At 61.2% G+C, this 115,343-nt stretch carries 106 protein-coding genes, 1 tRNA gene and 1 pseudogene (1 of these 108 running past the window's edge); 47 read left to right on the plus strand and 61 right to left on the minus strand.

Annotated features, from left to right (window positions below):
- Positions 1–66: 66 nt before the first annotated feature.
- Genes AC1D06_RS12630 through AC1D06_RS12640 form a run of 3 tightly spaced genes read right to left on the minus strand, consistent with a single transcriptional unit; the run spans position 67 to position 5,455 of the window.
- A complete protein-coding gene (locus tag AC1D06_RS12630) occupies positions 67–2,082 on the minus strand; it encodes a CocE/NonD family hydrolase (RefSeq protein ID WP_477986499.1) in 2,016 nt (671 codons plus the stop codon).
- Positions 2,079–3,341, minus strand: a complete 1,263-nt coding sequence (locus tag AC1D06_RS12635; protein ID WP_477881785.1) for an MFS transporter — start codon at positions 3,339–3,341, stop codon at positions 2,079–2,081. Before AC1D06_RS12635 ends, AC1D06_RS12630 begins: the two co-directional genes overlap by 4 nt.
- Entirely contained in the window at positions 3,341–5,455 is a 2,115-nt protein-coding gene (locus AC1D06_RS12640) for an oxidoreductase (RefSeq protein ID WP_477986500.1), read from the minus strand. Before AC1D06_RS12640 ends, AC1D06_RS12635 begins: the two co-directional genes overlap by 1 nt.
- 183 nt (positions 5,456–5,638) lie before the next feature.
- Here AC1D06_RS12640 and AC1D06_RS12645 point away from each other — a divergent pair, with 183 nt between their 5' ends.
- Positions 5,639–6,280 (plus strand): TetR/AcrR family transcriptional regulator, encoded by a 642-nt coding sequence (locus AC1D06_RS12645; protein WP_477881781.1) that lies wholly within the window; start codon positions 5,639–5,641, stop codon positions 6,278–6,280.
- Here the strand turns inward: AC1D06_RS12645 and AC1D06_RS12650 are convergent.
- From AC1D06_RS12650 to AC1D06_RS12660, 3 genes are all read right to left on the minus strand, one after another.
- Positions 6,271–6,504 carry a hypothetical protein gene (locus AC1D06_RS12650; RefSeq protein WP_477881779.1) on the minus strand — a complete coding sequence of 78 codons (234 nt, stop codon included), beginning with the start codon at positions 6,502–6,504 and terminating at the stop codon, positions 6,271–6,273. The two genes, AC1D06_RS12645 and AC1D06_RS12650, sit on opposite strands and share 10 nt — an antisense overlap.
- 147 nt (positions 6,505–6,651) lie before the next feature.
- A complete protein-coding gene (locus AC1D06_RS12655) occupies positions 6,652–6,954 on the minus strand; it encodes a hypothetical protein (RefSeq protein WP_477986501.1) in 303 nt (100 codons plus the stop codon).
- Between the two features lie 90 nt (positions 6,955–7,044).
- Positions 7,045–7,464, minus strand: coding sequence for a DUF2000 domain-containing protein (locus tag AC1D06_RS12660; protein WP_477881776.1), 420 nt, complete (start codon positions 7,462–7,464; stop codon positions 7,045–7,047).
- Between the two features lie 133 nt (positions 7,465–7,597).
- On the opposite strand from AC1D06_RS12660, the gene AC1D06_RS12665 reads away from it, so the two are divergent.
- Positions 7,598–8,086: an Lrp/AsnC family transcriptional regulator gene (locus tag AC1D06_RS12665; RefSeq protein ID WP_477881774.1), complete on the plus strand. Its 489-nt coding sequence runs from the start codon at positions 7,598–7,600 to the stop codon at positions 8,084–8,086.
- On the opposite strand, the gene AC1D06_RS12670 is transcribed toward AC1D06_RS12665, so the two are convergent.
- The 8 genes from AC1D06_RS12670 to AC1D06_RS12705 form a co-directional block, all read right to left on the minus strand.
- Positions 8,074–9,042 carry a PDR/VanB family oxidoreductase gene (locus AC1D06_RS12670; RefSeq protein WP_477881772.1) on the minus strand — a complete coding sequence of 323 codons (969 nt, stop codon included), beginning with the start codon at positions 9,040–9,042 and terminating at the stop codon, positions 8,074–8,076. The two genes, AC1D06_RS12665 and AC1D06_RS12670, sit on opposite strands and share 13 nt — an antisense overlap.
- Before the next feature lie 11 nt (positions 9,043–9,053).
- Complete coding sequence (locus AC1D06_RS12675; protein ID WP_477881770.1) at positions 9,054–9,785, minus strand: GntR family transcriptional regulator; 732 nt, start codon at positions 9,783–9,785, stop codon at positions 9,054–9,056.
- Positions 9,786–9,788: 3 nt separating this feature from the next.
- The gene (locus AC1D06_RS12680) at positions 9,789–10,835 is read right to left on the minus strand and encodes an aromatic ring-hydroxylating dioxygenase subunit alpha (RefSeq protein ID WP_477986502.1); all 1,047 of its coding nucleotides are present in this window, start codon (positions 10,833–10,835) and stop codon (positions 9,789–9,791) included.
- Between the two features lie 108 nt (positions 10,836–10,943).
- Positions 10,944–11,834 carry a DMT family transporter gene (locus AC1D06_RS12685; protein WP_477881766.1) on the minus strand — a complete coding sequence of 297 codons (891 nt, stop codon included), beginning with the start codon at positions 11,832–11,834 and terminating at the stop codon, positions 10,944–10,946.
- A 151-nt stretch (positions 11,835–11,985) separates the two neighbouring features.
- Positions 11,986–13,029: an SIS domain-containing protein gene (locus AC1D06_RS12690; protein WP_477881765.1), complete on the minus strand. Its 1,044-nt coding sequence runs from the start codon at positions 13,027–13,029 to the stop codon at positions 11,986–11,988.
- Between the two features lie 165 nt (positions 13,030–13,194).
- Entirely contained in the window at positions 13,195–14,454 is a 1,260-nt protein-coding gene (locus tag AC1D06_RS12695; RefSeq protein WP_477986503.1) for a glycerate kinase type-2 family protein, read from the minus strand.
- Positions 14,455–14,457: 3 nt separating this feature from the next.
- Entirely contained in the window at positions 14,458–14,769 is a 312-nt protein-coding gene (locus AC1D06_RS12700; RefSeq protein ID WP_477881761.1) for a Dabb family protein, read from the minus strand.
- A 131-nt stretch (positions 14,770–14,900) separates the two neighbouring features.
- On the minus strand, positions 14,901–16,331 hold the full coding sequence (locus AC1D06_RS12705; RefSeq protein ID WP_477881759.1) for an aldehyde dehydrogenase family protein: 1,431 nt from the start codon (positions 16,329–16,331) through the stop codon (positions 14,901–14,903).
- A gap of 304 nt (positions 16,332–16,635) precedes the next feature.
- Between AC1D06_RS12705 and AC1D06_RS12710 the strand changes: the two genes are divergently transcribed.
- Positions 16,636–19,167: a sensor domain-containing protein gene (locus tag AC1D06_RS12710; protein ID WP_477986504.1), complete on the plus strand. Its 2,532-nt coding sequence runs from the start codon at positions 16,636–16,638 to the stop codon at positions 19,165–19,167.
- 50 nt (positions 19,168–19,217) lie between these two features.
- Here AC1D06_RS12710 and AC1D06_RS12715 read toward each other — a convergent pair whose 3' ends face one another.
- The 13 genes and pseudogenes from AC1D06_RS12715 to AC1D06_RS12775 all read right to left on the minus strand — a co-directional run bounded on the left by AC1D06_RS12715 (position 19,218) and on the right by AC1D06_RS12775 (position 31,803).
- Entirely contained in the window at positions 19,218–19,865 is a 648-nt protein-coding gene (locus AC1D06_RS12715) for a LysE family translocator (RefSeq protein WP_477986505.1), read from the minus strand.
- 110 nt (positions 19,866–19,975) lie between these two features.
- Positions 19,976–21,403: an aldehyde dehydrogenase family protein gene (locus AC1D06_RS12720; RefSeq protein ID WP_477986506.1), complete on the minus strand. Its 1,428-nt coding sequence runs from the start codon at positions 21,401–21,403 to the stop codon at positions 19,976–19,978.
- A gap of 148 nt (positions 21,404–21,551) precedes the next feature.
- Complete coding sequence (locus tag AC1D06_RS12725; protein ID WP_477986507.1) at positions 21,552–22,631, minus strand: ABC transporter ATP-binding protein; 1,080 nt, start codon at positions 22,629–22,631, stop codon at positions 21,552–21,554.
- A complete protein-coding gene (locus tag AC1D06_RS12730) occupies positions 22,624–23,244 on the minus strand; it encodes a helix-turn-helix domain-containing protein (protein ID WP_477881750.1) in 621 nt (206 codons plus the stop codon). The genes AC1D06_RS12725 and AC1D06_RS12730 overlap by 8 nt, the downstream gene beginning before the upstream one ends.
- 74 nt (positions 23,245–23,318) lie before the next feature.
- The gene (locus AC1D06_RS12735; protein WP_477986508.1) at positions 23,319–24,377 is read right to left on the minus strand and encodes an ABC transporter substrate-binding protein; all 1,059 of its coding nucleotides are present in this window, start codon (positions 24,375–24,377) and stop codon (positions 23,319–23,321) included.
- 21 nt (positions 24,378–24,398) lie between these two features.
- Positions 24,399–25,205: an ABC transporter permease gene (locus tag AC1D06_RS12740; RefSeq protein WP_477986509.1), complete on the minus strand. Its 807-nt coding sequence runs from the start codon at positions 25,203–25,205 to the stop codon at positions 24,399–24,401.
- Positions 25,202–26,089, minus strand: coding sequence for an ABC transporter permease (locus tag AC1D06_RS12745; protein WP_477986510.1), 888 nt, complete (start codon positions 26,087–26,089; stop codon positions 25,202–25,204). The genes AC1D06_RS12740 and AC1D06_RS12745 overlap by 4 nt, the downstream gene beginning before the upstream one ends.
- A gap of 81 nt (positions 26,090–26,170) precedes the next feature.
- On the minus strand, positions 26,171–27,451 hold the full coding sequence (locus AC1D06_RS12750; RefSeq protein WP_477986511.1) for an NAD(P)/FAD-dependent oxidoreductase: 1,281 nt from the start codon (positions 27,449–27,451) through the stop codon (positions 26,171–26,173).
- A 310-nt stretch (positions 27,452–27,761) separates the two neighbouring features.
- Positions 27,762–27,933, minus strand: a pseudogene (locus tag AC1D06_RS12755) (DUF3175 domain-containing protein); the annotation flags it as partial.
- A 16-nt stretch (positions 27,934–27,949) separates the two neighbouring features.
- A complete protein-coding gene (nagA, locus tag AC1D06_RS12760; protein ID WP_477986512.1) occupies positions 27,950–29,110 on the minus strand; it encodes an N-acetylglucosamine-6-phosphate deacetylase in 1,161 nt (386 codons plus the stop codon).
- Positions 29,107–30,129: an SIS domain-containing protein gene (locus tag AC1D06_RS12765; protein WP_477986513.1), complete on the minus strand. Its 1,023-nt coding sequence runs from the start codon at positions 30,127–30,129 to the stop codon at positions 29,107–29,109. Before AC1D06_RS12765 ends, nagA begins: the two co-directional genes overlap by 4 nt.
- 25 nt (positions 30,130–30,154) lie before the next feature.
- Positions 30,155–30,919 carry a GntR family transcriptional regulator gene (locus AC1D06_RS12770; protein ID WP_477986514.1) on the minus strand — a complete coding sequence of 255 codons (765 nt, stop codon included), beginning with the start codon at positions 30,917–30,919 and terminating at the stop codon, positions 30,155–30,157.
- Positions 30,916–31,803, minus strand: a complete 888-nt coding sequence (locus tag AC1D06_RS12775; RefSeq protein WP_477986515.1) for a glucosamine kinase nucleotide-binding domain-containing protein — start codon at positions 31,801–31,803, stop codon at positions 30,916–30,918. Before AC1D06_RS12775 ends, AC1D06_RS12770 begins: the two co-directional genes overlap by 4 nt.
- Positions 31,804–32,013: 210 nt before the next feature.
- Here AC1D06_RS12775 and AC1D06_RS12780 point away from each other — a divergent pair, with 210 nt between their 5' ends.
- From AC1D06_RS12780 to AC1D06_RS12815, 8 genes are all read left to right on the plus strand, one after another.
- A complete protein-coding gene (locus tag AC1D06_RS12780) occupies positions 32,014–32,907 on the plus strand; it encodes an N-acetylmuramic acid 6-phosphate etherase (protein WP_477881734.1) in 894 nt (297 codons plus the stop codon).
- Between the two features lie 177 nt (positions 32,908–33,084).
- On the plus strand, positions 33,085–34,350 hold the full coding sequence (locus AC1D06_RS12785; RefSeq protein ID WP_477986516.1) for an ABC transporter substrate-binding protein: 1,266 nt from the start codon (positions 33,085–33,087) through the stop codon (positions 34,348–34,350).
- 443 nt (positions 34,351–34,793) lie between these two features.
- A complete protein-coding gene (locus tag AC1D06_RS12790; protein ID WP_477881730.1) occupies positions 34,794–35,741 on the plus strand; it encodes a carbohydrate ABC transporter permease in 948 nt (315 codons plus the stop codon).
- Positions 35,742–35,751: 10 nt separating this feature from the next.
- Complete coding sequence (locus tag AC1D06_RS12795) at positions 35,752–36,591, plus strand: carbohydrate ABC transporter permease (RefSeq protein WP_477881728.1); 840 nt, start codon at positions 35,752–35,754, stop codon at positions 36,589–36,591.
- Positions 36,588–37,646, plus strand: coding sequence for a Gfo/Idh/MocA family protein (locus AC1D06_RS12800; protein ID WP_477986517.1), 1,059 nt, complete (start codon positions 36,588–36,590; stop codon positions 37,644–37,646). Before AC1D06_RS12795 ends, AC1D06_RS12800 begins: the two co-directional genes overlap by 4 nt.
- Positions 37,647–37,678: 32 nt before the next feature.
- On the plus strand, positions 37,679–38,677 hold the full coding sequence (locus tag AC1D06_RS12805) for an ABC transporter ATP-binding protein (RefSeq protein ID WP_477986518.1): 999 nt from the start codon (positions 37,679–37,681) through the stop codon (positions 38,675–38,677).
- 220 nt (positions 38,678–38,897) lie between these two features.
- Positions 38,898–39,812 carry an ROK family protein gene (locus AC1D06_RS12810; protein WP_477986519.1) on the plus strand — a complete coding sequence of 305 codons (915 nt, stop codon included), beginning with the start codon at positions 38,898–38,900 and terminating at the stop codon, positions 39,810–39,812.
- Positions 39,805–40,530 (plus strand): copper homeostasis protein CutC, encoded by a 726-nt coding sequence (locus AC1D06_RS12815; RefSeq protein WP_477986520.1) that lies wholly within the window; start codon positions 39,805–39,807, stop codon positions 40,528–40,530. Before AC1D06_RS12810 ends, AC1D06_RS12815 begins: the two co-directional genes overlap by 8 nt.
- A 46-nt stretch (positions 40,531–40,576) precedes the next feature.
- Here AC1D06_RS12815 and AC1D06_RS12820 read toward each other — a convergent pair whose 3' ends face one another.
- From AC1D06_RS12820 to AC1D06_RS12830, 3 genes are read right to left on the minus strand one after another with little or no spacing between them, the layout of a single operon-like run.
- Complete coding sequence (locus tag AC1D06_RS12820; RefSeq protein WP_477881718.1) at positions 40,577–40,807, minus strand: hypothetical protein; 231 nt, start codon at positions 40,805–40,807, stop codon at positions 40,577–40,579.
- A 38-nt stretch (positions 40,808–40,845) separates the two neighbouring features.
- A complete protein-coding gene (locus AC1D06_RS12825; RefSeq protein WP_477986521.1) occupies positions 40,846–41,070 on the minus strand; it encodes a hypervirulence associated TUDOR domain-containing protein in 225 nt (74 codons plus the stop codon).
- Between the two features lie 55 nt (positions 41,071–41,125).
- The gene (locus AC1D06_RS12830) at positions 41,126–41,386 is read right to left on the minus strand and encodes a DUF2171 domain-containing protein (RefSeq protein ID WP_477881714.1); all 261 of its coding nucleotides are present in this window, start codon (positions 41,384–41,386) and stop codon (positions 41,126–41,128) included.
- 593 nt (positions 41,387–41,979) lie between these two features.
- Between AC1D06_RS12830 and AC1D06_RS12835 the strand changes: the two genes are divergently transcribed.
- The 4 genes from AC1D06_RS12835 to AC1D06_RS12850 all read left to right on the plus strand — a co-directional run bounded on the left by AC1D06_RS12835 (position 41,980) and on the right by AC1D06_RS12850 (position 45,102).
- A complete protein-coding gene (locus AC1D06_RS12835) occupies positions 41,980–42,207 on the plus strand; it encodes a hypothetical protein (protein WP_477881712.1) in 228 nt (75 codons plus the stop codon).
- Positions 42,208–42,301: 94 nt separating this feature from the next.
- Positions 42,302–44,371, plus strand: a complete 2,070-nt coding sequence (locus AC1D06_RS12840) for an ATP-dependent helicase (RefSeq protein WP_477986522.1) — start codon at positions 42,302–42,304, stop codon at positions 44,369–44,371.
- Positions 44,372–44,490: 119 nt separating this feature from the next.
- Positions 44,491–44,565 (plus strand) — tRNA-Thr (locus AC1D06_RS12845).
- Positions 44,566–44,763: 198 nt separating this feature from the next.
- Complete coding sequence (locus AC1D06_RS12850; protein ID WP_477882348.1) at positions 44,764–45,102, plus strand: hypothetical protein; 339 nt, start codon at positions 44,764–44,766, stop codon at positions 45,100–45,102.
- Positions 45,103–45,506: 404 nt separating this feature from the next.
- Here the strand turns inward: AC1D06_RS12850 and serA are convergent, their stop codons facing one another.
- The 3 genes from serA to AC1D06_RS12865 form a co-directional block, all read right to left on the minus strand.
- Positions 45,507–46,745, minus strand: coding sequence for a phosphoglycerate dehydrogenase (gene serA, locus AC1D06_RS12855; RefSeq protein WP_477882347.1), 1,239 nt, complete (start codon positions 46,743–46,745; stop codon positions 45,507–45,509).
- 215 nt (positions 46,746–46,960) lie between these two features.
- Positions 46,961–48,511, minus strand: a complete 1,551-nt coding sequence (locus tag AC1D06_RS12860) for a VOC family protein (protein WP_477882346.1) — start codon at positions 48,509–48,511, stop codon at positions 46,961–46,963.
- Positions 48,512–48,684: 173 nt separating this feature from the next.
- Positions 48,685–49,767 (minus strand): LacI family DNA-binding transcriptional regulator, encoded by a 1,083-nt coding sequence (locus AC1D06_RS12865; RefSeq protein WP_477986523.1) that lies wholly within the window; start codon positions 49,765–49,767, stop codon positions 48,685–48,687.
- Positions 49,768–49,984: 217 nt separating this feature from the next.
- Between AC1D06_RS12865 and AC1D06_RS12870 the strand changes: the two genes are divergently transcribed.
- The 6 genes from AC1D06_RS12870 to AC1D06_RS12895 all read left to right on the plus strand — a co-directional run bounded on the left by AC1D06_RS12870 (position 49,985) and on the right by AC1D06_RS12895 (position 57,098).
- Complete coding sequence (locus AC1D06_RS12870) at positions 49,985–50,938, plus strand: sugar phosphate isomerase/epimerase family protein (protein ID WP_477986524.1); 954 nt, start codon at positions 49,985–49,987, stop codon at positions 50,936–50,938.
- 57 nt (positions 50,939–50,995) lie between these two features.
- On the plus strand, positions 50,996–52,228 hold the full coding sequence (locus tag AC1D06_RS12875) for an ABC transporter substrate-binding protein (protein WP_477986525.1): 1,233 nt from the start codon (positions 50,996–50,998) through the stop codon (positions 52,226–52,228).
- A gap of 325 nt (positions 52,229–52,553) precedes the next feature.
- Positions 52,554–53,444, plus strand: a complete 891-nt coding sequence (locus AC1D06_RS12880; RefSeq protein WP_477986526.1) for a carbohydrate ABC transporter permease — start codon at positions 52,554–52,556, stop codon at positions 53,442–53,444.
- Positions 53,441–54,328, plus strand: a complete 888-nt coding sequence (locus tag AC1D06_RS12885) for a carbohydrate ABC transporter permease (protein ID WP_477986527.1) — start codon at positions 53,441–53,443, stop codon at positions 54,326–54,328. Before AC1D06_RS12880 ends, AC1D06_RS12885 begins: the two co-directional genes overlap by 4 nt.
- Positions 54,329–54,333: 5 nt before the next feature.
- Positions 54,334–55,416 (plus strand): ABC transporter ATP-binding protein, encoded by a 1,083-nt coding sequence (locus tag AC1D06_RS12890; RefSeq protein WP_477986529.1) that lies wholly within the window; start codon positions 54,334–54,336, stop codon positions 55,414–55,416.
- Positions 55,417–55,445: 29 nt separating this feature from the next.
- The gene (locus AC1D06_RS12895) at positions 55,446–57,098 is read left to right on the plus strand and encodes a GMC oxidoreductase (RefSeq protein WP_477986530.1); all 1,653 of its coding nucleotides are present in this window, start codon (positions 55,446–55,448) and stop codon (positions 57,096–57,098) included.
- Positions 57,099–57,604: 506 nt separating this feature from the next.
- Here the strand turns inward: AC1D06_RS12895 and AC1D06_RS12900 are convergent.
- The 4 genes from AC1D06_RS12900 to AC1D06_RS12915 all read right to left on the minus strand — a co-directional run bounded on the left by AC1D06_RS12900 (position 57,605) and on the right by AC1D06_RS12915 (position 62,250).
- Positions 57,605–57,841 carry a hypothetical protein gene (locus AC1D06_RS12900; protein WP_477882337.1) on the minus strand — a complete coding sequence of 79 codons (237 nt, stop codon included), beginning with the start codon at positions 57,839–57,841 and terminating at the stop codon, positions 57,605–57,607.
- A gap of 381 nt (positions 57,842–58,222) precedes the next feature.
- Positions 58,223–59,197 (minus strand): glycine betaine/L-proline ABC transporter substrate-binding protein ProX, encoded by a 975-nt coding sequence (proX, locus tag AC1D06_RS12905; protein WP_477882335.1) that lies wholly within the window; start codon positions 59,195–59,197, stop codon positions 58,223–58,225.
- A gap of 309 nt (positions 59,198–59,506) precedes the next feature.
- Positions 59,507–60,604 (minus strand): GlxA family transcriptional regulator, encoded by a 1,098-nt coding sequence (locus AC1D06_RS12910; RefSeq protein WP_477882333.1) that lies wholly within the window; start codon positions 60,602–60,604, stop codon positions 59,507–59,509.
- A gap of 95 nt (positions 60,605–60,699) precedes the next feature.
- Entirely contained in the window at positions 60,700–62,250 is a 1,551-nt protein-coding gene (locus tag AC1D06_RS12915) for a trimethylamine methyltransferase family protein (protein WP_477882331.1), read from the minus strand.
- Positions 62,251–62,418: 168 nt separating this feature from the next.
- On the opposite strand from AC1D06_RS12915, the gene AC1D06_RS12920 reads away from it, so the two are divergent.
- From AC1D06_RS12920 to AC1D06_RS12950, 7 genes are all read left to right on the plus strand, one after another.
- The gene (locus AC1D06_RS12920; protein WP_477882329.1) at positions 62,419–63,369 is read left to right on the plus strand and encodes a LysR substrate-binding domain-containing protein; all 951 of its coding nucleotides are present in this window, start codon (positions 62,419–62,421) and stop codon (positions 63,367–63,369) included.
- 304 nt (positions 63,370–63,673) lie between these two features.
- On the plus strand, positions 63,674–64,639 hold the full coding sequence (locus tag AC1D06_RS12925; RefSeq protein ID WP_477986531.1) for an ABC transporter permease: 966 nt from the start codon (positions 63,674–63,676) through the stop codon (positions 64,637–64,639).
- Positions 64,640–64,650: 11 nt separating this feature from the next.
- Positions 64,651–65,673 (plus strand): quaternary amine ABC transporter ATP-binding protein, encoded by a 1,023-nt coding sequence (locus AC1D06_RS12930; RefSeq protein ID WP_477986532.1) that lies wholly within the window; start codon positions 64,651–64,653, stop codon positions 65,671–65,673.
- Positions 65,674–65,903: 230 nt separating this feature from the next.
- Positions 65,904–67,475, plus strand: coding sequence for a calcium-binding protein (locus AC1D06_RS12935; RefSeq protein WP_477986533.1), 1,572 nt, complete (start codon positions 65,904–65,906; stop codon positions 67,473–67,475).
- Positions 67,476–68,148: 673 nt separating this feature from the next.
- Positions 68,149–69,060, plus strand: a complete 912-nt coding sequence (locus AC1D06_RS12940; protein ID WP_477986534.1) for a DnaJ C-terminal domain-containing protein — start codon at positions 68,149–68,151, stop codon at positions 69,058–69,060.
- Between the two features lie 144 nt (positions 69,061–69,204).
- Positions 69,205–69,981 carry an SDR family NAD(P)-dependent oxidoreductase gene (locus tag AC1D06_RS12945; protein ID WP_477986535.1) on the plus strand — a complete coding sequence of 259 codons (777 nt, stop codon included), beginning with the start codon at positions 69,205–69,207 and terminating at the stop codon, positions 69,979–69,981.
- A 169-nt stretch (positions 69,982–70,150) separates the two neighbouring features.
- Complete coding sequence (locus AC1D06_RS12950) at positions 70,151–72,529, plus strand: phosphoketolase family protein (RefSeq protein WP_477986536.1); 2,379 nt, start codon at positions 70,151–70,153, stop codon at positions 72,527–72,529.
- A gap of 288 nt (positions 72,530–72,817) precedes the next feature.
- Here the strand turns inward: AC1D06_RS12950 and AC1D06_RS12955 are convergent, their stop codons facing one another.
- The gene (locus tag AC1D06_RS12955) at positions 72,818–73,924 is read right to left on the minus strand and encodes an acetate/propionate family kinase (protein ID WP_477986537.1); all 1,107 of its coding nucleotides are present in this window, start codon (positions 73,922–73,924) and stop codon (positions 72,818–72,820) included.
- Between the two features lie 143 nt (positions 73,925–74,067).
- Here AC1D06_RS12955 and AC1D06_RS12960 point away from each other — a divergent pair, with 143 nt between their 5' ends.
- Positions 74,068–75,417: an LLM class flavin-dependent oxidoreductase gene (locus AC1D06_RS12960; RefSeq protein ID WP_477986539.1), complete on the plus strand. Its 1,350-nt coding sequence runs from the start codon at positions 74,068–74,070 to the stop codon at positions 75,415–75,417.
- Here the strand turns inward: AC1D06_RS12960 and AC1D06_RS12965 are convergent, their stop codons facing one another.
- From AC1D06_RS12965 to AC1D06_RS12985, 5 genes are all read right to left on the minus strand, one after another.
- Complete coding sequence (locus AC1D06_RS12965) at positions 75,418–76,521, minus strand: ABC transporter ATP-binding protein (protein ID WP_477986540.1); 1,104 nt, start codon at positions 76,519–76,521, stop codon at positions 75,418–75,420.
- Positions 76,521–79,076 carry a GH116 family glycosyl-hydrolase gene (locus AC1D06_RS12970; RefSeq protein ID WP_477986541.1) on the minus strand — a complete coding sequence of 852 codons (2,556 nt, stop codon included), beginning with the start codon at positions 79,074–79,076 and terminating at the stop codon, positions 76,521–76,523. The genes AC1D06_RS12965 and AC1D06_RS12970 overlap by 1 nt, the downstream gene beginning before the upstream one ends.
- A gap of 22 nt (positions 79,077–79,098) precedes the next feature.
- Complete coding sequence (locus tag AC1D06_RS12975; protein ID WP_477882310.1) at positions 79,099–79,950, minus strand: carbohydrate ABC transporter permease; 852 nt, start codon at positions 79,948–79,950, stop codon at positions 79,099–79,101.
- Complete coding sequence (locus AC1D06_RS12980) at positions 79,947–80,855, minus strand: carbohydrate ABC transporter permease (protein WP_477986542.1); 909 nt, start codon at positions 80,853–80,855, stop codon at positions 79,947–79,949. The genes AC1D06_RS12975 and AC1D06_RS12980 overlap by 4 nt, the downstream gene beginning before the upstream one ends.
- Before the next feature lie 300 nt (positions 80,856–81,155).
- Positions 81,156–82,439 (minus strand): ABC transporter substrate-binding protein, encoded by a 1,284-nt coding sequence (locus tag AC1D06_RS12985; RefSeq protein WP_477986543.1) that lies wholly within the window; start codon positions 82,437–82,439, stop codon positions 81,156–81,158.
- 199 nt (positions 82,440–82,638) lie between these two features.
- On the opposite strand from AC1D06_RS12985, the gene AC1D06_RS12990 reads away from it, so the two are divergent.
- On the plus strand, positions 82,639–83,646 hold the full coding sequence (locus tag AC1D06_RS12990; RefSeq protein ID WP_477882305.1) for a LacI family DNA-binding transcriptional regulator: 1,008 nt from the start codon (positions 82,639–82,641) through the stop codon (positions 83,644–83,646).
- 3 nt (positions 83,647–83,649) lie between these two features.
- Here AC1D06_RS12990 and AC1D06_RS12995 read toward each other — a convergent pair whose 3' ends face one another.
- The 5 genes from AC1D06_RS12995 to AC1D06_RS13015 form a co-directional block, all read right to left on the minus strand.
- Positions 83,650–84,726 (minus strand): ABC transporter ATP-binding protein, encoded by a 1,077-nt coding sequence (locus AC1D06_RS12995; RefSeq protein ID WP_477986544.1) that lies wholly within the window; start codon positions 84,724–84,726, stop codon positions 83,650–83,652.
- Positions 84,723–85,661 carry a PfkB family carbohydrate kinase gene (locus tag AC1D06_RS13000; protein WP_477986545.1) on the minus strand — a complete coding sequence of 313 codons (939 nt, stop codon included), beginning with the start codon at positions 85,659–85,661 and terminating at the stop codon, positions 84,723–84,725. The genes AC1D06_RS12995 and AC1D06_RS13000 overlap by 4 nt, the downstream gene beginning before the upstream one ends.
- 2 nt (positions 85,662–85,663) lie before the next feature.
- Positions 85,664–86,509 carry a carbohydrate ABC transporter permease gene (locus tag AC1D06_RS13005; protein ID WP_477986546.1) on the minus strand — a complete coding sequence of 282 codons (846 nt, stop codon included), beginning with the start codon at positions 86,507–86,509 and terminating at the stop codon, positions 85,664–85,666.
- The gene (locus tag AC1D06_RS13010; protein ID WP_477882298.1) at positions 86,509–87,393 is read right to left on the minus strand and encodes a carbohydrate ABC transporter permease; all 885 of its coding nucleotides are present in this window, start codon (positions 87,391–87,393) and stop codon (positions 86,509–86,511) included. The genes AC1D06_RS13005 and AC1D06_RS13010 overlap by 1 nt, the downstream gene beginning before the upstream one ends.
- A 223-nt stretch (positions 87,394–87,616) precedes the next feature.
- A complete protein-coding gene (locus tag AC1D06_RS13015; protein WP_477882296.1) occupies positions 87,617–88,855 on the minus strand; it encodes an extracellular solute-binding protein in 1,239 nt (412 codons plus the stop codon).
- 207 nt (positions 88,856–89,062) lie between these two features.
- Here AC1D06_RS13015 and AC1D06_RS13020 point away from each other — a divergent pair, with 207 nt between their 5' ends.
- Positions 89,063–90,280 carry an ROK family transcriptional regulator gene (locus AC1D06_RS13020; protein ID WP_477986547.1) on the plus strand — a complete coding sequence of 406 codons (1,218 nt, stop codon included), beginning with the start codon at positions 89,063–89,065 and terminating at the stop codon, positions 90,278–90,280.
- Positions 90,281–90,353: 73 nt separating this feature from the next.
- Here the strand turns inward: AC1D06_RS13020 and AC1D06_RS13025 are convergent, their stop codons facing one another.
- Positions 90,354–91,445 (minus strand): ROK family protein, encoded by a 1,092-nt coding sequence (locus tag AC1D06_RS13025; RefSeq protein ID WP_477986548.1) that lies wholly within the window; start codon positions 91,443–91,445, stop codon positions 90,354–90,356.
- 137 nt (positions 91,446–91,582) lie between these two features.
- Between AC1D06_RS13025 and otsB the strand changes: the two genes are divergently transcribed.
- The gene (gene otsB / locus AC1D06_RS13030) at positions 91,583–92,380 is read left to right on the plus strand and encodes a trehalose-phosphatase (protein ID WP_477986549.1); all 798 of its coding nucleotides are present in this window, start codon (positions 91,583–91,585) and stop codon (positions 92,378–92,380) included.
- Here otsB and AC1D06_RS13035 read toward each other — a convergent pair.
- From AC1D06_RS13035 to AC1D06_RS13050, 4 genes are read right to left on the minus strand one after another with little or no spacing between them, the layout of a single operon-like run.
- Positions 92,372–93,814: an MFS transporter gene (locus AC1D06_RS13035; RefSeq protein ID WP_477986550.1), complete on the minus strand. Its 1,443-nt coding sequence runs from the start codon at positions 93,812–93,814 to the stop codon at positions 92,372–92,374. The two genes, otsB and AC1D06_RS13035, sit on opposite strands and share 9 nt — an antisense overlap.
- 55 nt (positions 93,815–93,869) lie before the next feature.
- On the minus strand, positions 93,870–94,391 hold the full coding sequence (locus tag AC1D06_RS13040; RefSeq protein ID WP_477986551.1) for a hypothetical protein: 522 nt from the start codon (positions 94,389–94,391) through the stop codon (positions 93,870–93,872).
- A gap of 1 nt (position 94,392) precedes the next feature.
- On the minus strand, positions 94,393–95,430 hold the full coding sequence (locus tag AC1D06_RS13045) for an SAM-dependent methyltransferase (protein ID WP_477880857.1): 1,038 nt from the start codon (positions 95,428–95,430) through the stop codon (positions 94,393–94,395).
- The gene (locus tag AC1D06_RS13050) at positions 95,427–96,191 is read right to left on the minus strand and encodes a DUF1295 domain-containing protein (RefSeq protein ID WP_477986578.1); all 765 of its coding nucleotides are present in this window, start codon (positions 96,189–96,191) and stop codon (positions 95,427–95,429) included. Before AC1D06_RS13050 ends, AC1D06_RS13045 begins: the two co-directional genes overlap by 4 nt.
- A 228-nt stretch (positions 96,192–96,419) precedes the next feature.
- Here AC1D06_RS13050 and AC1D06_RS13055 point away from each other — a divergent pair, with 228 nt between their 5' ends.
- Genes AC1D06_RS13055 through AC1D06_RS13075 form a run of 5 tightly spaced genes read left to right on the plus strand, consistent with a single transcriptional unit; the run spans position 96,420 to position 100,608 of the window.
- On the plus strand, positions 96,420–97,781 hold the full coding sequence (locus AC1D06_RS13055) for an NAD(P)/FAD-dependent oxidoreductase (RefSeq protein ID WP_477986552.1): 1,362 nt from the start codon (positions 96,420–96,422) through the stop codon (positions 97,779–97,781).
- The gene (locus tag AC1D06_RS13060; protein WP_477986553.1) at positions 97,778–98,584 is read left to right on the plus strand and encodes a DUF1365 domain-containing protein; all 807 of its coding nucleotides are present in this window, start codon (positions 97,778–97,780) and stop codon (positions 98,582–98,584) included. Before AC1D06_RS13055 ends, AC1D06_RS13060 begins: the two co-directional genes overlap by 4 nt.
- A complete protein-coding gene (locus tag AC1D06_RS13065) occupies positions 98,581–99,810 on the plus strand; it encodes a class I SAM-dependent methyltransferase (protein WP_477986554.1) in 1,230 nt (409 codons plus the stop codon). The genes AC1D06_RS13060 and AC1D06_RS13065 overlap by 4 nt, the downstream gene beginning before the upstream one ends.
- Before the next feature lie 11 nt (positions 99,811–99,821).
- Entirely contained in the window at positions 99,822–100,190 is a 369-nt protein-coding gene (locus AC1D06_RS13070; protein ID WP_477880849.1) for a DUF2147 domain-containing protein, read from the plus strand.
- A gap of 13 nt (positions 100,191–100,203) precedes the next feature.
- Positions 100,204–100,608: a DUF2177 family protein gene (locus AC1D06_RS13075; RefSeq protein WP_477986555.1), complete on the plus strand. Its 405-nt coding sequence runs from the start codon at positions 100,204–100,206 to the stop codon at positions 100,606–100,608.
- A gap of 59 nt (positions 100,609–100,667) precedes the next feature.
- On the opposite strand, the gene AC1D06_RS13080 is transcribed toward AC1D06_RS13075, so the two are convergent.
- Positions 100,668–102,272 (minus strand): CRTAC1 family protein, encoded by a 1,605-nt coding sequence (locus tag AC1D06_RS13080; protein WP_477986556.1) that lies wholly within the window; start codon positions 102,270–102,272, stop codon positions 100,668–100,670.
- 2 nt (positions 102,273–102,274) lie between these two features.
- Positions 102,275–103,597: a vanadium-dependent haloperoxidase gene (locus AC1D06_RS13085; RefSeq protein ID WP_477986557.1), complete on the minus strand. Its 1,323-nt coding sequence runs from the start codon at positions 103,595–103,597 to the stop codon at positions 102,275–102,277.
- 210 nt (positions 103,598–103,807) lie between these two features.
- Here AC1D06_RS13085 and rhaM point away from each other — a divergent pair, with 210 nt between their 5' ends.
- Positions 103,808–104,182, plus strand: coding sequence for an L-rhamnose mutarotase (gene rhaM, locus AC1D06_RS13090; protein ID WP_477986558.1), 375 nt, complete (start codon positions 103,808–103,810; stop codon positions 104,180–104,182).
- Between the two features lie 35 nt (positions 104,183–104,217).
- Positions 104,218–104,964 (plus strand): SDR family NAD(P)-dependent oxidoreductase, encoded by a 747-nt coding sequence (locus tag AC1D06_RS13095; protein ID WP_477880843.1) that lies wholly within the window; start codon positions 104,218–104,220, stop codon positions 104,962–104,964.
- A 39-nt stretch (positions 104,965–105,003) separates the two neighbouring features.
- Here the strand turns inward: AC1D06_RS13095 and AC1D06_RS13100 are convergent, their stop codons facing one another.
- The 5 genes from AC1D06_RS13100 to AC1D06_RS13120 form a co-directional block, all read right to left on the minus strand.
- Complete coding sequence (locus AC1D06_RS13100; RefSeq protein ID WP_477880841.1) at positions 105,004–105,237, minus strand: hypothetical protein; 234 nt, start codon at positions 105,235–105,237, stop codon at positions 105,004–105,006.
- A gap of 294 nt (positions 105,238–105,531) precedes the next feature.
- A complete protein-coding gene (locus AC1D06_RS13105) occupies positions 105,532–107,457 on the minus strand; it encodes a BTAD domain-containing putative transcriptional regulator (RefSeq protein ID WP_477986559.1) in 1,926 nt (641 codons plus the stop codon).
- Positions 107,458–107,503: 46 nt separating this feature from the next.
- Complete coding sequence (locus AC1D06_RS13110; RefSeq protein WP_477986560.1) at positions 107,504–107,956, minus strand: helix-turn-helix domain-containing protein; 453 nt, start codon at positions 107,954–107,956, stop codon at positions 107,504–107,506.
- A gap of 334 nt (positions 107,957–108,290) precedes the next feature.
- Complete coding sequence (locus tag AC1D06_RS13115) at positions 108,291–108,470, minus strand: hypothetical protein (RefSeq protein ID WP_477880836.1); 180 nt, start codon at positions 108,468–108,470, stop codon at positions 108,291–108,293.
- 11 nt (positions 108,471–108,481) lie between these two features.
- Entirely contained in the window at positions 108,482–108,748 is a 267-nt protein-coding gene (locus tag AC1D06_RS13120) for a hypothetical protein (RefSeq protein ID WP_477986561.1), read from the minus strand.
- A gap of 464 nt (positions 108,749–109,212) precedes the next feature.
- On the opposite strand from AC1D06_RS13120, the gene AC1D06_RS13125 reads away from it, so the two are divergent.
- Complete coding sequence (locus tag AC1D06_RS13125) at positions 109,213–109,851, plus strand: outer membrane protein (protein ID WP_477986562.1); 639 nt, start codon at positions 109,213–109,215, stop codon at positions 109,849–109,851.
- Between the two features lie 57 nt (positions 109,852–109,908).
- Here the strand turns inward: AC1D06_RS13125 and AC1D06_RS13130 are convergent, their stop codons facing one another.
- Entirely contained in the window at positions 109,909–110,622 is a 714-nt protein-coding gene (locus AC1D06_RS13130; protein ID WP_477986563.1) for a DUF72 domain-containing protein, read from the minus strand.
- Positions 110,623–110,698: 76 nt separating this feature from the next.
- On the opposite strand from AC1D06_RS13130, the gene AC1D06_RS13135 reads away from it, so the two are divergent.
- From AC1D06_RS13135 to infA, 7 genes are all read left to right on the plus strand, one after another.
- On the plus strand, positions 110,699–110,875 hold the full coding sequence (locus AC1D06_RS13135; RefSeq protein ID WP_477986564.1) for a hypothetical protein: 177 nt from the start codon (positions 110,699–110,701) through the stop codon (positions 110,873–110,875).
- Positions 110,876–111,010: 135 nt separating this feature from the next.
- A complete protein-coding gene (gene murA, locus AC1D06_RS13140) occupies positions 111,011–112,303 on the plus strand; it encodes a UDP-N-acetylglucosamine 1-carboxyvinyltransferase (protein ID WP_477880830.1) in 1,293 nt (430 codons plus the stop codon).
- 121 nt (positions 112,304–112,424) lie between these two features.
- On the plus strand, positions 112,425–112,862 hold the full coding sequence (locus AC1D06_RS13145; RefSeq protein WP_477986565.1) for a DUF2948 family protein: 438 nt from the start codon (positions 112,425–112,427) through the stop codon (positions 112,860–112,862).
- A 47-nt stretch (positions 112,863–112,909) separates the two neighbouring features.
- Positions 112,910–114,208 carry a histidinol dehydrogenase gene (gene hisD, locus AC1D06_RS13150; RefSeq protein ID WP_477986566.1) on the plus strand — a complete coding sequence of 433 codons (1,299 nt, stop codon included), beginning with the start codon at positions 112,910–112,912 and terminating at the stop codon, positions 114,206–114,208.
- Between the two features lies 1 nt (position 114,209).
- Entirely contained in the window at positions 114,210–114,686 is a 477-nt protein-coding gene (locus AC1D06_RS13155; RefSeq protein ID WP_477880826.1) for a UPF0262 family protein, read from the plus strand.
- 5 nt (positions 114,687–114,691) lie between these two features.
- Positions 114,692–115,159: an arsenate-mycothiol transferase ArsC gene (locus tag AC1D06_RS13160; RefSeq protein ID WP_477880825.1), complete on the plus strand. Its 468-nt coding sequence runs from the start codon at positions 114,692–114,694 to the stop codon at positions 115,157–115,159.
- A gap of 150 nt (positions 115,160–115,309) precedes the next feature.
- A protein-coding gene (infA, locus tag AC1D06_RS13165; RefSeq protein ID WP_004117876.1) for a translation initiation factor IF-1 crosses the window boundary here: on the plus strand, positions 115,310–115,343 show its start. It continues 185 nt past the right edge of the window; only the first 34 of its 219 coding nucleotides appear in the window; the start codon lies at positions 115,310–115,312; the stop codon falls past the right edge of the window.

Here is a 115,343-nt window from a genome sequence, read left to right on the forward strand (position 1 = left end):
CCACTCTCCCCCCTTGTGGGGGAGATGCCCGGCAGGGCAGAGGGGGGTAGCCAAAGCCGCTGACGATCAAATATGATCCCGATCGATCCATACATCGCCCTCCCGCTCGAAAACCTTGTCGCCCTTCTCCCGTGCTTCCAGCCGCCACTCCAGCCGGAATTTTGTCTCCGTCGATGTCACCACCACTCGTGAAGTCGTCTCGACATCACAATCCGCGCTTTTGTATCCAAGCACCCAACTTGTATCGAGTTTTGGCGACAGCGGATCGTCTTCGACGATCTCCATCCTGTCCGTCACGCGTGCCCAGGTCTCGTTTGCGCGATCTGTCAGATGCTGCCGGCCATGATTGCTGGACAGCGTCAGCGTCTCGCGGCGTTGGCCTGCATTGATAACCAACTCGTGCGTATGCTCTTCGGCTTCGATCTCCTCCATCGGTACCGGCGGCGAGATCTCGGCTTCCTCGAATCCGAATATGCCGTCATCCAGCTGCGGCGCGCGCATCGGCAGCATCAACTCGCAGGCGCCCGGTTCGATCTCGAAGGTCGGCATCACCGGTGCCGGCCAGAGCACCGGCCAATGCTGGTTCGACAACACCAGCCGCAGCCGATTGCCCTTGCCAAAGCGGCGGCCGCAATGATTGAGCTCCAGCCGTGCTGTCATCCGTTCGCCCGGAACGAGCGATACGGGACGCTCGCGGCTCGCGCGCTGCGAAAGGTTCAGCGCACCCCATGTCACCAGCGTGGATGTACCATCCGGCAGCACTTCACAAAGCCGGGCGACAATGGTGGCCTGGGGCACGCTCGACCGAAGCACCAGATCAACCGCAGGCGCGCCAAGCAGGTCGAAATCCTCCGTGACCGGCATGTCGAAGCAAAGGCCGAGCCCATCCTCGCGCCGCTGATCGCCGGCCATATCCGGCACCGTGCCGCCATAGCCGCCATAGCGGCCGCAATCGCGCCCGGCGGTGACGGGTGAGCGCAGCGACATCGTCGCACCTGCCTCCCGGTGATCGCCAAGCCGGCCGGCATTCAAGTAGAGTAACTTTTCGCTGACATTTGGCGACGGCCAGCTCGGCTCACGCACCCAGCGGCCGGGATGTTCGGGATAGCAATGAGCAGGCCGGTGCGGGTCCTTGATCAGCACCGTATAGGCCGGCTCATCCATGATGCCGGTGTCGATACCTTCAAGCCAATGCCGCCACCAGCGGATCGCTTCCTTGAGGTAGTGGATCGCTGGGCCGGGATTGCCAAGGAAGGGATAGGCATGCGTCCAAGGTCCGATCAGGCCTTTTCGTGGTCCCGAAAGTCCTGCCAGCAGCCGCGGCACGGCGTTGAAATAGGTGTCGTCCCAGCCACTGATCGCGTAGACGGGGATTTTGATCTGCGAGAAATCCTCTGAGACCGAGCCGAATTTCCAATAGGTATCGCGACGCTGATGCTGCATCCACGTCTCGGACCAACAAGCGGTGGCTTCCAGGCGCTGCCGCCAGATATCACGCCACTTGTCGCCGACGATTTGCGGGTCGGGCGGCAGCCCACCCATGCCGAGGATGAAGGCGGCCCACATGCCGTCCTCTGTCAGCAGATTGCCGCCGTAATAATGCACGTCATCAGCGTAGCGGTCGTCGGAACAGCAGAGCGCGATGACCGCCTTCAACGCCGGCGGCTGTTTCGCCGCCACCTGCAACGCATTGAAGCCGCCCCAGGAAATGCCGGTCATGCCGACAGAACCCGTGCACCATGGTTGCTCTGCCAGCCAGGCGATGATCTCGCAGGCATCGTCCTGTTCCTGGGCAGTATATTCGTCCGTCAGGATGCCTTCGGAATCCCCCGAGCCGCGGATATCGACACGACAGCAGGCAAAGCCGTGGCCGGCGACGTAAGGATGCATCTTCATGTCACGGAACACGGTGCCGTCGCGGCGTCGATAGGGGATGAGTTCGAGGATAGCTGGTACCGGCTTTTGCGCCGCATCCTCCGGCAGCCAGATCGTGGCAGCTAGACGTGTGCCGTCGGTCATGGTGATGAACACCGGATCGAGCGTGCGGACCTTTCGCGGGAAAGTGTCGACGATCCGGGTCATGGCTTGGTCTTCCCGCCATCGCCGGCCTCGTCATGCGGAGTCCATTCATAGACCATGGGCGAAGTCTGCGGGTAGGCGACGAACTGTTCGCGGCTCTTGGCGGCCGGCTGGCGATACAGCCGCCAGAGCGCATAACCGGCAAACAGCACGGCAAGCGCGATTGCATACCAGAAGAAGATTTTCGCACCGAACGGCGCGACACCGGCAGTGACGATTGCCGGACCCACAGTGCCACCAAAGGCCCAGAGCAAAAGCATGTTGGAGGACAGCGTCACGAATTCGCTCGGCTCGGCCTTGTCATTGGCATGCGCCACGCCGAGCGGATAGAAAATCTCGGAAATGCCGCCGAAGATCGAGAAGGCGACGAGGAACAGCCAGAAGGGCGTAGTCGGTCCGAAGAACAGAAAGATCGCGCAGAGCACAGCGAGCGCCACCGACAGCCACAGCATCATCATACGCCGGTCGAGCCGATCGGAAAGATAGCCAAGCGGGAATTGCAGAAAGAGCGCGCCGAGCTGCGTTGCCGCCATGAGGATGACGATGGTCTGCTGGTTGAATTTCAGCTCCAGCCCGTAGAGCGGACCGATCGATGCGAAGGTAGAGGAGATCAGCCCCGTCAGCAGGCAGGCCATGGTTCCCGACGGCGAGATCTGGAACGTTCGAAAGATCTTGATGCCCATCGGCACGTGCAATTGCGGCTCGCCGACCCAGATGGCGGTCACCGGCACCAGCGCCAGCACATAGGCCGCTGCTGCCATCATCAGCATCGCGTCGCCGGCCGGATCGATGTTGGTCGCCAGCAACTGGCCGGAGCCGTAGAACAGGCCAAGCAGCAGCACATAAAGCGTCAGGATGCGGCCGCGATTGGCGTTGGATGTCATCGCGTTCATCCAGCTCTCGATCACCACCGATTGCCCGGCATTGGCAAAGCCGACCACTGCCTGGATGATCATGAACACGGCCAGATTCGGCCGCATGCCGAGCGACAGGATCAACACGGCGGAGACTGCCGAGAGCGCCGCATAGGCGCGCACCTCGCCGACCGAGCGGATCAACCGTACCGAACCGACGCAGCCGACAAGAAATCCCGCACCCTCGGCGCCGACCACAAGACCGATTGCATCCGGACCATAGCCTTCCGCCACCAGCCTGAGCGGCAGGAGAGTGTGAAACAGACCCGAACCCACAGCGTGCAACGCCCCGCCGGCGAGCGGCGAAGCGACGGACCACGGCGACATGGACGGGGCCTCGTTCGCCATCAGGCCACCTCGAGACCAGCGATGGAGGTGTAGGACGGCTCGAACTCGACGATGGGTGCATCGCGGCGAAAGCCTTTCGACTTTTCGCCAAGCTCCATCGCATAGCGATGACCGCTATGCACGGCATGGGTGATGGCACCCGGCGCCAGTGCATCGCCAATCCGTTCGACGCTCTTTATGCCAGCGGCTTCGATCTCGGCGGAACGGGCGCTGAGTACGTTGAAAAGATGATCATTCGGCATGCGTAAGCCGACGATGACCAGGTTGAGGCATTGGATTCGGTGACGTTCGCCGGTGAAGAGTTGCGACAGGGTTGCGCTGTCGCCATCGAAAGCGGCGACCGTGGTCAGCGTTGTCACCGGCACGTTGCGCTTCGTCAGCGCCCGATGCACCAGCGGCAATTCGTTGGTCATGATCGTCCAGGCCGAAGCCTGGCCGGCGGGCGTTGCATAGGAGACCGGCACGCCCTGCGCCGCCAGGTGCTCGGTGATCACGCCGCCCATGTAATAATTGTCGAAATCGAAGACCAGCGTTTCGCCTGACGGCATCCGCCCACCAGCAATATCGTCGGGCGTGAAGACATTTGGATGCTCGATCCGGCCCATGGGGATTTCCATTGGCGAATAGAGCAGATTGGTCCAGTGCGAACCCGTCGCCAGCACCACATGATCGGGCGCCATGTCGATGATGTCGTCGATTCCGAGCTGGCTTTCCAGATACATCGACACATTGGTCATCTGGTTGAGCCGCCCGAGGCGATAATCAACGACTCGGTTCCATGCGGAGAGACCCGGCAAGCTCTTCTCGAAGGTCAGCCGGCCGCCGAAACTGGACTTCGCATCGGCGAGCGTCACCTCATGCCCGCGCCGGCCGAGCGTCAGCGCCGTCTCCAACCCGGCCGGGCCGCCGCCGATCACCAGCACGCGCTCGGGTTTTTCGGCCTTGCCCGGCTTTTCCGGATGCCAGCCGCGCCGCCATTCCTCGCCCGCCGTCGGGTTTTGGGTGCAGCGCACCGGCACGCCGTCATGCCAGCTCGAAATGCAGATGTTGCAGCCGATGCATTCGCGGATTTCCTCGATCCGATCTTCCCTGATCTTGTTGGGCAGGAAGGGATCGGCGATCGAGGGTCGCGCGCCGCCGATAAGGTCGAGCACGCCACGGCTAATCTGGCTGACCATCGTGTCCGGCGAAGTGAAGCGGCCGACGCCGACCACCGGCTTGTTGGTTATCTGCTTGACGAAATCGATCACCGGCTCATGGCTGCCCTCGCCAGTAAAACGCGAGGCGGAACAGTCCGTCGGGCTCGAATCCATCTTCACGTCGAAGAGGTCCGGTACGTCGGCCAACAGTGCGATCACCTCATGCGCCTCGGAGGGGTGATGCGTGCCCGGCCGTCCCCGCAGTTCTTCAAGCGAAATACGGAGCGCGACACCGCAATCCTTGCCCACGGCATCCTTGGTCGCTTCGATCATCTCGCGCACGAAGCGGACCCGGTTGGCAACCGAACCGCCATATTCGTCGATACGGTGATTGTATTCCGGCAGTAGGAATTCGTATCCGAGATAGCCCATGCCAGCATAGACATAAACGATGTCGAAGCCTGCCTGCCGCGCCTTGCGGGCGCCTTCCGCCTGCCAGCGCAGCACGTCCCTGATGTCCTGCTTGTCCATCGAGCGCGGCTTGAGATTGCCCATGAAGCCGACATGCGTTGCCATCCAGGGAATGCCGGAGGGCGAAATCGGCGCCACGCGTGTCGTGCGGTTCATCACCGAAGCACCGCCATGCCAGAGCTCGACGCCGGCCAATGCTCCATGCTTGTGCACCGCCTCGGTCATCAATGCATGTGCCTTGATGTCGTTGTCGTCCCACAGCGTCGCCATCGGCAGCGGCGAGTCATCGGAAGACAGGTCGATGGAACAGGCGCCGGTACAGATCACGCCCCAGCCACCCTCGGCCTTCATCTCACGAAAGCCGGCGCGGATATGCGGCAGGGCATTGGTCATGCCCGAGGCATGCGGAACCTGATAGAAACGATTGGGCGCGGTGACCGGTCCGATCCTGACCGGTTCAAACAGGATATCGTACCGCGATTGCGGCTTCGCCATCATATTCATGCTCGTTCCCCTGGCCGGCTTTTGCCGATCGTTGGGAGCAGGATAAATTTCCGACGCCTTTTGTCAAGCATTATTATACGAGTTTATAATTTCCCTTGAAATGCCTGTGAAATTAGATGGTTGCGCTGAATTTCAGAAAACGCTATTCAAAACGGTAGTGAGTTTATGAACGGGACGACACCGTTGACTGGAGCCAAGACCAAGCCGAAGCCGCGTGCCCGGTTCCGCCGCGAAGCACCCGAGGATCGCCGCCGGCAATTGGGCGAGGCTGCCCTTCGCTGCATCGTCAAGCATGGCAATGCCGGTGTCTCGGTGCGGCAGATCGCGGCCGAGGCCGGTGTCACGCAGGGGTTGATCACACACCATTTCGGCGAGATCAACGAACTCGTCGCCTATGCCTTCGACATCATGTCGACCGGTCTCTTGCAGCAGATCCTGAAGGCGGTGGACGAGGCTGATCCGACGCCGCAGGCGCGGCTCGACGCCTTTATCAAGGCATCGTTTTCGCCACTGCTCTTCGATCGCGATGTCCTGGGCGTCTGGGTGGTGTTCTGGGGGCTGATCCTGCATTCACCGCGCATGAGCGCTTCGCAGCAGAAGGAATATGCCGACTATGTCGAAACGGTCGACGGTCTGATCTCCAGCCTGTCAGAGGCGGAAGGCTTCAAGGTTGGTGATGTACGCTTGACCGCCATGGCATTCACGGCTCTGATGGATGGCTTGTGGCTGGCGTGGTGCTTGAACCCCGGTGCATTCCGGCCGGAAGACGGCGTACAGCTCTGCCGCAACTGGATCGAGGGTCTGAGACGCGGCGCTTACGCCTGAGCCGCTTCCTCATGCCTGGCAACGAGCTGCGCCTCCAGTTCGTCGCGACGTTCGCGATAGGCGCGCGCCATCGTGTGCGACTGCGACATCTGCATCTCTGCCGCTTCGACCGACTGCCCGTGCCGCTTGAGGTGCTCGATCACGATCTTCATCCGATCAGCTTGCCGCTCGCTTTCCTCCGCAAACCGGCGGATGGCTTCGATCTGTTCCTGTACATTCGACATGGCAATATCTCCGATAGGAAATGGATAGATGATTCGATCTGAGAGCGCTGTCGAAATTATACGATTTGTTAACGTTTGGTAACTTCGGCTCTATAGGCATTAATGCCTAGCCACGAACTTGCTGAAGCGGCTAAAACGCAAAGGCGATCAATGCCTGCGACTGCCAAACCAATAGCCGACCAAGGCGGCGAGCGCGAGGCTGCCGACCGGATAACGATCGACGGCCGTCTGCGCCGCAGTCTGGATGCGGTCTTGAGCAAACTTGGAGCCGTTCTCGGCAAGCTGTGTGATCGTCCGGCTGAGTTGGCGAAGCTCTTCCTTGATTTCGGCAAGCTGGGCGGCCTGATCTGTACTGCGTGGATTGCTGCCATAGCTGTCGTCGGCGATTGCCGCAGAATCGCCGATAATGCCTCTTGGAATGGGTTCGCCCATTGTTTCGTTCATCGCCATGCATCGGTCCTCCGTTTTGGCTAGAACCGAAATGCCGCACTTTGGTTCCTCCCCGGAACTGCCAATGATCGTGCGGAAGCTCCGAAACTGTCAGCGCAGCAATTTCAACGATCCAGTCAGCGACCGCACCCATTTTGCCGGGCCGCCGAGACCGATGCCGTCGATCACCTCCGCCGCAAGGTCGCGGCCGGGTATCGCCGCCTCGTAGTCGCGGTAATCATGCAATTGCCGGGCGAAGCGCGGAAAGGGAACGACGACCGCATGGTCCGCTGTCGGCAGTGCTTTGGCGAGCAGTGCCTGCAAGCCATCGCCATTGGCCTGCAGAACCGGGACCGGTCTGTTGGAACTGATATGAAATTGCCGGCTGGTGGCGTCCGTCAGTCGCTCACCGGCGAAGCGGGGCACGGCGGCGCCAAGACCGATGCCTAGCACGGCGACCGTATTGGTGAGTTCCCCGAGGCTCAGTCCCGGGTCCACGACGATCGCAACCTTCCAGTCATCCAACACCATTCACGCACCCCCTCGGCCTTGCGGGGATCATAGGCGTATGGCAGAGGAAAATCCTGCCCATTGCTGGCTTTATCTGCATTAGATCGGTAAAACTTACCTCTGAAATGTGAAAATTGGAAAGGAGTTACCGAAAATGGATGTAGAATCCGGCGATGTCCGCATTTTGCGCGCTCTGCAGAGTGACGGTCGGCTGACCAACCAGGAACTGGCGGAACGGGTCGGCATGTCGACGTCGCCGTGCTGGCGGCGAGTGAAGCGGCTGGAGGAGAGCGGCGTGATCCGTGGCTATCAGGCGATGATCGACCGCCGGGCGATTGGGCTTGGCGTGCTCGCCTTCATCCGTGTGCAGATCGATACGCATTCACACGATGAGGCGGAGCGGTTTTCCGATGATGTGCGCAAGCTCGACAATGTCATCGCCTGCTATTCCGTGGCGGGCGAGGCGGATTTCCTGCTGCAGGTGGTGGCGGAGGATCTCGATAGCTATGCCGATTTCGCCATGACCGTCGTCCGCCGCCTGCCCGGGATCAAGGAAATGAACACGATGTTCGTGCTCAAAGACATCAAGCCTTCAGCCGTGTTGCCGATTCCCGGCGAGCGAAGCCGGGATCAGGGTCGGTAGCCGATATCGATAACCGCGCGACCGCCCGTCAGGCGCGAGACACAGGCGCACATCTGGTGGTTCTCGGCTTTTTCCTCTTCGCTGAAAAACACGTCGCGATGATCGATCTCTCCATGTCTCTCGACGATGCGAACGGCACACAGGCCGCATTCGCCGCGCTGGCAATCGTAGATCATTTCCACGCCGGCGCCGATCAGCGCATCGAGCAGGGATTGGTCCGGCGGCACGACGATATCGATGCCGCGGTTGAGCACCGAGATCTCGAACGGCACCTCGGCGAATTTTCCGTTGTCGCCGAACACTTCGTAGCGCAGACGGCTCACGGGGCGACCGCTTTCGAGCCAGAGCCGCTTGACGGCCTCCAGCAGTCCGAGCGGCCCGCAGACATAGGCTTCGCCGTCTTCGGGTAGCGCGGCGATTTCGTCGACGAGATCGAATGTCCGTCCCTCGTCGGCCGGAAAAAATTCGATCGATTGGCCGAGCAGGTCCGACAGTTCATCGACAAAAGGCATGGCGGCGCGAGACGCTGCGCCGTAGACCATCCTGAGCGGTTGCCGGGCCACTGCCAGCGCGCGCGCCATGCCGTAGATCGGCGTCACGCCGATTCCGCCGGCAATCAACAGGTACCGGCTCGCCCGCCAGGAGAGCTCGAAGCGGTTTTCCGGCAGCGTCATTTCCACCGTGCCGTCCAGCTCGAGCGACCAGACGAAGCGCGAGCCGCCGCGGCTGTTGGGATGCAGCTTGACCGCGATCGCCAGGCAATTCGGCGCCGCCGGCACGCAGGTATAGGTGCGGATGGCGCGGGCACCGTCGATCGTGACGACGATATTGGTATGCGAGCCCGGATCGAAGGGCGGCAGCGCGCCATCGAGCTCGAATTCGACGCGGCGGACGCCTTCGGCGATCTCTTCGGCGGAGCGGACACGGGCATGCCGCCATTCTGTGTTCATACGCATCGCTCTCTCCTTCAGGCGGTCACAAGCGCCAGTCCCGGCACTCTCTTGATCAGGCTGCGATCTTCGCCGATGACGAATTCCAGGTTTTTGCGGGCGAGCCGCGCATGTTCGCGGCCGAGAAATTCGGCCCGGGCGCCCTCGCGCTGTTCGAGCGCGTTGACCATGTCGTGATGCTGTCGCTGGGCAAAGACCAGCGATTGCCGGAAGGCCGGAACGTCCTCCTGTTTCTCGAGGAAGGCGCTCGGCGAGGCGAAGGGCAGTTGCGCGACCCTTTCGAGTTCGCGGCGCATCGTCTCGCTACCGGGCAAAAGCGCCAGCAGCGCATGAAATTCGGCGTTGAGCGCGACATAGCGCTCGAACTGCATATCTTCCAGCCGTTCGGCAAAGGTCCTGTCGAGCGCATGGACCAACGCCCGAAGCTGGGCGAGCCGGGCGGCCGGCACGCCGCGTTCGGCGGCCAGGCGCAGAGCCGTGCCTTCCATCACGCCGCGCAGTTCGATGGCGTCGAAGACGTCGGCGATGGTGAAGCTGCGGACGGCATAGCCGCCGGAGGGAATGGCTTCCAGCAGTCCCTCCTGTTCCAGCCGCGAGAGCGCCGCCCGGAGCGGTGTTCGGGAAACACCGAGCATCTCGGCCAAGGTGACCTCCGACAAGCGTTCGCCCGCCACGACGTCGCCGCCCAGCACAAGGTCGCGGACGCCGAGCAATGCCTTCAACGTCTGGGAATCGCGTTTCGGCTCCATGATTTACTCCGCCGCCAGGCGCACGGCCTGTTCGCTGTCGATCATCCTGTCGATCAGCCGCCGCGCCCACATCGAGCCGGCATCGATGTTGAGATTATAGAAGACGTGGTCGGGATTGGCCTCGATCGCTTTCTGCTGCGCTTCGAGAATAACCTCATCCTCCCGGAAGACGCCGGCCACGGCTTCGCGCAGCTTGTGCGTCCAGGCCTGGTTGCCGAGGTCCCAGTTACGGACGAAGGCCCAGAAATAATGACAGGTGCTGCCGGTCTCGGGCGTCATCGTGTTGAGCACGAAGCCATTGACGCCCTGGCTGCGGTCGCCGTTGCGGGCACCGGTGCCGGCAACGGCAACACCGACATCGATGGCAATGGTCGACGGTGCCTCGAAATGGATGATCTGCCAGCGATCGACCTTGCCCGGACGCTGCAGCTGCGCCGACCAGAAGGGCGGCGGGTCGATGCCTTCCATCCATCGGGTGACGGTCGCTGTCTTTTCGGAATGCGTGACCTCGAACGGTGCTTCTGCAACGGCGCGATTGCCGATCGACGAACCGTGGACGAAAGTCTCGTGGGTCAGGTCCATCAGGTTGTCAACGACCAGGCGGTAATCGCATTTGACGTGGATGACCTTGCCGTCGCCGGTCCATTCTGGATCGTCATTCCAGTGCAGGTCGGGAATCTTTGCCGGGTCGGCGAGCGCCGGATCGCCCATCCAGATCCAAAGGAAACGGTGCTTTTCCTCCAGCGGATAGCTTTTCACGCAGGCAGATGGGTTGATCGTGTCCTGCGATGGCATGTAGACGCAGCGGCCGGTCTCATCGAATTCCAGCCCATGGTAGCCGCAGATGACATTGTCGCCATGCAGTTCCCCCTTGGAGAGCGGCAGCAGCCGGTGCCAGCAGGTGTCGGCGAGCGCTGCCGCCCTTCCGTTCTGTTTGCGAAACATCACCACGGGCTTGCCGCAGATCATCCGCGGCAGCAGCGCTCGCTTGACCTCGACATCATAGGCGGCGGCATACCATGCATTCAGGGGATATGTCTGTGCGTTCATGACCGGCTCTCCTCCAAGACCAGGTCATGCGTACCATCTGTATACAAGATAAGTCAATAGTGGAGAATCTTGCCCACTTCCATCGGAATTCCCCTTAAAATGTATACATCAAGGGGTCGCGTTCGGCGGATTAAGATTTTTGAGCAGCCGCTCGCCGAACAGGATGATGCAGCCGGCGAAGAAGATCAGCCCGGCGCCGTAGAAGACATTGTGCGCCGGCACATCACCCCAGATGACGAAGCCGAGGATGAAGGCCCAGACCAGTGACGTATATTCGAACGGCGCGAGGATCGAGACCGGTGCACGGCGCATGCCTTCGAACATGGCGAACTGGCCCAGCCCGGCAAACAGGCCGGTGGAGGACATGAGCAACAGTTCCTTGAACGAGATGTGCACCCAGAAGAACAGCGAGGCGACGCCGGTCATGATGACGAAGAAGCCGCTCGATATCATCATCTGCACCATGGTCTTTTCGTGCATCGCCGTCTTGCGCAACAGCACGCTGGCGCAGGCCCAAAGAACCGCGGCGAACAAAGCCATGCCGACCGGCAGCGAAAGCGTGAAGCCGTGGCTGATCGGATCGACGGCGACCATGACGCCGATGAAGCCAAAGATCACCGCCAGCCAGCGGATCGATGGGACCTCCTCTTTGAGGATCGGCACCGCGAGCAAAGTGATCAGGATCGGCGAGGCATAATAGACAGTGGTCAGCTGTGCCAGGCCGAGATAGCGAGCGGCATTGTAATAAGTCAGCCAGGCGGAGAGCAGCAGCAGATTGCGGATGAAGAGCGGCCCGATGACCGGCGAGGCGACCGCGCGCATGAACAGCGGCTTGCGGCCGATGGCGAAACAGCAGCAGAAGATCACCACGCTGCGGACGAACAGGATCTGGAAGACCGGCAGATCGGTGACCAGCCATTTCACCGAGGCATCCTGCAGCGAGAACAGGAAATAGGAAGCGATCGTCAGCATTACGCCTGACAGCACGGTCTTGGTCATGCAGGACTCCGGAAGGCCGCAAATCAGCAGATTGGCTGAACGGCCGTTCAATGCATAATCCCGGAGCCGGCCGGACGGAAGTCCCAGCCGAAAAAATGTAAGGCTTTATTACGTTTGACGTGCCTTCGTGCGGTGGATCTTGGCCGCCTGTCTATTCGGCTGGGGTCAGGCCCGCCAGTCCCGTCTCGGTGCGGGTCACCTTCGAACCATAGCGGAATTCGCCCGGCGTAATGCCGCGGGCGCGCGCCGTGCGGATCGCGGCACGCTGGGCCGGGATGATCTCGACCAAAGGCGACAAGAGCGGCGACAGTGGCTTGTAGGACCAGTCGCGGCCAGGGCCGATCAGCCTGACCTGGCCGCCGGCGCGACGGATATCGGCGGCCAGCGCCAGATTGAGCTCCTCATCCCGATCCTTCGGGGCGAAGCCGATGGCGCGGAAATCCTGATCCATCACTTCGAGAGGACCGTGGCGGAAATTGCCGCCGCTCATCGGGATCGATGGCATGCGGGCCATTTCGTGGAACAGCAGGCCGGCAAAGCGAGCGGAGGCAATGGAAGGGCCGCGGCCATAGAAATAGACCGGGCCGGTCGTGCCGGGAAAATCGTCCTCATCCTGCATATGATCATTGACCAGTGCTTCCATGGTTGGAATGACCGGCTCGAAATCACTGCGTTCGCTGATCCCCGGCCGCTTGGAAAGCGCCATCAACACGGCGAGCGTGCCGAGATAGGTCTGCATCGCCACCATCGTGTCGCGCGGGCTGCCGACGATCAGCGGGTGGTGGGCGCGCTGCGCCAGCGAACCGGGCTCTTCATTGGTGACGCCGATGGTGACGGCGTTCAGGCCGATGACGGCGTCGAGCAATTGCACGGTCTCGATCGTCTCGCCGGATTGYGAGACCACGACGATCACGGCATTGCGGCACATCATCAGCCGGTGGCGAACGAGTTCGCCGGTTTCGATCAGGTTGGCGGAAATGCCGTGGGCGGACAGATGATAGGTTAGCGGCAGCGCCACATGATAGGACCCGCCCATGCCGGTAACAATCACCGGCCGGCCGCTCAACACCGTCGCGCGCGCTTCTTCGAGCTGCGATCGACCGGGACCGAACAGGCGATCGACGACAATACCCATCGACTTCGGCTGGTCGGCGAAGTCGTCTTCGACAGTTCTCGGGGTCTTCTGATTGGCCATTTTCGTTATCCCGTGCGCATGCTGACGGTAAAACGCACAACTCCGTCCGTTAACGGAGACTAACAGGAAAATTTCGGAAAAAAGAACTGACGCTCAAGCATAGCGCGTCYGCAAAAATGCGTGACTGGCCTCGCGTTTTGGGCAGCGTAGCTGTTTTGAGTGATGCTACCGGATCAAGATCGCCCTGAAATCATTGACATTCGTCCCCGTCGGCCCAGGAGCAAACAGATCGCCCACGGCATTGAACGCCGTCCAGGCATCGTTGTTGTTAAGCAGCTCCGACGGCTGCATCCCCGCCGCCACCAGCCTGGCGACGGTGGTACCGTCGGCGAATGCGCCGGCATTGTCCTCGCTGCCGTCGATACCGTCGGTGTCCGCCGCCATGGCCTGGATACCCGCATGACCAGCAATATCCAGCGCAAAAGCGAGCAGGAATTCGGAATTGCGTCCGCCCTTGCCCTTACCGCGCAGGGTCACGGTCGTCTCGCCGCCGGAAAGCAGCACTATGGGTTTTTGGAACGGTCGATTGCGATAGAGCACTTCGCGGGCGATCGCAGCATGGATTCGGCCTGCCTCGCGCGCCTCGCCCTCGATGGCATCGGACAGGATCGCCGCCTGGATGCCGGCCTTCTCCGCTTCAGCCGCCGCAGCTTCCAACGACACCGATGCGGAGGCGACGACATAATGGCTGTTGCGGGCAAAGGCTGGATCGGACGGCAATGGCGCGCCGGCCCGGCCGGAGGAAATGTGCCGGAGGATGGGTTCGGGAAGCTCGATGCGGTAGCGCTTGATCCCAGCCAACGCATCTTCCGGCGTCGACAGGTCCGGCACGGTCGGGCCGGAGGCGACATAGGCCGGATTGTCGCCGGGAATGTCGGAGACGATCAGGCTGACGACGCGGGCCGGATAAGCCTCCTTGGCAAGACGCCCGCCCTTGATACCAGAGACATGCTTGCGGATGGTATTCATCGCCGAGATCGGGGCTCCCGAGGCGAGCAAAGTCCTGTTGAGCGCGATTTCGTCGGCGAGCGAGAGGCCTTCCGGCGGCGACGGCAGCAGCGCCGAACCGCCGCCGGAGATAAGAGCAATCACCAGGTCGTCGGCCGTCAGCCCTTTGACCGTCTCGAACAGGCGGCGGGCGCCGATAATGCCGTTCTCGTCCGGCACCGGATGGGCGGATTCGAACACCTCGATCCGCTCGGTCCTGGCGCCATAGCCATAGCGGGTGACGACAAGACCTTCGAGCGGTCCGTCCCAGTGCTTTTCCAAGGCCGCCGCAAGCTGCGCCGCGCCTTTGCCGGCGCCGATGACAATGGTACGGCCTTTCGGCTTCTCGGGCAGGAAGGGCAGGATGGCGCGTTCGGGATCGGCGGCCTCGACCGCCTTGTTGAACAGCGTGGTGAGGAATGGTTTGGCGTCCAGCATCGTTTAGACCTTCATATCGAAGACGATGAGGCCGTCGACGCCACCTTCGGCATTGGCGACGAGCTTTCCGCCGGCCGCCTGGTGGGCCGGATCGACGAGATAGGCGTCACGCGCCGCCTCGTCGGCGAAATCAAACCAGAAACCGTCCTTGAAGCCATGGATGACAGGCTCTTCCGGCGAGACGTTCGGCCCGAAATGCGAACCGAGAATGCCGCCGAGATGACCCTTCAATGCCTCCAGTTCGGCATAATGCGCCGCCTTCGTTTCGGCGGTCACGCTGGATTTGAAGCGCAAAAGGACGATATGGCGAATCATGATCTGCCTCCCGGAAATCTGTCTCTGCCGATTCGCCCCATTCCGCGACGGCGGTCAAGCCGTCACTGTGCGCAAAAAGAAAGGCGGGCCGAACTTCTTCGGCCCGCCTCGCAAATATCGGAGGTGTCAGATCAGGGCTGCGTATAAGCCGTCTTCACCGTGGTGAAGAACTCGTTGGCATATTTGCCCTGTTCGCGCGGACCGAAGGACGAACCCTTGCGGCCGCCGAACGGCACGTGAAAGTCGACGCCGGCAGTCGGCAAGTTGACCATGACCATGCCGGCTTCTGCATTGCGCTTGAAGTGGGTCGCATGCTTCAGGCTGGTCGTGGCAATGCCGGACGACAGGCCGAACGGCGTGTCATTCGCAGTCGCCAGCGCTTCCTCGTAATCCTTGACGCGGATGACGGAGATGACCGGCCCGAAAATCTCTTCGCGGCTGATGCGCATCTGGTTGGTGGCTTCGGTGAACATGGCCGGGGCCAGGTAATAACCGGGGGTTTCACGCTCGACACGTCCGCCGCCGACGAGCTTGGCGCCTTCCTGCTGGCCGATGGCGATATAGTCCTCGTCCTGCTTCAACTGGCTCGGATCGACCACCGGGCCGATATTCGTACCCTGCTTCAGCGCGTTGTCGATCTTGAGGCCGCTCATGCGCTCCTCGACCGCCTTGACGAAACGGTCATGGATGCCTTCGGTGACGATCACGCGCGACGAGGCGGTGCAGCGCTGGCCGGTGGCAAAGAAGCCCGAATTGACGGCGGCTTCGACGGCGACGGTGAGATCGGCATCGTCGAGCACGACGAACGGGTTCTTGCCGCCCATTTCGAGCTGGAACTTGCGGTTATGCTCGATCGAAGCGAGCGCCACGCGCTTGCCTGTGGTCGTCGAGCCGGTGAAGGTCATGCCGGAAAGGTCGGGGCTGTCGAGCATGACCTGGCCGACGACCGAGCCCTTGCCCATGACCAGGTTGAGCACGCCCTTCGGCAGGCCGGCGCGATTGAGGATGTCGACGATCGCCCAGGCCGAGCCCGGCACGAGTTCGGCCGGCTTGAACACCACGGTGTTGCCGAAGGCCAGCGCCGGCGCGATTTTCCAGGCGGGAATGGCGATCGGGAAATTCCAAGGCGTGATGATGCCGATGACGCCAAGCGGGTCGCGGGTGATCTCGACGCCGATACCCGGACGCGCCGACGGAATGATTTCACCGGCCAGACGAAGGGTTTCGCCCGCAAAGAAATCGAAGATCTGGGCAGCGCGGATGACCTCGCCAGTGCCTTCCGGCAGGGTCTTGCCTTCCTCGCGCGACAGAAGTGCGCCGAGCTCGTCCTTGCGCGCCAGAATCTCGTCGGAGGTTTTCTTCAGGATCGCATGGCGTTCGAGAATGCCTGAGCGCGACCAGGCCGGGAAAGCTGCCTTCGCCGCTGCAATGGCATTCTTCATGTCCTCGGCGGTGCCGCGCGCATATTCGCCCACGACCTCATTGGTGTCCGATGGGTTGATGTTGGGAACGGCGTCGCCGCCCGTCCATTCGCCCGCGATGAGATTCTGGTGAAGTGCCATGTTTCCTGTCCCGTGATGATGTTTTGGAAGGCCGGCCGGACGGCCGGATGTGAGATATCCGAATTTTGCCGCTGGGGAAACCGATTAAGACGTGAGACGTCCTCGATCAAGAATTAATATGACTTTTTATTTATGGCATATACCAGTGATTTTCAACTGCGGCCAATCGCGAAATTTGAACGGGAGGCCATGGCCGCCTGGATGTCGAGGAAACGTCCGGACGAATGGCTGCCGTATGCGCAGGTTAATCGGAATTTAAGCCGATCGTTTTATACACTTTGCGAACATGTATGAGAGTAGAGATTTGGCGTCGCCGGGCAAGAAAAACAATGACATCGCAGTTGTCGCGCCCGGTGCCGATCATCCTCTCGTCGGCTCGATCCAGCACGCGCCTATGGGGGCGGTCCTGTTGTCGGAAGATTTCCGCATCGTCGCCGCCAATGATGCCTTCTCCAACCTGATGTCGGCCAAGCCCGGCGACGATCTGTTCTCGCACATCCATGCCGAGGACAGGGAGAGCCTGAGGTTCCACATCACCCGGCATCGGCTCTCGCAGCGCAATATTTCGAATATCGAAATCAGGATCATCGACCGGCAAGGCGCCGAACGCTGGACGCTCGCCAGCATTTCGCCCGGCGCAACCGAGCCCGCTTCGGCAATTATCCTCTGGCTTGTGGACGTCGATCAGCGCAAGCGCGAGGCGATGGAGCGGCGGAGATGGGAGGAGCGCTGGAACAGCGCGCTGGTTTCCTCGACGCTCGGCGTCTGGGATCACGATTTCAGGAATGGCACCATGTATTATTCGGATACGTGGAAGCTGATCCGCGGCATGCAACCGGACGAGGAAGTCCAGGCCGACACCGACGACTGGATTCTCTCCGTCCATCCCGACGACCGTGCCCACGTGCTCGAATGGATCCGCCGCCAGAACGAGGGCGAAGTCGCCTCGGCCGTGTTCGAATATCGCGAGAAGCGCAAGGACGGCACGTGGGTCTGGATCGAATGCCGTGGCTCCTGCGTCGAATGGGATGCCGATGGCAAGCCGTGCCGCATCGCCGGCACCGATCTCGATATCACCGACCGTAAGGCAACAGAGGCAATGCTTGCGCATATGCAGCGGCGGCTCGAACTGGCCCTGGAAGTAACCCAGATCGGCGTGTTCGAGGCCGATGTCGCCGCAGACACCGTGCTGCTCGACGACCGATTGCTGGCGATGATGGACATGGTTGGCGAACCGCATCTGCAAGGCGGTGGGGACTGGGTACACATCATCCATCCCGATGACCGCCGGCCGGCTCAGCAACAGATCGACGGCCATTTCGAAGCCAATGCCGCGTTCAGCAACCAGTTCCGCATCATCCGCAAGGATGGCAGCATCCGCCATATAAAGGCAAGGGCCGCTCCCTTCGAGGATGAAAGCGGCCATCAGAAATATATCGGCGCCAACTGGGACGTGACCGCCGACGTCACCATCCGCGAAGAGCTGGAGCGGGCGAAATTGCTCGCCGAGGCGCGCAACCGCGAGCTCGAAGCGACGCGCGCCAAAATCGAGCACAATGCGCTGCACGATTTCCTCACCGACCTGCCCAATCGCCGTTATCTCGACGAGAGGCTCGCCAAGCTTGGTTCTGGCGCGCATTCCGGGCTCGCCGTGCTGCATATCGATCTCGACCGCTTCAAGCAGATCAATGATACGTTGGGACATCAGGCCGGCGACTTCATGCTGCTGCATGCCGCCCGGGTGCTGCGTGAGAATACTGGCGACGGCGAGTTCGTCGCCCGTATCGGCGGCGACGAATTCGTCATCCTCACGGATTTCGGGGGCGACGGTGCCAGGCTGGCCGTTCTTGCCGATCGCATCATCGAGCAGATGCGCCAGCCGGTGCATTACGGCGGCATGGCCTGCCGCATCGGCGCCAGCATAGGCATTGCCTGCGATCCGCATGCCGAGATCGACGCCAAGCAATTGCTGCTCAATGCCGATATTGCCCTCTATCGCGCCAAGAGCCGCGGCCGCAACCGCCACGAATTCTTCTCGATCGACATCCAGCATCAGGTGATCAACAACAAGCGGGTATCGGACGAAATCCTCGCGGCGCTGGAACGCAGTGAATTCGTACCGTATTACCAACTGCAATTCTGCGCGCGCGATCTTTCCGTCGCCGGCGTCGAGACATTGGCGCGCTGGCAGCATCCGACAAAGGGCCTGCTGGCCCCCGACACCTTCCTCACCATTGCCGAGGATTTGGACGTGGTGGCGGCGATCGACGCGATGATCTTCGAGAAGGCGCATGTAGACTTCCTCGCCTGGCAGGGACTCGGCATCGAAATTCCGAAAGTCTCCGTTAATGTCTCGACGCGCCGGCTTTACGATCCCGATCTCGGCGACAAGCTTGCCAAGCTGCCGATCATGCCGGGCACGGTGTCCTTCGAACTCCTGGAATCGATTTTCCTTGATGATTGCGACGACACCGTCGCCGACAATCTCAAAACCATGCGCCGCATGGGCATCGGTATCGAGATCGACGATTTCGGCAGCGGCCACGCCTCGATCATCAGCCTGCTGAAGATCGGGCCAGGCACGCTGAAGATCGATCGCGAACTGGTCATGCCGATCATCGAGGCCAAGGAAAAGACCAGGCTCGTCGGCTCGATCATCGAGATCGGCAAGTCGCTGAACATCCGGGTCGTGGCCGAGGGTGTCGAGACCCCAGAGCATATCCGCATCCTGCAGAGACTCGGATGCGACGCATTGCAAGGCTATGCCCTGGCGCGGCCGATGCCGTTCGAGCGGATCGAGCCGTTCGTGCGCGAGGAGAAGTGGCGGCTGAAGTGATCTTCGCCGAGAGAAGCCCTTACTTGTCTGATCGGGACCCGGGCGTCATCTCAATGACGTGACGCATTGCCGGTCATGACAATTCTCAGCCCCAATGCCACCATGACACATCCGGTAAAGCGCTCTTGCCATACCAGCAGGCGAGGCCAGCGGCGGAGCCATTGCCCCACAGTCCCCGATGCCAGCGCGACCGACCCGAGCGAGAGGATGCCCGCAAGCTTCTGGATGGTCCCAAGGATGATCAACTGGYTCCAGACGGGACCGGCATGCGGAGAAATGAACTGCGGCAGGAAGGCGAACATGAAGAGAAGCGATTTGGGATTGGTGAGACTGTTGAGGCAGCCTTCCCGAACGGCAGCCCAATCCGACGACACGCCGGGAAAGACTGTTCGCTCCTCCGGCGGCTTGCGGCTCGCCCACAGCATGCGAGCCCCGAGATAAAGCAGATAGAGCGCGCCTGCCCATTTTAGAACCAGCAGGCTGGCGGGATAGGCTTGCATCAGCGATGCAAGTCCGAGGACGAGAAGGCCGACCTGGATGACACCGGCCATGAACACCATGCCGACAACAGTCAGCAAGGCGATTTTGCGGCCTTGCCCAACACCGCGTGCCAGGACCAACATCATATCGGGGCCTGGGCTTATCTCCAGGAGGAACAATGCGGCGATAAACGTGAGAAGCGTGGTAAAGTCCAGCACTTAAAGTTCGAGCTCACATGCGATTTGATTTGCCGCTCCTGGTCGTCGGACGAGGAGAAATCGGGAGCAAGGGCGGCGACCGTCGGGCCGCCGCCCCGCCTTGCTCTCATTTATTCGCCGTAGCCGACGATGCTCTTGATCTCCAGGAAGTCGTGGATACCGAAGTCGGCATATTCGCGGCCGTTGCCCGACTGCTTGTAGCCGCCGAAGGAAGAGAACACGTCCCAATCGGGATAGTTGATGTTGACCGTGCCGGCGCGCATTTCGGCGGCGACGGCGCGGGCGTGCTGGATGTTTTCCGACTGGATATAGGCGGCGAGGCCATAGACTGTGTCGTTGGCGATCTTGATCGCGTCGGCATCGTCTTCGTAGGACAGGACCGAAAGCACCGGCCCGAAAATCTCTTCGCGGGCGACGGTCATCTGCGGCGTCACATGGCCGAACACGGTCGGTCGGATGTAGTAGCCGCGGTTGAGGCCGTCCGGACGGCCGACGCCGCCGGCCACCACGGTCGCACCTTCGTCGATGCCGGCCTGGATCAGGCGCTGGATCTTGTCATACTGCATCTGGCTGACGACCGGGCCGAGATCGGTGCCTTCGGCCTTCGGGTCGCCGGTCCTGAACTTTTCCGCTGCCACCTTGGCGATCTTCAGCGCCTCGTCATGGCGGGTGCGCGGCACCAGCATGCGGGTGGGCGCGTCGCAGGACTGTCCGGTATTGCCGAAGCAGCCTTCGACACCCTTGGTGACGGCGCTCTCCAGATCGGCATCTTCGAGGATGATGTTGGCCGACTTGCCGCCGAGCTCCTGCGCCACGCGCTTGACCGTGTCGGCCGCGGTCTTGGCGACGATGATACCGGCGCGGGTCGAGCCGGTGAAGGAAACCATGTCGACATCCGGATGACCAGCCATGACTTGGCCGACATCGGGGCCGTTGCCATTGACCAGGTTGAAGACACCCTTCGGCGCGCCTGCCGTTTCCATGACCTCGGCGAAGACGATGCCGCTGATCGGGGCGATTTCCGAAGGCTTGAGCACCACGGTGCAGCCGGCGGCGATCGCAGGCGCCACCTTGCAGACGATCTGGTTGAGCGGCCAGTTCCACGGCGTGATCAGCGCGCAGACGCCGATCGGCTCCTTGACCACCATGGTCGAGCCGCGCTGCTCGCTGAATTTATAGTTTTCGAAGGCGGCGATCGTCGCTTCCATATGCGCACGGCCAGCCCAGGCCTGGGCATCGCGGGCAAAGCCGATCGGTGCGCCCATCTCGTCGGAAACCGCCTGGGCAATATCCTCAAAGCGGTCGTTATAGACTTCGAGGATGCGCTTGAGCAGCGCCAGGCGCTCGGCATGCGAGGTCTTGGAGAAGGTGGCGAAAGCGCGCTTGGCGGCGGCGACGGCCTTGTCGACATCGGCCTTCGTGCCGACGGCGATCTTCGTATAGGCTTCCTCGGTTGCCGGATTGATGACGTCGAGCGTCGCGGGCACGGCCGGGTCGACCCAGGCGCCGTCGATATAGAATTTCAGATGATTGCTCATGCAATTGCTCCCGTTTGTTATAGCCCTGTTGGTCTTTGTTCTAACCAGACTTTCGTCGGCAAGCCAACGAAAGTCTGGTTAGAACCCTTATGTTTTGCCGCAGGTTCTTGTCGGAAAACCGTGGAACACTTTTCCGGAACCTGCTTAGTCAGGCCGGCAGCAGCGGGCAAGAGGCGCCCGGTCTGAGGCCGATGTTGAGGATGGTGCCCGGACGGCAGGCGGCATTCTCGCCCTGGCGCGGCATATCGATGACGATTCCCGTCCCTGCGCCGATATCGGAGTGAACGCGCAACGTCTTGCCGTGAAAGACGACGCTTGTGACGCGGGCCGGTATCGTCGTCGGTCCAGCCCCGGAAGCGATCAGGTCTTCCGGCCGCACGCCGACCATGGCAGTCTGGCCCGTCAGAGGCGCCACGCCATCCTCCGCCGGAATGTCGATCCGCAGCCCATCGGCATCGAAACGCAGTTGTCCATCCGATAGGCCGATGAAGCGCGCCGAGAGGATATTCATCGTGCCGATAAAGCCGGCGACAAAACGCGTCTTCGGCCGATCGTAGAGTTCGGCCGGCGAGGCGGTCTGCTCGATCCGGCCCTTGTTCATCACCACGATGCGGTCGGAGATCGACATCGCTTCGGTCTGATCATGCGTGACCATGACGAAGGTGGTGCCAAGGCTCGATTGCAGTCGCTTCAATTCCACCTGCATCTGTTCACGCAAGTGCGCATCGAGCGCCGAAAGCGGTTCGTCCAGCAGTAGCACGCGCGGTTCGCAGACGATGGCGCGCGCCAGCGCCACGCGCTGCCGCTGGCCGCCGGAGAGTTCGAGCACACGCGCCTTCACCTTGTCGGCTAGTCCCACCATGTCGAGCGCGGAGGCGACACGTTTGCGACGCTCGGCCGTCGGCATTTTCCGCAGCGCCAGGCCGAATTCGATATTCTCCGACACATTCATGTGCGGGAACAGCGCATAGTCCTGGAAGACGGTGTTGACCGGCCGGTCATAGGGTCGAAGCGGCGTGATATCGTGGCCATCGAGCTTCAGCGCCCCTGTCGTCGGGCTCTCGAAGCCGGCAATGACGCGGAGCGTCGTGGTCTTGCCGCATCCCGACGGGCCGAGCAGGCTCAGGAACTCGCCCGGCTGGATGTCGAGGTCGATGGAATCGAGGCCGATGACGCCGCCGGGAAATTCCTTGCGGACGGCCGACAGCGTCAGCAATGGATCAGGCATTGTCGCGCACCTCGGAGGGCTTGGTCGTGTTGATCCAGAGGATTTCGGCGCGCACCCGGCCATTGTTGTTGAAACTGTGCAGAAGCGTGCTCTTGAAGGCGAAACTATCGCCCTGGCGCAAAGTATAGGCCGTACCGTCAATGGTGAGTTCGACCTCGCCGGTTAACACGTAGCCAAATTCGTGGCCGGCATGCGCATAGGCTCCCTCGGTATTACCGCCCGGTTCGACGGTAACGAGCATGCCGGTCAGCGCAGCACCCGGCGGCGACAACAACGCTTTGGCAATGCCCTCGATATGCATCGGCAGCGGCCGACGCAGATGGGCACGGACGCAATAGAGATCGGATGATGCCTCGTTGCCATCGCCGATCAGCGTTCCCGGCTCGACGCCGAGGGCGGCAGCCAGCGGCCAGATAACCTTCACACGTAGCGACGACAGCCCGCGTTCGATCTGGCTGAGCGCCCCGATCGAAATGCCTGCTTTGCCGGCAAGTTCGTTGAGCGACAGATTGCGCTCCAGCCGCAATGCCCGCACCCGCCGGCCGACCAGCACGTCAGCCTCGTTGCCGTCGCGTCCCGACTTCTCGACCAATTCGTCCAATTGCTCACCCATCCGTCTATTTCCCGATCATCTTCGAAGCCGCGCAATAGCTATACCTCCGCGGCTTCGAAGCCGAAAGCCTGCGATCAACCGCCGGCCTTCACCTTTTCGAACATCTTGGCGATGTCGTCGTTCTGCTTCATCGGGCCGGTAAAGATCGTCGACTTCAGCATCACGTCCGGATCGGCGGGAAGCTGCAGATTGTCGAGATCGGCTTTCGGCACTTGGTCGAAGGCGGTCTTGGTCGAAGCGCCATAGCCATAGTTCTCGATCAGGTATTTGCCCGAATCGGCTTCCAGCCGGCTGTTGATGAAATCATAGGCCAGATCGACATTCTTGGAATCCTTGAGCAGCACATAGCCGCAGGTCCAGGTCAGCATGCCTTCCTTCGGCTTCATGAATTCGACCGGCACGCCCTTTTTCTTAAGTGCAACCGCGGACGCGTTCCAGGTCATCGCCGCCACCAGTTCGCCCGAGGCCAGCGATTGTTCGACCGAGGTCATGTCGGTCGTGTAAGCGCTGAGCAGCGGCCGCTGTTCCCTGAGTTTGTCGGCGACCTTGTCGAGATCGGCCGGGCTCATGTCGAACGGATTGACATGCGCCAGCAGCGCCGCAACGATCGGCGTGTCATGCACGGCGTCGATCGTCGCCATGCGGCCGGCATATTGCTTGTCCCAGAGCAGGTTCCAGCTTTGCTCGGGATTCTTCACCAGGTCGGTGCGATAGAGGATCGAGGTATTGCCCCAGTCCCATGGCACCATCCAGACCTTGCCGTCGCCGGCCTGGATGTCCGGCAGATTGCGGAAGGTCGGGAAAATGTTGTTCCAGTTCTTGATGCGCTTGGTGTCGATCGGTTGCAGCAGGCCTTCCTTGTTCCAGCGCGCCACCTTGTCATAGCAGGGATGGGCGAGATCCGGCCGGAAACCGGCCTTCACTTTCGTGAAAGCATCGTCGTCATCGCCGAACATCGAATATTCGACGGCGTCGGGGTGTGCCGTGAGGAAGCTCTTGGAGAAATCAGGCAGTTCGTAGCCCGACCAGGTGAAATATTTGAGCTTGCCGTCGGCGAGCGCCTGCCCGCCGAATGAAACCAGTGCGGCGGCGATAAGTGCCAGCCCCGTCTTGGCCAGGAATTTACGTTTCATGTTCATTCTCCTCTCGGTGGTTTATCGTTTTTGATTGGTAAGCCCACGGTGACGCAACAGTTCTGCGGTACCCGCGATAATGATGCTGACGGCGAGGATGGAACTGCCGAGCGCCATGACGATCGGCAGTGACTTCGGGAAGCGTAGCTGGCTCCAGATATAGAGCGGCAGCGTCTGCTCGGTGCCAGCCAGGAAAAAGGCGATGATGAATTCGTCGAAGCTGGTGAGGAAGGCCAGCATGAAGGCCGAGCCGACGGCCGGCAGGCTGAGCGGCAGCATGATCTTCCAGAAGACATGGAGCTCATGCGCGCCAAGATCCTCCGCTGCTTCCGGAATACTGCGCGGAATGCCGGCAAAGCGGCCGCGCATGATCACCACCGTCGTCGGTAACCCCGCCAGCACATGGCCAGCGATGATCGCTGTCCGCGATGGGCCGAGACCGGCGAGATTGACGAGAATGAGCAGCGCGATACCGATGATCACGCCAGGGATGAGGATCGGCAGCCGCGCGATCCCGGAGATGGCCAGCGCCACCCGCGACTGACCGAAAACATCCATATAGGCGATGGTGATCCCGCAAAGCGTGGCGATCGAGGCCGCCGAAAGGCCCACTTCGAGACTGGTGATCAGCGCGTCGCGCAGCGCCTCATTGTCGGCCAGCGATCGGTACCATTCGAGCGTAAAACCCTGCAGCGGGAACGCTGCCTGAATGGAATTGTTGAAGGAGAAAAGCGGGATCAGGGAGACCGGCAGATAAAGAAAGACGAGATAGGCGAGCACATAGAGGCTCAGCCAGTTTCGTCCTGCCAGGGGTGCCATGGTTCTCATGTGCGACTCCCGAATTTTCTGTCGAAGAAGCGGACGACCAGGATCAGCACCAGGATCAGCAGCATGACCGACACGGCAAGCGCTGCGCCGAACGGCCAGTCATTGGCCTTGCCGAATTGTGCCTGGATCAGAGAGCCGATCATCGTGCTCGCCGGGCCGCCGACCAAAGCCGGCGTCACATAGTCGCCCACCGTCGGCACGAAGACCACCAGCGCTCCGGCCAGCACGCCTGGCGTCGAATAGGGCAGGATCACCTTGCGGAATGTCGCGAAAGGGCGCGCGCCGAGGTCCGCCGCCGCCTCGGCCAGCGATCGCGGCATGGTCTCGAGCGCCACATAGATCGGCAGGATGGCAAAAGGCGCATAGGCATGCGCCAGCGTCACCACCACTGCGGCGGGTGTGTTGAGGAAGGCGAGCGAAGGCTCGCGCAAAATACCCGTCCCCAGAAGGAAAGAATTCAGCACGCCGTTATAGGCAAGCACGATCTTCCAGGCAAAGACGCGCAGGAGATAGCTTGTCCAGAAGGGCAGGGTAACGAGGAAAAGGATAAGGCTGCGATGCCGGCCGGCATGGAAGGCCAGATAATAAGCCACCGGATAGGCGGTCACCACTGTGGCGAGCGTGACCAGGCCGGCGATCGTCACGGAGCGCACCGCCACCATCGCATAAAGCGGATCGGTGACGATCGAGACGAAATTCTCCAGTGAAAAGCCAGCGCCGGTCAGCGAACCGTCATTGCTGCGAAAGCCGAGGAAGACGACCAAGGCCAGTGCGAAGAGAACGAGGACGAACGTCACCAGTCCGCCAGGCAGCATCATGCCGATCCGGAAGGCGGCTGCTGAACCGCTTCTCACATTCGGCTGGGTCTGGGCGATCTCCGTCATGGGACCGGTTTCTAAAAAATGAAATTCAGCCTATAATTTTCATTTTCCGAGGACTGTCAAGAAAATTTCATGGGGTCTCAGTCACTGCTCGATCGCATCCAGCGTTCGATACCATGCGATCAGCGCGCCGACGCCGATACGGCGGAACATGTGGAATGGGATCGGTTTGATCGCCGTGATCGGAAAGGGCAGCGCGTCTGGATCGCTGCTTTCGAGATAGTCGACGACATGCCTTGCCGCCGAGGTCATCAGGCCGATGCCGCGGCCCTGGCAGCCGACAAGCGTGACGAGGCCCTTTTCCGGCTGGTGGAAATGCGGCAAATGATCCGGCGTCATGGCGACGCGGCCATACCAGCGCTTGTCGATCCGGATGTCGGACAGAAGCGGGAAGAGCCGGATCATGGCGCGTTCGAGATGCCCCCAGTCGTCCGTATGGCTTGGCGTGCCCATCGGACCGCGGCCGCCCAGGATCAGCCGGTCGTCGGCAGTGCGGCGATAATAAACCAGAATGCGCCGGGAATCGGAGACGGCCTGCCGCTCCGGCAGGATGTCGCGGCTGGTGCGCTCCGGCAGCGGTTCGGTGGCGATTTGAAACGAATGCAGTGCCACGAGACTCTGCGCCAGGCCGGGAATGAGGCCGCTCGAATAGGCATTGGTCGCCAGGATCACCTTGCGGGCACGAATCGATTTGCCGTTGGCCAGCGAGACGATCCAGCCGCCTGTCGCCTTTTCCACCCGGATACACTGGGTGTTCTCCGAAATTTTTGCCCCGGCCTCGGTGGCGATCCGCGCCAATTCGAAGACGAATGCGAGAGGATTGATGCCGCCCGCGCGCCGGTCGAGAAAGCCGCCGTGATAATTTGCCGTGCCGATGAGTTTCTCTATGCGGTTGGCGTCGAGCATTTCGACATCGGCGCCGCGCGCAGCCCATTGCCGGTGGCGAATCGCGGCAGCTTCCATTGCAGCCTCGGTATGGCACGCCTGAATCCAGCCATTGCGATTGTGCGGCACATCCAGATTCTCGTCACGGATGAGATCGAACACCGCATCCGCCGTGCCTGCGGCAAATTGAATCAGGGCCTCGCCGCGAGCACTGCCGAAATGTTCGAGCAGCCATTCCGGATCGTATTTCAGGCCAGGGATCACTTGTCCGCCATTCAGCCCGCTTGCCCCTTCGCCGATTCGCGCGGCCTCGACGACATGCACGTCCAAGCCACGCCGCGCCGCATGCAGGGCGGAGGTCAGGCCCATGAAACCCGCGCCGATCACAACAATATCGACATTCTCATTGTCTTGGATCGGCGCACGATAGTCGCTGCGATGGGCTTGTGTCACCCATACAGGCTCTGAAAAGGCCGCCATGATCCAAACTTCTCCGCCAGAAGTGAAACCCCATGGAATTGATAGGAGAATTTCACAAAGCTGAAAAGAATATTTCGACGGCGGAGGTTTCTAATTCCTCTCGCGTCACACATCTTGCGTTGCAGTATTGCGCGACTTTCCCGCCTCAACGATTTGCCGTTTTCAATTCTTGATGGGTGCGATTCAACCCTTGTTTTGTCGTGCGGAATGGTACCGCGCGTTGTATTTGGCGCAGGAGGCGGAACATTTCCCTCTATGTCGATACATAAACGGCTGGCCGACAAGGGCGAATGACCGGTGCGCCGCGGCGCTACCCTTGCTTCTCCTTGCCGAACGCCTTGCGCAACTCGTCCTTGGCCTCCCCAAGCACGCGTTTCTGCCCCTCGGGCAGGTTCTTGCCGGCACGGGTTGATATAGAGGGGCAGCATCGACATGGCCGAGCGGAAGGGGCTCGATTTACGGCGATCCGACGCCTCGGCGGCGCCGCCGAGCCGCGGCTTACGCCTCGAACACCCGCTCCCCGCCGATCCAGGTGCCCTTCATCCGATAATCCTCTGTCAGGACCACGAAATCCGCATCGAATCCCGACTGAAGCCGTCCCTTGCGATCCGCGACGCCCATCGCTTCGGCCGGATTGATGCTTGCCATACGCACTGCTTCCTCGAATGTCAGCCCGAGTTCGCGATGCACGAACAGCACCGACGACAGCATGTCGATATCGGCACCCGCCAGCGTACCGTCGGCCAGCGTCAGCCGGCCGTCCTTGCGGAAAATCTGCCGGCCATTCAACATGAAACCGGGCAGGTCCGTGCCGATGGTCGACATCGCATCGGTAACGATAAAAATCTTGCCCGGTCCCTGCTTGGCGTTGATCGCAATGTTCATCGCGGCCGGATGGACGTGGAAACCATCGGCGATCAGGCCGCAGGAAAGCGCGCCGAGATTGATCGCCGCGCCCACCAGCCCGGGAGTCCGGTTTTCCAGCGGGCTCATGGCGTTGAAAAGATGCGTCGCGGTCTTTGCGCCCGCGGCGACATAGCGCTCGGCGGTTTCATAAGACGCGTTGGTATGGCCCAGGCTGACGACAAAACCGGCATCCGCAAGCTGCCGCACCTGGTCTTCCGTCGTGTTCTCAGGCGCCACCGTCGTCATGATCGCGTCGAACACGCCTCTGAGCGCCAGTAGACCGTCGAGGTCAGCCTGTTCCATTGGTCGAATCAGGCCCGGGTGATGCGTGCCCTTGCGCGCCACGGAAAGATGCGGGCCTTCGAGATGCAGGCCGAGAAAGCCCGGCACATTCCGCGCCTTCGCCTCACGGCCAGCCGCAATTGCTGCAGCAGTGATCTCGCGCGTGTCGGTGATCAGCGTCGCCAGCAGTGCCGTGGTGCCGAATTGGGCATGCGAAGAGCAAATCTGGGTAATGCCTTCGACGGTTTGCTCGTCGTTGAGCATGACACCTCCGCCGCCATTGACCTGGAGGTCGATGAAGCCGGGAACCACGACCGAGCCCTTGCAGTCGACCTGCCGCACCCCGGCAGGCATTTCGTTAGCCGGCGAAATAGCCTTGATGCGGCCGTCCTCGACCAGCAGGGCACTATCGTCGTGCCAGACATCGCCGTCGAAAATCCGCGCATGGGTGAGGGCGAGATACGGGCTCATCGCGTTTCCGTGACTTTCTTGAGGGCGGCCGGGGCGTCGGGGTTGAAGCCGCGGGCGCGCGACCAGGCTTCAACGAAGCCATAGAAGGGGACGATCAGTGCCAGCGCATCAGTCAGCGGGTGGCCGGTTTCGACAAAAGGTAGACGGCGCGCGGAGGATGCGCCATCGGCGGTGATGAAGGCGAGTGCGCCCTTGGCGGCCAAGTCGTCGGCTGTCTCGCGGACCGAGGGCAGGGCGGCGTCTCGGGCGGCGAAGGTCACGACCGGAAAGCGCCGGCCGACCAGGGCCACCGGCCCGTGCAGCACTTCGGCACTGGAATAGGCCTCGGCATGCATTTCCGACGTTTCCTTGAATTTCAGCGCTGCCTCGCCGGCAATGGCAAAGGACGGGCCGCGGCCGAGCATGTAGAGCGATTCGGCATCGCCGAGTTCGTCCATCAATTCCTGCCAGGAGAGCGTGGTCGCTTTGCGAAGGCTTTCCGGCAGCCCGGCGATCGAGGTTTGCAGGGCCGTGTCGCCAGTCCATTCGCCGAGAATCGCGAGACCGGCAAGCACGGAATTGAAGAAGGATTTGGTTGCCGCGACCGCCAGTTCCGGGCCGGCCTTGATGTCGATCGGATGGGCCGAAGCGTCGGAGAGCGGCGAGGGCAGGGTATTGGTGAGCGAAATCGTCAGTGCGCCGGATTGCATTGCCGACTGCGCCAGAGCGACGATGTCCGGGCTCTTGCCGGATTGCGAGATCGAGATCGCCGCTGCAGTATCCAGCTTCAGCGATCTGCCATAGATCGAGGCAAGCGATGGCCCGATCGAAGCGACGGCGCGGCCGGCCGTCTGCTCGATGGCATATTTGAGAAAATGTGCCGCATGGTCGGAAGAGCCGCGGGCAATGGTGATCAGGAAGGCCGGATCCTTGGCCTTCAGTGCCTGGCCGGCCTCCTTCAGCGCGCTGGCCGACTGGCTGATCAGCCGTGCTGCGGCTTCCGGTATTTCATCGATTTCCTGGCGCATATGCGTCGACATGGAGGATTCTCTCTGTTGGCTGTGGTCAGGCGTCCACAAGCGTCATTTCTGCAACGAAATCATAGGCGTCGCCGCGATAGAGCGAGCGGGTGACTTCCACCACGCGCCCCGAGGCGAGATAGGAGACGCGCTCGATCGCCAGCCCCGCCGAGCCGATCGGCACGGCAAGCAGCGCGGCTTCCTCCTTGCCGACATTGGTGGCCGAGATCCGCTGCACGGCGCGCACCGGCCGATGGCCCGTGCGGTGCAATTCGGCATAGAGCGAGGTTTCGACCGACTTCGGGTCGGGCAGCACGTCGGCCGGCAGGCTGGCACGCTCGATGGCCAGCGGCAGTTCATTGGCGATGCGCAGGCGGTCGAGCCGCGCCACCATGATGCCGACCTTGAGGCCGAGCTTCATCATCTCGTCTGGCGAGGGGGTGAACAGGCCACGCACCAGCCATTCCGAATGGGTGGTATAGCCGCGCCGTGCCATGTCCTCAGTGAACGAGGTGAGATGCGATAGCGGCTGCTGCAGCTTCGACACTGGCTGCATCACGAACGTGCCCGAGCCGTGCTTGCGCATCAGCAACCCGTCCTTGACCAGATCGTCGACGGCCTTGCGTACGGTCACGCGGCTGACATTGGCGAATTCGGCGAGGTCGCGCTCCGGCGGCAATGCCTGGCCATGGCTGAGCTTGCCGGTGCGGATCGCATCTTCCAGGCTCTGACGGAGCTTGATGTAAAGCGGGCCGGAACCGACATTCTGCAATTCGTCCGGCGACAGGATGGCGGAAAGCGCGTCACTCATTCGGCCACCTCGCGTCGGTCGGAGAAAGCGGCGCGGGCAAGCGCGATCGCGCCGGTAAGCGCATCGGCAACCGGTTGGACAAGCCGTTCGCGATGCCGCTCCGCCAGGAAAGACGGATAAAGCCCGGCCAGTCCGCCCAGCAGGCAGAGTCTGCCGCCGCTGGTCAGCTCTGCCACCCTGTCGAGCGAGGCATCGATGTCCGCAGCTGCTTGCCGCAGGATGCGCATGGCGGTCTCGTCGCCGGTCGAGGCGAATTCGAACACGCGCGGCGCGAACCGGCCGAAATCACCTGGCTTTGCGCTCTGCGAGAAGGCGACCATTTTCGACGCATCGTTGTTGAATTCTTCAAGCAGGCTCGTGGTAAGCGGCGTCTTTTCGATAATGCCGTCATAGGAGAGCAGGCTCTCGGCGAGCGCGCTCTGCCCCAGCTTGCCGCCGCTGCCTTGATCGCCGAGATGAAAACCCCAGCCGCCGATCGAAAAGACCCGATTGCCTTTGCGGGCGATATAGATCGTGCCGGTCCCGAGAATCGCAATCGCGCCATCACCATCGCCGAGCGCACCCTGCAGCGCGATCAGTCCGTCCGATTCGATGATCGAATGCGCAAATGGCAGGCGTGGAATGATGTAGGAGACGGTGTTTTCGGCATTGTTGCCGGCAAGGCCGAGAAAAGCGTCGGCGGTGCGCACGAAATCTTCGCTGAGTCCCGCATCGGCGAAAGCGGCGCGGGCCGCCTTGGCGATATTGATGAGCGCGGCGTCCGGTGCGGTCATGATATTGGCATAGCCGGACTTGCCGCGGCCAAGGATATTGCCCTGGCGATCCGCCACGGCCGCGCGGCAACTCGTGCCCCCTCCATCAATGCCAATCAGATATTGCTGCATGAAAATGCCTCCTGAAACTGATGATACCAAAAAAATACCAATATCCAAGCGCCAAACGTAAACTTTTCGATAAAAAACTTTATTTGTGTAAAAACAATGATTTAATGCGCGTCACATGGAGGCGGCATCACAAAAAATTAATGAAAAAGCAATTTCCTCTGGACAATTGGTATTTTTTTGGTTTTAAATTGCGGCAGAGGAGATTTCCACATGGGATCACGCGGAACAGAGGCATCGAACGAAAAGGCGAAGGGGCTCGACACATTGTCGTCGGCCGAAATCCTTCGGCTTTTGGGTTCTGCCCAGCAGGAAGCGGCGCATGCCGTCGACGCTGCCCATGATGCGATTGCTAAAGGGGCGGCCCTTGCAGCCAATACGATTTCGGCCGGCGGCAAGCTGGTCTATGCCGGCGCCGGCAGTTCCGGCCTGATGGCCATGGCCGATGCGCTCGAGCTTCCCGGCACCTATGGTATTGCCAATGACCGGATCGTCATCCTGCTTGCCGGCGGTGTCGCCGACCTGCTCGATCTCAAGGGATCGCCGGAGGACAATGTCGATCAGGCGCGGGCGGATGCCGAGCGCGTGATTGGGGCCGGAGACTGCGTTATTTCGATTTCCGCCAGCGGTTCGACGCCTTACGCACTTGCCGTCGCCGAGGTGGCCAAGGCCAGGGGCGCGAAGGTCATCGCGATTGCCAACAATGCCGGCGCAAAGCTGTTCGCCGGCGCCGATGTGGCGATCCTGCTCGCAACGCCGCCGGAAATGGTTTCCGGTTCCACCCGCATGGGTGCCGGCACGGCGCAGAAGATCGCGCTCAACATGTTCTCGACGCTGATGGCGATCCGGCTCGGCCATGTGCATGACGGCCATATGGTCAATCTCAGGGCCGACAATATCAAGCTCAAGAGCCGTGCGGCCCGTATCGTCTCGGAAATATCCGGCGTGGAAATTCCCGAAGCCGGGCGGCTTGTCGATGTAGCCCAYGGCTCCGTGAAGGCGGCGATCCTGCTGGCGGCGGGCGCCGGAGACAGAAATTCGGCTGAAACCATGCTTCGGGAAAGCGGCCAGAATGTCCGGCGCGCGCTCGGCATGATCGGCAGATAGCGCATGTCGTCCGAGGCCGAGAGCCGGTTTCGGGATGACGACAGGCGTGATGCGAAAGACTATCGCCGGCCCGGTTGGGGCGGCGACGCGTGAAAACAGGGATCTGGGACAGAAATGCCCCAGGCAAATGACAGTTGATGGACGCCATGGTGGCGTCACACCAAGAGGGAGAACAAAATGACCCGTAATCTCATTACCAGCCTGCTTTTGGGCACGAGCCTCGTCTGCTATGCCGGCATTGCATCTGCAGAGGACGTGACGCTGACCATCGAAAGCTGGCGCGGCGACGATCTGGCCATCTGGAAAGACAAGATCATCCCGGCTTTCGAAGCCAAGAATCCGGGCATCAAGGTCGTCTTCTCGCCGACCGCGCCGACTGAATATAACGCTGCCTTGAACGCCAAGCTCGATGCGAAGTCGGCCGGCGACCTCATCACCTGCCGCCCGTTTGACGCTTCGCTCGAACTCTACAAGAAGAAGCAACTGGCCGACGTGACCAAGCTGCCGGGTATGGAAAACTTCGACAATGTCGCCAAGTCCGCCTGGACGACCGATGATGGCTCGGCCAGCTTCTGCGTGCCGATGGCGTCCGTTATCCACGGCTTCATCTACAACAAGGACGCTTTCGCAAAGCTCGGCATTTCCGTGCCGACAACAACCGCCGAATTCTATGCCGCGCTTGATAAGATCAAGGCTGACGGCACCTATACCCCGATGGCCATGGGCACGAAGGACCTCTGGGAAGCCGCCACCATGGGCTACCAGAATATCGGCCCGAACTACTGGAAGGGCGAAGAAGGCCGCGTGGCGCTGATCAAGGGCACCCAGAAGCTCACTGATGAGCAATGGGTCAAGCCTTATGAAGAGCTCGCCAAGTGGAAGCCCTATCTCGGCGACGGCTTCGAAGCCCAGACCTATTCGGACAGCCAGAATCTGTTCGAGCTTGGCCGCGCGGCAATCTATCCGGCTGGCTCGTGGGAGATTTCGGGCTTTAATGCGCAGATCAAGGACACTTTCAAGATGGGTGCCTTCCCGCCGCCGGTCGAGAAGGCCGGTGACCCCTGCTACATTTCCGACCATACCGATATCGGCATGGGCGAAAATGCCAACACGGCGCACAAGGCTGAAACGGAGAAGTTCCTCAGCTGGGTCGCTTCGCCGGAATTCGCCGAAATCTACGCCAACGCGCTGCCGGGCTTCTTCAGCCTCAACAAGAACCCCGTGAAGATGTCCGATCCGCTCGCCCAGGAATTCGTCTCCTGGCGCGGCAAGTGCAAGTCGACGATCCGCTCGACCTACCAGATCCTGTCGCGCGGCACTCCGAACCTCGAAAACGACACCTGGACCGCATCGGCCAACGTCATCAACGGCACCGAAACGCCGAAGGATGCTGCTGGCAAGCTGCAGAAGGGTCTCGACAGCTGGTACAAGCCGGCGAAGTAAGGGTGACATCGGCCCTGCCCCAACGAGGGGCGGGGCTATTCATACGAACGGAATCTCGATGGAGGCTCATGATCGGCTTCGAAGAGGAGCATCGATCATGGGCCCCTCATCTGCAATTTCTATCGTTTAGCTGTTGCGCACAACCTCGAATGTGTCGTGCCGTTTGTGGGCGCAACAGCTAAGCCGATGAAATTGCTTCTTCTCCCACAAGGGGAGAAGAAGAGATGGGCGAGGCGCCGCCGCGGGTTGCCTCTCCCCTTGTGGGAGAGGAAGCAAAATCAAGGCGTTAGGAAATGCGCACTGGACGTTGCCACGCCAGCGAGGGTGCGCGCATTTTCTAACCCTTAGATTTTGCAGGTGAGGGGCTCATACGGCATGCTGATCTGACGCAGCTTTCAGCAACCCCTTGTAAAACTGACGATATCTACAAACAAGGCCACTCCATGACCAGCGACGATCCGTCAATTCCCCTGGGCGCTATCCGCCGACCCTTCCGATGGCATATTATTGTCTTCATGCTGCCGGCCTTCCTGGTCTACACCGCGGTGATGATCATCCCGCTCGGCGGAACGCTCTGGCTGTCGCTCTATAACGAGGTCGACAATGTCAGGCACTTCGTCGGTTTGGACAATTTCAAAAAGCTGTTCGGCGATCCCAATTGGTCGATCGGCTTCTGGAATGCATTGAAAAACAATACCATCTTCTTCTGTATCCACATGCTGGTGCAGAATCCGATCGGCGTCATACTGGCGGCGATCCTCTCCATCCCCAAGCTGCGCTTTACCACCTTCTACCGCACCGCCATCTTCCTACCGACGCTGCTCTCCTTCGTCATCGTCGGTTTCATCTGGAAGCTCATCCTGTCGCCGATCTGGGGCGTGGCGCCTGATCTCCTGAGCTATGTCCACCTGAAATGGCTGTTCGGCCCCTGGCTCGGCAGGCCGAATACGGCGCTCGTCACAGTGTCGCTGATCTCGGTCTGGCAATATGTCGGCATTCCGATGATGTTGATCTATGCTGCCTTGCTCAACATCCCCGACGAAGTGCTGGAAGCGGCCGAAATGGACGGCATCACCGGCTGGAGCCAGTTCTGGAAGATCAAGCTGCCGCTGGTGCTGCCGGCGATCGGCATCATCTCGATCCTGACCTTCGTCGGCAATTTCAACGCCTTCGACCTGGTCTACACCGTGCAGGGCGCGCTTGCCGGTCCGGACGGATCGACCGACATCCTGGGCACGCTGCTCTACCGCACCTTCTTCGGCTTCCAGCTACAGCTTGGCAACCATTCGATGGGCGCGACGATCGCGACGGTGATGTTCCTGATCATCCTTGCCGGCGTGTGCTTCTATCTGTTCGCCGTCCAGCGTCGCATGCGCCGCTACCAGTTCTGAGGAGGAAGATATGTCGAAAGCTCGTTCTTCTGTCCGCCGTTCGATCGCAGCCCACGCGGTGCTGATCGCCTATACGATCGTGGCGCTGTTTCCGGTGTTTATGACGATCATCAATTCGTTCAAGTCGCGCGCTGCGATCTTCCGCAATCCGATGCAGCCGCCGCTGCCCGGAACCTTCGACCCGATCGGCTATACGACCGTGCTCGGCCAGGGCGATTTCCTGCACTACATGCAGAACTCGCTGATCATCACCATCGTCTCGATCTTCTTCGTTCTGCTCTTCGGCGCCATGGCCGCCTTCGCACTGTCGGAATATCGCTTCAAGGGCAATACGCTGCTCGGCCTCTACATGGCGCTCGGCATCATGATCCCGATCCGCCTCGGCACGATCGGCATCCTGCAGGGCATGGTGGCCACCGGCCTTGTCAATACGCGCACGGCGCTGATCCTCGTCTATACGGCACAGGGCCTGCCGCTGGCGATCTTCATTCTGTCGGAATTCATGAAGACGGTCTCCGACGACCTGAAGAATGCCGGGCGCATCGACGGGCTGTCGGAATATGCAATCTTCTTCCGCCTGGTTCTGCCGCTGGTGCGTCCCGCCATGGCGACGGTCGCCGTCTTCTCGATGATCCCGATCTGGAACGACCTGTGGTTCCCGCTGATCCTGGCGCCAGCTGAGGCGACCAAGACGATCACGCTCGGCGCGCAGGTCTTCATCGGCCAGTATGTCACCAACTGGAATGCGGTTCTGGCAGCGCTGTCGCTCGCCATCGCGCCGGTCCTCATCCTTTATCTCATCTTCTCGCGGCAACTGATCCGCGGCATCACGGCAGGAGCAGTGAAATGAGTGAAGCCCCCATCCGGGTCCTCGTCGCCGGCCTTGGCAATATGGGCATGAGCCATGCCCAGGCCTATGCCAAGAATTCCGGCTTCGACATTGTCGGCCTCGTCAACCGCTCGAAGGTGGACCTGCCGGACCTGCTTTCCGGCCGCGCTATCCTGCCGTCTTTCGCCGAGGCGCTGGCCGAGCTGAAGCCGGAACTCTGCTCGATCAACACCTATTCCGACAGCCATGCCGACTTTGCGGTCAAGGCGATGGAGGCCGGCTGCCATGTCTTCGTCGAGAAGCCGCTGGCAACCACAGTCGCCGATGCCGAGCGCGTCGTCGCCTGCGCCCGGGCCAATGGCCGCAAGCTGGTGATCGGCTATATCCTGCGGCACCATCCTTCGTGGATCAAGCTGATCGCGCTGGCCCGCGACCTCGGCGGCCCCTATGTCTTCCGCATAAACCTCAACCAGCAATCCGTCGGCAAGACCTGGGAGACGCACAAGGCGCTGATGCAGACCACGCCGCCGATCGTCGATTGCGGCGTCCACTATGTCGATGTCATGTGCCAGATCACCGATGCCAAGCCGGTTTCGGTGCGCGGCATGGGCCTGCGCCTCTCCGATGAGATCAAGCCGGACATGTATAATTACGGCCACCTGCAGGTGCTGTTCGACGACGGATCGGTTGGCTGGTACGAGGCCGGCTGGGGTCCGATGATCTCGGAAACCGCCTTCTTCGTCAAGGACGTGATGTCGCCGAACGGCTGCGTCTCGATCGTCATGGACCCGAACGCCAAGTCCGACGACATCGATACCCACACCAAGACTTCGACCATTCGCCTGCACAAGGCCAAGGCCGGCCCGGACGGCAAGTTCGTCGAGCCCGACCAGATGCTGCAGATGGCCGGCGAGCCGGGTCATCAGGACCTCTGCGATCTCGAGCAGGCCTTCGTGTTCAAGGCGATCCGTGAGGACCTGGATCTTGAGCGCCACATGAACGACGCGGTGCAATCGCTCCGCATTTGCCTGGCGGCAGACGAAAGCGTCCGCACCGGCAAGATGATAGACCTCTAAGGGGTTTTCACCCCAAAACCTGGAGAACCTCGTTGGGTAATCTCACGCTTAAATCGGTAAACAAGTCGTTCGGCCCGGTGCATGTGCTGAAAGGCATCGACCTTGACGTCAACGACGGCGAATTCGTGATCTTCGTCGGCCCGTCGGGTTGCGGCAAGTCCACGCTTCTGCGCAGCATTGCCGGCCTGGAAGACATCACCTCGGGCCAGATCGTCATCGACGGCAAGGAAGTGTCGGCCACCCCGCCTGCCAAGCGCGGCATTGCCATGGTCTTCCAATCCTATGCGCTCTACCCGCATCTGACCGTGCGCGACAACATGGCGCTCGGCCTGAAACAGGCCGGCGAGCAGAAATCGGTGATCGACGATCGGGTGAAGAAGGCCTCGACCATGCTGTCGCTGGAACCCTATCTGGAACGCCGACCGGCCGAACTTTCCGGCGGCCAGCGCCAGCGCGTCGCCATCGGCCGCGCCATCGTGCGCGAGCCGACGCTCTTCCTGTTCGATGAGCCGCTCTCCAACCTCGATGCCGCGCTACGCGTCCAGACGCGTCTCGAAATCGCCAAGCTGCACCGGCGGCTGAAGGCGACGATCATCTATGTCACTCATGACCAGGTCGAGGCGATGACGCTGGCCGACAAGATCGTCGTGCTCAATGCCGGACTTGTCGAGCAGGTCGGCTCGCCGATGGAACTCTACAATCGCCCCAACAATCTCTTCGTCGCCGGCTTCATCGGTTCGCCGCAGATGAATTTCATCGATGCGGAGCGCCTGGGCGAAAGTGGCTACAAGACGCTCGGCGTCCGGCCTGAACATATGACGCTGTCGCGCGACAGCGGCCAGTGGTCGGGGAAGGTCGTCCATGTGGAGCATCTGGGCGCCGAGACGATCGTTTATCTGGAAAGCGAGAAGATCGGGACTTTGACGGTAAAACTGTTTGGTGAGCATGCTTTTGCCGTGGATGACGTTGTGCATGCCTCGGCCAATGGCGCCACGCATCGGTTCGATGCGGAGGGCAGGGCTATTCGATGATTGCGACGCGGAGGATGACGCTACCCCCCTCTGCCCTGCCGGGCATCTCCCCCTCAAGGGGGGAGATTGGATGGGGCACTGCCTCGCCACAATCTTCTTCAGCACTCTCAGCCCTCAACGGCAATTTGTGGCAGGCGGTCAGCCGCTTGCCAATCTCCCCCCTTGTGGGGGAGATGGCCGGCAGGCCAGAGGGGGGTGAGCCACTCGCTCCAACCTACCTATGATCCTCTGCCTCGACATCGGCGGCAGTTGGATCAAGAGCGCCGTCGCCCGTTCGGCCGACGATATCCAGATCCTCAACCGCTATCCGACCCCTCTCGATGACTATCCGGCTTTCATCGCTATCCTCCGCGACATCATCGCCGCCCAGCCGCAAACACCCGCCTGCCTTTCGATCTCCATGACCGGCGTCGTCGATCCCGAGACCGGCATCATCACCTGCGCCAACATCCCCTGTATCGACCAGAGGCCGCTCCAAGCCGATCTCGAAGCCACCCTCAACCTCCCCGTCATCATTGCCAACGACGCCGATTGCTTTGTCCTCGCCGAAGCCGGTGCAGGCGCGGGGAGAGGGCATGCCATCGTCTTCGGCATCATCCTCGGCTCCGGTGTCGGCGGCGGGCTGGTGGCGGACGGCAGGCTGATCAATGCCAAAGGCGGCTTTGCCGGCGAATGGGGGCATGGCCCGATTGTCGCGGCCTTCGCCGGCGATCCGTCGGTTGCCATCCCCGCTTTTCCCTGCACCTGCGGCCAGAAAGGCTGCGTCAACACCATCGGCGGCGCGCGCGGGCTGGAGCGGCTCTATCAGCACCTGCATGCCGAGGAAATCGCCAGCACGGCGATCATCGAGGCCTGGCAATCCGGTGATCCAAAGGCGGTTCGCACCGTAGAAATCTATGTCGACCTCGTCGCCTCGCCCTTAGCACTTGCTGTCAACATTACCGGCGCTTCGATCGTGCCGGCCGGCGGCGGACTCTCAAATTCCCAGGAACTTCTCACGGAAATTGACCTTTCCGTAAGAAGACGGATACTAAGGGAGTTTCGCCGGCCGCTCGTGGTGAGGGCCGGCTGCGATGTGGAGCCGGGCCTGGTCGGGGCGGCATTGATGGGACTGGAACGAAGCCGGCATGGCTGACATATTGCTCGAAGTCTGCGTGGACGACGTCGCCGGGCTGGAAGCTGCAATCGAAGGCGGGGCCGACCGCATCGAGCTTTGCAGCGCGCTGGCCGTTGGCGGCTTGACGCCTTCAGCCGGCCTGATGAGTGCGGCGCAACGCTCGCCGATCCCTTGCTATGCCATGATCCGCCCGCGCGCCGGCGATTTCATCTATACGCTGCGTGAAATCGAGATCATGACCAATGACATCTATTTCGCAGCCTCCGCCGGTCTCGCCGGCGTGGTGTTCGGCGCCAGTGCCGCAGATGGACGGCTCGACACGGAGGCGCTGATTGCGCTCTGCAATGCCGTCAGCAACATGCCGCGCACGCTGCATCGCGCCTTCGATCTCGTGCCCAATATCGACGAGGCGATCGAACTGGCGATCGAATGCGGCTTCGAACGCATATTGAGTTCCGGCCGGGCAGCGTCCGTTGACAAGGGCCTGGACGATCTTGGCAAGGCGCTGAAGATCGCCGATGGCCGCATCTCGATCATGCCCGGCGCCGGCGTCAATCTGGCAAATATCGATGCCATCCTTGATCGCCTGGATGTCAAGGAAGTGCATTCCTCCTGTTCGGCCAAGGTTGCGGTGAAAGACGAACACCTCATCACCTTCGGCTTTTCTGCCGCCGAAGTCCGTGTCACGGACCGGAATACGGTCAGGGTAATGAAGGATCGGCTGGCTGCGCGCTGAGCGGTGTCGCTGGCTATGGCAGCCGCTGCTCGCGGATCATGAACACTCAATGCTTCGTGCTGGCACTCGGCCGGAAAGGCCTGGCTTTTCGGGGTGCCGGATCGTCCGCCGGATCGGGGTCCTCGTCAAAGGCGTGCCGCTGTCGCTCGATGGCGTCCCCAAGCGCCGTCAGGATTTCCGCGGAGGAAAACCCGGCTTCATTGGCCTCGGCAATGATCACCTGCAGATACACATCGATGAAATCTTCAAGATCGGAAATTTCGAGGGACTGAGGCACGGCGAACTCCTTTCCGGCTTGTACTGATGAACACATGGTCACGCCTTCCCGAGAGGCTTCACCTCACTTGCGCTCTTGAGCACGCGGTCGCCATCGTCCTGACGGATCAGCAGAACGGGCTCGGCTTTCGACGCCCTGCGCTTGATTTCCTTTCCCTTGATCTTGCGGCTGACAGTCTCGGTGAAGCGCTCGACGATCTTGCCCTCCGCGTGGTAGGCACCCCACCGCCATTCGACGGCGTCGCACTTTCGAAGCTTGGTCATTGGATATCCCCCATGAAGAAGCTCGGCTGAACCCGGCTTCTTCAGTGGATTTGGCTTACTGCACCGAGCGGCCGCTTTGTTCTTCTTCGTCGCTGATTGCCGCGGTGCTCGCCACGGACAGCTGCACGCGATTGCCCCGCACGGCTTCCACCAGTTTGAGATCGATGAAATGATGGTGGCCGGCATGGCCCGGCTGCTTGCTGTCGGCCTTGGTGAGTTTGATCCGGTCGCCCTCGACGCGGTCGACGGTGCCGACATGGCGGCCGTCCTTGCCGACGACTTCGGCATGTTCGCGGATATCGGATGCATTGAACATGATGGTCTCCTTCCGTGTTGTCCCAGGGAAGACAACGCTTGCCGCGCCGTTTTGATCCATGGCGGTGGTTGGCGGTCGATTGCGAGGGCAAACACGAAACTTCTGATCGCCTCGCCGACATCACCCCGGCGGCCGTGATTTCTCCGGCCGCCAGGATGCGATTGCCCTCATCAAGGCCGTCGCGACGATGAGCGCCCGTGATCGCGAGGATAACGACGGTTCCTACAGCGCTGAGCCCTTGATGCTTTATCTGCACCTGCCGGATGGCATGTCAAAATCTTCGAGGTTGCGAAGACAGACACCGGCTGCTGAGCGTCGACTTAGTGAGTCGGCTGGAAGAAACGCGGAACGACGGTGCCATAACCGTCAAAGAAAGCGAAGTAGATTCCGGAAAAATGTCCCGCGGTTTCCCGACAAGAACTTGCGACAACACAACGGACAAGCGGATGAATTGTTGGCTTGCCAACAAAAGTCTGCTCAGCCGGAAGCGCAGCCGCCGATCAATAAATCGTGAGAGCTATTGGAACTTGATGCAGCACTCACCAGTTTTTTTAATACGGGATCAATCTGGTGGGCTGCCGTATAGGTGCCACATGATCAAATTGTTTTCGATCTGCCTGCTGCTGCTGATCGCCACCAATACCGAAGCTTCGATCCGCTCCTTCAAGACGGACGATACCCCCACTCTCCGGCCGGTAAGCCTGATGCAGCAGCGCCAAGCCATGCCAAGCAGACCTGCCTGCAAGCCCATCCTGCTCCTGCTGCGTTTTCCGGATGGCCGGTTCATGCTGGTGGGCATGGTGTTGCCGAAGACCTGCTGAGGCAGAGCCTCCCATCGGACCATGGAAGGCGCCGGACTTCCCAAACGGCCGCGAATCCCCTACGTTCGTATTTCGTTCCGAACGAGGGAATTGGATGGCGGCGGCCTATCTTGAGAAGTTGAACGATGCGCAGCGTCGCGCAGTCGAGCATGGCTGCAATTCGGATCAGGGCACTATTGCCGGACCGCTGCTGATCATCGCCGGCGCCGGCTCGGGCAAGACCAATACGCTTGCCCATCGCGTCGCGCATCTGATCGTCGCCGGCGCAGACCCGCGCCGTATCCTGCTCATGACCTTTTCGCGCCGCGCTGCCGGCGAGATGGCGCGCCGCGTCGAACGTATCTGCGCGCACGTCCTGGGCTCCGCCGGAGGTGCCGCCGCCGAGGCGATGAACTGGAAAGGCACGTTCCACGGCATCGGCGCCCGCCTGCTGCGCGAATATGCCTATGAGATCGGCCTGAACCCGGATTTCACCATCCACGATCGCGAGGACAGTGCCGACCTGATGAACCTCGTGCGCCACGACCTCGGTCTGTCGAAGCTGGAAAGCCGCTTTCCCACCAAGGCGACATGTCTGGCGATCTATTCCCGGGCCGTCAATTCCGAAACTCCGCTCGACGAGGTGCTGCGCGCCGCCTTTCCCTGGTGCTCCAACTGGCAGACGCAGCTGCGGGAGCTGTTCGCCGGCTATGTCGAGGCCAAGCAGGCCCAGAACGTGCTCGATTACGACGACCTGCTGCTCTACTGGCAACAGGCGGCGGTGGACCCGGTTCTGGCCGGCGAGATGGGCGGTCGTTTCGACCATGTCCTGGTCGACGAATACCAGGACACCAACCGGCTGCAGAGCTCGATCCTGATGGCGCTGAAGCCGGATGGCTGCGGGCTGACCGTGGTCGGCGACGATGCCCAGTCGATCTATTCCTTCCGCGCCGCCACCGTCCGCAACATTCTCGACTTTCCCGGCAATTTCGAACCGCGGGCCGATATCGTCACACTCGACCGCAATTACCGCTCGACCGGCCCCATCCTCGCTGCTGCCAACGGCGTGATCGAACTGGCCCGCGAGCGCTTTACCAAGAATCTCTGGACCGAACGGCAATCCGAGGATCGGCCGCGCCTGGTGACCGTGCGCGAGGAGAGCGATCAGGCCCGCTTCGTCTGCGACCATGTGCTTGACAATCGCGAGCGTGGGCAACTGTTGAAGCAGCAGGCGGTGCTGTTCCGCGCCTCGCATCACAGTGCGGCGCTCGAAATCGAGCTCACCCGCCGCAACATTCCCTTCGCCAAGTTCGGCGGGCTGAAATTTCTGGACAGTGCCCATGTCAAGGACATGCTGGCCATCCTGCGCTTCGCCCAGAACCCGCGCGACAAGGTGGCGGGTTTCCGTCTTCTGCAGCTTCTGCCCGGCATCGGCCCACAAACGGCAGCCAAGACGCTCGACGCCATGCTGGTCGCGCCTGACCCGCTCGCCGAAATGGCAGCGCTGGTGGCCCCGCCCAAGGCTGCCGATCATTGGAATACGCTGACCGACCTGCTCCAGTCGCTGGCAGTCCGCACGGCCGGCTGGCCGCAGGAGCTCGAACAGGCCCGTCTCTGGTACGAACCGCATCTCGCCCGCGTGCACGAGGATGTCGACGCCCGCAAGGCCGATCTCGCCCAGCTCGAACAGATCGCCGGTGGCTATGGCTCGCGCGAACGCTTCCTCACCGAGCTGACGCTCGATCCGCCGGATGCCGTCAGCGACCAGCCGGGCGTCCCCTCGCTCGACGAGGATTATCTGATCCTCTCGACCATCCACTCGGCCAAGGGCCAGGAATGGACCTCCGTCTTCATCCTCAACTGCGTCGACGGCTGCATCCCCTCCGATCTCGCCGTCGGCCAGTCGGATGACATCGAGGAGGAACGCCGGCTGCTCTATGTGGCAATGACGCGGGCCAGGGACAGCCTCTCGCTCATCGTCCCCCAACGCTTCTACACCTACGGCCAGAACGCCCAGGGCGACCGTCACGTCTACGCCTCCCGCAGCCGCTTCCTGCCGGCGACGCTGCTGCAGTTCTTCGAGGTCGGCACCTGGCCCAAGCCCGCCGCCAACGACCGTGCGCCGCAGGCGGTTCGCCAGGTCCGCGTCGATGTCGGCGCCAAGATGCGCGGCATGTGGCGCTGAGCGGGAATTTCGCCAAGGCTGAAATTCTTTGGAATTCCGATGATTGGCGCTTGCGCTCACCGCCAACCTATGGCAATAGCCCGCCTGCCCGACCGGAAAGCGACTGCGCCGGTCCTGATGCTGCCGTAGCTCAGTGGTAGAGCACACCCTTGGTAAGGGTGAGGTCGAGAGTTCAATCCTCTCTGGCAGCACCATTCGTTTCTCTTGAATTCCCAAATAGCTGAATGGTATCAGTTGATGATAGGGTTCCTTTGGTTTGTCAGTAGGACCGTTGTATTGTCAGTCCTGCTTGCTTAGGATTGTCAGTGCGCCCAAATGTGCGGCTTTCCAGGCCATTGGGGTATCTTCATCCCAGTCGTGAGCCTTTCATCCAGCGCCTACGATGGCTCCGATTGTTCAGACTTGTGTCCGCCGAATTCGCCTATGTCGAGGGCTGCCCGGTCGTGCCCGGCGTGCCCGACCGGGCGTCAAGAATTGCTGAGATTAATGCGATAGAAGCGAAGTTGGATGCGATCTCCACGTTGGAAAATATTCGCACGGCAACTACCTACGCCGAAACATACTTATACCACGACGGAAAGTTCTTCCTGATTATCTATAATAACGATGATCACGCCGTGACAGTTAAGAGGTTTTCGGAAGTCTTGCAGCCTCAGGCGCGCCTTGCGATCATCGAGCGACAGATTGAAAACGGTATTACGCGCTCGAATGTCGTTACTGTCGAAGTCTAGCGCGTAGAGAACCTGGTGCGGACAGACCAAAATTACTTCGGCGATGTTGGCTTGTTCTTGAGAAATCTGCGAAGGATAGTTCAAGGCCAGGATGCCCTAGAGTTCACCTTGATCGAGCAAGAACGCGTGAAACTTCAGAAACCGCGTCCACCAGGTGATGTCCGCAATCTAAATCGGCGCTATACGCTTGGTATCCAAGCTGAAATTGGGGACGGTTCGGATGGGGCGCGCCTGTAATTGAGAATGTCGGCCGCCGTGCAGTACGGCCATGGCTCTTATCTGCGCCAAGCAGCTATGGCATCCGAGACAAATGCCTAAACTACTGACATCATACGAAAATCACTATAGGAGAGGCGCGTGCAGCGCCTGCCGGTCGCAATGGCGATGCACCAATGCCCGATGCGTCAGTAGAGCAATCGCGTTCTGATCGTCCCCGGTATCTCCCGTAGCGCCTTAAGGATGTCTTCGGCTGTCAGGGACGCGTCCTCGACTTCGATGACCACATAACCGGTATCGCCATGGGTTTGCAGGAATTCGGCGGCGATATTCAGCCCACGTGACGAGAAGATCTCGTTCAGCTGGATGAGCATGCCGGGGCGGTTTTCGTGAACATGGATGAAGCGCTTACCGTTCGGGCGTTCAGGCAACTGGACCTGCGGAAAGTTGACGGCGCCCATCGTTGAGCCGATATCGGAATATTCGACCAGCTTTCGGGAGACTTCCCCGCCGATGCGCTCCTGGGCTTCTTCTGTCGAGCCGCCGATATGCGGTGTCAGAATAACATTGCTCAAGCCCTGCAGCGGCGTTTCGAACCGCTCTTTGTTCGATGCCGGCTCCTTGGGAAATACATCGATTGCAGCACCGGCCAAATGGCCGTCTTTCAGGACTTTCGCCAGCGCGTCGAGATCGACCACAGTGCCGCGAGAATTGTTGATGAATATGGCACCTTTCTTCATGCGGCGCAGCTCGGCTTCGGTAATCATGTTGTACGTCGATGGCGTCTCCGGAACATGCATCGTCACATAGTCCGAGATTTCGAGAAGCTCGCCGAGCGAAGCCATCGATTCCGAATTGCCGCGGCGCAGCCTGTCAGAGAGATCGAAATAGCGCACCACCATGCCCATGCTTTCCGCAAGAGCACTCAGCTGCGAGCCGATATTGCCGTAGCCGACGATGCCAAGGGTTTTTCCGCGCACCTCACGGCTGCCGACCGCGGATTTCTCCCATCCGCCTTGATGCGCAGACGCCGAACGCGGGAAGATTTGCCGTGTCAGCATAATGATCTCGCCGATCACAAGTTCGGCCACCGAGCGTGTGTTCGAATAAGGCGCGTTGAACACCGGAATCCCGCGGCGGCGCGCCGCTTCCAGATCGACCTGGTTCGTGCCGACGGAAAAACAGCCGACGGCAATCAGCTTCTTGGCGGATTCGAAAATCTCGTCTGTCAGCTGCGTTCGGGAGCGAATGCCAATGATATGCGCATCGGCGATATGGGCTTTGAGATCCTTGTCGTCGAGCGCTTTCGGTAGATGCACGAGGTTGGTGTATCCGCACGACGAAAAATAGTCCACGGCGCTCTGGCTGATGCCTTCAAGCAGAAGCACGGAAATTCTGTCGCGCGAGAGGGAAAGCTGGGTAGGCATGGATAGACTTTCGTTTAGCGAATTCAAACAATGCGATGTCGTTGTAGGCCATTGCCACGCATTGCAACAGGGCTTTGCGACCATCCGACAAACAGCGCAAGCACAAACCCCTCTCTGCTTCTATTGGACGCGTCTCCGCCGGTTGCTGCCACCGCGCCAAGTGGCGTATCCATTCGCAACGCGACCGGCGAACTCGAGCTCTTGGACAAGGGGTCTCAATGCCGGGTTTGCAGCCATCCCGCGGCCAGCGCTTCATCCTTGTCCGATAGGCCGTGGCCGACATCGACATTCTCGTGACACACCACTGCGCCGGCAGCGATAAGGGCATGTTCCAATGGGGCAGCGTAGGATTGATAGGGATCGTTCGCGCCGCTCAACATCAGGACATGTGCGTCAGAGCGAGCGGAGTCTGGCACGCTATCCAGCACCATCATCGGCCGGATCAATATGGCGCGATGGACCAGACCCGGCTGCAGCAGCAGGGTGGCGCCGATCATGTTGGCGCCATTGGAATAGCCGACAAAGGTGATCCGCTGCGGATCAAGGCGATAGGCTTCTGTTGCACCCTCGACGAATGCCGCAAGGGCCATGGATTCGGCAGCAATATCCCTCTGATCGAAAGTCGTGGGATCGAAGCGGATGAAGAAGCGCGCGACGCCTTCCTCGACTGCCCGGCCTCTGAGACCGATCAATGTCGAATTCGGAAACAGCCGCCGGCCAAGCGGCAGCAGGCTGGTCTCGTTTCCGCCGGTGCCATGCAGCAGCATCACTGCCGAGCCATCGGGCTGGTCGGGCTCATGAATGCGGTGAATGAAGGGCAGTTCCCGGTAGAGCGTGTGCGGTTCGCCCGGCAGCCCGAATTGCGGCAGCACGACGCGAATATTGTCGTCGTCCGAAAACTGCGGCGGGATGAAAAGTCGCTCTCCCAAAGCATCAGACGGTTCGTCGACGGTAAATCCCGGGCCGTCAGTGGCAAGTTCGATCAGCGTGCCTGACGGCTCGCGCACATAGAGCGAGTAGAAATATTTGCGGTCATGGGCATTGATGGCGTCGTAACCCTGCGCCTGGAGCTGTCGCGCAACGTCTTCGACATGGCTCCGATCGGGTGCGCGCAGGGCGATATGGTCGATGGTCCCGGTGCCGGGCGCCGCCGTCCAGAAACCTGACGCATCGCGAACATCGACAAGGCTACCGGAATCCGAGGCCAGGCGAACAATCGTCTCACTTCTTGTCCGCTCGGCAAAACCCATATTCCGGGTCAGAAATTCGACGGTGTCGGACGGCTTCTCGGAAAAGATCGTTGCACTGTGCAGACATTGGATCGCATCGGCGCTGCTTATTCCCGGCGTCACCCAGGGTCTCGTTTCTCCGACATCGGCAACCCCGACGATCTTGACGATGACACCGTCGGGATCAGTCAGCCGCAGCATCGGTTCCCCGAATTCCGGTGATGGGCCGGAGGCCTTGACGCCGAACGTCAGGGCGCGGGTCAGCCAGAATCCGATGGAGCCGGAGTGGATGGTGAACGCGATTTCCCCGGCTGCACCGTGCCCGACACGGCCATGCGAGCCGTTTTCCCATGCGAGAAATGTAACGAGGGATCCCGGTGTCGCTTCGGCATCGCCGTAGAAAAGATGAAGTTGCGTCGCATCCTCGAAACCTGCAGTGCGCTTGACCAACCTCAGGCCGAGAAAACCGGCATAGAAATCGACATTGTCCTGAATCCTTCCGGTGATCAGGGTGATATGGTGGAGGCCGCTGGTCATGATTCTCCCGGTGCGTGCGCGCAGCGACTATACAGGAATTGCCTGGCCGGACCAGAATGTGTAGGCGCGACTTGGATCGCGCACTTTGATGTGTTTCAGCGTGGAATATTGGTCCCGTCGCGGGGCTAATACCTTCTTCCTCATCGGGACCAGACTCGAGTACCCGGAAATCGCTATGACGTAAGATCAACGGGCGGAGCTGTCGAGACACTTCTCCGCAAGATCAGCCTGCTCGGAACAACCAGCCGCATCGGGGCTTCCTGTTCGGCATCATCGATCTGCTGCATCAGGTTCGCCACCGCCGCCTTGCCCATCTCCTCCACTGGTTGCTCGATCGTCGACAGCGGCGGATGGCAATATTTGCAGACCGGCGAGCCATCAAAGGAGACGACGGAGAGATCCTCGGGGATGCGCCAGCCTAGGGCCTGCACCCCGCTGATGAACGGGATCGCCATATCATCGCACTCGGCGATAACGGCAGTTGGCTTGACGTCAAGGGCTGAAAAATCCTCGATCGCCTGCTGTCCGGCCTCGAAACCGTGCTGGTAGGAGAATATGCCGCCTGAGCGGATGATCGATGCTGGGTTCAGCGCAGCCTCGTGAAAGGCATCGACCACCCCGCCGAAGCGCTCGATGTCGTGATAATTGTCTGATGGTCCCGCTATATAGAAAAAGCGCCGATGGCCAAGCTGGATCAATGTCCGGGCGGCCTCCGCCATCGCGCTGCGATCATTGGTGACCACGGACGGAACGGCAGCTTCACTCATATCGAGAAGCAGCGAGACGATCGGCAGCCCGGCCTCGGCGAGCGAACGGCCGCCGACTTCGGGCAGTTTCGATGACAGGATGATCGCCCCCCGCACCGAGCCGCCAAAGGCAAGGTTGAGAATGTGCCGCTCGGAGGTTTCGTCGCGATCCAGGTTGGCAATCATCAGATTGTAGCCGTTCTGGATCAAGGACTGATTGATCGCCTGCAGCACCTGCGGGATGATCTGCGAGGCGCCATAGTGCAGCGAGCCCGGCAGGATGATCATGATGATATTGGACTTGCCGACTCTGAGATTGCGCGCCATGGCGTTCGGCGTATAGCCGAGAGCTTCGGCTGCGGCACTGATCCTGGCGCGGGTCTTCTCATTGACGCGCGCGGGATTGGCGAGCGCGCGGCTGACCGTGGAAATTGCCACCCCGGCGCGGCGCGCCACGTCGGCCATCAACGGGCCGGAATCCTCCCCGAGCAAGTTTTTGTTTTTCTTCACGCTTTGCTCTTTCCTCCGGATGCATGCGGTCCGGATGCTATGGCAATTCGCGTCATTTGGCAAACGATTGCCAAAAAATGCTTGCAAAGCAAAGCGGCCCGGTTATTATCGACCTATGGCAAACGATTGCCATCTGTAACATAATGGAATTTAAGCGGATTTTCGATGTGGAGGAGACTCCGCAAACGATGTTTCGCGCGGTGAGAATGGAACAGCAATGGCTGCCGCCAACAAGCTTCGCTTCGGTGTCGATCTCGTGACCTTCTTTCACCCCGGCTTCTGGGGTGTCGATGGCTTTGATGCGATCACCGACTATGCCCGTGCACAGCCGCGCGCCTTCTGGGATAAGGCTCTCGACAGCGTCCAGGCCTCTGGCGTGACCGGCGTCGAGCTCACCTTTTCGCCGTTCAACTGGCAGGATGCGATCAAGACCTATGGCTCGGTCGAAGCCTTCGCCTCCGAGCTGTCAAATCGCGGCCTTGAACTCAGCAGCGGCTTTTTCGCTGAACTCGAAGCGGCCGGCGATTTCACCGATCCGCAGGCGCAGGCCGCGCTGATCGAAAAAGCTGAGAAATATGCCGATTTCCTGAGGGCATGCGGCAGTGACATCATGGTCATCGGCGCGCCGCTGCGCCAGACGCTCGGCGCGCAGCCGGTGCGCTTCCATGATTTCGACAATGCCCGCAAGATCGCCGATTTCCTCAATCGTCTCGGTGCCGTTCTCTACGCCAGGGGCGTTAGGCTGGCGCTTCACACCGAGGCCCATTCGATCTTCGCGTCTGCGCGTGACGTCGATCTGATGATGCTGCTCACCGATCCGGCCTATGTGCATATGTGCCCCGACACTGCCCACGTGATCGTCGCCGGCTCCGATCCCATCCAACTGGTCGATCGTCACCATGAGCGGATGATCATCGCCCACTGGAAGGACGCGATCGGGCCGATGCCATCAGATACGCCGATCGATGCACAGATCCACGAGCGTCATCAGCCGTATTTCTGCGGCTTTGGTTTGGGGCGCGTCGATTGGCCTGCCTGGATCCGGCTGCTGCGCGATCGGGCCTATGAAGGCTGGGCCATTCTCGAACTCGACGCAGCGCCCGATCCGGTGCGCGATATTGCCAATGGACTGACGCTTGTCCGACAGGCGTTGCTGCCGATCTATCGCTGACTTCTAAGACCGAACGATCAACGGCCCCGCAAAGAGGGCCTTTTAAGAGGTGGAACGATGAAGAATGCAATGAAACTGTTGCTTGCCGGAGCCGCATTGATTGCGGTTTCCGCGCCCGCTCGGGCCGAGGATAAGCCGAAGGCGGAAGTCATGACATCCTGGACATCCGGCGGCGAGGCAGCGGCGCTCAATGTGATCCGCAGCGAATTCGAGAAGCGGGGAGGGGAATGGAAGGATTCGTCGATCGCCGGCTTCGGCGCGGCGGATGCCGCCTTCCAGAACCGCGTCGTCGCCGGCGACCCGCCCACCGCCAAGCAGGTGGTCATCGGCCATGATCCGGCCGATTTCATCAAACAAGGCCTGATGAACCCGATTGACGACATCGCTGCGGCGGGAAAATGGAAGGATGTCCTGCCGAAGACGATCTACGATTTCATCTCCTATGACGGCAAGGTCTACCTTTCCCCCACCGGCGCTCATGGCGAGAGCTGGATGTTCTATTCCAAGGAAGCGTTCGCCAAGGCCGGCATTGCCGGCGAGCCGAAGAGCTGGGACGAATTCTTTGCCGATATGGACAAGCTGAAGGCAACCGGCCTTCTGCCGATCGCCTGGGGTGGCCAGTCATGGCAGGAGACCAAGGTGTTCAACATGATCCTCCTGTCCCAGGTGGGCATCGACGGCTTCCTGAAGATCTATGTCGACAAGGATAACAGCGCTAAATCCGTCGACGGGATCAAGAAGACGCTGGCCATTCTTGGCAAGATGCGAGCTTACGTCGATGAGGGCGCGCCGGGCCGCAACTGGAACGATGCGACAGCCATGGTGATCACCGGCAAGGCCGGCGTGCAGTTCATGGGTGACTGGGCCAAGGGTGAATTCATCGTTGCCGGCAAGGTGCCGGGCAAGGATTATGGCTGCATGATCGTGCCGGAATCCGAAGGCATGGTCTATGTCGCCGACTCCTTCGACTATCCGAAGACCGGCGATGCCAGTCAGGACAAGGCGCAGAAGCTGTTGGCTGAGGTTGTCATGGACCCCAAGGTGCAGGTGGCGTTCAGCATCAAGAAGGGTTCGATCCCGATGCGCACCGATGTCGACAAGTCGCAACTCGATGTCTGTGCCCAGAAGGGTCTTGAGCTGATGAGCACGGGCAAGATCGTTCCGGACCAGGCCATCATTCTCACGCCACAGCAGGCCGGCGCGCTGACGGATTATGTTGACGCATTCTGGAGCAATTCCTCGGCCAATATCGACGAGGAAGCCGCCAAATTCTCGAGCATCTTCCAGTAATATGGTCCGAATATTCGGCCATCCGTGTCTAATTTAGAGCTGTCATATTGACGTGAAAACCCCGCCCCAAACCCCTCCCCACAAGGGGGAGGGGCTTAACCCGCGGCTCCGCTGTGCCCTAATTGAGGCAAGCAGCATACCGCGAGTCTTCTCCCCCCTTGTGGGGGGTGAGAAGCGGTGCGCGAAGCGGAGAAATCGATCCGGTGGATCGATTTCAGCGACGAACGCCGGCAGGCCAGAGAGGGTCTTTCGTCATATGCGATTGCACTGACACGCAATAAATGGATGGCTTGGTTCAAGAGATTCTGACCCCAGCGAGTTTTCGATGATGCGAAGGCCAAAGCGTTCATATGCCGCCACTGCGGCGCTGCTGCCGACCTGGGCAGCGGTGATCGTCGTCTATATCGGCACGATGCTATGGTCGATCCGCTTGTCGTTCACGGATTCGACCCTGTTTCCGTCGTCGAACTATGTCGGCTTCGCGCAATATGCGAAGCTGTTCTCGACGCCGAAATGGCTGGCGGCGCTGCAGAACGTCACTGTCTTTGGCCTTCTCTACGTCGCCGGCTGCCTTGTCCTCGGCTTCCTGCTGGCCGCCGTGCTCGACAGGAAAGTCCGCTTCGAGAGCATGTTCAGGACGATCTTTCTCTATCCCTATGCCATGTCCTTCGTGGTAACCGGTCTCGTCTGGCAGTGGTTGATGAACCCGACGCTGGGCATTCAGGCGAGCTTTCGTGCCTTTGGCTGGCAGGGTTTCAGCTTCGATTGGGTGGTCAACCCGAAGATGGCAATCTACGCTGTGGTCATTGCCGGTATCTGGCAGGGTGCCGGCCTCGTCATGGTGATCGCGCTCGCCGGCATGCGCGGCATCGAAACCGAACAATGGCGCGCCGCCCAGGTCGATGGCATCCCCGTCTGGCGCATCTATCTTTCCATCATCCTGCCGCAGCTTGGGCCGGCGCTAGCCGCAGCCGGCATGCTGCTCGCCATGGGCGTCATCAAGACCTATGACCTGATCGTCGCCATGACCGATGGCGGGCCGGGCTATGCGACGGAAGTGCCGGCCAAATTCATCATGGACAGCCTGTTCCAGCGACAGAATCTCGGGCTCGCGACGGCCGGCGCCACCGTGCTGGTGCTCACCGTGATCGCAATCGTCGCCCCCATCCGCTATGCGCTGCATATGCGGGCGAGACGCCAGGGAGGTGTCCAATGACCGACAGCCCACGTCCCAACGGACCGAAACCGTCTCGTCTCACACCCGGCCGGATCGGCGTCTATGCATTTCTTTTCGTCGCGGCGCTGTTTTTTCTGCTGCCGCTCTTCGTCATGATCGTCACCTCGCTGAAGACCATGGACGAAATCCGGCTCGGCCAGATTTTTGCCTTTCCCCACAAGCTCGACCTCAGCGCCTGGAGCACGGCCTGGTCCGGCGCCTGCATGGGCATAGAATGCGTCGGCGTCCGCGCAGGCTTCTGGAATTCGGTCAAGATCACAGTTCCGGCGGTGGCGATCTCCGTCTTCATCGGCGCCTTGAATGGCTATGCGCTGTCCTTCTGGCGGTCATCGGGCGCCCGCATCCTGTTCGCGCTGCTGATGGCCGGCGGCCTGATCCCCTATCAGATCTTCCTGTATCCGATGGTGAGGATGATGGCGAACCTCAGGCTCTACAATTCGCTTGACGGCATCATCCTCGTTCATGTGATCTTCGGCCTGCCGCTGGTGACGCTCCTGTTCCGCAACTATTTCGTCAACATTCCGGAAGAGCTTTGCCGCGCCGCGCGTGTCGACGGCGCTGGGTTCTGGCGGATCTTCTTCGAGATCATGCTGCCGCTATCGGTGCCGATGATCGTCGTCGCCTCGCTCTTCCAGTTCACCGGCATCTGGAATGATTTCCTGCTCGGGCTCGTCTTCGCCGGCCGCGACAACCTGCCGATGACTGTGCAGCTCAACAATATCGTCAACACGACGATGGGCGAGCGCGCATACAATGTGAACATGGCCGCCACCATCCTCACGGCGCTCGTGCCGCTCGCCATCTATTTCTTCTCCGGGCGCTGGTTCGTCCGTGGCATCGCCGCCGGCGCGGTGAAAGGGTAGACCTTATGGACGCATCGATTTCCATCCGCGATCTGAAGATCGCCTATGGCACGCATACCGTCATCGAGCGGCTATCGCTGGATATCGGCGTCGGCGAATTCCTGGTGCTGCTCGGGCCGTCCGGCTGCGGAAAATCCACGCTTCTCAACACGATCGCCGGCTTCAACGAGACGTCGGAAGGCGAAATCTGGATTTCGGGCCGCAATGTAACCTGGGAAGAACCAAAGGACCGCGGTATCGGCATGGTCTTCCAGTCCTATGCCCTTTATCCGCACATGACTGTCCGCAAGAACCTTTCCTTCGGCCTCAGGGTTGCCGGCCTGCCGAAGACCGAAATTGCTCGTCGCGTCGAAAAGACCGCGGCATTGTTGCATCTGGAAAACCTGCTCGACCGCCGTCCTGCTCAGCTTTCCGGCGGGCAGCGCCAGCGCGTGGCGATCGGCCGGGCCTTGGTGCGGGAGGTCAGCGTCTTTCTCTTCGACGAGCCGCTTTCCAATCTCGATGCCAAGCTACGCAATGAATTGCGCGTCGAAATCAAGAAACTGCACCAGCAGCTCGGCAATACCATGATCTATGTGACCCATGACCAGGTGGAGGCGCTGACGCTCGCCGACCGCATCGCCGTCATGCGCGAGGGCCGGATCATGCAGCTCGGCACGCCGAAACAGATCTATCACCAGCCGGCCAATCGCTATGTGGCCGGCTTCATCGGGTCTCCGGCAATGAATTTCATCGAAGGCGAGATCGTGCTCCGGGATCGCACCCCCATGTTCAAAAGCAAGGACCTGCAGGTCGATCTCTCGGCCTATCCGTTCGCGACTGAGCCGAAAGCATCCCCAGCAACGCTCGGGCTCAGGCCGGAGCATTTCGTCTCCGACGAAAGGACCAAAGATTTGCCGACCATCCCGGGCGTGGTTTCCGTCGTCGAGCCAATGGGCACGGACACCGTGGTCTGGTTCGAATGGGCCGGCGAAGGCCTTTCCTTCAGGGTCATGGGCGATGTGACGCTGGAGCCGGGCGAGATGATCTCACCCGGATTGGACATCGCCAAGGCTTCCCTTTTCGACGCCGATGGCGTGCGCCTCTGACGCTGCCTCTACAACATACGGAATGACAGATGTCTCAGACCATTTACGATGCGCTGGTGATCGGATCCGGCGCGGCCGGATCTTTTGCGGCCAAGGAATTGACCGCGCAGGGGCTTTCCGTGCTTCTGCTCGAAGCCGGCCCGGCAGTCGGTACCAGGGATTTCGATCCCACCCGCAAGAAGCTGCCGGCCAGCAGCATCAATATCTGGGAGCGCGCCCGCGCCACCATCAAGGGCCAGCCCATCCAGGCGCGAGCGGCGTTCTTTACCGAGCGGTTCAGCCACTTCTTCGTCAATGATCGCAAGAACCCCTATACGACGCAGAAGGATGCGCCATTTCTGTGGATCCGTGGCCGTCAGGCCGGCGGACGGTTGCACAGCTTCGGCCGCGTTCTGCTGCGCTGGACCGATGACGATTTCAAGATCAAGACGCTGACCGGCAGCGGCGTCGATTGGCCGATTTCCTATGATGAACTGCAGCCATACTATGCCGAAGTCGAATCCCATCTCGGGCTTTATGGCAATGCAGATGGCGTTTCGACCCTGCCGGACGGCGTCTATGCCAAGCCGGCGAAACTGACGCCCGCGGAAGAGACTTTCAAACGTGCAGTGGAAGAGCGCTGGCCGGACCGACACGTTGTCTCCTGGCGCTATATCGCGCCTGAAACCGAGCGGACGCCACGGCCCTTGCGCGATGCGCTCGCCACCGGGCGCCTGACCATCCGCCATGACGCGATCGTGCGCCGGATATTGACCGACGAGCAAGGTGGCCGTGCCACCGGCGCCGAATTCATCGACCGCCTCACGGGCGGGGTGGAGACCATCCGGGCAAATCTGGTCGTGCTTTCGGCCTCGCCGATCGAAAGTGTCCGCCTGCTGTTGAATTCGGCTTCGGCCCGGCATCCGCAGGGGCTGGGCAATAGTTCAGGCACCCTCGGGCGCTATTTCATGGACCAGCTTCCCTGCCTGGCTTTCGGCTCCTTTGCGAAAGCCAGAGGCTGGGCGGAAGATGATTCCGCGCCTGCGGATCCCTTCTACAATCCGTCCGGCGGCATCTTCATACCGCGCTTCGACGCGCAATCATCCACGCGCGGCGATTTCAATTATCAAGGCAGTGTCGGCCGTGCGCCTACGCCGGATGATGCTCCTGCACGTCTCGCCTTTTTCGGCTTCGGCCGCATGCTGCCCTATGCCGACAACCGCATCACCCTTGATCCAAAGCGCAAGGACGCCTGGAAAATTCCCGTTCCGCATATCCGCTGTGTCATGCATGACGAAGAACACGCGCTGCTGCGCCGGCAGCAGCAGGTCATGGTCGACATGGTCCGCGACGTCGGTGGCGAGCTCGAATTCATCGGCTCGCCGCACGGCCTGACCGAAATGGGCCGAGGCGCTTTCCCCGACGCCGATCCGTTCAGCCGTTTCATGTTCCGCACATGGTTCCGCAAGACCATGTGCATGGGCGCTGCCATCCACGAGACCGGCGGTGCACGGATGGGTGCATCCAGCCGGGACTCGGTGCTCAATCCATTTAATCGGAGCTGGGACGTACCTAACCTGATCGTGACGGATGCGAGTGCCTTTCCGGGCAGCGGCATAGCAGGCACGACATTGACTGTGATGGCTCTGACCATCCGCGCCTGTCGCAATCTGGTTGGGGAATACAAGGCAGGGCAGCTGTGAAAATGGGGCACCGGATCCTCGCTGGAGATCCGCCCCGAAGCCGGAAGATTTGCGACAAGCCCTATCGAGATCAGGACCCGCGACATAGGCAATGTCTCGGAGAAAAGCTTTCCAATCTGCATACGTCTCCGGCATGCCGACCAAGGAGTAATGACCGTCAAGGAAAGCTGGATCAGCGGGGGCGTGTGGTCGCAGCTTGGTTCAGGTCGGATTCAAGGCAATCTTGTCTGTCCTGCGTCGCCGGCAATCCTGAACTGAATCGTTCCGTCGTCTGATCGCAGACGAGCGCATTATTCGGGTGCCATCCGCTTCGATAAGTGCGATCACGAAACCCTGACCAGCAGCTTTTCAGTTCTGCCTCCGTCAATCACAGAAGCCTGCCCGACAACGAAAGCGCTTTCACCCGAGGCGAGCCACACTGCCGGATTTCGCGCGTCACCAAGTTCGCCAGCCGTTGATGCCAATGCGTTGCGGCGCCAACGGCTGTTGCGTACATGGCTGACCGACTAGCGCCTCGGAAGCATGTTGCGTCCGGCATTCCGGATAGAAAGGCTGGAACCGGCCATCGGCACAACGAGCCCGGCGGCAATCGCGCTATCCAACGCTTTTGCATAGTCGTCCCCCTGCAACTGGTGCTTCCGCGCATGGCTCTCGACGGCGCCTTTCGTGGCCGTCGGCGAAACGCCGAAGCGTGGGTTGTAGAAGGCGTTCAAGATAATCTGGTGCTGTTCATTGAGGGTCAAGATGTTTCTCCTGTGAGACCCCCGCGTTATCACCAATACGACGCAGTGGATATGGCTGTAGGGCGGAAAACACGTTTGCCGTCCTCCTCAATGCTCTGTGGCTTGGATTCCTTGCAACTGTGGCACGTCTCATCGGTCTCGACACGGGACGTCTATTCAAGGCGACCTCGCCTGTCGCGCATCGCGGCCGATCCTGACACCGAGGCCTTCCACCGTCTGATCGCGGATGGCTGCCACATTCGACGGCCATTCGCTTCAACGGTAGCATCAAGAAACCGGTAGCGGCGGCTCCTTCGTTCTGCCTCGACTGCGCATTGTCGGAGAAGCGTCATGCAGCACCATATATAGGCGCTGCCGCCAACAGCGGCAGCGCCTTTGGTCTTACTTTGCGGCCTTGGCTTCCGCGATCCACTTGTCCCATTCGGACTTATGGGCGGCGACCCAATCGGTCGCGTGCTTCATGATCTGCTCGTTGGACTTCTCGCCATCGTTGACGAGCTTGTTCTCGGCATTGATGTCTTCGATCGGAACTTGCACCAGCTCGAACCATTTCTTCGCCGAAGGATTGGCGTTGACGAAGGCGGTGTTGGCGATGACCATCTGGTCGTTGACCGGGAAGCCGAGATTGCCTAGGCCCGGCACCGTCGTGTTGTCCGTCTTGCCATCCGGAAGCGAGGTCTGCTTGACGTTCAGCCAGACGACTTCCTTGCCCGGCCGCAGCACGGCAGAAACCCAGAGCGGCGTCCAGGTATAGTAAAGCGTCGGCTTACCTTCCTTGATCCGCTCTATGGCGTCAGGAATGATGGAGAAATAGCCGCCCTGGTCATGCTCGACCGTGTCACGCAGGCCATAGGCGTCGAGCTGATGTTCGATGACGCGTTCACAACCCCAGCCCGGCTCGCAGCCATAGAGGTCGGCCTTGCCGTTGCCGTTGATGTCGAACAGCTTTGCCTTCGCCGGATCCTTCAGGTCTTCGAGATATTTGATCCCGGTGGCATCGGCAGTCTTCTTGTCGATGAGATAGCCTTGGAGCGAGTTCGACGTCAGTTTGCCGAGGCGAATGAGCTTCGCATCGCCGCCGGCTTCCTTCCAATAGGCCTCGTGCAAAGGCTCCCAATGCGCCGCATAGAAGGTAAGGTCGCCGTTACCGACGGCGACATGGGCCAGTTGCACCTGGGTTTGCGTCGGATCGGCGACGTCATATCCAAGCTCTTTCAAGCCTTCCGAGACGATGAATGTCTGGAAGAGTTCTTCCGTGATGCCCGACCATGCCGGCTTCACCTGATCGGCCGCCGACGCAACACTGGTCATCGCCAGAAATGATGCCAACAGGGCGGCTGTGGACTTGATCTTCATGATGTCAGTTCCCTCATTTGATTGACGCTCAACCATCCGAAACCGCGCAGCGCCGAGCGTCTTGGCGCTTGCGTCCCAGTTCTTCTCCCGAGGAGTAACAGGTTGGTAACACAGGTATTTCGAAGGTCGTGAACGTAAAAAAGTAGACCGTCAGGTGACTTTAATGCACTGATCCGGCTGGGTTGTTTGCCTTTTGACAAATCAACATTTCTGCCCTCCCAGGCACGGTGTGACCGGAGTTTCGGATCAATTCTCAACGGTCGATGAAAGCGGATTGCCAGCCCGAATTAAATCTCGGGCGCGTCGTTTTTATCGCGATGCGACACGGCGCGTCTCTTTCGACGCCAGAACGCTGTTCAGGCGTTCATGCCTGGTTTGCTGGGGACTGCGACCATGTTGAAGGCGATAGGCCTTTGAAAAATGCGAGGCCGACACAAAGCCGCAGGCCACCGCAATATCGACGAGTGGTTTGTTGGTGGCCTCCACCAGTTGCCTGGCGCGGTCGAGACGCAGTTTGACATAATATCGATGCGGCGAGGTACCGAGATAGGTTTCGAACAGGCGTTCCAACTGTCGCCTGGAGATCATCAGGGTTGCCGCAATGCGCTGCAGCGGCAGTGGCTCGTCCAGGCACCGCTCCATCATCGCGACCGCTTCTGGTAATTTGTCGCTTACGCAATGGGCGGCCCACGGAAACCAGCCTATCTGTCGGTGCGTCCGGTCCCTTGCCCCATCCGCAATATTGCGTTTGCAGACATCAGCCGTCAGATAGGTGCCGAGCGTTCGCTCGAGAAGCGCTATCGCAAGATCGAACGCCGAGGTCTCACCGGCACAGCTCCATATGCCGCCATCGCCGGTATAGATGGCGTCGATCACCTTGGGTCCGTTGAACGTCTCTGAAAAGGCGGCCAATTGCTGCCAATGAATGGTGCATTCGGTGTTCTTCAGCACTCCCATTTCCGCGAGCAACCATGTGGCCGTTCCGAGAGCGACCACCGGTATGTTCTGGCGAATGCAGAGCCGTACCGATCCGGTCAGTTCCGGAGATGCTCTGAGCTCGGTGACCCCGTCGGAGATCATCACGACCATGTCCGCACGCCGGGCCGACGCCAAATTCGGCATGACGTCCGAGAAGCGGAACTGGGTCGGCATTTCAAGGCCGAGGCCGCAGGTTTCGGAGACGCCCGACCGGCAGGCGAAAGTCCAACGGAACTTTTGCCGACCCAAAATCGCATTGGCTTTTTGGAACGGTGCGAGAAATGAGGAGAGGCTGAGCATCGAGAAGCCGGGAAACAGCAGCACCGCGATCACGGTGGTGTCGTGCGCTGCCTCATCCGGGACGGACGTCGTCGCCTGGTCCGCCAGGTTTGTGGCAACACGATCAGTCCATTCCCATATTCGCCTCATGTCCCGCCTCCCGGTACTCTTCCGCAAAAACAAAGAGCTAAAGCGCGAGAGCCAACCCCGAAGATTGCAACGCGCTTCAGCAGACGGTCTGAGGATCAGTGATCCTCGTTCAATGCGTCGACGGCGGGAATTTCGCGGCTGCGGCGATCGATATAGGCGCGCAGTTCCTCGTCTTTGGACTCTTCGAGCTTAGGCTCCTGATACTCCGACAGCAGATAGCGAGCCTGCTCCAGTGCGCGCTGCTTGATGTCCTTCGAGCCGTCGGCGATCCACTGTTCGACCGAGTTGTTGTCGAACAGTTTCGGAATAAAGAACGCCTTTTCGAAATTCGCCTGGGTATGCGGATGACCGAGATAGTGGCCGCCGGGGCCGACATCGCGCACTGCCGACAGCGCTTCCTCGAAGTCGTCCCATTTGATCCCCTCGGCCATGCGATAGCCCATGGCGCAGACTTCGGAATCGACCATGAACTTGGCGATCGAGCAATGCATCCCCGCCTCGTTCCAGCCGGCCGAATGCCAGATGTAGTTGGCGCCGGACATCAGCACCGCCATCATCGTCATGGCGCTTTCATAGCCGGACTGCGCATCGAACATTTTCGCGCCGCCGAGGAGGTTCGAGGTGCGCCAGGGGACATTATAGTGCCGCGCCATCTGGCCGATCATGAAGTTCATCAGTGAAATCTCGGGCGTCCCGGCCATCGGCGCACCCGACTGCATCGAGACGGTCGACAGATAATGCCCGTAGATCGCCGGGCAGCCGCGGCGCACCACCTGGGTATAGGCGAGCGCGGAAAGCGCTTCGGCGTTGAGCTGGGCAACCGCAGCGGCCGTCGAGGCCGGCGTGTTTGCTCCCCCCAGCACGAAAGGCGAGCAGAGAACCGGCTGGTTGCGGCGATTGAAGGCCCGCATGGCGCCGAGCATGGTCTGGTCCCAGACCAGCGGCGAGTTGCCGTTGCAGTTGCCGGTGGCGACGGCGTGCGTCTCCATGAATTCCGCGCCAAACAGGATCGCGCACATGTCGAGTACGTCTTCGGCGTTCTTGGGCGACGTCGTCATGCCCATGAACATCTTGTCCGAATGTTTCATCGACGAATAGGTGATGTGGAGATGCCGGTGGGCGACGACGATGTCCATCGGCTCGACGATGTGATGCGCCGAGGAATGCAGCGCCGGCATCATATGGGCGAGTTTGTGGAACGTGCCGAGATCGGCGATCGTCGGGCCGCGTCTGACGTCGTCGAGGTCGCGCATATAGGGCGCGCCGGTCATCGGCACGAAGATCGACTTCTTGCCGCCGAGTTCGACATTGTTGTCCGGATTGCGGGCGTAGTATTTGATCTCCGGCGGGATCGTCTTGATGAGATCCATGATCAGCGCGCGATCCAGATAGACCCGCTCGCCCCGCACGTCGGCCCCAGCGCGCTTCCAATCCTCAAGCGCGATCGGATCGCGGAACACGACGCCGACTTCTTCGAGAATATCCATCGAGGCGTTGTGAATGCGCTCGACCTGCTCCTCGTTCATTGGCTCGACATTCGGCAGGCCGCGCTTCAACGTCGGGAACATCTCGAATTTCGGCGTCGTCCGAAGCGTCCGGCGGGCGTCGCGGCCGCCCCGTCTTGCTGCATTGGGTTGCACGTTCATAGCGCCTGTTCTCCCTGAAATGTGATGGTACTGTGCGGGAAACTCGACGTCGCGCACGGACTAGACTAATGACCGAGGCCGTTTCAAACACCAAATGCAAAAGTCTCACGCGTCAGTTGACTATTATGCTAGCCTTCAGGTTCATTGCTGCCCGGGAGGGGGGAAACATTGGTTCGCAGGTTTTATGACCTTCCGTCGCTCACGACGCTCGCGGTGTTCGAAGCGTCCGCGCGTCATCTGAGTTTCAAGCTGGCGGCCAGCGAATTGAATGTGACGCCCGGCGCGGTCAGCCGTCAGATCAAGGCGATCGAAGACGAAGTGGGGGTGCCGCTGTTCGTCCGGCTCGGCAAGGGCGTCGCGCTGACGCCTGCCGGTGAGGAACTCTACGGCGTGCTCGCCAGTGGGTTTTCCAAGGCTTCGGAAGTGGTGCGGTCGATCAAGCGCGGCGACCGGGCGCGCAATGTGACGATCGCCTGTACGGATGCCTTCGCCACCATGTGGCTGATCCCCAGAATGCCAGACTTCTGGCGGCGGCATCCGGACATCGCGGTCGACCATCTGATCTCCGACAATGCCAAGGACTATCGGCGCGCCGAAGTCGAACTGAGGATACGCTACGGTTTCGGCGCATGGCTCGACGAAACCGCCGAGCTGATGTTCGATGACACCATCTACCCGGTATGCGGCCCGGGTTTCGCTCGGGAACATGAAGGCGCGACGGCATCGGACCTCGGGGACCTGCCGCATCTGCATGTCGACTGGGCCGATCCCGATTGGGCCGGGTGGGATGAGGTCCTGCTGCGCGCCGGAATCCCTCAGGGCCACGGCGGCGGCAGGCGGTTCGGCAAATTCGGCGTCGCGGTGCAGGCCGCGATGGCAGATCAAGGTGTCGCCGTGGGGTGGGATCGGCTGATCCGCCATCATGTCGAGGAAGGAAAGCTGGTGCGCCTCACCGATCTGACGATCCCCGCGCCGGGCGCCTACTATCTGACCTGGAACAATAGCCGCGAGCTCTCGATCGCGGCGACGGTTCTCCGCGATTGGCTGCGGGAAATTGCCGAGCACGAGCGCAAGATCGCACCCGACCAGATGGGCTCAGCCAAACGACAGGATTGGTGAGCCGAGTTTCTTCATATCCGGGGAACGGTCCCCAGGGCTGAGATGCCGCTGACCCGGGTCAACTTGATGCCGAAGCCGTCGACCAATCCACCCGAAACAGCCCGCAATAGTTTGTTCACGTCTTCTGGCAGTTCATCTGTGTAGACCGGATGGCAGAGCTGATGTCGACGACGGACGCAGCGTCGCGCGAGGCAACCCCTGCGCTGAAATAAAGTCACCTGACAGTCTATTTTTTCGCGCCGGCTAACCAATTCGCGATGTGTTATTCAGCCCTCAATCAAAACCTGAAGAAAAGAGGGAACAAATGGCTCAATGCGGAATTCTCGACCCGTTTGCCTGTGGGAAGCTTCCACTCGCGGATTGGATGACGGTCGGCCTGAGATGGTTGGTGGACAATTACCGGCCGTTCTTCCAGGCGGTGAAAGGTCCGATCGACTCGATGCTGCAGTCGTTCTCAGCCGCGTTGAGCGCCGTGCCCCCGACAGTCGTCGTCATCGCCGTTCTTCTGGTCGCCTGGCAAATCGCCGGCGTCAGGCTCGCTCTCGGACTGGCGGCCACCCTCATCTTCGTCGGCTTCATCGGTGTCTGGCCGGAGACGATGCTCACTCTGGCGATTGTCCTGACCTCGCTGTTGTTTTCCATCGTGATCGGCCTGCCGCTCGGCATATGGGCATCTCGCTCCGACACGCTCTATGCGATCCTCCGGCCGCTGCTTGACGGGATGCAAACCATTCCTGCTTTCGTCTACTTGGTTCCGGTGGTGATGCTCTTCGGCATCGGCAATGTGCCGGGCGTGATCGTCACCGTCATCTTCGCGGTCGCACCTGTGATCAGGTTGACCTATCTCGGCATGAAACAGGTGCCCGGCGATGTGGTCGAAGCCATGCGTGCTTTCGGTTCGACGGAGTCCCAGCTTCTGTGGAAGGCGCAATTGCCCTTGGCCCTGCCGACCATCATGGCCGGCGTCAATCAAACGTTGATGATGTCGTTGTCGATGGTGGTCATCGCCTCGATGATCGCCGTCGGTGGCCTTGGTCAGATGGTGCTGCGCGGTATCGGGCGTCTCGATATCGGCATAGCGACCGTTGGCGGCCTGGGGATCGTTGCGCTGGCAATCGTGTTGGATCGCCTGACGCAGGCGCTGGCAAAACCCCGCAAGCGCGGGGAATGGCTGACACGCGGGCCGGTTGGCCTCGTGCGCTCGTTTATCACGGCTTCCAATCCGCAAGCAGGGCATGCTCTGCCGCAATCGTCGGCGATCAAGAATTGAGGAGCGGACAAATGACCGATGCAGTTATCGAATGCAGGAACGTTTGGAAGATCTTCGGCGACAAGGCGAAAGAGGCCCACAAGGCCATCAATGACCACGGACTGAGCAAGAGAGACATCCTGGAGCGGTACGGTTGCGTCATCGGCGTGGCCGATGTCTCCTTCACCGTCGGAAAAGGCGAGATTTTCTGTATCATGGGACTTTCTGGTTCCGGAAAGTCCACCTTGGTCCGGCATATCAATCGCCTCATCGAGCCGACGGCCGGTATGATCCGGGTCGCCAACCAGGACGTCAACGCGCTCCAGGGACCACAACTCAGGCAATTGCGGGCCGAGAGTGTCGGTATGGTCTTCCAGAACATGGCGCTGCTGCCGCACCGCACGGTGATCGACAATGTCGCACTCAGCCTTGAACTACGCGGCATGAGCCGGACCGAGCGCCACAAGATCGCCGCCGACAAACTCAAGCTGGTCAGCCTGGACGGCTGGGGCGACCGTTTCCCCGATGAACTGTCGGGCGGGATGAAGCAGCGCGTCGGCCTTGCCAGAGCGATGGCGGCCGACCCGGAGATCCTGTTGATGGACGAGCCGTTTTCCGCCCTCGACCCGCTCATCCGCCGGCAGCTCCAGGAGCAGTTCCTCGACCTGTCGAAGATCCTCAGGAAGACGACCATCTTCATCACCCACGATCTCGACGAGGCGATCCGGCTCGGAACCCATATTGCCATCATGAAAGACGGGCGTTTCGTTCAGGTGGGAACGCCGGAGCAGATCGTGACGGAACCTGCCGACGACTATGTCGCCGACTTCGTCAAGGGCATATCCCGGCTGGAACTGGTCTCCGCCGCCAAGGTGATGCAGCCGCTCGGAGCGGCCCAGCCTTCACCCGCCGCTCCGACGGTTCTTGCAACCGATAAATTGTCAAAACTCCTCCAGATCGCCAAGGAACATGACGGAGACATCACGGTACTCGAAGGCGAGCGACCGGTCGGCGTGATTTCCCGGCACGATCTCCTGAACGCCGTCAGTGGCTGAATCATCTCAGTCCCGTCGACGTTCGATGGAAGTTCCCAACTTGTCGGCCCACTCCTAGTTCCGGCAAGCGTCTTGCTGGCAATGACTGTTCATTGCCAGCTCTTTTCTCCAAACCTTCCGCCATGTTTGGCACTGCTATGGCAGTCCCGGCTTACTGGGATGGTTTGCTTCTCCACGGATCGTGGTATGTAGCGTAGCTTCAACCAAACTGTTTCGTTCGGAGGCTTCGCATGCCCACCACGCCAGCCATTTGGAAGAAACTCGGCAAGATCAATACGACCGATACCGGGCCGAATGACAACGACCAGCAGACATCGACGGTAATCGGACTGGCGAACGGCGGTTTCACCGCGGTCTGGGACGACAACAGTAATCACTCCAGCGGTCTCGGCGCGAGCGACATCCTGGGGCAGAGCTACGGCGTGCTTGGCAAGACGTCAGGCGGCGAATTTGTTGGCAGCGTAGCCTACCAGGACCTTAGCCAGACCAATGCATCAATCGCCGCGACAGCTAATGGTGGCTATCTTGTTGCCTACCAAAGCGAGGATGCTGCGCAATTTGGCGATGGACTGAACGTCGACGTCTCAGTTTTTAATCCGGATGGAAGCAGTTTTGGGGATAACGATTTCCGGCAGGGCGCCGGAGGGCCGGATGTAGACGATACCTCGCCCTCCATTGCTGCCTATGCTGGCGGCTATATTCTTGCCTATGAGACCAATCCGAACGGCAACAAGGACATCGTCTATTACGTCGTGACCAATAACGAGATCGTCCCCTTGGGTTTCACGCCGCCGACCGCACATGATGATATCTCGGGCAAGGGCGACCAGATCGATCCGCAACTGGTGATCCTGTCGGACAGCAAGAAGAACCCGACATTCGCGATCGCCTATGAGGATGCGCGGACCGGCGCGATCGATGCGTATCTCGCCAATGCCGCAGGCGCCATCGACACGGTGACGGTTTCTTCCGGCAAGGCCAACTCGGATCTCTCGGCCACAGCGCTTTCCAATGGCAGCCTCGTGGTCGCCTGGACTGATGCCAACGGCGACGGTACGGGCAATGCCGGCATCGAGATGCGGCTGGTCAAGGACAATGGCGATTTCGCCTCGGCCATCATCCATGCCAACACCGACAAATCCGGCGCCCAGGGTGAGGCGACGGTCTCGGCGCTCAACGATGGCGGCTTCGCCGTCGGCTGGAGCGACGACAATGGCGACGCGCTGCACATCCAGTCCTTCGCCGCCAACGGCAAGAAGGCGGGCGCGGAATTCACGCTCTCGGCCCAGGGCAGTGCGTCGCTCAGCCAGCCGCATCTGGCGACACTCTCCGATGGCCGCCTCGTGCTGACCTATACGTCCGAAACCAAAGGCAATGCCGACGTCCTCGGCATGATCCTCGACACACGCATCGGCTCGATCATGGGCACGAATGACGCGGAGACGCTGACCGCGCCGGCGATCGGCGGAACGGTCAGCGGCAAGGGTGGCGCCGATACCTTGCTGGGTGGCGGCAAGGCCGATGTGCTAGATGGAGGCACCGGCGACGACATGCTCACGGGCGGCGCCGGCGGCGATACCTTCGTCTTCAAGACCGGCTACGGCAAGGACACGATCACCGATTTCGGCAAGGGCGCCGATCGCATCGACCTCTCGGGCTGGAAGACGGTCGCCGATTTCGGTGATGTCAAAAGCCACGCCGCCAATCACCGCACCGATGTCTGGATTTCCGTTGCTGGTGACACCCTGGTCATCGAGCACTTACACAAGGCTGATTTGCTGGCCGGCGATTTCCACTTCTGACGCAAGCCGCATCTGTACGCTGGAAGCAAGCGCCCGGCCAGCGCGGATGGCTGAACGCGGGCTGCCGCAAGGCCTCTTGGAACAGAAAATCGACGTCACCAAGATCGGCCTTGTGCGGTTGCCGTGAGATGCAAGGTCTCGCCGGAGTGCTCGACGTTGATCTCTGGGAATTGCTGATCGTTGATGAGGTGATTTGTGATGTCTCTCTCATGCGTAAGCGTTGGTGTGCCGGGATGTCGCCATCGCCGGCACGGGCATTTGCGTCCCGCATGCAAGATTGGATCTGAGAGGCAGTTATTCCCCGAAATGGCAGCATAACGAAAAGTTGAGGCAAGAAGCCGTCTTCCGTGATCGCGCGCTTGAAATGAAGGAAAGTCTTCCTAAATTTGAGTTGAACCGGTTGCCTCAGTGGGACCGGAAGGGAGTAACCTCCCGGCAGTCTGTAACCATGTTGCTCGACGAGGATATGGCTATGACGACGGCACCAAGTTTATGCTCCTTCCGCCGGCTTTCGGGCTGGTGTTTGGCGCGTTGGCTGTCATCATTGTCCGTATTCACGCGGCCATGACAGGCTGTCGCGCCGGCTCGCTCCTGAAATTTGAAATCGTCAGGCGCTGCTTCGGCGGGCCGGGAAAGGTGTGGGTGCTGCCGAATGGAGATGGAGCAGGAAGCAATGAGCCGTGACCCTTACGAAATATTGGGCGTGAAGCGGGACGCGACGCAGAAGGAAATCCAGAGCGCCTTCAGAAAGCTCGCCAAGAAATTCCATCCCGACGTCAACCCCGGCGACAAGAAGGCCGAGGAGCGTTTCAAGGAAATCTCCATGGCCAATGAGATTGTCGGCGACGAGGAGAAGCGCAAGCGCTTCGACCGCGGTGAGATCGACATTAGCGGCCAGGAACAGGCGCCGCGGAATTTCTATCGTGAATATGCCGGCGCCAATGGTGGCGAGGGTGCTTTCGCCGGCATGGGCGGCGCCGAAGACCTGTTTGCCAGCTTCTTCTCCTCCCGGCGGGGTGGTCGTGGTGGCGCAGGCGGCGGTTTCCGCATGCGCGGCGCCGACCTGCAGTTCCGCATGGAGGTCGATTTCCTCGATGCTGTGAACGGCGCGACGACGACGGTGCAGATCCCCGGTGGCGCGGCTCTCGAGGTCAAGATCCCGGCCGGCACGCAGGATGGCCAGACGATCCGGCTGAAGGGTAAGGGCGAGCAGGGCGTCGGCGGCGCCGAAACCGGCGATGCGCTGATCGAACTGCATATCCGGCCGCATGCCTTCTTCACCCGCGACGGCGACGATATCCGGCTCGATCTGCCGGTGACGCTCTCCGAAGCGGTGCTGGGCGGCAAGGTCAAGGTACCGACGCCCTCGGGCGCCGTCTATATGACGCTCAAGCCGCATTCCAACAGCGGCCAGACGCTGCGGCTGAAAGGCAAGGGCGCCCGCAAGCGCAATGACGAGCATGGCGACGTCTATGTGACGTTGAAGGTGGTGCTGCCCGAAGTGCCGGATGCGGAGCTCTCGGAATTCGTCAAAACGTGGAGCCCCGTCGGCGCCTATGATCCGCGCAAACATATGGACGTCTGAGCCGGGCGTGGGTGCGGCTTCGCCTTCGATTGCTATATAGTAAGTGAATACTAACGGAAGCAACTGACATTTTCCGGCTTCCCGTTCCTCCCTCGCTCATGCAAGGTGAGCCCTTCACACGTATGAGGATCGAGGGAGGAATTTATGTCAACACCCATCAAACCGCCGGATTTCAGTCTTTCCGGCAAAGTCACGCTCGTGACTGGTGCGAGCCGCGGCATCGGTCGCGCTTGCGCCGAGGCCTGCGCTGCCGCCGGATCGGACATCGTGCTCGGTGTCCGTGATCCCTCCGGCTGTGGCGAACTGGTCGCCGCGATTGAAGCGACTGGCCGCAAGGTCCTGCCGGTCGAACTCGACTTGCCGAACAAGGCGCATATCGCCAATGCCGTCCACCTGGCGGTGAAAACCTTCGGCCGCATCGATGTGCTGGTCAACAATGTCGGCGTGGCGCCGGGCGATCTCGCCGAACTGGTCGACGAAAGCGCCGTCGACGATATCCTCAACATCAATCTCAAGGGCACGTTCCTGATGACCCAGGCCGTCGCCCGCCACATGATCGAGCGGAAACAGGGCCGCATCATCTCGATCAGCTCGCAAGCCGGCACCGTGGCGCTGCGCGGCGAGGCGATCTATTGCATGAGCAAGGCGGCGATCAATCATCTGACCCGCTGCCTCGCCAGCGAATGGGCGCGCTACAACATCACCGTCAACACGGTGTCGCCGACCTTCATTCACACCGATGGAACAAAGCCCTATCTTTCCGATTCGGACAATTACCAGCACACGCTCAATCATATTCCGCTCGGCCGCATCGGCGAGACGGACGATGTGGTCGGCGCCGTGGTCTTTCTCGCCTCGCCGGCGGCGAGCCTGATCACCGGCGCCAATCTCCTGGTTGATGGAGGCTGGTCCGTCGCCTGACGCAATCGGTGTCATCAAAGCCTTCTATTCTGCATTCGAGCGCCTTGATCTCGGTCTAAGTACGGTCCGCCATTTCGATCTATCAACCGTCCGGCGGCCGGCATTCGCGTGATGCCCCGCCGGGATCAACGAGGAAGGGCCGCGGCCCGCCACGCTCACGGAGGTGGAAATGTCTGCGCATGCAGTGCTCGACGACAGTGAACTTGCTCTGATCGACCGCTATTGGCGGGCGGCCAACTATCTCTCGGTCGGCCAGATCTATCTGCTCGACAACCCGATGCTGCGCGAGCCCTTGAAGCCCGAGCATATCAAGCCGCGGCTGCTCGGCCATTGGGGCACGACGCCAGGGCTGAACTTCATCTACGCGCATCTCAACCGTATCATCCGCGCCCGCGATCTCGACATCATCTATATGTGCGGCCCGGGCCATGGCGGGCCGGGCATGGTCGCCAACACCTATCTCGAAGGCACTTATAGCGAGATTTATCCCCATGTGCCGGAGAGCGTTTCCGGTATGCAAAAGCTGTTCAAGCAGTTCTCTTTCCCCGGCGGCATTCCCAGCCATGCCGCGCCGGAAACGCCCGGCTCGATCCACGAGGGCGGCGAACTCGGCTATGCGTTGGTGCATGCCTTCGGTGCTGCCTTCGACAATCCGCAGTTGATCGTCGCCTGTGTCGTCGGCGACGGCGAAGCGGAGACCGGACCGCTGGCCGCAAGCTGGCATTCCAACAAATTCCTCAATCCCGCCACCGACGGCGCGGTCCTGCCGATCCTGCATCTCAACGGCTACAAGATTGCCAACCCGACCATTCTCGGCCGAGCGAGCGACGAGGACGTGCGGCATCTGTTCCAGGGCTATGGCTACGAGCCTTTCTTCGTCGAGGGGTTCGAGCCGGGCGACATGCACCAGCAGATGGCGGCGACCTTTGACCAGGTTTTTGGCTGCATCCGTGCCATCCAGGCCGAGGCCCGCGCTGGCAAGGCGCCTGACGGCTGCCCGCGCTGGCCGATGATCGTGCTCCGCAGCCCCAAGGGCTGGACCGGGCCGAAGGAAGTCGACGGCAAGAAGGTCGAAGGTTTTTGGCGCGCCCACCAGGTGCCGGTGTCGAATTGTCGCGAGGACGACGGCCATCGCAAAATCCTCGAAGACTGGATGAAGAGCTACAACCCCGAAGACCTGTTCGATGCGGATGGAAGGCTGCGCCCTGAACTTCGGGCACTGGCGCCGTCAGGCACGCGCCGCATGGGCGCCAATCCGCATGCCAATGGTGGCCTGCTGCGCAAGGAGTTATTGCTGCCGGCTATTCGCGACTATGCGATCCAGGTCGATACCAGTGCTCGCGGCGGCGTCATGGCGCAATCGACCGAAATCCTCGGCCGCTACCTGCGCGATGCGCTGAAGCGCAATGCCGACAATGCAAATCTGCGCATCTTCGGCCCCGACGAGACCGAGTCGAACCGCCTCGGCGCCGTCTTCGAGACCACCGATCGCGTCTGGATGGAGAAGATCGAACCTTACGACGTCCATCTGGCGCCCCAGGGCCGGGTGATGGAAGTGCTGAGCGAACATCTCTGCCAGGGATGGCTGGAAGGCTATCTGCTCACCGGCCGCCACGGCCTGTTCTCCTGCTACGAAGCTTTCATCCACATCGTCGATTCGATGTTCAACCAGCATGCCAAGTGGGTGAAGGTGGCGCGCGAGCTCGAATGGCGCAAACCCGTTTCGTCGCTCAATTACCTGCTTACCTCGCATGTCTGGCGCCAGGACCATAATGGCTTTTCGCATCAGGATCCCGGCTTCGTCGACCTCGTCGCCAACAAGAAGGCCGACATCGTCCGCATCTACCTGCCGCCGGATGCCAATACCCTGCTTTGGGTCGGCGACCATTGCCTGAAGACTTATGACCGTATCAACGTCATCGTCGCCGGCAAGCAGCCCGAGCAGCAATGGCTGACCATGGATGAGGCGGTGAGACATTGCGAAGCCGGCATTGGCATCTGGAACTGGGCGGGCACGGAAGATGACGCGCCGGCGCCTGATGTGGTCATGGCCTGTGCCGGCGACGTGCCGACCCTGGAAACGCTGGCCGCCGTGTCGCTCCTGCGCGACATGCTGCCGTCGCTCCGCATCCGCGTCGTCAACGTCGTCGACCTGATGGCGCTGCAATCGCACGACCAGCATCCACATGGCCTGGCCGACGAGACCTTCGACGCACTGTTCACCACCGACCGGCCGGTGATCTTCGCCTATCACGGCTATCCCTACCTGATCCACCGGCTGACCTACAAGCGCGCCAACCACAATAACATCCACGTTCGTGGCTTCATCGAAGAGGGCACGACGACCACGCCTTTCGACATGACGGTGCTGAATGAACTCGACCGGTATCATCTTGCCATCGAGGCCATCGAGCGCGTGCCCGGGTTGAAGGCCAAAGCGGGTGAGGCGTTGGCGATGCTGCGGGGTAAGCTGGAGGCGCATGCGGTATACGTCCGGGAGAATGGGCAGGACATGCCGGAAGTGGCGGAGTGGAAATGGCGATATTGATGGAGTGAATTGGTCGGGCCTTGTGCCTTCTTCATTGCGCTTCCCCCCAAGGCAAGGAATGCGCAGGCGGAACCCCCTCTGTCCTGCCGGACATTTCCCCCACAAGGGGGGAGAGTGACTCGCGGCACGCTCACTGCTTCAAACAGGCGGTGCCGAGAATGCGACAGTGGAGCAGGGGCGAGGCGGCCGCCCCATCCACTCTCCCTCCTTGTGGGGGAGATGGCCGGCAGGCCAGAGGGGGGTAGCCGCAGGCACGAATGCATCAAGAAAGGTGGCGTGCGAAGCGCCTCAATCCTCCAACAACCTCTTCGCATGCACCGCCATCATCCGCTCCTCGTTGGCCGGGATCACCAGCGTCCGAAAATTCCCGAGAAACCCCAACCGCGAGACGATCGCTTCCCGCACCGGCGCCGCATGCTCCCCGATCCCGCCGGTGAACACGAACGCATCCATCCCGCCCATCGATACCGCCATGGCAGCTGCATATTGCGCCGTCTTCAGCGCAAAATAATCGAGCGCAAAACGTGCCCGCGGATCGTGACTGGCGAGTAGCGTCTCGACATCATTGCTGATCCCCGACAGCCCCTTGAGGCCGGATTGCTCGTAGAGCACATGCTCGACCTCATCGACACTTAGCCCCAGCTGCCGCAGCATATAGATCACCGCGCCGGGATCGATGGCGCCGCTACGGCTGCCCATGGGAATACCATCGAGCGCCGTCATGCTCATCGTCGTATCGACGCTGCGGCCATTCTGCAGGGCACAGAGGCTGGCGCCGTTGCCGAGATGGCCGACGACCACCCGGCCGTTGAACAAGTCCGGATGTTTGTCCTGGAGCACGCGGGCGATCCACTCATAGGAGATGCCGTGGAAACCATAGCGGCGAATGCCTTGCTCGCGATACTCCCGATCGATCGCAAAGGAATGAAAGAGCTCTGCCTGTCCCGAGTGGAAGGCGGTATCGAAACAGGCGATGTTCGGCGCGTGCGCGGCGAGCCGTTCAGAGGCGGCAATGCCGGCGAGATTTTGCGGCTGGTGCAGTGGCGCGAGCGGAATCAGCGATTCGAGCGCCTTCACGATTTCCGGCGTGACGATCACCGGCTCGATAAAATCCGCCCCGCCATGCACGATGCGATGCACGACCGCTGCAATCGACCAGTCACGGTCGTTCCGGTCGATGAGGTCGATCACCGCCTTCAGCGCCGCATCATGATCGTTGCCATCGACATGTGCGTCGAGCTTTTCATCACGCCCCGTTAGCCGCGCCGAGATCGCGGCCTTTTCGCCGATCCCTATGACCTTGCCCGCGAGCAGCACGTCCAGCGTATCGCGCCGAAACACCTGGAATTTCAGGCTCGACGAACCGGTATTGAGCACGAGCAATGTATCGATCATGATCGCTCCTGTGATACGAGCGCGACAATGCCCGAGCGGTACGGGGGACGCAACGCGTCGGAGCTTTCAATAATTTTGATCGATCTTGTCGGGTTGCCGGAGCGCCCTATATCGGATGGATCGGCATCTCGACGGGGACCATCATGACAGCAGATCGGCAATTGCATCTGGGGGCCTTCATGCGCCCCGTCAGCCTTCATACCGGCGCCTGGCGCTATCCGGGCTCCTATCCCGACGCCAATTTCAATTTCCACCACATCAAGTCGTTCATCCAGAAGCTGGAAGCGGCGAAATTCGACGCCTTCTTCATGGCCGATCATCTCGCCGTGCTCAACATGCCCATCGAGGCGTTGCGCCGCAGCCACACGGTCACGTCATTCGAGCCGTTCACGCTGCTCTCGGCGCTGGCCACCGTCACCGAACGCATCGGCCTGGTGGCAACGGCTTCGACCACATTCGACGCGCCCTACCATATTGCTCGCCGTTTCGCCTCGCTTGACCATATCAGCGGCGGACGGGCCGGCTGGAATATCGTCACCACCTCCAATCCCGATGCGGCGCTGAATTTCGGCATGACCGAACACCGCGAGCATGACGAGCGCTATGAGCGCGCCCGCGAATTCTACGATGTCGTCACCGGCCTCTGGGACAGTTTTGCCGACGATGCCTTCATCCGCGACCGCGACAGCGGCATCTTCTTCGATCCAGACAGGATGCATGTGCTAGACCACAAGGGCGAGGAGCTTTCCGTTCGCGGCCCGCTCAACATCGCTCGCCCGGTCCAGGGCTGGCCGGTGATCGTCCAGGCCGGCCAGTCGGATGTCGGCCGGCAACTGGCTGCCGAAACTGCCGAGGCCGTGTTCTGCGCGCCGCGCGACCTTGCCGCCGGCAAGGCGCTCTATACCGATATCAAGGGCCGCATGGTGGCCTATGGCCGCAACCGCGACCACCTCAAAATCCTGCCCGCCGCCTTCGTCATCATCGGCGACACGGTGGAGGACGCGAAGGCGAAGCGGGCCAAGCTCGACAGCCTCGTCTATTACGAAAGCGGCATCGCCTCGCTCTCCATCGCGCTCGGCACCGACGCCTCCGGCTTCGATCCCGACAAGCCGCTGCCGCCGATTCCCGAGACCAATGCCAGCAAGACCGGCCGTGCCCAGGCGATCAAGCTCGCCGAGGATGAAGGCCTCACCGTGCGCCAGCTCGCCCAGCGGCTCGGCGGTTATGCCGGCCTCGCCTTTGTCGGCACGCCGGAATCGGTGGCCGACGAGATGCAGCAATGGTTGGAGGAAGAAGGCTCGGATGGGTTCAACGTCGTCTTCCCTTACCTGCCGCAAGGGGTCGACGACGTGGCCGAGCGGCTGGTGCCGGAATTGCAGCGTCGCGGTATTTTCCGCAAGGACTATGAAGGCACGACACTGCGCGAACATCTCGGCCTGCCGCGGCCGGAGAACCGCTTCTTCGTCAAAGAGGCTGAAGCAAAACGCGCCTGATCAGTTGAGATAGGCGCCGCGCCAGTCGGCATTGGCGCCGATCGTTCGCCCATCGCCATCGAAAAGATGAACGAAAGCGTCGTGAAAACTGACCGGAACCTTGTCGCCCTGTTTCGCCCGGCTGATGCCGCGCTGGGAGATAGTGAAGGACGTCGCGGTGGCGGTTTCCGTATGGATGATCGTTTCCGCCCCCAGCACTTCGGTCGTGCCGACCGTTACGTCGAAAACGCCCTGGCCGATCTGGCAATGCTCTGGCCGGATGCCGACGGTCACGGGGGCCCCATCCGCAAGCGGGATCTCGCGGCCCGGCAACGCGATGGCGCCACCATCATTCAGCGTCACGCCCGGCTGGTTGTCGATCCGCGTCACCTTGCCCTTCAACATGTTCATCGGCGGCGCGCCGAGGAAACGGGCGACGAACAGGTTGGCGGGCTGCGCGTAGAGTTCGATCGGCGCGCCGACCTGTTCGACGCGGCCGCCGTTGAGCACGACGATCTGGTCGGCCATGGTCATCGCCTCGACCTGGTCATGGGTGACGTAGACCATGGTCGATTTCAGCCGCTGGTGCAGGCTGATCAGTTCGCCACGCATTTTCACGCGCAGTTCGGCGTCGAGGTTGGAGAGCGGTTCGTCGAACAGGAACGCCTTCGGCTCCTTGACGATGGCGCGGCCAATGGCGACGCGCTGGCTCTGGCCGCCGGAAAGCTGGCTCGGCCGGCGCGCAAGCAGGTGCTCGATCTGTAATATGTTCGCCGCCTTGGCGACGCGCGCCTGGATTTCCGCTTTCGGCAGCTTCTGGTTTTCGAGGCCGAATTTCAGGTTCTGCTCGACATTCATGTGCGGGTAGAGCGCATAGGACTGGAACACCATGGCCATGCCGCGGGCCGATGGCAGCAGGTGGTCGCAGCGGCTGCCGTCGATGCGGATCTCGCCCGACGTTACCTCTTCGAGCCCGGCCATCATGCGGAGCAGGGTCGACTTGCCACAGCCGGAGGGGCCGACGAACACGGTGAACGAGCCGTCCACAATTACGAGGTCGATGCCGTGGATGACCTCCAGATTCTGGAACGCCTTGCGGACGGATTTGAGTTCGATGCCGGCCATTACGCCTGAGCTCCAAATTGGATCGCCTGGCCGTTCACCAGAACCTGCTTGGCCGTAAGTTTGCCGCCCAGCACGTCGAGAGTGATCTTGCCCGCCGCATTCGTCAATGTGCCGAATGCGGTGCCGGCCGACCAGAAGAGCTTGTAGCCACCAGAAGCCTTCGGCACGAAGCTGAGCGTCCCCTTGACGAAATCGGCATTGAGACCGGAGAAGGCATTGACCAACTGCCAGGCCGACATGGAGCGAGCGTAATAGGAACCGCATTCGATATCGTTCCACGGATTGCGGCGCGCGCCGTCATGCCGGTCGCGGGCGCCGCGGACGACATCCAGGCCCTCTTCGATCAGGCCATGCATGATCATATGCGAGGCCGACATATATTCGACGCCGGTCCAGACTTCCTCGGCATAGGGTGCGGCGACCATCGGCTGGCGGATGCCTTGGGGATAGGTGGCGATCAGCAGGCCGGCTTCGTCCTCATAGGCATAGTTGCGGCAGGGGTTGAAGTGGTCGGCAAGCGAGTAGCGGAAATTGTTGTCGTGCACGGATTTCAGCGCCGTCTCGACCTTGGCCTTGTCGAGGAAGCCGCCGATGCCGGCCACTTCGGCATGCCATTGGCCAAGAATCTGGTCTGAAATACAGCCTTCACCCATCTGGTATTTGAGTTCCCCGAACTCGTCCGACCAATAGGTTTCCATGAAGCCATCGGCAAGCACGCCCGCCTTGCGGCCGATATCGAAGGGCGTGAGGACGCTCTTGTCGGAAAGGTCGATCTTCTGGATGAACCAGCGGCCGTTATAGAGCTCGGTGTTGATGTAATCGGCGCCGGCCTTACCCATCTTTCCGGTCTTTTCCGACAGCGCGGTTTCGCCGAGTGCGGCCGCCATTTCGGAGAAGCCGAGCAGGGCAGCGACATACATCGACGCCAGCCAGCTATTCGGCCCGAACAGTTCCATGTCGAGCGTCTGGTGCTGGCGGCCGGAGAGAATGCCTGACGCTTGCGGGTCCCAGCGGTCGGGGTTTTCCGGCGACCAGGCATATTCCATGGCGCGCTTGACGTTGGGCCAATAGCGCTTCAGCCAGTCGGTATTGCCGGAGAGTTTCCAGTCGCGAAAAGTCTTGACGATGGCGCCGAAATGGCCGTCGGCGCAGGGGCCGATAATGTCGAAGCCGTTGCCGAGCGGCAGTTTCTGCCGGAAGGTCAGGCCGCCGTTGGGAAGCTGATTATAGGTGAATTCGGTCTCGCGCAGCGTCCGCTCGATGGCCGGGAAGAGATGCGACACGGCCTGCTGATAGTTCCAGACATGGGTGCAGGTGCCCTCGCAGGAGCCATCGTTCTTGTGCTGGCCCTCCCAGGCCCAGAGCTCCCCGCCTTCGAGGCGGATGCAGGTGGCGGTACGCAGCAGCGCCAGTGTCGAGCTTGCCGCGTCGATGACTTCAGAGGGCAGCGTCGTGCCGAACAGGCCGTCGCGGAAGGCATTGGTGGCGGACTGCAATTCGTCCCAGCGCTTCAGCGCATCGGTCGCGCTGGCGGTCGAATCCGCCCATTGCGTCGCATAGTAATTCTTCCACGTCGGCGTCTGCTTGTCAGGGATTGCGCCATCCGGCTTGTCGCGGAAAGCCCAGTAGATATCGCCGTTCGGGAAATTCCAGGAAATGACGAAACGCACCATCTTGCGGCCACCGGCGGGAATGGTGAAACGCGCGCCGATCGTGCCATGCTCCGGCTGCTCGCCCATATGTTTGGAGGCGCGCGGTTGGTCGTAATGACGTGCGGGCAGCGCGCCGGGCCGGGCGAATTCCTTCCAGTAGACGGCTAGGTCGTCGAACCATTGGCCGCGGAAAAGATGATCGGTATGCTGGACGGCCTCGGCATCCGTGGCGATGCTCAGGTCGCCGCGCTGGGGCAGCGGCAGGGTCTTGTCCGTCGATGTCAGGTGCAGGCTGCTGATGCCGTCCTTCTGGCTGAACGTGTGTTCGCCGCTGTTGGCACCGTAATTGCCCAGCGTGCCGGCCAGCGTATAGGTCAACTCGTCCGGTGTATCGTTGACGATCTCCCATTCGAACATGGCGACCGGCATGGAGGAATCGCGGTCGTTGTGCGGGATGAACGGGCTGAGCGCCGTCAACCGCACGCCGCCCGGAAACCGATCGTCCTTGAAGACGAGATCGGCGGTCGGGAAACGGCCGTAGAAATCGACCTCGCGGAAATGCGGAACGCCGACCATCGTCTGGCGATTGGCACCATGGCCGAAGCCGTCGAACATCGCATTCTTCCGGATGCCCGGCGCGCCGGACGGGTTCAGATCATAGGGACCATTGAGCACGCGCGCATCGACGAGCTTGCCGGCCTTCTCCGCCTTGATGGCAAAGTGCGAATAGCCATTATAGCCCTGTAGCGCCGGCCGGTTGCGGATCGACCAGTCGATCAGCCGGCCACTTCCCGAAACTGAGAAACCACCGGAGCCGACACCACCGAGCGGGAAGGCGAGGTAATGCGTGCGTGCGCCCTTATAGGCAAAACGAGGGTCGATGGAGGCGAGATCATCCCACATTGAGGTATTCCTGTTCTGATGACTAGTTCTTGATGCCGCTCATCGTGATGCCTTCGATCACGAATTTCTGGGCGATGAGGAAGAGAAGGACGACAGGCAGCACCGACATGCTCATCGCCGCCATGACCACGGAGAGATTGCCGCGCGCCATGTAGCCGCGCAGCATATCCATGGCGAGCGGCAGGGTCAGCGAGGTGTCTGAGCTGAGCAGGACCTTGGCCTGGAAATAATAGTTCCAGGTCTGGGTAAAGGTGATGATGCCGAGTGCGGAGAGGGCCGGGCGAAGCTGTGGCAGCGAGATGCGCCAGAAGATCTTGAAGTAGCCGGCGCCATCCATCAGCGCGGCTTCTTCCAGCGCCTTCGGCTGGCTCAGCATGAACTGCCGCACCAGGAAGACGCCGAAGGAGGAGGTGAGATACATCAGCGCCAGCCCGATCGGCTTGTCGAGCAGGCCGAGATGCGCATAGCCGAGATAGATCGGCAGGATCGTCACCTGCGCCGGAAACATCAGCCCGACGAGCAGGATGAAGAACAGCGTATCGCGGCCGCGGAAATTCAGCCGGGCAAAGGCGAAGGCGGCGAGCGTGCAGGTGATCATCTGACCGATGGTGACGATCACGGCGATCTCCACCGAGTTGAGATAGATCTGCAGGAAGGGCACGCGCGAGGCCAGAACCTGCTGATAGTTGGTGACGTTGAAATTCGCCGGCAAGAAGCTGGGCGGCATCTTATAGGCGTCCGAGACCGGCCGGAACGACATGGAAAACAGCCACAGAAAGGGCAGCAGCATGCAGATCGCCAGCAGCACCATGACGGCGATGATCGACCAGTCGACCCAGCGTTTCGCCGCGCGCGTCTGCATCATGTCGTTCATTGCTGCACCCATTTGCGCGACAGGATCTGCTGGATAGCGGTGATGACCAGAATGATCACCGTCATTACCACCGAGATCGAAGCGGCATAGCCGAGCTGGAACGAGCCGAAGCCTTCCTCGACGATCTCGATGGAGAGCGATCGCGTCGCGTCACCCGGCCCGCCCTGGGTCAGAATGATGATGGATTCGAACACCTGCAGCGCGCCGATCGAGGCATAGACGATGCAGAAGAACACCACCGGCGAGATATAAGGCAGGATAATGCGGAAGAACTGCCGCCAAGCCGGCGTGCCGTCCATCACGGAGGCCYCAAGGATATTCTTCGGCACGCCCTGAAGAGCGGCGATGAAGATGACCATGAAGAATCCGGTATTCTTCCAGACATCCATGATGATGATCGAGGTCATTGCCTGATGCGCATCGGTGAGCCAGCGCACTGCGGGCAGGCCCATGAGCCGCAGGTAGTAATTGATGACGCCGAGATCGTCGCTGTAGAAAAAAGTCCAGACGATCGAGACGAAGGCAGCGGCGATAATGACGGGCAGGAAGAAAGCCAGCCGGAAGAAATAGAGCAACCAGCCTGGCATGGTGCGATTGAGCGCCAGCGCCAGGAGTAGCCCGATCGCGACGTTGAAAGTCACGGCAAAGAAGGCAAAGCGCAACGTGTTCCATAGAATCTGCAGCGACCGCGCCTCGGTGAAGAAACGGGTGAAATTGTCGAAGCCCACCCATTGCGAGCCCATCATCGGATCGTAATAGGCAAAGGCAAGGATCGTCGTGACAATCACCGGCGCAATGACGAAGGTGAGATAAAGCACCGACGTCGGCAGCACGAACAGATAACCGGTCATGGCCTGCGCGCGGGCAAGCTGGGAGGATGGGCGTCGTTCGGCGATGGTGGTCATGGCATCACTTGAATAATTCGCATTGCGATCGTGGTCGTGGCACCCCCCTCTGGCCTGCCGGCCATCTCCCCCTCAAGGGGGGAGATTGGGAGCGGCATTGTCCCGGCACCTCTCGAACACTGCGTGCTCGGCACTCGACGTTGGCTTGGGGCGGAGGTCGTGCCTCTTGCCAATCTCCCCCCTTGAGGGGGAGATGGCCGGCAGGCGAGAGGGGGGTAAGCCCCGGTCGCGCGCCGCATCCGGAACACCGCGTGCCATCATGGCACCGCATTCCGAACGCGACGCCGGGGGAGGAAACGATCAGCCACCCTGCTGCTTCTTCAGCCGGGCGAAGGATGCGTTGAGTTCGCCATCGCACTGCTTGACGCCATCGGCGATCGACACTTCGCCGGCCATCATCGCCGTGTAGTATCGGATGAAGATCTTCTCGACTTCCTGAAAGTTCGCTGGCGACGGCACTGCCTTGGTGTGCGGCAGGGTCTGGTAATAGAGTGCGGCACTCGGCGGGAAAGCGAGGAAACCGGGTGTTTCCGCGGCCGACTTGCGGCCAGGCACGCCGCCACCCTTTTCGCCTTCTTCCTTCTGCGTCTCAGCACTGGTCATTTCCAGCACCAGCGCCTTGGCAAGGTCGGCATTCTGCGTCGTCTTGGCCACGGCATAACCGCCGAAGCCGATCACGGTCGTGTCCGACAGCTTGCTCGGCGGGATCGCAATGTCCATGTTGACCTTGTTGGTCTTGGCGCTCTGGATGATCCAGTGGCCGCGGCTGATCATCGCAACCTGGCCGGCCATGAACTGGTTGTCCATTGTATCCTTGCCTGGGATCGGCGACACGCCATCGACATGGATAAGGTCGTAGAGGAACTGCAGGCTCTCCGAGACCTTGGGATCGAGCATGTTGGACGCGGTCCAGTCGGCATTGAGCGTGCTGGTATCGTTGGACAGGAACCACGGCTGGATGAAGAAATTCTGGTTCGGCACTTCATAGCCGAACTGGCTGACATTGCCGGAATTGTCCTTGACGGTCAGCTTCTTGGCCACGCCGCGGAACTCGTCCCAGGTCCACTTGCCGTCCTTGGGATATTTGACGCCGGCCTTGTCGAACAGATCACGATTGTAGTTGATCATGATGTTGTTCCAGCCGATCGGAATATAGTTGATCTGGCCCTTATAGCTCGCCTGGTCGAACAGGCTCGGCGCGAAATCGGAAAAGCCCGAATTGGCCTTGACGAAATCATTAAGCGGCAACCAGATCCCGCGCGACGAGAAAGCGCGAAAAGTCTCGATCGCCGTGCCGTAGACATCCGCCTGCTGCCCGGAATTGAACTGCGCGAACACCTTCGTCACATAGTCGCCCCAGCCGGTCGAGATCGGGTCGACGGCCAGTTCGACCTTGACGTTGGGGTATTTTTTGTTGAAGCGGGCAATGGCATTGGTCATCGCCGCCATTTCGGCGTCGCCACCGAAACCCTGCACTTTCAGTGTCGCCGAGACATCGGATTGCGCAAAGGCACGTCCGACGCCGGCGCCGACGAGCGCAGCCGCAGATGTAGCCAGCAGCGTGCGCCGCGAAATATCCTGCATATCATCCTCCCATGCGCCTCTGCCGGCGCGTTTCCATTCATTCGAATTGTCGAAACGTTTCGTGTTCGGGTCTCAAAAAATCGCGGTCTGGTCCTCCCCAAATCCCGCGACGTCAATTTGCCAAGTCGAAACGTTTCGTATAACAGCAAAGACAGCCCTGTTTGGCAAGAGGGCGTAATTAAAAACAGTCGGAGGGGGAATGGCCACCATCAAGGATGTGGCAAAGCGGGCAGGGGTTGCGGTGTCGACCGCGTCGGTGGCGCTCAGCCGCTCGGCACCGGTCAGCGAAGAGGTTATCGCCAAAGTCGAGGCGGCCGTGCGCGAGATCGGCTATGTGCCGCATGGCGGCGCGCGCAGCCTCAGAATGGGGCAGTCGCGGCTGATTGGCCTGATCCTGCCCGACATTACCAATCCGCATTTCGCCAAGGTTGCCAAGGTGGTCGAGTCCGCCTGCCTGAACGCCGGCTATATGGCCGCGGTCTACTCAACCAGCGAGGATTTCGATCGCGAACGACAGATTCTCAGGATGATGCGCATGCAGCGGGTCGAGGGGTTGATCATCATCCCGACCCGTTCCGACGCCGAACATGGCGGGCGGATCATTAAGCAGATCCATGTGCCGACAATCCTGCTCGACAGCTTTGTCGACGGTCTTCCCTATGATGTCGTCAAGCTCGACAACGTCGCCGCCGGCCGCATCGCCACCGAGCACCTGATCGGCCTCGGCCACACCCGCATTGCCGCGACGACCGGCCGCAGCAATATCGCCACCGGCGAGGATCGCCTGCAGGGCTATCTCGACGCCCACACAGCCCATGGCCTGCCGGTCGATCAAAGCCTGCTCGTCACCGGTCGTTTCGACCAGGCAACGGCGCATGACAGCATTGCGCGGCGGATGCGCGAGCCGAACCCGCCGACGGCGATTTTTGCCCTGTCCAACATGATGATGCTCGGCGCGTTGAACGCGCTTTCGGAGCTCAGGCTTCGCGTGCCGCAGGACATTTCCGTGATCGGCATCGACGATTTCGACTTCGCCCAGATCATGAACCCGCCACCCACCGTGGTTGCAGCACCGGTGCTGGAAATGGCCCAGACCTCGATCACGGCGCTGCTTGATGAAATCGGCCGCAAAATGCCGCCGAACGGCGAGCGCACGACTTTCCAGCCGAAGCTGGTCGTGCGGCAGTCGACGGCGCAGCGTGCCTGAACCTCAACCCGCCAGCCGCTGGCCGCTGCCGGCATCGAAGAGATGCATCGCTTCAGCATCGAAGCCGAGCCTCAGCGTCTCGCCGGGGTTGACGCGCGTCCGCGGCGGCAGTGCTGCCAGAATGCGCTCGCCGCCCGCGATTGCGGTCACGATCAGCTCCGGACCCGTGAGTTCGGCGACTTCCACCCGCGCGGCAATCGATAGTGCCGCCTCGTCATCCCGCCGGAAGCTTTCCGGCCGCAACCCGACGACGACCGACCGGCCTTCCGCGACCTTTGGCGCAATACTTGCAGGCAGGGGCAGCGACCCTTCGCCGCCCTGCAGCACAAGCAATCCACCTGACACCTTGGCCTTGAGCAGGTTCATCGGCGGCGCGCCGACGAAGGTAGCGACATAGAGCGTGGCCGGCTGATTGTAGATTTCTTCCGGCGTGCCAAGCTGTTCGATCCGGCCGTCCTTCATGACAGCAATGCGGGTGGCGAGCGTCATCGCCTCGATCTGGTCATGCGTGACATAGACGATCGTCGTCTTCAGCATCTGGTGCAGGCGCTTGAGCTCGCCGCGCATCTCCATACGAAGCTTGGCATCGAGATTCGACAACGGCTCGTCGAAGAGAAACACTTCCGGCTTGCGCACCAGTGCCCGGCCGATTGCCACGCGCTGCCGCTGGCCGCCGGAAAGCTGGCTCGGCTTGCGCTCGAGCAGATTTTCGATCTGCAGCAGTTTCGCCGCTTCGCGCACCGCCTTGTCGCGTTCGACGAGCGGTACTTTGCGCATTTCCAGCCCGAAGCCGATATTCCTGTGCACGTTGAGGTTCGGATAGAGCGCATAGGACTGGAACACCATGGCGATGTCGCGGTCCTTAGGATGCACGTTCAGTACCGAGCGGCCGCCGATCCTGACATCGCCGGAATTGGCCTCGGCAAGGCCGGCAATGATGTTGAGCAGCGTCGACTTGCCACTGCCCGAAGCGCCCAGCAGCACCAGAAATTCGCCGTCGGCGAGTGAAATGTTGATGCCCTTCAGGGTGTCGACGGCGGCGTAGCGCTTGCGGACATCGATGATTTCGAGCGTGCTCATCGCATTTCCTCGGAAAGTGGCCCGCCATAGCTGCGGGGAAGGGTGGATATGGCGCGTGAGGCGACTGTCGTTCCTGCTTCGAGGCAGGCGTCGATCGGTTTGCCCCCGGCCAGTGCGGCAAGGAAGGCGGCGTTGAAGACATCGCCTGCGCCGATCGTGTCGACGACATTCACCGGCGGCGCGGTCGTGGAAACGACGTCGCCGCTGATATCGATGGCGATTGCTCCGTCCGCTCCGCGCTTGACGACGAAGACGGAGCCATCCGGCATATGGGAGCGCAGTTCCCGCGCCGCTTCGACCGGATCGGCGAGACCAGCCAGGGTGGTCGTCTCGATCTCGTTGAACAGCGCGATGCGGCAGCGCGACAGCCATAGGCGGGTCGCCTCGCAATTGGCCTGCGTCCAGCCATCGAGCGGCCAGCCGGTGTCGAGTGCGACGCTGATATTGTACGTGTCGGCCCAGTCGAAGAAAGCAGGATAGTCCCGAGTCAGGTCGTCCGTGAGGAAGGCGGCCGTCAGTAGCGCATAGCCACCCGCCAGCCGCTCGCCATCGAGGACAGTGAAGACGTCGGCAAGCCTCATGCGGGGCAGGTGGCCGCGTGTGGTGAAGAAGGTCCGCTCTCCGTCCGGATGGGTGATGCCGACGGACAGCGTCGTCTTTTCCGGGCTGACCGGCAGGGTCGCGCCATGTGCGCCAAAACGCTCCGCCAGCCAGCGGCCGAACTGGTCGTCGCCGACATTGGCGGCCAGCGCATAGTCGACACCCAATCCTTCCCAGGCCAGTGCCGAATTGCCGGCCTGGCCGCCGACGCGCAACTCGTCATGGTCGACATTGATCTCTGTGCCGGCTTTCGGCCAAGGCGTGACCGGCCCGATGATCAGGTCGACATTGAGATTGCCGATGACGGCCAGCGGCCGTGTTTTTCCCGGTGTCATTGTCATCCCTTGACGCCGCCGCTGGTGAGCCCGGAAATCAGGGCGCGCTGGGTAAACAGCCCGACCAGCACCGGCGGCAATGCCGCCAGCACGCCGGCCGTGGCGATCAGGCCATAGTCGGAGACGCGACCGCCGGCGAGATCGGCGATCTCGACCGGTAGCGTCTTCGCCTGCTCATTAGAGGTGAAGAGCAGGGCATAGAAGAATTCGTCCCAGGCGAGCAGGAAGGCGAACAGAGCCGATGTCGCGACAACAGGTGCTGCCAGCGGCAGCGTCAGGATTCGCCATGTCTGCAACAGATTGGCCCCATCGATCATCGCCGCGGATTCGATCTCGCGCGGCATGGAATCGAAGCCGGATTTCATCAGCCAGGTGGTGAAGGGCGCGAGGATCGTCAGATAGACCAGCGCCAGGCCGAAGACATTGTTGAGCAGGCCGAAATAGGCGAGGCTCATATAGAGCGGCACGGCCAGCGCCACCGGCGGCAGCATGTAGGTGGCGATCACCATCGACAGCGACCAGCCGACCGACGGCGTGCGCGACACCGCCCATCCGGCGGGAATGGCAAGCACGATAGCGGCAATGGTCGCCATGCCGGCCACCTCGACGCTGTTGCGCAAGGCGGCGAGGAAGGCCGCGCCGGCGCTGTTCTCGGCCACCGTCAACAATTGCTCGTAGCGGGAGAAATCGACCGCATCCGGCCACCAGTGCAGCGGCTTGGCAAACAGTTCCGCGGCCGGCGAAATGCTCATGATGAACAGCCAGGCGAGCGGCGCCAGGATGACCACGGCAAGCAGGATCGCGGAGATATAGACGAAGACGGTGAAAACGGGATTGCGGCGTTCCATCAGGCGGCACTCCCCGCGGTCTTGCGCACGAGCGCGCCATAGGCGAGCGCCAGCAGCGTCACCAGCAGCGTGACAATCAACGCCAGCGACGCACCCGATCCGGCACGCTGGAAGGAGAAGGCTTCCTGATAGACAAGGATCGACAGCGTCCGCGTCGTATTGGCCGGCCCGCCGCGCGTCATCACCCAGATGATGTCGAACACCTTGAAGGCCTCGATCGTGCGCAAGACCAGCGCCACCATCAGCGGTCCTGCGAGATAGGGCAGGATGACGAAGCGGAAGCGCGAGAACGGCCCGGCGCCATCGACCAGCGAGGCGGCGGTGATATCGCGCGGCACGGCCTGCAGGGCGGCGAGCGCGATCAGCGCCACCAGCGGAAAGTTCTTCCAGCAATCGGCGATGATCAGCGCAGCCAGCGCCGAACCCGGCTCGCCGAGCCATGAGCGATATTCATCGATCAGGCCGAGTTGCGTCAGCGCCGCATTCAGCGCGCCATATTCGGGATTGTAGATCAGCCGCCAGAGCGTGGCATTGACGACGGTCGGCAGCGCCCAGGGCAGGATCAACAGCGCCCGCAGCACGCCGCGGCCATGGAAATTCTGGTTGAGCAGCAGGGCGGCAAGCACGCCGATCACCATTTCAAGCGCCACCGAGACGACGGCAAACCAGGTCGTGGTGACCAGCGCGCGCTGGAAATTCGATCCGGAAAGATTCTTGACGTAATTGGCGGTGCCGACATAGTCGCCGCCGGTGCCGACAAGCCGGGCGTCGGTGAAGGAGAGGCGAATGGTGTCGTAAAGCGGCCAGCCGATCACGGCAAGCATGACGACCAGAAGCGGTAGCATCAGAAGCCAGGCGCGCGTCGTGAGCCAGGTGCCGGACATGAATGGTTCCTAGTTTGATGATGTGGTCGGCGGCGACAAACTATATCGGAGAGGCTGTGACCTGCCCTCATCCGGCCTCCTGAGTTTATCGAAGGGCGACCCCTTCTCCCCGTGGCGACGGGGAGAAGGGGTGTGTGGCACTGTCGGCGCCTCTGACGTCCCTCTCCGGGCAAGCGGGGAGAGGGTTGGGGTGAGGGGCAAAAGCTCCGATCTGCCACCTATATCAGAGCCCGCTATTCTCCGCGGCCGTCTTCAGCGCATCCTCGGGCGAAGCCTGCCCGAGCAATGCTTCCTGGATCGCCTGCTGCAGCGCGGTCGAAAGTTCCTGGTATTTCGGCGTCGTCGGGCGGGCATACATGGCGGCCAGACCCAGCTTGGCCGTGGCGACCAGGTCTTCCTGGCCCTTGGTCACAGCCGGATCGTCATAGGAAGAGGCCCAGATCGGCAGGCTGAGCTTGGCATAGGCGTTCTGCACCTTCTGCGAGGTCATGAACTCGATATATTTCCAGGCTTCGTCCTTGTGCTGGCTGACGGCGGTGATGCCGAGGCCCATCGAGCCGTTGACGGCCGACACCTGGGACTTGCCATCGACACCCGGAGCCGGCACGACGCCAACCTTGCCGGCCACCTTGCTGTCCTTGGGATTGTTGGCCATCGCGTACATATAAGTCCAGTTCAGTGCGAAGGCGGCGTCGCCGTTCTCGAACACCTTGCGGACATCTTCTTCCAGGAATTCCTTGGAGTTCGGATTGGTCAGCCCCGACTTGTAGCTGTCGACCATGTATTTCAGCGCATCCAGCCCGCCGCCGCTCTGGAACACCGGCTTGCCGTCCTTGAGGAACTCGCCGCCATAGGCGCTGACCAGCGTGGTGTAGTCGCAGATCGCCGCTTCCGCCTGCGACCAGCTCCAGGCGATCGGCTGCTTGACGATGCCTTTGTCCTTGATGATCTTGGCATCGGCGTTGAGCTCTTCCCAGGTCTTCGGCGGTTCCTTGATGCCGGCCTTGGCCAGCATGTCCTTGTTGTAGAACAGGTACTTGGTGTCGAGGATCCAAGGCAGGCCGTAATACTTGCCGTCATACACCGACGTCGTCCAGGCGCCGGGAAGGACGCCCTTCTTCATCTCGGGCGTGATCTTGTCGGAGACGTCGACCAGCACCTTGTTGGTGGCATATTCGGCCGGCCAGATGACGTCGAAGAGCACGACGTCATAGCCGGAGCCGGCGCCCTGGGCCAGCACCGTCTTGTCGTGCAGGCCTTCATACGGCACGAATTCGAGATTGACCTCGATGTCCGGATTGGCCTTCTGGAATTCGGCGGTCATGGCGCGCACATCGGCTTCGCTATAGGCAGCCTGGGCCATGAACAGGGCGTTGATCTTGGTGGCCGACCAGGCCGGCGATGCGAAGGCAGCGCTCGCGAGCGCAGCACCCAGCAGAAGTTTATTAAACGATTTCAACATTCTTGCCTCCAGTTTGAGCGTCAGCATGTCCGTGGCGGCGCGCTTTACGCCTGTCCCGGTCTCGGAAGCAGCGGCTGGCCGCTGCCAATTCTGTCCAGGCCCTTCGGGCCGGTGATGGTTCCCTCGGAACTCTCTGGTTCCTATTAAGTCAAATGTCTTGACTTATTTCTTGTTCAATATTCTATTGCTGTCAAGAGGTAATCGCGCATGAATGACATCCGACCGATCCGCGCCAAGAGCGGCACCAATCACGAAGGCACAAGCGCCCATAACCGGCGCGTCATGATTGACGCGCTCAGGGTCAACGGTGCGCTCTCGCGTGCCGACCTGGCGCGCGCCACCATGCTGACCAAGCAGACGGTTTCCAACATCATCGAAGAGCTAGAACACGACGGGCTGGTGACTTCGGGCGAGACGATCCGCAAGGGCAGGGGGCAGCCCTCTACACCCTATAGGCTTGTTCCGGAGGGCGCCTTCGCCATCGGCCTGCAGATCGACCGCTACGTGACCCGCGCCATCGCCGTCGACCTCGTCGGCAATGTGCTTGCACGGGCGGAAGCCAACCTGCCGCTGAGCGGGCCATCGGATGGCGTGCGCGTCATTCTCGACCAGATCGGCCATGTCCGCGCCGAACTGGCGGCCATGTCGACGCAATCGGAAGAGCGGCTGGTGGGCCTGGGGGCTGCCATGCCCGGCCCGTTCGGGCTGGACGCCGTCGACGACGATCCCTGGATGATGGCGGCCTGGCAGAAATTCCCGCTGGTGCAGACGCTCTCCGCCGGCACCGGCCTCGTCGTCAACCTGCAGAATGACGCCGCCGCCTGCGCCACGGCCGAACGCATGCTCGGTGCCGCCCACGGCCTCGATCACGTCGTCTGCCTCTATCTCGGTTTCGGCATCGGCGCGGGCCTGATCCTCGGTGGCGAGCTTTATCGCGGCGCCAACGGCAATGCCGGCGAAATCGGCATGGCGCTGATGTCGCCCGGGGCTGGCGCCACGCCGCTCGAACACCGTGCCTCGCTTGCTTCGCTCTACCAGCAGCTCGCGCTCGATCCGGCCGATCCGCAGATCGGCGACAAACTATCGCTCCTGGTCGAACGCGACGATCCTCGGCTGGAAGCCTGGATCACCGAGGCGGCTACTGACCTGCGCTGGAGCGTGCATATGATCGAAACCGTGTTCGATCCGCAGACGGTCGTACTCTGCGGCGGCACGCCGGCGCCACTGGCGCGCCGGCTGATTGCGGCCATCGCGCCGCTGCTGCCGTCCAATGCCGAGCGCCGCGAGCGGACGCTGCCCCGCCTGCAACTCGGCATGACCGACCCCTGGTCGGTGGCGCTGGGGGCCGCAGCCGAGCCAATCAGTCGTGCTTTCGATCCGCGCTTTTCCGCGATATTGAAAGGTGAGTTGAGGAGAGCGAACTAAGGAACTCCCTGTTTGGCGCATCGATGAGGCCATGACTGACGGTGAAGGAATTTCCGAGTAGCACAGCTTGCGGCTACTCCTTCTTCCGCTCTCCCTTGTTCGTATAATGCGCATTTCCAAGTCCCGTCCCGATCGTCACCACGCCCCAGCTCTTTACATCCTGCATGAAGGGCACCTGCGACAGGCCCTGCACCACCGCATCGTTGTGCATGATGACGAAGGTCGGCTCGCCGGCAATATCAGGAATTCCCTTTGTCAGCGCGTCGGGCAGGTTGAAATGCTCGCTCTCCCAATTGCCTCCGGGCAGGTTCTGCCCACCGCGATCGATCGAGCCGTCCGGCTTGATGATGCCGGGGCAGGCGACGCCGATCACCGGCGCCGGCACGATATCGGCTTTTTCTGCCTTGGCGACGAGCTTGCGGATCATCTCGCAAAGGCGCTCGATCGTCGCGCCACGCYTGGGCGAATCGTCCGCGTGCCGCCAGATTTCGGACTTCCAGACGCTGGCCTTGGAAAGATCAGGCCTCTCGTCAATGTCGAGCTTGACGATACCAGCCCGGATATTGGTGCCGCCGATGTCGACGGCAAGGATGGCTTGGTGGCCCTTCAACATCCAGGACGGCATGAGATGCGTAGCGCCAATCAGGCCGGCATCGTCGGGGTGATGCGCGATCGGCACGAGCTCGATCTTGTGCCCCTCTGCCTTGAGCAGCACCATGGCACGGGCAATCGCCATTTCGCCGACGGCGCTTTCCTTCAGGCCGCCGCCAACCGCAATCTTCTCTGTCTTCTTCCAGTCTTCGCGGGCAAGGTAGCGCGACAGCACTTTTGCGAGATCCCTGGCGTAGTCGTCCAGAGCCGTGATGATCAGCGCCGACGCCTCCTTGTCGGAACCATTCATGATGGCGTCGATCTGCTTCTTGGACAGTTCATGTGTCGGTGTGTCGCCCATTGGATCTTCCCCGCCGGCCTTCACCCGCTTGCGCCATTCGTCGATCCTTGCTTGGAAGGCGGATTTGCTGGCCTTGTCGCCGATGAAGCCGTCCTTGTCGCGCAACTCGATATTATAATCATCGACGGTTACGGAAGGCAGATCGGCGGCGCCATGCGTCAGCGGCACGCCGCTCTTCGCATCGGATTTCTTTGCAGCATTGGCTTTTGCCATGGGAGCTCCTTCTCGCCGGATCACGAGCGCCGGCGCCCGGATGAAAACGCGCGCCACGCCTCGCCTGTTCCGCGCCGTGCGCAGGAACCATCGCTTTCATGGGCGCGTTTCATTACCGGTCACTGGAGGCGAAAATCGTGGCAGTCGAGACAGGCAATAGCGCGACAGTCGAAGTCGGCAGCGATCATACAACCAAGCGGGCGCTGCAACGCGCGCTCGAACAGCCCGGCCAATGGGCGGTGTTCCTCGATATTGACGGCACGCTTCTGGACCTGGCGGCGACGCCCGACAGCATCATCGTGCCGGAAGCCCTGCCTGCCCAGATCGATCGGCTGTCACAAAAGCTCGGCGGCGCCGTCGCGCTGGTCACCGGCCGCGCGCTGGACTATGCCGATCAACTGTTCCAACCGTTCCGTTTCCCCATTGCTGGCCTGCACGGCGCGGAGATGCGTGGTCCAGACGGATATGAACTGCATGCGCCGCCATCGCCGGAGTTCACCGCGCTCAAGCTTGCGCTCATGCGCGAGGCGGAAAGCATGCCCGGCGTGCTGATCGAGGACAAGGGCGGCGCCGTCGCCGCGCACTATCGGCTGGCGCCGCAATTCGAGGAGCGGCTCGGCCAGCGGATGCATGATTATGCTCATGCCGCCGGCCCGCATTGGGCGTTGCAGATCGGCAAATTCGTCTATGAACTTAGACCGGCGCGCGCCAGCAAGGGCGATGCGTTGGAGCGCTTTCTCAGCGAAGCGCCGTTCACCGATCGGCTGCCGCTGGCGCTCGGCGACGACCTGACGGATGAGTCGATGTTCGCCGTCGCCAATGCTCGGGGCGGCTATTCGATCCGCGTCGGCCAGTTGAATGCCACCACCTGCGCCCAGGCCGCGGCACAATCGCCGGCCTTCGTGCGTCAGGCGATTGCGGAAGTCTCAGCTTGACCGGGCAAAGCGCCGATGCCCCGACACTTCCGCGCCGGCATCGCGCGGCAGTGTGAGGAAACGCAGCGATGCGACAATGCCGATCCCGCCGACAATGGCAAAGGCCCAGCGAAAATCGACAAGCGTCAGCGTCTCGTGGCCATGGGCCATGCGTGAGATATTGAGCACAGCCGCGGCGACGGCGACGCCGAGCAGCATGGAGACCTGCTGCAACATGCTCGACAGCGTCGAGGCCGAACTCTGCTGGCTATGCGGCACATCGGCAAAGCCGATCGTCGTCAGCGCCGTGAACTGCATCGAGCGCGACAGCCCGGCCATGAACAGCAGCGCATAGGTGATCAGCGTCGGTGTCGACGGCGACAGCACGGCGCAGGCCGCGATCATGCCGGTCGCGATCATGCCGTTGACCGTCAGCACACTGCGGAACCCGAAATACCGCAGCACCGGCGTCGTCACCGTCTTCATCGCCAGATTGCCGGCGAAATAGACCAGCACATAGACGCCGGTCTCGATCGGCTTCATGCCGAAGCCGACCTGGAACAGCAGCGGTATCAGGAATGGCGTCGCGTTGATCGACAGGCGCAACGCCGTGCCGGCCGAAAGCGTGGAAATGGCAAAGCTCTGGACGCGGAAGGTCGTGAGATCGAGCAGCGGCGATTTCGCCCTGCGGAAATGCAGCACGGAAAGCACCGAAAACAAAGTGCCGAGCACCAGCGATAGAACAATATAGGGTGCCGCCGCCGCGCCATCGACAAACAGTTCGATGCCGGCAAGCACCAGCGTCATGCCGAGTGCGCTCAGGATGAAGCCGATGATATCGAGCCGGCCGACACTGTCCGCCTTCTCGTCCGGAATGTACAGCCAACTGAGGACCAGACTGACAATGCCGATCGGGACATTGATCAGGAAATTCCAGTGCCAGCTGAAATAGGTGGTGATGAAACTGCCGATCACCGGGCCAAGCACCGGTGCGATCAGCACCGGCCAGGTGATCATCGCCACGGCGCTAACCAGTTCCGATTTCGGTGCGCTGCGGATGACGATGACGCGGCCGATCGGATTCATCAGCGCGCTGCCGAGCCCCTGGAAGGCGCGGGCAATGATGAACATGGTCAGCGTGCCGGAGAGGCCGCAGAACAGCGAAGCGATGGTGAAGATGCCGTTCGACACCAGGAAGACATTGCGCGCCCCGAACCGGTCGCCCAGCCAGCCGGACACCGGAATGAAGGCGGCAAGCGTCAGCATGAACACGGTGATACCGACGCTCATTGCCACCGGCTGAATACCGAACGACCTCGCCATCTGCGGCAGCGAGGTGACCACGATGGTCGAATCCAGAAGCTGCATGAAGAAGGAGAGGGCGACGACGAGGGCGATGAATCTGGGGCTGACGGGTGTGGACCGCGTTTCGGATGGCTCTGCTGCGATGGACATAATGGTATGTCTATAAAACTAATTCGCCTGCCGCGAAATAGGCTGGTTCAGAATTTCATCGCCGCGCCGCCGGCCAGCGCAGGGCGATGAAGGCCATGAGGCTGGCGACGGCGAAGGCATTGAGATTGAGAAGCGTCGCAAGGTCGGCGTCGCTCCAGACATGCAACGGCAGGCCCAACCTGCCATGGCTGACTGCGAAGACGACAAAGATGAAGGCGATCAACCCGCGCTGCCACCATTTTTCCCCGGCATGAAAGGACAAGGCGGCCAGCATCATGCAGGGCGCGAAAAACAATTCCGTTGCCGCGCTCGGGCCGAACAGTTTCGTCGCCAGCACGGTATCGATCGTGCCGACGACCGGCACGCCGGCGCGCGCGACAAGCGGATAGCGCGGGGCCAGGAGCACGATGGCCGCGAAAGCCGGCATCGCCAACAGCGTCCACAACGAAGCCGCCACCCCGCTGCCGACCAGCCACCAGATATAGACCGGGTAGAACGGCTTGTTGAGCAGGATCACCCACGCCACAGTCACGGAGGCGGCTGTCAGCGGATCGGTCGGCCGAGGCGTGGCAGCCATGTCACTCCGCCGCCCCTGCCGGCGCCAATAGATAATGACCGACACCCCAGATCTCGCCATGGTCATGGCCGAAGAGCCCGGCAGTGGCTAGGAAGAACAGCCGCCAGCGTCGGCGCCAGAGGCTTGCGTCGCTGCCATAGACCTGTTTCAGGATCGCATCGACGCGTTCACTCTCCCTGTCCAAATTCTCCAGCCAGTCCAGCGCCGTGCGGCGGTAATTGACGCCGGACCAGCGCCATTCGCTTTCGACGGCAAACAGGTCTGGAAACCGGCTGGGCAGGTCATGCGCCGGCATGATGCCGCCGGTGAAGAAATGCTGCGCGATCCAGTCGCTTTGATCCTTGTGGTCGAAACGATAGGAGCGGTTGCGATGGGTGAAGACGTGCAGGAACAGTTTGCCGTCATCTTTCAGCCAGCCGTGCGCCCGTTCGAGCAACAGCCGCCAGTTCGACATATGCTCGAACATTTCGACCGAGACCACGCGGTCATGCCGCTCGTCGGTCGAGAACGTGTTCATGTCGGCGGTCATGATCTTGAGATTGGCCAGGCCGCGCAGATGTGCCTGTTCCTCGATGTGAGCCCGTTGCGAGGCCGAGTTGGACACGGCGGTGATGCGCGCATGCGGAAAACGCTCGGCCATGTAGAGCGACAGCGAACCCCAGCCGCAGCCGAGTTCGAGGATCGTCTGGCCGTCGCTGAGCTGCGCGTGTCGCGTGGTTTCCGCGAGCGCGATATTTTCCGCCTCGGCGAGCGACGTTGCGTCCGTAGCATAGAAGCAGCAGGAATATTTGCGCTGCGGCCCCAGGATCGCCGCGAAAAATTCCGGCGGCAGTTCGTAATGCTGCGCATTGGCATCGTCGGTATGGGTGGCGACCGGATAGTCTTGCATGCCGAGCACGAAAGCTGCCTCCGCCGTCTCCGGCACCTCTTCCAGCCGGCGTTTCGTTCGCCCGCACAGGAAATCTATGCCGGCCAGTGTCAGGCTATCCGGCATCGGCGTGCGCTCGGCGGCATTGATTGCGAAAGCCAGCATGTTCATCGGCCAGTCCCCCTCTTCTTGACGACGCCGGAACGTCGCGGCCCTGGAAAAAATGCGTTGACCCGCCGCTGCAGCGAGCGGAACCGGTCACCGCGCGTTTCGAGCATGTGCTTTTCAAGTGGCGGAATGCCCGAGCCATAGACCAGCAGCCCGTACATCTGGAGGGGCGCAAGCAGCGTGAGCCAGCCCCAGAGGAACTGGCTGCTGATGGCCAAGAGCGGCCACACGCACCAGAACAGCCATTCGAAGAAATAGTTGGGATGGCGGGAATAGGCCCAGAGGCCGATTTCGCAGACGCCGACCTTGCCCTGGGCGCTGCGGCGGAAGCGAGCGAGCTGCCGGTCGGCGATTGCCTCGCCGATCAGCGCGCCAGCCCCGACAATCATTGCCAGCAGGTCGAACCCGGTCGCAAATGGTGCCGGATTGCTCGCCGCGCAATAGACCGCCAGCACCAGCACGAAGGAAGCCGCAGCCTGCACCTGCAGGAACAGGAAAAGCCTGATAGCTGCGGCGGCACCCCATTGCTTGATCAGGTCGGCATAGCGTGGGTCTTCGCCGCCGCCGCGCGTGCGGATGCCGATATGGCTGCCGAGCCGTCCGGACCAGAGGATGACAAGCACCAGGATGACCATACGCCGCTGATGGTCGCCTTCGCCCAGCAATGCCGCCACCACGCCGCCGGCGCCGACGGCAAAGGACCAGAGCGTGTCGATCCAGCCGCTCATCCCTGTCAGGCGCTGGATCGCCCAGGCCAGTGCCATTGCCAGACTGAGACCGATCGCGAAGCTGATCAGGACGAGGATGCTCACGGCGGCTCCGTTTCGATTGCGCTGACATTGCTACGCGGCATTGGCGCATACAGTTCTACCGCCGCAAAAATAAATATAGGAAACTTTTTACTGTCTCGGTGAAACCAAGTGCGCACCCTGTCCGTATGCATCGACAGGAGCAATAAACATCTGCAGCTCCGCGAAAAATGGGAGTGGAGCATGGGCTATCATGACCGGCTTGGGGGCAGCCGTCCGCTGAATATCGCCGTGATCGGCACCGGCATTTCCGGACTGTCGGCGGCATGGCTCCTCTCCGAACGTCACGATGTCACAGTGTTCGAAGCCGCTGACCGCGTCGGTGGCCACAGCAACACCGTGGAGTTCGACAGCCCGGCGGGCCGGATCGCCGTCGACACCGGCTTCATCGTCTATAACGAGATGACCTATCCCAATCTGACAGCATTGTTTCGTACACTCGATGTGCCGACGGCGGCGTCCAGCATGTCGTTTTCGGTGTCGATGGGCGACGGCGCTTTCGAATATTCCGGCGGCACCGGCTTCGGCCTTCTGGCGCAGGCCTCCAACCTCGCCAATCCGCGCTTCTGGTCTTTGATGCGCGACGTCTTGCGCTTCTATCGCAATGCGCCACGCGACCTGCCGGTCATGGGCGACCTGTCACTTGATGAATATCTCGCGCATAACGGCTATGGCCGCGCCTTCCGCGACGATCATCTCTATCCGATGGCGGCGGCGATCTGGTCGACGCCGGCCATGCAGGTGGGTGACTATCCGGCCGCCAATTTCGTGCGCTTCTGCGGCAATCATGGCCTGCTCAATCTGTGGAACCGGCCGCTCTGGCGCACGGTGCGCGGCGGCAGCCGGCAATATGTGAGCCGCCTCACGGCGCGTTTCGCCGATCGCATCCACACATCCACCCCGATCCAGGCGGTCCGCCGCGGTATGGATTGCGTCGAAATCACCGATGCGCACGGCATGATCAGGAGTTTCGACGATGTCGTCATTGCCACCCACGCCGACCAGGCGCTGCGCATGTTGAAAGACGCGACAGAAGAGGAACACCGTGTCCTCGGTGCCTTCCGCTATTCACGCAACGAAGCCATCCTGCACAGTGACAGAAGGCTGATGCCGAAGCGCCGCGCCGCTTGGTCGAGCTGGAACTATCTGCACGACGGCGCGGCGGGCTTCTGCCAGCCCTCGGTGACCTATTGGATGAACAGATTGCAGCCGCTGGGCTCGGCGCCGCCGACTTTCGTGACGCTCAATCCTTGCCGGGCTCCATCGGAGGAAACGGTGATCCGCCGCCAAATCTACGAGCATCCGATCTTCGACCTCGCCACCGAGCGGGCGCAGCACGAACTCTGGTCGCTGCAGGGCCGCCGCAACACCTGGTTCTGCGGCGCCCATTTCGGCTCGGGCTTCCATGAGGATGGGCTGCAGGCGGGGCTGGCGGTCGCCGAGGACCTGGGCGGCCTCAGCCGGCCCTGGCAGGTTGCGGCGGAGAATGCCCGCATCGTCCGCAAGCCGGTCGTCTATCCGGCCGGCACGGAGGCGCTCGCATGAGCGACGCTCTGGCATCGGCGCTGTTTCCAGGGCATGTGACGCATGCGCGCGCGCGGCCGAAGGTGCACAAGCTTTCCTATCGCATCTATTCGCTGCTTCTCGACCTGGACGAACTGGACGATCTCGGCCGGCGTCTGCGCTGGTTCTCGGTCGACCGCTTCAACCTGTTCTCCTTTTACCGCCGCGATCGCGGCGAGCGGTCCGGCGTGAATCTTCGGGGTCAGGTGGAGCAGGCCATGCACGCCGCCGGAATCGCAGCGGATGGCGGCCCGATCCGCCTGCTCACCATGCCGCGCCTGCTCGGCTGGGCTTTCAATCCGCTCAGCACCTTCTTCTGCTACTGCAAGAGCGGCGAACTCGCCGCCATTCTCTGGGAGGTCGACAACACATTTGGCCAGCGTCACGCCTATATGATCCCGGTTGCGCCGGGGCAGACCGGCGAGATCGTCCAAGACTGCGACAAAGCCTTCTATGTTTCGCCTTTCATGGATATGCAGCTCCATTATCTGTTCACCGTCTCGCCGCCCGGCGAGCGGCTGTCGATCCGCATCGATGTCTTTGATGATCAGGGCTTGCTGCTCACAGCGCGGCATCTTGCACGCCGCACCGAACTGACTGATTCCGCTTTGCTTAAGGCATTTTTCACGATACCTTTTCTTACCGCGCGCGTGATCGGGGGGATCCATTGGGAGGCGCTGAAGCTCTGGCTCAAGGGCGTTCGGCTGCGTGGTCGCCCCGCTCCGCCTGCGGAGCCTGTTTCTGTTGTTCCAATTTCCGAAATCGGGGGAAGCCAAGCGCGATGAGTCAGCTCGACGATTTTTCACCGGCTGCGATGGAAACCGAGAGCCGCAGCGGCGGTTTTGGCGTCCGCATGATCGGTCGCCTGCTTGCCGGTCTGCGCTATGGTCGCCTGCGCGTGACGCTTCCCTCCGGCGCCGTGATCGACAAGACCGGCACTGAGCCCGGCCCGGAAGCGGTGATCGTCATGCATCGTTGGCGCATGCTGCGCCGGCTGGTGATCGGCGGCGATATCGGCTTTGCCGAAGGTTTTATCGAGGGTGACTGGACGACGCCCGATCTGACCGCTCTGATCCGCTTCGCCGCCCGCAACACCGAGGTTCTCGCGTCAGCGATCGAGGGCTCGCCGTTTGGCCGGATCCTCAACCGCCTCGGTCACCTGTTCCATGCCAATACCCGCCGCGGCAGCCGCCGCAATATCGAGGCGCATTACGATCTCGGCAACGATTTCTACAAGCAGTGGCTCGGCCCTTCCATGCTGTATTCGTCCGCAATCTGGGACGCGACGACGCCCACTCTCGAGGCCGCACAGGCGCTGAAGCTCGAAAGGGTGCGCGAGAAACTCGCTCTCGCCGGCGGCGAAACCGTGCTCGAAATCGGCTGCGGCTGGGGCGCGCTTGCGGCTGACCTCGCAACCGAGGCAGATGCGAAGGTCACCGGCATCACGCTTTCGCCTTCGCAGCTCAGCTGGGCGAAAGCGGCTGCCTATGACAGCGGCAAGGCTGAGCGGATCGATCTCCGCCTCCAGGATTATCGGGACCTTGAGGGCTCATTCGATCGTATCGTCTCGATCGAAATGTTCGAAGCGGTCGGCGAGGCCTATTGGCCGTCCTATTTCGATACCCTGAAACGCTGCCTCGAGCCGGGTGGTCGTGCCGTGCTGCAGATCATTTCGATCGAAGACAAGCGGTTCGAGGACTATCGCCGGAAGACGGATTTCATCCAGAAGTATGTTTTCCCCGGTGGCTTCCTGCCCTCCGATACGGTCCTGGCAAAGGCGGTCGGCAAAGCCGGGTTGGTGCTCTCCGATATCGAGCACTTCGGCAAATCCTACGCCCGCACGCTCGCCGAATGGCGCAGCCGTTTCAAGGCGCAATGGCCATCGATCGCGGCGCTTGGCTTCGACCAGCGCTTCTATCGGCTCTGGGATTATTATCTCTGCTATTGCGAGGCCGGCTTCGAGGAACAGACCATCGATGTCGGGCTTTATGTCATCACGCACACCGATTGAGGAGAAAGCTGATGAGAAGAATATTGCCGATCATGGTTCTTGCGCTCGCACTGCCCTCAGCCGCCTATGCGGTCACGCCCTTCGGCCAATGGGCGCGCGGTGATGGCAATGCGCGGGTCAGGGTTGCCAAATGCGGCGCCAACATCTGCGCCACCAATACCTGGATCAAGCCGGGTACGCCGAGCGAAAAGAAGGGTGACGTCCTGGTGATGACGATCGCCCCCGTCACGGACGGCCACTACAAAGGGTCCGCCTATGATCCGCAGCGCAACATGACCTACAAGATGTCGCTCGATGTCAGCGGTGACAGCATGACGACGACAGGCTGCGTGCTTGGCGGCCTGCTTTGCAAAGGCGTCAACTGGACGAAGATCAACTGAGCGGGCAGTCTCCATGAAGTCCTATGTCACCGCTTATGCCGCCGCCTTGATCGCCTTCGCGGCAATCGACTTCGTCTGGCTGAGCACCATGGCCGGCCTTCTCTACAAGCCTGTCATGGGCGACATGCTGGCGCCGCAGTTCCGGCCGGCGCCGGCCGCGCTGTTCTATCTCGTCTATGTCGCCGGCCTCGTCTTTTTCGCCGTCCGTCCGGGCCTGCAGTCGGGCAGCCTGACGACCGCGATGGCCTATGGCGCCGCCTTCGGCTTCTTCGCCTACGCCACCTATGATCTCACCAACCAGGCGACATTAAAGAACTGGTCGACGACGCTGACCATCGCCGATCTCGTCTGGGGCACGGCGTTGTCGGCGGCCGCCGCCGGCATTAGCGAATGGGCGACGAGCCGGTTTTCAGGCTGAACTATTCGCCTGTGAACCGCGGCATGTATCCAACAGTCGCGGCAACCGCCCGATCATCGTCACTTCGGCAGCCACACCTTCACCGGCTTGTCGCGCTCGACCACGTAGAATTTGTTGGCATCGACCGTCTGCCATTCGCCTGCCTTGCCGTCCGGCCAGATCACCCGGACCTCGGTCCTGGCGAGCTTGTCGATGCCGAAATGCCGCCAGCCGAGCTCGCCGCTCGCGTGCCCGCCGCCGACGGTGATTTCGCGGCGCATGGTGACGCCCATGCATTTCACCTCCACCCAGGCACCGATCGCATCGCGGTTGGGGCCGGGCTGGACGAGCTGCAACTGGATCCAGTTGCCGGCATCGGTGCTGGTATTGCGCCAGAGCTGCGCATCGACCCAGCGGTTGACGACCACGAGATCGAGCTTTCCATCGAGGTTGAAGTCGGTCACCGCAGCGCCGCGCGCGACATTCATACTGGCAATGCCCGCCTTGTCGCCAACCTCCACGAATGTGCCGTCTGCCTTCTGCAGCAACAGATTGTTCGGGTCCTTCATGGCGAAGTCTTCCATCTTCGCCACATTGCCCTTGGCGACGAACAGGTCGGCGAGGCCGTCATTGTTGACGTCCTGGAACTCTGCATGCCAGGCGGTGCTCGGATGCCAGTCGCCGCCGGTATAGGGCCTGAAGGCGGTGACACCCTTCTTGAAGCCGATATCGGCGTAAGTGGGCTTTGGCTTGCCGTCCTTGGGAATGTCGGCAAGCGACTGAAGCTTGTTGTCGGCCATCGAGGTCAGGAAATATTCCGGATAGCCGTCGAAATTCAGGTCGTAGCTGGCAATGCCCATGCCCCAGATGCGCAGGTATTTCCAGCCTTCCGCCTGGCTGTAGAGTTCCGGTTTGCCGCCCGGCGGAATCTTCCACATCTGCTCCTGGCCGCCTTTGTAATATTCGCGGTCGTTGGAGACGCGCAGGCTCGGCGTGCCGGAACGGTTCCAGTCGGTGAACAGCATGGAGAGCGGGCAGAAGCTTGGCTTCAGCGGATAGGGCTTGGCGAATTTTCGCGCGGTCGCCGAGTCTGGTCGGAGCAGCCAGTTGTCGGTGCAGGTGCCCCAGGGATAGGTGTCCTCGTTGCGGTCGACATAGGTGCCGACGGCCAGCGTCGGCCAGTTATTGCCCTTCTCGAAGGTCGCCGAGAACGAAGTCGACCAGGAAGTGCCGCCGTCGAAATTCCATGCGGCATTGGCCTTCTCGAACTTGCAGCTGCCCAGGCCCCGCATGATGGCGTTCTCGCCGACCCTGAGCAGCACAACGTCGGTAATGCCGTCGCCATCGACATCCATCGGATAGGCGCCGGTCACGGCATCCAATTCGAGGCCGCTCTTCTCGGCGACGAATTTCAGTTCGCCGCCGCGCTTGCTGGCATTGCGGTAGAAGGTGCCCGGCTTCTCGCCGCCGGCGAGGAACATGTCGGGAAAGCCGTCGCCATTGCAGTCGAACGTGGCGACGCCGCCGCCGACCATGTATTGCCAGTCGCCGGCATAGATGGAATTGATGCCGGCGCTTTTCGTCTCCTCGACGAAGGTCGGGATGGCGAGCTTGGCGTCGGCCGCATGGGCCGCACCGGCCAAACCGAGGGTGATCAGGGCAAGTCCGAAAGACAGCGTGCGCATGATTATTTCCTCGTCTGGAGTTTGGCGGCATAGGCGCCGATGCAGCGGCCCTGCTCCAGGCCGAGCACGATGGCGTGACGGAAATGGATGCCGCCATACATACGGGAAATGCCCGCTTCCTTCGCCGCATCCCAGAAGCTGGCATATTTCCGCGGGATCAGGCCATCGGCCTCGTGCGTATGGTCCTCGAAGGCATAGTGATCGCCGAACAGTTTTGACAGCACGACGGCGGCCGCGGCAGAGGCGGAGCTATGGCCGGACGGATATTCAGGGAAGGGTGGGGTGATCAGGATCGCCTCCCACTTCTTGTCCATGGTCCGGCGGATATAGGTGATCGGCCTGACGAGATCATATTTGAATTTTGCATCCCAGCAGCCGATGAAGCCGTCGGCGACGGCGATGCCGAGCAGCGCCTGGGTCTCGACCATTTTCTCGATATCGGCATGGTCATGCTCGAACGCCTGCATGGCAATCGAGATCCAGTGGCCCGGCGGCGTCGGCGACAACATCGGATCGTCCGACCAGAAGCGGGCGATGGCGCGCTGCTCCGGCGTCGAGGTGTTGACGGTGTCGTAGACTTCCTTGGCTTCCTTGTAGAATTCGGAATTCTTGTCTTCGCTATAGGCGAGCGGCGGTGGCAGCGGGCAGGTCGCCCCCGTCGGCATGGCGAAAGTGCGGTTCTTGCCCCAGTCGGGCAAGAGCGGCAGCTGTTGCTGCGCGATCGTACTGGTCGGCACCCAATGCGCCGGGCCGGGCGTCAGCTTGTAGCTCAACGGGAAGCCCATATTTTGAATATCGGCACCGCCATCAGCCATCGACCAGGCGAGGATATGGTCGGCAATCGCCTTGCCATGCGCCTCGCTGCGGGCGACCACGTCGGTCGGCACGCCGGCGCTGACCTTGTCATGCATCTTCTTCTGCATGGCGGCCAGCGCTCGCTGGCCGGTCGGGCCGGTATGGGTGAAGAAATTCTGTGCGGCATCCGCCAGTGCGGCGTTGAGCACGATGCTGTCGTCATAGGCCTTGCCGGCTTCGCGCTGAGGCACTGCGGTCAGGCCATGCACTTGGCCGGCCAGCGATTTCAGGTCCTTCGAGCCGGTCGCGATCGCCTCGAAGGTGGTAATGCCGAAATAGGCGAAGGAACGGCTGGCAACCGGTGGCGAATAGGTCGGCGTATGCCGGACGAGTTCGAGCACCAGCCGATACCAGTTCTTCATCACCGTTTCGGGCGGCATGCTGCTCGCCTGGGCGGCGGTCAGCGGCAGGACAAGCCACGATAGCGCGGCAATCAGGAAAATTGATAAAATATGACGCGTAGTCTGCATATGAACACTCCCCCCGAGCGCACGGCCTGGCCGCTTAAACCGATTAAAAGCACGGCTTCTTATTATCTGCAAGAGGGTGTGACAAGGCGCTTGCGGGCGAAACCCGGCGCCAATCCTATCTTCTTGATAATACTGCCGGACTGTTGTTACCTGCATGCGGCTTGATCGGTGGCGGGAAAGGTTCTAGCTGTGGCGCAGCGGAGAATCCTGATGGACGTACCGCAAGATCGATTGTACCAGACCAGGGAGGAGCTGTTGTCATCTGCAGATCTTGAGACCATTGCCTTCCGGATGAACCTCAATCCCGGAATGAAGGCGGAGTACAAGCGCCGCCATCACGAGATCTGGCCGGAGCTTTCGGCGCTTTTGAAAGAGGCCGGCATATCCGACTATTCGATCTGGCTGGACGAGGAAACCAATCATCTTTTCGCCGTTCTCAAGCGCCCGGCCGACCATATGATGGATCGCCTGCCGCAGGAGGCGATCATGCGCCGCTGGTGGGACTATATGGCCGATGTGATGGCGACCGACGCGCAGAACACACCGCTGCAGCGGCCGCTGGAGAAGATGTTCTACATGGCATAGCCGCTTCGACGGATCGAACGGAATTTGGAGGACGCATGAACAGCATCGATCTCTCCGGCCAGCACGCCGTGGTCACCGGCGGCGCACAGGGACTGGGTTTTGCCATGGCCAGGCGCTTTGTCGCCTCGGGCGCTACGGCCACGCTCTGGGATGTCAATGCCGATCTGCTGGAAACGGCAAAGCAAAGCCTCGGCGCACAGACGACCAGCCTCGTCGTCGACGTGACGGATTGGGAGCAGGTCGAAGCGGCGCGCCGCAGGACCGAGGAGATCGCCGCGCCGGTGTCGATCCTGGTCAATTCCGCAGGCATTGCCGGCGCCACCGCTTCGCTCGACAATTATGACATCGCGCTCTGGAAACAGATCATCGACATCAATCTCAACGGCACTTTTTACTGCAACCGTGCCGTGGTGCCGGGGATGAAGGAGCGAAATTACGGCCGCATCGTCAATATTGCCTCGATCGCCGGCAAGGAAGGCAATCCCAACGCCTCGGCCTATTCAGCGTCGAAGGCCGCGGTGATCGGGCTCACCAAGTCGCTCGGCAAGGAATTGGCCGGCTTTGACATCGCGGTGAACTGCATCACGCCGGCAACCGCCCAGACCCGCATCCTCGACACGCTGTCGGAAGAGTTCATCGAATATATGCGCTCGCGCATTCCCCGCGGCCGCTTCCTGGAGGTCGATGAGGCCGCCGCCATGGTGGCCTGGCTGGTGTCGAAGGAAAACAGCTTCACGACGGCGGCGGTTTTCGACCTGTCGGGCGGTCGGGCGACATATTGACGATCGGATGCCCCCTACTGCACCCGGTCACTATGCTGCTTAATTGTAATGTGCCGTGATACCGGTATCCGTTTTCATCTCGCCCTTGCGCAAGTCGACACCGTGCATCTCCATCTCTTCGATGATGGCTGCCAAGGCGACATCCAGGCAATATGTCGGCATGGTGGTGCCCAGGTCCTGTGCGGTCTGGCGCGCATGCGTGACCATCCTTGCCAATGCAGCCAATTCCTTTTCGAACTCCGTGCTGCTCACGGTCGATATCTGTTTTGTCATCAAAGCCCCCTTGAACGCGCAATCGCTACAATTGTGATTGCCTTACAAAAACTAAGACATCGGGCGTTACACGAGCGTTACACGGTCGTTCTTCGGAGGGTTGTGTTGGTTGATGCAACCAAGTTGCAGCAATTTATCAGACGAAGAAGTGCACGAGATTTGCCATTCACTTGACGATTGTTAAAAAGAACTGGTCTTTTGTTATCTTCTATCACTGATGGAGGCGCTCTTGCGCCTCATTTCTTTGGGTTGATCGCTTCCGGTTTGAGAACAGCTGACATCCCAAGCAAACGATCACGCAAATCCCGCCTTGCGCAATCCTTCCCGGTATTGCTCCTTCTGCCATTGTTCCCTGACCGGCATGATCGACAGCCATGTCTCGATGTTGAAGTCGGGATGGATCGCCAGCGCCTTGCGTCGGTAAAATTGTGCCTTTTTGCGATCGCCGAGCATGCCCCAACACGCGGCGGCGACCCTGGAAGCCGGACCTTGCTCCTCCATCTGGCCGAGACGGTCGAGTGCCGTCTCATAGCGTTCCAGGCAATAGTTCGCGCCCGCCGCCGTCCAATAGTAGACATCCGGCGCCAAAGGATTGAGCTCCAACGCGCTTTCGATCTTCGCCAGCCCACGCACCGGGTCGGACGCGTGCACGAGGGTGTCGGCATAGTCGGCGATCATGTCGGCATGGCAAGGTGAGGCGGCCTCGGCCTTTTCGAACGCCTCGATGCTTTCGTCGAACTGGTGTTGATAGAGCTTTGCAACGCCGAGTTCCCGATAGCCGCCGGGGCTGCCGTCTTGCACGCGAATGGCATCCCGCGCAAAAAACTCCGATGACTTGAGCAGCGCGACATCGCCCCTTGCGGTGAGCAGCCATTCCAAATGATCGGCCCGAGCAAGCCCAGCAAGGGCTGCCGAAAACCGCCGGTCCTCCTTCATCGCCTGGCGGAAGGCCTTGCGGGCGCGGCGGATGTCGGGCAGGTCGATGCGCTTGAGGAAGCGCTGGCCCATCAGGTAATACTGATAGGCATTGGGATGCTGCTCGCAGCCGAGCCGTTCGATTTCCATCTCTTCGATGCCTGATGTCACCGAGGCGATGATACGGCTTGCCATCGCACGATATTGGCGGGGCATGGAGGCGACGCCGGCGTCGAAGCGATCGGCCCAGATGACCGAATCGTTGCGGATGTCGACCAGCTGGGCAAAGATGCTTTCGTGGCCGTCCTGGGTCCGAACCCGCGTATCGAGCGCATAGCGGATCGTGTGTTGCTCATAGGCGGCCGCGCGATCGGTGGCTATGGCGATCCGGTCGGCCGTGTGCGGCGCAATCATGGCAATGGTCTTGAAGCTGCAGAGCCCGAGTGTGACATCCTCGATAAGGCCCGGCACGAGGCTTGCCCCGGCGATGTCCGTGGGACGAAGCAGGGCAACCCGCGGCAGATGTCTGCGATATCCGGCGTCGGCACCGCCGCCTTCCTCACGGCTCCCTGTCACCCTGGGCTGCGGTTCGACGGTCGCGATCGCCGGCAGCAGGGCAAGAGTCGACCGCTCGGGCGCGGCGCCGACATCCTGCTTGAGCCGATCCTTGAGCCGTTCGAGCGTTGCCCGCGCCGCATTGGGATGGCCGCCGACAAGATGGATTCGCATCAGCGCGCGGTAGGCCGCTTCGCGCTGCGGCTCGATCTGCATGAGCCGGTAGGCGCTTTCCTGGACGAGCATGTGGTGCACGCCGAGATCACTGTCGCTCATCTCATCCAGCGTGTGCGAAATGCGGTCGGCCAGGCTTTCCCGTTGCGCCGTGATCCAGTCGCGGCCCCGTTCGGAGAGATCGTCGGCATCGGCGAGGAAGATGCCATGGCACTGCTGCAAGAAGGTTTTGAGGAGTGCCTCGGTGTTTGGCATGTCCTGGCCGAGGAGGACGAAATCACCCTCGACGAGCGCGGGATCGATCGCGATGGTCAGGTCGCGCGCGATGATCAGTTGTGTGCCGATCTCGGCCTGCCGGTTCTTGACGCGAGACAGGAGTGTCAGGAGATTACCCATGGCGCTGCGGCTGTCGGCGCTCCCCCAGAGGAATTGCGCGACGTCGCTGCGTGTGCGCTCGAACCCTTTGGCGGCGAGCAGGTAACAGATCGCAATCAGCGCCTTTTCCGGGTAGGGCACTGTCGCGCTCACGGAATCGGTGAGCCTGAGATCACCGAACGTCACCACCCGAAAGATCAAGGAATGCTCCGGAGGACCGCCATGGTCGTCCACGGCGGTATGGGGGCTACACAAAAAGCGGTTTCGACAATTTGGCTGCTTCGCCCAGCATATGTCTGCCGCCACCAGCCAGCGATTCGACGAAAGTGATGATCGATTTGCGGATCTGCGGATCCTTGATCCGCACGAATGCCTGGTTGAGCTTCAGCCCGTCGGCAGTGGAAAGATATTGCATGACACTGTTGGCTTCCGCCGTGGGGACGCCGATGCCGGTCGTGGTCGCCGGCAGGTCGTCACCGTCGCGGAAGAAGAAGCTGACGGGAACGCCGAGGACATTGGCAATCTCCTGCAGCCGGCTGGCGCCGATGCGGTTGGTGCCCTTCTCATATTTCTGGATCTGCTGGAATGTGATGCCGAGGGCACCGGCCAGGGTTCCCTGGCTCATGCCCAAGACCTGTCGCTGCAGCCGCACGCGTGCGCCGACGAAGACATCGATGGGATTGGGAGATTTGACTGACATTTTCTACCTCGGCTCATCGTTCCAACGCGACAGGCCCCGGAGCGGTCCGCCTGCTTCAACTCCTACGATAACCAAAAATTTGCACCTGTATAGGAGGAAATGTCGGATCATGGCGATATGGACAGGAAATGCCGTCCGCATGCAGCGCGCGTGTCGGGGCGATGCAAGCCGCCGTGCCATTTTCGTGGAAGCAATTGGCAGATGTCAATCGCCTGTGCAGACCTGGATCAGGGTGCAGCAGGAAGGGGGCGCTGAGCTCGATGGGAGGCGCAGGAGATTTCGCGAACCCACGACCGGAACCGGGATCGCGGCGAGAGGTTTTGGTGCGCCGCAATTATTTCTTGACCGAGAGACCATTGTCCAGGTCGGTCACCGCCGCCTTCACATGCTCGGCATCACTCTTGCCCTTGGCGCGGCCGCCGCCTTCGACGGCCTGCTTCGCCTTTTTGTCCGTCACCGTGTCAGGTTCCGGCGGCTCGCCGCCTGTCTCGGTTTTGTCCGTTTTCTCTGCCATTGTCACCCTCCTCAACCGAGCAATGGGCCGTTCGCGGGCGCACCGGGGGCGGTCGAGCCGTTGCCCTGCCTGAGGCGGCGGAGCTGGCTCAACAGGTTGAGCGATTGCGAAATGCGGGCCGCCGACTGATCGCCACCGCGCGACAGCACCTGTAGTATGTCTATGCCTTCGTCGACGGAGATCACGCCACGCATGGCCAGCCGGTCGATCAGGATGAGAAGTGCATCTTCGGCTGCGTGTGCACGCTGCCTCGTCTCCTTTTCATTGTTCGCGTCCATGTCCCTTGCTCCAGATCTCGATGATCGTCATGGCGGTAAAAGACCGGCTACGGGATATTGTTCCGCTCGCGCGGTGATAGATTTGCATTGCAAATTCAAACCACAGGAGGAGCTTTTCAATCTCCCGTGCCTTCGGTGCCAGCATCAATTCGGGCTATATCGTGGCAGTTCACAAAACCGCCACATCCACGGATGCTATCTCTGCAGGTCAGCCATTCACAATCACAGTGCCTTCTGTAAGCCATTGATGAAGAAGGGATAATTTCTACCTGCGCCAAATATTCGCATCCATTTTATTAGCTTATTTGGAACACAAAGCGCGCCTAGCTGTTTGAGGCATTGGGGAGCATCCCCATGTGAGTGATGTGATCTGCGCCGATCGGGCTGCCGCTTCGTTCGCGTGAAGCAGACCACTGCATCAGCCCGTGGGTGTTTGCCCGGGCGAATGTTGAAGGAGAATGAAAATGAAGAAGGCACTTCTGCTCTCCGCCGTGCTCGCGTCCATCGCGCCGGCGGCTTTTGCTGCAGATGCGATCGATGCAGTGCCGGCGGCGCCTGAGCCTGCGCAAGTTGCCGTGCCGGCCGGTTGGGATGGTCCCTATATCGGCGTCATGGGCGGTGCCGAGTGGCTGAACAGCCATCTCGACTTCAACGGGGCAACGGCTAAGCACACCGAATTCGGCGGTCTGCTGGGCACCTTCGCCGGCTATAACTACCAGTTCGACAACAATCTGGTGCTCGGCGCGGAAGGCGACTTCAGCTACAACTGGAACAAGGCCACGACCTCCCGCACCGACTACGGTACCGACTGGCAGGGTTCGGTTCGCGCCCGCGTCGGTTATGCAATGGACAATGCCCTGCTTTACGCAGCCGGTGGCTGGACGGTCACCCGTGGCTATGTCGATCTGGCAGGCCCGACCAGCAAGGGCACCAAGACGCTCAATGGTTATACGCTGGGTCTCGGCGTCGACTACAAGTTCACCGACAACATGTTTGCCCGTGCGGAGTATCGCTTCAACGATTTCGGCGGCAAGGATATCAAGAGCGTGAACTTCAACCCGCAGCAGCACGAAGTCATCCTCGGCATCGGCTACAAATTCTAAGTTTCCGTTCAAGGAGCTTAGGGACAATGAAAACGCGCCCGTCCGCCGGGCGCGTTTTCATTTGTGCCGGCACTGGTCGAGCATGGTCAGCGCATTGGGCAAGGCGGCTCCGGAAGCGGTATTGTCGAAAATGCACCAGCTGTCGGGTGAGGCCCGGTCCAGCTGTCGGCGATAGCGCGCGATATCTTCATCGCTATAGGAGGAATAGTAGACTTTTGGCGAACCATGCAGCCGGAGATAAAGGAAACCCGTTCGGTCCGCCGGCGTCTCAACGGCGATCACTGGCGGATCCGGCGTCACGCGCATCACATCGTTCACTGACAACAGTATGGTTGCCTCCGGCGAGCTCCAACTCCGATGTCGTGGTTCGATGACGATGCAGCCGGCAAAAGCGGAACGCAGGTGCGTCAGGAAAGCTTCGACGACTGCGGACTCGAATACCAGTTTCGGCGGCAATTGCATGAGGATTGGTCCGAGCTTCTCGTCCAGCGGACGGATGTCGGCGAGAAACAGGTCCGTGTCCGCTTCAGCGCTGCTAAGGCGCAGTTCATGCGTGATCCGTTTCGGCATCTTCACAGCAAACCGGAACCGGTCGGGCACGCTATCGGCCCAGCGCTGCCAGGTCTCCGGTCTGTGGCGCCGGTAGAACGACGAATTGACCTCGACCCCATCCAGTACATTCGCATAGCGATGCAGTGACGAACCGTTTTGTGGAAACCGCTTCGCCGCCGATTTCGCAATGCTCCACGCGGCCGTGCCGATAAAGACCATGGTCGTTCCTCCACCCTCTTCAACGCTTCCTCTCGACTTTGGTTTGCCGCGCCCGAATTTTGCGCTATGAAAAGCCATGGCCGAGGATAAGCCGGAAAAACCAGAGAGAAAGACAGCCGCCGACAAACGCGCCGAGCGGCTGAAACTGGAGCTGCGCGCCAATCTTGCCCGCCGCAAGCTCCAGGCGCGGGCGCGCCGCGAGGGGGCGGAGGACGACCGGCCGGGCGAATTGCTCGGCAGCGACGGCGAGTAGGAGAACCGCCGCAATTTTCCCCAAATCGTCCGGCTAAAACGATTAGGGCCATTCCTTGAATCGGCGACAACAATTCGCTACATGGCCGGGTAGAGATGGAGACGTCCTTCGGCGTCTCAAGGGGACTATATTTTCATGGATCGCATCAGAATCGTCGGCGGACAGCCGCTCAGTGGTACCATTCCGATTTCCGGCGCCAAGAATGCGGCTCTGCCGCTGATCATCGCCTCGCTGCTGACCAGCGATACGCTGACGCTCGAAAACGTGCCGCATCTCGCCGACGTCGAATTGCTCTGCCGCATCCTCGGCAACCACGGCGTCGACATCTCCGTCAACGGCCGCCGCGAGCATCAGGACGGCTCCTATGCCCGCACGATGCATTTCACCTGCCGCACCATTGCCGATGTGACCGCGCCCTATGAACTGGTGTCGCGCATGCGGGCAAGCTTCTGGGTGATCGGCCCGCTTCTCGCCCGCGCCGGCCAGGCCCGAGTTTCCCTGCCGGGCGGTTGCGCCATCGGCACGCGTCCGGTCGACCTCTTCCTCGAAAGCCTGCAGGCTCTCGGCGCCGAGATCGAGATCGACAGCGGCTATGTCAATGCCAAGGCGCCCAAGGATGGCCTGGTCGGCTGCCGCTATACTTTCCCGAAGGTCTCGGTCGGCGCCACCCATGTGATGCTGATGGCCGCCAGCCTTGCCAACGGCACGACGGTGATCGGCAATGCCGCGCGCGAGCCCGAAGTCGTCGACCTCGCGGCCTGCCTCAATGCCATGGGCGCAAAGATTTCGGGTGCCGGCACCGCGACCATCACCATCGAAGGCGTGCCGCTGCTTTCCGGTGCCCGCCATCGCGTCATGCCTGACCGTATCGAGACCGGCACCTATGCCATGGCTGTGGCCATGACCGGCGGCGATGTCGAACTGATCGACACCAGGGCCGACTATCTCCACACCGCGCTCGAAGCCATTCGCCGCGCCGGCGCCGACATCACGCCGACGGAACGCGGCATCCGTGTCTACCGCAATGGCGGCGGCATCCACCCGGTCGACGTGGTCACGGATCCCTATCCGGGCTTCCCGACCGACCTGCAGGCGCAGTTCATGGGCCTGATGACCAAATCGAGCGGCGCCTCGCACATCACCGAGACGATTTTCGAGAACCGTTTCATGCATGTGCAGGAACTCGCCCGGCTTGGCGCGAAAATCTCGCTCAATGGCCAGACCGCCCGCATTGAGGGCGTCGACCGCCTCAAGGGCGCCCCGGTCATGGCGACCGACCTGCGCGCCTCCGTGTCGCTGGTGATCGCCGGCCTCGCCGCCGAAGGCGAGACCATGGTGTCGCGCGTCTACCATCTCGACCGCGGTTTCGAGCGGCTGGAAGAGAAGCTGACGCGCTGCGGCGCCATTGTCGAGCGGATCAGCGGCTGATTTATCCGATGTCATAGAGCGGTTGCGCAAAACGGCCGCTCGTCCTATCTGAAGTATCGAGAAAATGGCCCGGCCGGTTGATTGAAATCCGGCGGGCGTGCGCGCGATACTGGATGATAAAATGCCCTTGAAACTTCTCGCCCTCGATGACGAGGACCTGACGGTGATCTCCGCCCACATGCAGGACGCCGTCCTGCGCGTCGGCGATCTCGATTATACCCCGAAGAACAAGAGTTTTACTCTTGCCGTCAACCGCTTCGACTGGGAAGCGGCCGAACGCGCCAGCAAAGGTTTCGAGCGCAGCCGTTCGGCGCTGTGCTTCAAGCAGGTCAAGGGCGTGCGCTCGGTGGGCTTCGACCGTAAGGCCAGCGACAAAGTGCTGTCGCTGCTCGCCGTCGTCTTCGAAAAGGAAGGCGAGGGGCCTGACGGCTCGATCGAACTGGTGCTCTCCGGCGGCGGCTCGATCCTGCTCGATGTGGACTGTATCGAAGTTCAGCTTGCGGATACCGGCGGCACGTGGGAAACGACGCTGAAACCGCGCCATCCCGGCGCGGCCTGACGGCGGCGCGCCGCCTATCATTCCATTGCAGTCTATGAGGGCGTTCCTTGGCGATCTGGCTTAACCGGCAATCCGCAGATTTCGAGAAGGAGTTCGCGGCTTTTCTCACCACCAAGCGGGAAGTCTCCGAGGACGTCAATGCGGCCGTGCGAGCCATTATCGCGGATGTGGTTGCCCGCGGCGATGCGGCGCTCAAGGATTATTCGCTGCGCTTCGACGCGCTCGATTTCGACAAGACGGCGATGCGCGTTGCGCCGCATGAACTGGACGAGGCCTTCGACGCCATCGACCCGCAAGTCCGCGAGGCCCTGCTTCTCGCTGCCGACCGGATCGAAAAGCACCACCGCCGCCAATTGCCCAAGGACGACATCTACGAAGATGCGCTCGGCGTGACGCTGGGTTCGCGCTGGACAGCGATCGAGGCGGTCGGCCTTTATGTTCCGGGCGGCTCGGCCAGCTATCCGAGTTCGGTGCTGATGAATGCGGTGCCCGCCAAGGTCGCCGGCGTGCCGCGCCTGGTCATGGTCGTGCCGGCGCGCGCAGGCACCATCAATCCCGCCGTGCTCGCCGCAGCCCGCATTGCCGGCATCGACGAGATCTACCGCATCGGCGGCGCCCAGGCGATTGCCGCGCTGGCTTACGGCACGGAGACGATCCGGCCGGTGGCCAAGATCACCGGTCCCGGCAATGCCTATGTCGCCGCCGCCAAGCGCCAGGTTTTTGGCACGGTCGGCATCGACATGATCGCCGGACCCTCGGAAGTGCTGGTCATTGCCGACGCCGACAACGATCCCGACTGGCTGGCCGCCGACCTCCTGGCCCAGGCCGAGCATGATACCGGAGCCCAATCGATCCTGGTCACCGATGACGAGGCTTTCGGCCGCGCCGTGGAAGGCGCCGTCATGCGCCAGCTGAAACAGCTCTCCCGCTCCGAAACCGCCGCAGCCTCCTGGCGCGACTTCGGCGCCATCATCCTCGTACCGAACATGGATGCGGCAGCGCCGATCGCCGACCGCATCGCCGCCGAGCATGTCGAGATCGCCATTGAACACCCCGAGGCGCTGATGAGCAAGATCCGCAATGCCGGCGCCTTCTTCCTCGGCCGCCACACGCCGGAAGTGATCGGCGATTATGTCGGCGGCTCCAACCATGTCCTGCCGACGGCGCGGTCGGCCCGCTTCTCTTCCGGCCTGTCGGTGCTCGACTATATGAAGCGGTCTTCCATCCTCAAGCTCAGTCCGGAGCCGCTGCGCGAACTCGGGCCATCGGCAATCACGCTGGCGCAATGCGAAGGGCTCGACGCCCATGCCCGCTCCGTCGCCATCCGGCTCAATCCGGAGCGATAAGATGGCGGCGAACGGGGTCCACCGGCTTTCGGATGTCACGCTGGACGAATCGATTGGCCGGTCGACGCCCGATGTCGAGCATGAGCGTGCCGTGGCGATCTTCGACCTCTTGGAGGAGAATTTCTTCGAGCCGGTTGGCCATGCGGGCGGCCCCTATCATCTGAAACTGTCGCTGCTCGACCACAAGCTGGTGCTGACGATCCTGACCGAGAAGAGCGAGCCGGTCGCCACCCATATCCTGTCGCTGACGCCGTTCCGCCGGATCATCAAGGATTATTTCATGATCTGCGAAAGCTATTATGAGGCGATCCGCACCTCGACGCCGAGCCAGATCGAAGCCATCGACATGGGCCGCCGCGGCATCCACAACGAAGGCTCGGAGACATTGGAAGAGCGGCTCAAGGGCAAGATCAAGCTCGATTTCGACACCGCCCGGCGTCTCTTCACGCTCGTCTGCGTGCTCTACTGGCGGGGCTGACGGTCATGGACGCCGCCGGCGACATCTGCCCTCCGAAGCTACCCGGTGCGGTGCTCTTCATGTGCGGCATGAATTCCATCCGCTCGCCAATGGCCGAGGCAATTGCCCGCCATCACCTGCCACAGAGCGTCTATGTCGCCTCCGCCGGCGTCCGTCGCGGCGAGCGCGACCCCTTCGTTGACACGGTACTGGCCGAAGTCGGGCTGACGCTCGGCCGCCACCAGCCGCATCTGCTCGATGATCTCGAGGACGACTATTTCGACCTGATCGTGACACTGGCGCCCGAAGCCCATCACGCCGCCCTCGACCTGACCCGCTCCTGGGCGGCCGATGTCGTCTACTGGGCAACGCCTGACCCGACCGTTGCCACGGGCACGCGCGAGCAGATTCTCAACGCCTATCGTGAGGTGCGCGATCACCTGACGCGCCGCATCCTCAGGAATATCGCCGCCGCCAATACCGAGCAGGCGTAAAAATCCTGTGCTTTCCTTGCACATGGCGCGATTTAGGCCTAAATAGCGCCACCCGAACAGTTCACAAGGCCGCCCATCTTGTGTAGTTTCCGCGCCAATTCAGGGAGCCGCTCGGCATCCCTTCAAAACATCTAGGAAGACATCGCGTATATGCCGAAAGAAGAAGTTCTGGAATTTCCGGGAG

Source organism: Rhizobium sp. P2_G2, assembly GCF_056403555.1.

Bases quoted from the DNA above. Each gene is read 5' to 3' on its own strand.
- AC1D06_RS12630 (WP_477986499.1), bottom strand. From the start codon at position 2,082: ATGACCCGGATCGTCGACACTTTCCCGCGAAAGGTCCGCACGCTCGAT.
- AC1D06_RS12635 (WP_477881785.1), bottom strand. From the start codon at position 3,341: ATGGCGAACGAGGCCCCGTCCATGTCGCCGTGGTCCGTCGCTTCGCCG.
- AC1D06_RS12640 (WP_477986500.1), bottom strand. From the start codon at position 5,455: ATGAATATGATGGCGAAGCCGCAATCGCGGTACGATATCCTGTTTGAA.
- AC1D06_RS12650 (WP_477881779.1), bottom strand. From the start codon at position 6,504: ATGTCGAATGTACAGGAACAGATCGAAGCCATCCGCCGGTTTGCGGAG.
- AC1D06_RS12655 (WP_477986501.1), bottom strand. From the start codon at position 6,954: ATGGCGATGAACGAAACAATGGGCGAACCCATTCCAAGAGGCATTATC.
- AC1D06_RS12660 (WP_477881776.1), bottom strand. From the start codon at position 7,464: ATGGTGTTGGATGACTGGAAGGTTGCGATCGTCGTGGACCCGGGACTG.
- AC1D06_RS12665 (WP_477881774.1), top strand. From the start codon at position 7,598: ATGGATGTAGAATCCGGCGATGTCCGCATTTTGCGCGCTCTGCAGAGT.
- AC1D06_RS12670 (WP_477881772.1), bottom strand. From the start codon at position 9,042: ATGCGTATGAACACAGAATGGCGGCATGCCCGTGTCCGCTCCGCCGAA.
- AC1D06_RS12675 (WP_477881770.1), bottom strand. From the start codon at position 9,785: ATGGAGCCGAAACGCGATTCCCAGACGTTGAAGGCATTGCTCGGCGTC.
- AC1D06_RS12680 (WP_477986502.1), bottom strand. From the start codon at position 10,835: ATGAACGCACAGACATATCCCCTGAATGCATGGTATGCCGCCGCCTAT.
- AC1D06_RS12685 (WP_477881766.1), bottom strand. From the start codon at position 11,834: ATGACCAAGACCGTGCTGTCAGGCGTAATGCTGACGATCGCTTCCTAT.
- AC1D06_RS12695 (WP_477986503.1), bottom strand. From the start codon at position 14,454: ATGCTGGACGCCAAACCATTCCTCACCACGCTGTTCAACAAGGCGGTC.
- AC1D06_RS12700 (WP_477881761.1), bottom strand. From the start codon at position 14,769: ATGATTCGCCATATCGTCCTTTTGCGCTTCAAATCCAGCGTGACCGCC.
- AC1D06_RS12705 (WP_477881759.1), bottom strand. From the start codon at position 16,331: ATGGCACTTCACCAGAATCTCATCGCGGGCGAATGGACGGGCGGCGAC.
- AC1D06_RS12720 (WP_477986506.1), bottom strand. From the start codon at position 21,403: ATGAGCAATCATCTGAAATTCTATATCGACGGCGCCTGGGTCGACCCG.
- AC1D06_RS12725 (WP_477986507.1), bottom strand. From the start codon at position 22,631: ATGCCTGATCCATTGCTGACGCTGTCGGCCGTCCGCAAGGAATTTCCC.
- AC1D06_RS12730 (WP_477881750.1), bottom strand. From the start codon at position 23,244: ATGGGTGAGCAATTGGACGAATTGGTCGAGAAGTCGGGACGCGACGGC.
- AC1D06_RS12735 (WP_477986508.1), bottom strand. From the start codon at position 24,377: ATGAAACGTAAATTCCTGGCCAAGACGGGGCTGGCACTTATCGCCGCC.
- AC1D06_RS12740 (WP_477986509.1), bottom strand. From the start codon at position 25,205: ATGAGAACCATGGCACCCCTGGCAGGACGAAACTGGCTGAGCCTCTAT.
- AC1D06_RS12745 (WP_477986510.1), bottom strand. From the start codon at position 26,089: ATGACGGAGATCGCCCAGACCCAGCCGAATGTGAGAAGCGGTTCAGCA.
- AC1D06_RS12750 (WP_477986511.1), bottom strand. From the start codon at position 27,451: ATGGCGGCCTTTTCAGAGCCTGTATGGGTGACACAAGCCCATCGCAGC.
- nagA (WP_477986512.1), bottom strand. From the start codon at position 29,110: ATGAGCCCGTATCTCGCCCTCACCCATGCGCGGATTTTCGACGGCGAT.
- AC1D06_RS12765 (WP_477986513.1), bottom strand. From the start codon at position 30,129: ATGTCGACGCATATGCGCCAGGAAATCGATGAAATACCGGAAGCCGCA.
- AC1D06_RS12770 (WP_477986514.1), bottom strand. From the start codon at position 30,919: ATGAGTGACGCGCTTTCCGCCATCCTGTCGCCGGACGAATTGCAGAAT.
- AC1D06_RS12775 (WP_477986515.1), bottom strand. From the start codon at position 31,803: ATGCAGCAATATCTGATTGGCATTGATGGAGGGGGCACGAGTTGCCGC.
- AC1D06_RS12785 (WP_477986516.1), top strand. From the start codon at position 33,085: ATGACCCGTAATCTCATTACCAGCCTGCTTTTGGGCACGAGCCTCGTC.
- AC1D06_RS12790 (WP_477881730.1), top strand. From the start codon at position 34,794: ATGACCAGCGACGATCCGTCAATTCCCCTGGGCGCTATCCGCCGACCC.
- AC1D06_RS12795 (WP_477881728.1), top strand. From the start codon at position 35,752: ATGTCGAAAGCTCGTTCTTCTGTCCGCCGTTCGATCGCAGCCCACGCG.
- AC1D06_RS12800 (WP_477986517.1), top strand. From the start codon at position 36,588: ATGAGTGAAGCCCCCATCCGGGTCCTCGTCGCCGGCCTTGGCAATATG.
- AC1D06_RS12810 (WP_477986519.1), top strand. From the start codon at position 38,898: ATGATCCTCTGCCTCGACATCGGCGGCAGTTGGATCAAGAGCGCCGTC.
- AC1D06_RS12815 (WP_477986520.1), top strand. From the start codon at position 39,805: ATGGCTGACATATTGCTCGAAGTCTGCGTGGACGACGTCGCCGGGCTG.
- AC1D06_RS12825 (WP_477986521.1), bottom strand. From the start codon at position 41,070: ATGACCAAGCTTCGAAAGTGCGACGCCGTCGAATGGCGGTGGGGTGCC.
- AC1D06_RS12830 (WP_477881714.1), bottom strand. From the start codon at position 41,386: ATGTTCAATGCATCCGATATCCGCGAACATGCCGAAGTCGTCGGCAAG.
- AC1D06_RS12835 (WP_477881712.1), top strand. From the start codon at position 41,980: ATGATCAAATTGTTTTCGATCTGCCTGCTGCTGCTGATCGCCACCAAT.
- AC1D06_RS12840 (WP_477986522.1), top strand. From the start codon at position 42,302: ATGGCGGCGGCCTATCTTGAGAAGTTGAACGATGCGCAGCGTCGCGCA.
- serA (WP_477882347.1), bottom strand. From the start codon at position 46,745: ATGCCTACCCAGCTTTCCCTCTCGCGCGACAGAATTTCCGTGCTTCTG.
- AC1D06_RS12860 (WP_477882346.1), bottom strand. From the start codon at position 48,511: ATGACCAGCGGCCTCCACCATATCACCCTGATCACCGGAAGGATTCAG.
- AC1D06_RS12870 (WP_477986524.1), top strand. From the start codon at position 49,985: ATGGCTGCCGCCAACAAGCTTCGCTTCGGTGTCGATCTCGTGACCTTC.
- AC1D06_RS12875 (WP_477986525.1), top strand. From the start codon at position 50,996: ATGAAGAATGCAATGAAACTGTTGCTTGCCGGAGCCGCATTGATTGCG.
- AC1D06_RS12880 (WP_477986526.1), top strand. From the start codon at position 52,554: ATGATGCGAAGGCCAAAGCGTTCATATGCCGCCACTGCGGCGCTGCTG.
- AC1D06_RS12885 (WP_477986527.1), top strand. From the start codon at position 53,441: ATGACCGACAGCCCACGTCCCAACGGACCGAAACCGTCTCGTCTCACA.
- AC1D06_RS12890 (WP_477986529.1), top strand. From the start codon at position 54,334: ATGGACGCATCGATTTCCATCCGCGATCTGAAGATCGCCTATGGCACG.
- AC1D06_RS12895 (WP_477986530.1), top strand. From the start codon at position 55,446: ATGTCTCAGACCATTTACGATGCGCTGGTGATCGGATCCGGCGCGGCC.
- proX (WP_477882335.1), bottom strand. From the start codon at position 59,197: ATGAAGATCAAGTCCACAGCCGCCCTGTTGGCATCATTTCTGGCGATG.
- AC1D06_RS12910 (WP_477882333.1), bottom strand. From the start codon at position 60,604: ATGAGGCGAATATGGGAATGGACTGATCGTGTTGCCACAAACCTGGCG.
- AC1D06_RS12915 (WP_477882331.1), bottom strand. From the start codon at position 62,250: ATGAACGTGCAACCCAATGCAGCAAGACGGGGCGGCCGCGACGCCCGC.
- AC1D06_RS12925 (WP_477986531.1), top strand. From the start codon at position 63,674: ATGGCTCAATGCGGAATTCTCGACCCGTTTGCCTGTGGGAAGCTTCCA.
- AC1D06_RS12930 (WP_477986532.1), top strand. From the start codon at position 64,651: ATGACCGATGCAGTTATCGAATGCAGGAACGTTTGGAAGATCTTCGGC.
- AC1D06_RS12935 (WP_477986533.1), top strand. From the start codon at position 65,904: ATGCCCACCACGCCAGCCATTTGGAAGAAACTCGGCAAGATCAATACG.
- AC1D06_RS12940 (WP_477986534.1), top strand. From the start codon at position 68,149: ATGAGCCGTGACCCTTACGAAATATTGGGCGTGAAGCGGGACGCGACG.
- AC1D06_RS12945 (WP_477986535.1), top strand. From the start codon at position 69,205: ATGTCAACACCCATCAAACCGCCGGATTTCAGTCTTTCCGGCAAAGTC.
- AC1D06_RS12950 (WP_477986536.1), top strand. From the start codon at position 70,151: ATGTCTGCGCATGCAGTGCTCGACGACAGTGAACTTGCTCTGATCGAC.
- AC1D06_RS12955 (WP_477986537.1), bottom strand. From the start codon at position 73,924: ATGATCGATACATTGCTCGTGCTCAATACCGGTTCGTCGAGCCTGAAA.
- AC1D06_RS12960 (WP_477986539.1), top strand. From the start codon at position 74,068: ATGACAGCAGATCGGCAATTGCATCTGGGGGCCTTCATGCGCCCCGTC.
- AC1D06_RS12965 (WP_477986540.1), bottom strand. From the start codon at position 76,521: ATGGCCGGCATCGAACTCAAATCCGTCCGCAAGGCGTTCCAGAATCTG.
- AC1D06_RS12970 (WP_477986541.1), bottom strand. From the start codon at position 79,076: ATGTGGGATGATCTCGCCTCCATCGACCCTCGTTTTGCCTATAAGGGC.
- AC1D06_RS12975 (WP_477882310.1), bottom strand. From the start codon at position 79,950: ATGAACGACATGATGCAGACGCGCGCGGCGAAACGCTGGGTCGACTGG.
- AC1D06_RS12985 (WP_477986543.1), bottom strand. From the start codon at position 82,439: ATGCAGGATATTTCGCGGCGCACGCTGCTGGCTACATCTGCGGCTGCG.
- AC1D06_RS12990 (WP_477882305.1), top strand. From the start codon at position 82,639: ATGGCCACCATCAAGGATGTGGCAAAGCGGGCAGGGGTTGCGGTGTCG.
- AC1D06_RS12995 (WP_477986544.1), bottom strand. From the start codon at position 84,726: ATGAGCACGCTCGAAATCATCGATGTCCGCAAGCGCTACGCCGCCGTC.
- AC1D06_RS13000 (WP_477986545.1), bottom strand. From the start codon at position 85,661: ATGACACCGGGAAAAACACGGCCGCTGGCCGTCATCGGCAATCTCAAT.
- AC1D06_RS13005 (WP_477986546.1), bottom strand. From the start codon at position 86,509: ATGGAACGCCGCAATCCCGTTTTCACCGTCTTCGTCTATATCTCCGCG.
- AC1D06_RS13010 (WP_477882298.1), bottom strand. From the start codon at position 87,393: ATGTCCGGCACCTGGCTCACGACGCGCGCCTGGCTTCTGATGCTACCG.
- AC1D06_RS13015 (WP_477882296.1), bottom strand. From the start codon at position 88,855: ATGTTGAAATCGTTTAATAAACTTCTGCTGGGTGCTGCGCTCGCGAGC.
- AC1D06_RS13020 (WP_477986547.1), top strand. From the start codon at position 89,063: ATGAATGACATCCGACCGATCCGCGCCAAGAGCGGCACCAATCACGAA.
- AC1D06_RS13035 (WP_477986550.1), bottom strand. From the start codon at position 93,814: ATGTCCATCGCAGCAGAGCCATCCGAAACGCGGTCCACACCCGTCAGC.
- AC1D06_RS13040 (WP_477986551.1), bottom strand. From the start codon at position 94,391: ATGGCTGCCACGCCTCGGCCGACCGATCCGCTGACAGCCGCCTCCGTG.
- AC1D06_RS13045 (WP_477880857.1), bottom strand. From the start codon at position 95,430: ATGAACATGCTGGCTTTCGCAATCAATGCCGCCGAGCGCACGCCGATG.
- AC1D06_RS13050 (WP_477986578.1), bottom strand. From the start codon at position 96,191: ATGGCACTGGCCTGGGCGATCCAGCGCCTGACAGGGATGAGCGGCTGG.
- AC1D06_RS13055 (WP_477986552.1), top strand. From the start codon at position 96,420: ATGGGCTATCATGACCGGCTTGGGGGCAGCCGTCCGCTGAATATCGCC.
- AC1D06_RS13060 (WP_477986553.1), top strand. From the start codon at position 97,778: ATGAGCGACGCTCTGGCATCGGCGCTGTTTCCAGGGCATGTGACGCAT.
- AC1D06_RS13065 (WP_477986554.1), top strand. From the start codon at position 98,581: ATGAGTCAGCTCGACGATTTTTCACCGGCTGCGATGGAAACCGAGAGC.
- AC1D06_RS13070 (WP_477880849.1), top strand. From the start codon at position 99,822: ATGAGAAGAATATTGCCGATCATGGTTCTTGCGCTCGCACTGCCCTCA.
- AC1D06_RS13075 (WP_477986555.1), top strand. From the start codon at position 100,204: ATGAAGTCCTATGTCACCGCTTATGCCGCCGCCTTGATCGCCTTCGCG.
- AC1D06_RS13080 (WP_477986556.1), bottom strand. From the start codon at position 102,272: ATGCGCACGCTGTCTTTCGGACTTGCCCTGATCACCCTCGGTTTGGCC.
- AC1D06_RS13085 (WP_477986557.1), bottom strand. From the start codon at position 103,597: ATGCAGACTACGCGTCATATTTTATCAATTTTCCTGATTGCCGCGCTA.
- rhaM (WP_477986558.1), top strand. From the start codon at position 103,808: ATGGACGTACCGCAAGATCGATTGTACCAGACCAGGGAGGAGCTGTTG.
- AC1D06_RS13095 (WP_477880843.1), top strand. From the start codon at position 104,218: ATGAACAGCATCGATCTCTCCGGCCAGCACGCCGTGGTCACCGGCGGC.
- AC1D06_RS13100 (WP_477880841.1), bottom strand. From the start codon at position 105,237: ATGACAAAACAGATATCGACCGTGAGCAGCACGGAGTTCGAAAAGGAA.
- AC1D06_RS13110 (WP_477986560.1), bottom strand. From the start codon at position 107,956: ATGTCAGTCAAATCTCCCAATCCCATCGATGTCTTCGTCGGCGCACGC.
- AC1D06_RS13115 (WP_477880836.1), bottom strand. From the start codon at position 108,470: ATGGCAGAGAAAACGGACAAAACCGAGACAGGCGGCGAGCCGCCGGAA.
- AC1D06_RS13120 (WP_477986561.1), bottom strand. From the start codon at position 108,748: ATGGACGCGAACAATGAAAAGGAGACGAGGCAGCGTGCACACGCAGCC.
- AC1D06_RS13125 (WP_477986562.1), top strand. From the start codon at position 109,213: ATGAAGAAGGCACTTCTGCTCTCCGCCGTGCTCGCGTCCATCGCGCCG.
- AC1D06_RS13130 (WP_477986563.1), bottom strand. From the start codon at position 110,622: ATGGTCTTTATCGGCACGGCCGCGTGGAGCATTGCGAAATCGGCGGCG.
- AC1D06_RS13135 (WP_477986564.1), top strand. From the start codon at position 110,699: ATGGCCGAGGATAAGCCGGAAAAACCAGAGAGAAAGACAGCCGCCGAC.
- murA (WP_477880830.1), top strand. From the start codon at position 111,011: ATGGATCGCATCAGAATCGTCGGCGGACAGCCGCTCAGTGGTACCATT.
- AC1D06_RS13145 (WP_477986565.1), top strand. From the start codon at position 112,425: ATGCCCTTGAAACTTCTCGCCCTCGATGACGAGGACCTGACGGTGATC.
- AC1D06_RS13155 (WP_477880826.1), top strand. From the start codon at position 114,210: ATGGCGGCGAACGGGGTCCACCGGCTTTCGGATGTCACGCTGGACGAA.
- AC1D06_RS13160 (WP_477880825.1), top strand. From the start codon at position 114,692: ATGGACGCCGCCGGCGACATCTGCCCTCCGAAGCTACCCGGTGCGGTG.